The following is a 115,343-nucleotide window of genomic DNA, read 5'->3' as shown; positions in this document are numbered from 1 at the left end:
AAATCTAAAATTTTGAAGTTAGACCTAAAACTCTATCGTGGTTATGTAAATAATCAGGAGCTTGTTGTATATGGACATTTATTTAAATCCTGGGCACCAGATAAGTACAGGCTGGATAGAAAAGGAATAAAACATGCGGTGGCCATTATTCATATGTTTCGCATTAGTCCATTAAAGAATAAGGAAATTACCCTTAAGTTTAAGAATACCAGAGTTACTACCAAAACGCTGGACGATGGTTACTTTAGGTTTACTATTCCTTTTTCTGAAGAATTAAAAAGTGGCTGGCACGAATATGAGGTAAGTTGTAACATCAAGGATTTTGGGATGATAGAAAAGGGAGAGGTGTTAAAACCGCATCCTTCTAAATACGGGATAATTTCAGATATAGATGATACTTTTCTTATTTCGCATAGCAATAGTTTTTTTAAGAAGTTATATGTTATGCTTTCAAAAAACATCAATAAACGCAAGATCTTTGATGATGTTGTAGATCATTATAAAGAATTAAGCCGTGCAGGGCAGGATTCAGATAAAGCTTCAAATTCCTTCTTTTATGTTTCCAGCAGTGAGTGGAATTTATACGAATTTGTTAATGAATTTGCTAAGATGCACGAGCTGCCCAAGGCAGTAATTAAACTTAAAAAAATTAAAACGGGAATTTCAGATTTTCTCTCTACCGGTCGCGGAAGCCACGATCATAAATTTGAAAAAATTAAGGATATTATCTCTTTTTACCCAAACATTCCTTATGTGCTTTTAGGAGACGATTCACAAAAAGATGCCAACATCTACGAGCGTATTTGTAAAATTTTCCCAATGAGTGTAAAAGCGGTTTATATAAGGCAAACCGGAAGAAAAAAGAAATCGGAAATCACTAAAATTCTCAAAAATATAGAAAGCCTTGGGGTAAGTATTTGTTACTTTAAGAATAGCAATAAAGCCATAAAACATTCACGCGAAGAGGGGATAATTTGAAGTTTTTGAATCTTATATTTGTTGAAAATTAACTTTCCCGGCTATAAAAAGAAAGCCAAAACTTAAGTCGATATTTTATTTAATCTGAAATTCCATTCTTTGAACGTACAGGACTATATACAATCCAGGGCCCAATTGCCCGCCAAAAGTATTCAAAATACTATCGCCCTTTTGGAAGCCGACGCTACCATTCCGTTTATTTCCCGCTATCGAAAAGAAGCCACCGGGAATTTAGACGAAGTAGCAGTTGAAAAAATTGCGCTGTTGCTCAATTCTTTTAATGAATTGGAAAAGCGCAAAACAGCGGTGCTTAAAGCCATAAAAACCCAAAATGAGTTAACCGAAGCTTTAGCTGAAAAAATTGATAAAGCCACAACTTTAACTGAAGTTGAAGATCTTTATCTACCTTTTAAAAAGAAAAGAAAAACGAAAGCAGATGTAGCTCGTGAAGCCAGCCTGGAGCCGTTAGCCAAAATTTTAATGGCGCAAAACACTCCAAATATTGATCTATCGGTAAAACAGTTTCTTTCTGAAAAGGTAAAAACTAAAGAAGACGCCTATAGTGGCGCCGGACATATTATTGCTGAATGGATTAATGAAAATACCTATGTAAGAAATTCACTTAGAAGATTATATGCGAGAAAAGCCCAGTTAATTACAAAATGGGTAAAAACAGAAGAAGCACACCCGGAAGCCTCCAAATTCACCCAGTTTGAAAAATGGGAAGAGCCGCTTAAAAGAATTCCTTCACATAGATTTTTAGCTATTCACCGTGCAGAGAAATTGGGAATAATTAAGCTAAAAATCGAAGTCGATAAATCGGAAGCTTTAAACTTAATTGAAAAAGCAGTAATCAAAAATCCCGGTTTTTCTGGAGTGAAATATTTAAAAGACGGGATTGAAGATGCTTTTACACGATTGCTTAAAAAATCTTTCGCTACCGAATTCCTAAATGAAGCTAAAGAAAAAGCAGATGAAGATGCCATTGCCGTATTTGCTTCAAATCTTGAGCAACTCTTAATGGAAGCTCCACTGGGAAGCAAACGAATTTTAGCATTAGACCCGGGTTTTAAATCTGGTTGCAAACTAGTTTGTTTAGACGAGCAGGGAAATTTGTTGCATAATGAAGCGATATTTCCTCATCCCCCGCAAAAGAAAATAGATGCAGCTGCAGCAAAAATAAAAAGCCTGGTAAATGCTTATAAAATTGAAGCCATTGCTATAGGTAACGGCACCGCTGCCAGAGAAACCGAACAATTTATTAAAAATGTCTATTTACCCAGGGAAGTAGTGGTTTTTACGGTTAATGAAGCAGGAGCTTCGGTGTATTCTGCCTCAAAAATTGCCAGGGATGAATTTCCTAATTATGATGTTACGGTTCGTGGAGCGGTTTCTATAGGCAGAAGATTAAGTGATCCGCTGGCAGAACTGGTTAAAATAGATCCAAAATCAATAGGGGTAGGGCAGTACCAGCACGAGGTAGATCAAACCAAATTAAAAGAGAAACTTGATGTAGTAGTGATGCGTTGTGTAAATAAAATAGGCGTAAACTTAAATACTGCAAGTAAGGAACTGCTTTCCTATGTTTCTGGAATTGGCCCGGGATTGGCACAAAATATTCTGGATTACAGAAAAGAAAATAAACGTTTTACAAGCAGAAAAGAATTGCTAAAAGTGCCACGCCTGGGAGAAAAAGCCTTTGAACAATCTGCCGGATTTTTACGAATTAAAAATGCTATAAATCCTTTAGATAATTCAGCCGTGCATCCTGAAAGTTATTTTATAGTTGAAAAAATGGCAAAAAACAATACTTTAAAGCCTGAAAAATTGATAGGAAATACTGAAGTTCTTGAAAAAATAAAACCTGAAGATTATATTTCCGGTAGTCTTGGTTTACCGAGTTTAAAAGATATTTTAGGGGAATTAAAAAAGCCGGGCGCCGATCCCAGGGCAAAGAAAAAACCCTTTAGTTTCGATCCTTCAGTAAAAAGTATTGCCGATTTAAAGCCGGGTATGAAACTTCCGGGAATAGTAAATAATATAACCAATTTTGGCTGCTTTGTAGATATTGGAATCAAAGAAAGCGGACTTATCCATATTTCGAAACTTGCTAATGAATTTATTAGCGATGTAAATTCTGTGGTAAAATTAAATCAGGAATTAGAAGTTACTGTACTTTCTGTAGATGAAGAAAAAAAGCGCGTTCAACTTTCTTTGATTGATTGATAAGAAGAGGCTGCTTGAAAAGTTTTAAAATCGTCAACCTGCCCCGAAGTTTCGGGATATTTCAGGATCTAAGATTTTGATAATCAAAACCTATTAAAATTCCGAAATTCATTCGCGATAAAGTTTGAAAATCAGTCCAGCTCGATGAAGTTAGACTTTTCAAACAGCCTCGTTTATTTTTAGTATTCCTAATCTCTTTTTCTAAAATTTGCACCATCAAACTCTTCCCGGTCATAAAATTCATCATCGGTATAGCGATTTTTGTTACGATGGTCTTCTTTATAATTTTCATCGTCTACAATATTTCCTTCCCTGCGTTCAGAAATAGGTTTATCGACATACTCATCTTCTTTTCGGCGCTGGATGTGCTCATCTTCTCTTTCGGCAGCAGACGGACGATTATAAGAGCTTAAAACAGTTTCTTCATAATGTCGGTCTGGATTAGTTCCGCGCTCAATTCGTTTTGTTTCAGCAAAAGTCTGGTGGGTAATTCTGGAAGTATAGATATATTTCTCATCTTCTTCAAGCTCTACCAGGCCAATGGGAACAATTACATGATTTTGCCCATCTTTATTCACAAACTCTTTAATTTCAGGATCTGCGGGTTTTCCGTAGGGATCGTGACGGGAATCTATAATTGTTTGGTCTACTTCTACGTCTACATAAACTACACGGTCAAGATTTTTATTAATCAATAAATTATCGACTTTACCAACTACACGTTTATCGGCATCTCTTACAACCCAGCCACGAATATCGGGGTAACCGCCTGCAATTTTATAGTCTTTTAATTCACTTAAATAGTATAAATTCGTATTCTTGATATCTTTACTCATAATGCATAGTTTTTTGGTTACGAAATCAATTCTTTATTAGGAAAAGAGCTGATTTCACCTTTTTCCTTAACATTGATGCCTGAAGTATCATTCAATTCTTCAATATCATTGGTATCATCAATGTCGTCTACATCGTCATTAGTGTCATCATAAGCGAATACATAAAATAATATTCCAAGTATGATAATAGCTATTAAAAGAATCCACGGCCAAACTGGCTTTTTCTTTTCAACTTTAAGTTCTGCCATAATATTGTTTGATTGGTTATACTATTTAAAGGTAAATAATATTGTTTCCTTAATTTATTAAGATTACCCCAAACAATTGTTAATTAGATCATAAGCAAAGAAACGGTTCTTATAATTTTAGAAAAGGATTTTTAAAGAATCCTGCTGAAAAAAAATAGAATTCTGCTAAAAGAAAAAAGGGAAACTTTTTAGTTTCCCTTTTGATAATCTATTTCTTTTTTCGATAATTTTTATCATCGAATTCCTTCTTGTTATAGAAGTCTTCATCATCGGTATGGTCTCTTCTGTCGGAAGCAGCGTCTGTCTTTGCCTGGGAAGCCCCGGGCTTGGAGTCTTTACTTTTTTCGCTCGAGAAACTTGTTTTTTTAGAATTTGAAGGATTAAAATCATCCTTTATTTTACCACTTTCACTACCTTTCTTATGAGTAGTAGGCTCGTTACGAGAAACATCTGAATCTCTTGAGTTTGTTTCCCGATTACTTGTTTTAGTAGCAGTATCTTTGTCAAATTTTGCCTGCCTGCTTTCGTCTTGCTTACGACTATCTGAAGAAGTAATACCCCTGTTATAAGACGCTAAAACAACTTCTTCATATTCTCTGTCTATATTAGCACCTTTCTTCTTTCTCTTAGTTTCGGCAAACGTTCTGTGGTTCACCTTGTCTGTATAAATAAACTTGTCATCCTCATTTAATTTTACAAGACCAATAGGAATTATTAAATGTTCTTCGCCCTTTTTATTTACAAATTCGTGAACCCCTTCGCTTGCAGAAGACCGGTAGGGATCGTGATTTGCTTCAAGGATACTCTTGTCTACTTCTACATCAAGGTAAACAACGCGTTCTGTATTTTTATTTACAAGAAAGTTGTCTGCTTGGCCTATAACCCGGTTGTCTACATCTTTTACTTTCCAGCCGCGTACATCTGGATCATCACTTGCTACTTTATAGTCTGAAAGTTCATTTAAATAGAACAAATGTTTATCTCTATTTCTGTTGTTATTATCATTGTTTGACATAATCTTTTTAATTTTTTAATTAGCTCATTTTCATATTCTGTACTACATCGCCAGCTTCTTTATAAAAAGAATTAACTGCATCTTTTTGATCTAGGGTAGGAGTTGAAGGTTCAATATTTTGTAATGCTGTTCTTACCTCCTGAACATCCTGGGAAATGTCTGGAAATTTTTCTTCCTGCATTTTCTCCATAAGGTCTACTATTTTGGCACCCACATCGTTAATAGTATTTGCGTGGGTAAGTGCTTGCGGATCCTCTTTTATATCTCTTACATCATTTTTGAGTTCCTGAATTTCAACCTCAGTATCAATATTAGCTTCTTCTGATCTGTTTTCTAGAGCATTTATGAGATATACCAGGGCCTGACTACTATATTCATGGTCTATTCCCATTTTTTCCTGGTCACTAATATGGGTGAGATATTTAGAAACACTTTCTTCTCCAGAAAGGTTATCTTCTTCCCAGCTTGCGGTTTCAGTATCTTCTTCAGTCTCCATAGGTGTTGCAACCTGTTCGGTATTTTCCTCTTCATTAAAATCATCATCGTCGTCGTTATCGGCGATCACAAAATATAATATTACTGCGAGGATTATTAGGCCAAGAAGAATCCAGGGCCAAATAGGTTTTTTCTTTTCAATTTTAATTTCTGCCATAATCTTAGTTTTTGTTTGGTTAGACTACTAAAGTTAAACAATATTGTTACTAATATTATTAAGGTTTGCCCAAACTATTGTTAATTAGATCATAAGCAAAAAAAGGGCATCCCTATGGAACGCCCTTTCAAGAAATGTATTTGAAAAATAATTAAACGCTTGTAACTAAATTAGTATAGTTAAACTGTTAATAATAATCAGCTATTTTAAAAGATCTTTAAGTCGCTCCCAGGCTTTCTCATGAGCCTCTTTGTTTACTTTTTCGGCATCTGGTTGGTGGCCGCTGCGCATAAAAGCGTGACCAGCGCCTTCGTAGATTTCATATTTATAAGTCTTGCCGGCTTCTTCCATCATTTTTTCACTGGCTTCAATGGTAGAATTGACCCTGTTGTCATCACCGCCATAATAACCATAAACAGGAGCAGAAATATTGGCAATGGCTTTTACATCTTCAGGACCGGTTCCATAGAAAACGTGGGCAGAAGAGATTTCTTGATTATTGGTAACGTACCTAAAAGTTTGTGAACCGCCCCAACAAAATCCAACTACGGCAACTTCTCCCGTTGATGCTGAATCTTCTTTAATATAATTAAATGCCGCATCAAGATCGGCAGTGACTTGTTGAGGCTCTAAAGCATAAATGGCATCCCTGGCAGCATCTGGATTTTTAAAATCGGTGGTGCGGCGTTTCCCCTCTTGTGTATTCGAAATCAAATCGGGAGCGATCACCAAATAGCCGGCTTCAGCAAGTTTATCGGCAAACAATCTTGCCCAATCATTTAAACCACGGTTTTCATGTATTACAATCACAGATTTTGTAGCCTCATTTGTTTCAGGATATGCTACAAAAGCCTGAAATTCTCTGTCGTTGTGTGATAAAGTAACCCATTCGTGATGTCTTGGAGATTCAGAAAGTTCTTCGTCCTCAGTTTTTGGAGCTACTGTAGTATCGGTCTCAACTTTAGCTTCATCTTTATTTTCCTCTTTTTTATCGTTTTTATTTCCGCAGGAAAAAAGAGAAAACGTGAAGAAAAGCAATACCAGTAAGTGATGTAAATATTTCATAATTATAAAATTTTAATTGAAAATTCTTTCAATTTCCTATCTAAAAACTCCCGAAGGAAAAACCACCACACTTTCGTGTCCGTCTTTTCCTACTGCAGCAATACCAAAGAAGAAGTTATCTATAACAATTCCATCAAGGGTGAATTCATTTATGTCTCCTACAAAACGGGAATATTGCCAATGAGCTTCAGTCGTTTCTCTCCAGTAAATTTTATAGCCGGCAATATCACCTTCAACTTTATCCCATCGTAATTTTGCGGAAGGTTCTACTATTCCACCAATTTCAACGTTTTTAGGAGCCGGTGGGGCCCAGGCCAGGCTGGCCATATTTATGGCGTTCACAGCCGTAAGTTTTTCAGCATAATCGAAATTCACTCCTTCTACAACGTCGCCATATTCAATACCGTCTTCAGTCCTGATATCCTGGTGCTGACGGTTATAATTTTCGTGGGCTTCCATAATCCTAATGCCCGGGAAGCCAAGATCGTTGAAGGGGCGGTGATGGCCACCGCGACCAAATCTATCTAAACGATAAATCATCATTGGGTTCATTTCAGGCATATAAGTTTCAGTAGTTTTATGCACATAACGAGCAAGTTGACGCGAAATTCCGTCTACTTCACCACCGTAAAACCTGCGCATAGTTCTTTCCCTCTCCGATTCATTTGGAGGAACGGGTTCAGAAAATATTCTAAAAGAGCGATTATCAATTACGCCATCTACACCTTCAATATTCCCAATCATATCGTTATTTAAAACTCCAATGATCTCCCAGTCATTTTCTTTGGCGTATTCGGCAAGACCTTTCCCGCCAAACAAACCTTGTTCTTCACCTGAAAGGCCTACGTAAACCACGCTGCTTTCAAATTGATATTGGGATAATACCCTGGCTGCCTCGATGGCACCGGCCATTCCGCTGGCATTATCGTTGGCTCCGGGGGCATCGGTTTCAAAATCCATAGTATTGCTGGCGCGGGAATCTATATCGCCGCTCATAATAATATAACGGTTTGGATATTTGGTTCCCTTCTGAACTGCCACCACATTTACAACCCAGGCATCATGCGGAATGCGTTCGCCATCTTCTGTAGTGACAAAGTCTTTTTGGTAAAAAACATCAAGACAATTATCACAATTATTGGAAATATTATCGAATTCAGATTTTATCCATCTACGTGCGGCTCCTATTCCACGCGTGTCAGAAACCGTGTCGCTAAAAGTATTTCTGGTTCCAAAACCGGCAAGTTTTCTAATATCGGCTTCAATACTATCAGCTGAAACGTTTTCTATTATTTCATAAATACGCTGGTCTGTTTGCGCATTGGTTTGTTGAAAAATTAGTCCTGAAAACAGGAGTAGGGCAAGGCAGGGTATATTTCTAATCATATAATAATTTTTTATAGCTTCTAAAATACCCAAAGTTTGGGTGATAGCACAATTAAATATGGTTTTAGCAGTATTATAAAACAAAAAAATCCCGGCAAAATTTGCCGGGATTTTAAATCACATTCTAATTAACTACAATTTAGCTTGCTTTCATATTATGAATTTCAGCTTTTGCTTCGTGTGCTTTTTGATCAGCTTTCGAGTTAGAAAGGCTGGCTTTAGTTTTATTCTTCAAGGCATCAACTTTGTGGCTTAAAGAGTCAGAGAATTCGTTGAATTTTCCTTTAGTTCCTTCTATAGCTTCGTTGCTTGAATCTGAAATCGCTTTCCTTGTATCTGCACCTTTTTTAGGGGCAAATAATAATCCTAGGGCCGCTCCTGCAGCTGCTCCTGATATTAATCCTAATAACATTTTTCCTGATTTCATCGATCTAAGTTTTAAGTTTGGTTCGTAATTTTGTTTAATGTAAAATTAGATTATAATCACGCAGTTACCATATTTTTGAAGTTAAGTTATGCATAAACTTTCCTGGAAAATGTCAAGGAATTTAACACTTTAAAAACTTATGAAATTTCAGCAAATTTTTTAAGAATATCCCTAACCTTTAAAGTGTCTTCTACATAATACCGGGCGCTGGTTTTCTTCATCCCAACTTTAACCGTAAAAGAATCTTCTGGAAGTTCTTCAAACATATACTCATCTGTCCAATCGTCTCCAATTGCAAAAATGAAATCGTAATCTTTGCCAACCAGTTTTTTATTTGAGGCTTTCCCTTTATTTACCCCGCTACTCTTAATTTCCAGTACTTTATTACCTTCTAAAACACTTAGACCACGGTTAGAAATTAATTCTTTTAAAACATTAGAAAGCTCGTTGGCCCTAATTTCTCCCAGTTCAGGATCGGCTTTTCTATAATGCCAGGCAAGGGAATAATTTTTGTCTTCTATAAATGTACCCGGTGTTCTATCTACAAATGTTTCAATTACCGGTCGCACAGCACTCATCCAGTCGTTATTTACATTTTCTGAAAGTTCCCATTCGCTATTTTTTTGTCGCATCCAAACTCCATGTTCAGAAATTAGTTCTACGGGAATTTGCTGCCACCACGACCCAAGCGTGTCTTTATCCCTTCCGCTAATAAGAACTACATCGGTATTTTCAGACTGATTTAGCTTATGAACCAAATCTATTAATTCCTGGTCTGGTTTCGCTTTTTCAGGTTTATCGGTGAAATTCACGAGGGTACCGTCATAATCAAGGAATAAAATTCTGTTTTTCGCGTTTTTAAATTTCTCCAGAATTTCATCTGAAACTTTAGAGGAAATTCTTCTCGCTTTAAATGCATCCCTATCCTGACTCGTTTCATCTAAGGCTTTCATAAAATCGTTTGCCCATTTCTCTACACTATAGCGTTTTAATCGCTTTTGAAGTATTTTATTACGTTGTTTCTGTTCTTCTTCTGGCATTTCTATAGCCTGAATTAAGGCCTCTGAAATTTGCTCAAAATTATTCGGATTTATTATTAAAGCCTCATTCATTTCGTGCGCTGCACCTGCCATTTCACTTAAAATAAGCACCCCGGTTTGATTTACTCTAGTGGCTATAAATTCTTTAGCTACCAGGTTCATTCCATCTCTTATTGGCGTTAATAAAGCGATATCACAACTGGTGTAAAGGTCAATTAAGTTTTCAAAAGGCATGGAGCGGTAAAAATACCAGATAGGCGTCCAGCTTACGGTAGAGAATTTTCCGTTTATTCTTCCTACTAATTCGTCTATTTCACGTTTTAAACGCTGGTATTGCGGAACGTTAGACCTGGATGGTACAGCAAGCATGACCAGTCTAACTTTTTCAATGAATTCTGGATGTCTATCAAGAAAATATTCAAAAGCGCGAATTCGGTTGGCGATTCCTTTGGTGTAATCTAATCGATCTATACTTAATATAAGTTTAGCTTCAGGTGTTTCATTTGAGTGATGATCTAACCTTCGTTGTAATTCGGTGCGTTGTTCGGCAGTATTTTTAAAATGATTTAATGCTGCGTCTTCAAATTTGTTATAATCAATCCCCATTGGGAAAGAATCTACTTTTACAATACGCTCCGGAAGGGTGATTTCATTAAAATTCACCTGGTGGCGCAAAATACGGCTTACCGAACTTAAAAAGTGCCTTTCGTAATCGTAGGTGTGGAAACCAATTAAATCGGCACCCAGCACTCCTTTTAAAACTTCATCACGCCAGGGCAGGGTTCTAAAAACTTCATAAGAAGGAAAGGGGATATGATTAAAAAATCCAATAATTGCTTCAGGTTGCTGTTCCCTAATCATATTTGGGACTAAAAGTAATTGATAATCGTGCACCCAAATGTGGTCTCCTTCTTTATAATGCTTCAGTACTTCTTCGGCATATTTTTTATTTACACTTTTATAAATTTCCCAGTGATCTTTATCGGCTTCGGTATATTCCATAAAATAATGGAAAAGCGGCCAAATGGTACGATTACTAAACCCGTAATAAAATCCTTCAATTTCTTCTTCACTAAGATTTACAGCAACACAATCTTCCTTTCGGGCTTTTTCTTTAACATCTTCTAAAAGATTTTCAGGAATTTCCTCTTCGGTAAGTCCGCTCCAACCAATCCAAATACTATCACCATCCTTATGAAATGATTTTAAGCCGGTTGCGAGCCCGCCTACACTCGGCGTGACTTCCAGGTTGTTATCTTCGAGGTTAATTTGTAATGGTAATCGGTTGGAAATTATTATTGTCTTACTCATAATTATATGTGAATGCTGTTGTTGCGAAATTGATTTTTATTAAATTTCCGAAAATCATTTTACACGACAAGTCTTTTTAAAGAATTTTAAGAGTATATGGAGAATTTAGATTACGGAATTATAGGGAATTGCAAGAGTGCGGCACTAATATCAAAAACAGGTTCGTTAGAATGGTGTTGTTTGCCAAATTTTGCTTCGGCCGCGGTTTTTGCAAAATTACTGGACGAGAAAAAAGGTGGAAGTTTTGAAATTATCGTAGACGATTCTTATAAAATTACCCAGGAATATCTTTGGGAAACCAATATTTTAAATACCGAATTTACCGATGGAGAAAATTCTTTTCAGGTTATAGATTTTATGCCGCGTTATCCCCGTGAAGATGGTTCCTTTTACGCCCCGCCAGATATAATTAGGTTTATACGTTTAATTAGCGGAAAGCCTAAATTTAAGGTGAAATATGACCCTCGTTTAGATTTTGCCCGGGAAAAAACCTACAATGAATTTAAAGGAAATTATATTAAAAGTTTTACCAAAGAAGGTAAATACGATTCGCTTTTTCTATATTCTAGTTTTGACCTGAATGATGTTTTAGAAGAAAGGGAACTTGAATTAACCGGGAATGCCTACTTTTTACTCGGTTATCACGAAAAGCTTATCACGCAATCTTTAGATAGATCTTATTTAAAATTTCAGCGAACCAAGACTTATTGGATGAATTGGAGCGCCAAAACTACCCGTTATACGCATTACGAAAATGAAATAATGCGTAGCGCTTTGGTTTTAAAATGCCTTAGTTATAAAAAATCTGGTGCGGTTTTAGCCGCAGCCACCACTTCTTTGCCCGAAACCATTGGGGAAGAGCGAAACTGGGATTATCGTTTCTGCTGGATTCGTGATGCTTCTATGGTAATTAAAGTAATGGCAGGCCTTGGCCATATAAAATCGGCTAAAGATTTTCTTCAATTTATCATAGATATTATCCCAGATAAAGATGAGAAAATCCAGATTATGTATGGAATTAACGGGGAGAAGGAGCTTACCGAACATATTTTAGATCACTTATCGGGTTATAAAGATTCTCATCCGGTAAGGACCGGAAATGCTGCTTATATTCAGAAGCAAAATGATATCTACGGAATTTTGATGGAGGTGATCTATCAGCAATTCAATCAATTTGAAACTTCTTTAGAAAATTCAGAAGAACTCTGGACTGTAGTACGCGGAATAGTGAGTATTGTAGAAGAAAACTGGCAGAAACCCGATAAAGGAATTTGGGAATTACGTACCGAAGACCGGCATTTTGTATTCTCAAAACTCCTTTGCTGGGTGGCGATAGACAGAGCGATAAAGATTGGGGAAGTTTTAAGAATGGGAATTAACGATACGCATTGGAAGTCTTTACGTGCCGAAATTTATAATGATATTTATAATAACGGCTGGAATGAAGAAGTACAGGCATATACCCAATATTATGGGTCTAAAGATTTAGATGCTTCAACTTTATTAATGGAGCAATACGGGTTTATTGAAGCGAAAGATCCGCGTTTTGTGAGTACGGTACACGCAACCGAAAGGGAATTGTGTAAAGACGGATTAATGTATAGATATAAGAATAAAGACGATTTTGGAGAACCAACTTCTTCTTTTACTATTTGTACATTTTGGCTAATTGACAGTCTTTTTAAAGTTGGAGAAAAGAAGAAAGCAAAACAAATGTTTGATCAGTTGCTTTCTTATAGTAATCATTTAGGTTTATTTAGTGAAGATATAGATTTCGAGACCAAAAGATTGTTGGGTAATTTTCCGCAGGCTTATTCCCATTTGGCGCTAATAGAAACAGCTGCTAATTTTAGTTTGGGCACAACTTCTGAAGAGACCTGGCTTAGTGAGTTTTAGGATTCTGAACTTGTTTGTCATCTTCTTTATTAATTTGCACGCGACTTTTAGGGAGACTCTCCGGATAATTTTCTTTAAGAAAATCTATGAGTTTCTCCCTAATAAATACGCGTAAATCAAATGCGGTTGGAGAATCTTTAGCGCTTACTAAAATTCTTATTTCCATAGACCTATCAGTTGCATCGGTAACCTGTACTACTTTGGCTTGTTTATCCCAAAGCGGAGTAGTTTCAAGCAGTCTATCCAGTTCTTCTCTAATTTTATCTACAGGTACGGTATAATCTGTATAAATGAATACGGTACCTAAAAGATCGGCTGAATTTTTAGTCCAGTTTTGAAAAGGAGTTTCAATAAAATAGGTAGAGGGTACTACCAATCTTCTTTTGTCCCAAACTTTAATCACCACGTAGGTAAGTGTAATTTCTTCAATCCATCCCCATTCGCCTTCTACAATTACGGCATCCTGTAATCTTATGGGTTGCGTAAATGCAATTTGAATTCCCGCCAGTAAAGTTCCAATAGCTTTTTGGGCCGAAAAACCTATAATAATTCCCGCAATTCCTGCTGAAGTTAAAACACTTACTCCAACAGAGCGTATGCTTTCAAAACTCATTAAGGCAATTCCTATAGCCATAATTACGATAATAAAAATGATAATATTCTCAAGGATATTAAATTGTGTATAAATTTTCCTGGCCTTTAAATTATCAGAAGTATTTACATCATACCGCTTCAGCATGCGGTTTTTGAGAATTTTTAGCGTGAGAATAATTAACCAGGTAGCACTGAGTATTATTCCGAGGGTACTTATGGGTTGGAGAATGTTATAGGTGTATTCATATATAAAAATCTTGCTTAGCAGGGCGATTTTTAAGATTAAAGCAGCAAGAAAAATTAAAAGTGGAATCCAAACCCTTTGTGCAAAATTTACAGGTAGTATGTTTCGTGGATCTTTACCTATTTTCTTTAGAATATAAAACGCTATGAAGAAGCAAACAAGCAGGCTAATTGCACCAGAAAGAATATATTTAAATAGTAAAGGGTCTGAGGTCATATGTATTTATTTATCTGCTTTTTTAGGATCTTCAGTTTTAAAATGTGGTTCCTTTAATTCTACTCGTGAACGACTAAAATATATACCTTCTTCAAGTTCTTTAATATACGCCACCATTTCTTCCCTTAATTTACAATGAAGTTCCCAGGCAATAGTGGCGGTACTGGCACTGCATATTGCTCTAAGTTTGAGAGATTTTTCTGTCATTTCGGTAACCTGTAGCATTGGTGGATGTTCTTCGTCCCACTCTTCAGAGTTTTCAAGCAATTCTTTAAATTTCGTTCTTAATTTATCTACATCTACCCGGTAATCTACATAGAATTCAATTTCATTTATTGAATGCGGACTTGTAATAGAAAGATTTTCAAAAGTATCAGAAATCACTGTTTTTAAAGGAACAATTAGCCTTCTAAGGTCCCAGGTTCTCACTATCATATAGGTAAACCTAATATCTTCAACATATCCCCAACGGTCTTCTATAATAACAGTATCGCCAATTCTGGCTGGTTTGGTAAGGGCAATTTGAACTCCAGCAATAATATTCCCCAAAGTGCTTTGAGCAGCAATACCTAAAATTATAGTCGCCAATCCGGCAGAGGCCAGCATAGAAACTCCTAGTTTCTCCAAAGAACGAAATTGCGAAAGGATAATTGCTGTACCCACAATCACCACGGTAAAGGTTAAGATTCTCCTGGCTACTGATAAATAAGTGAAAAGTTGTCTTGATTCGTGGCTATTTTCTGAAGTAACATCGCCTATTTTATTTTCGGCAACATAACGCATCGCAAAATCTAAAATTCGCATAAAAAACCATGTGATCGAGGCAATGACAACGGCGAGTAGAATAGCGTAAATGGTGCTAGAAAAAGCACCGGAATAAGAAATTAGATTATTAAGAGTCACATAGAAAAACAAAACTCCGGTTGCTAAGGCCGCCGGCACGCCCAGGCGTTTAGATAAAGCAAGGATAATTGGTTTTTCAAATAATTTAGCAATTTTTCTAATTAGTAGAATAACCACTTTTCCCAGAATGTAAGAAACTATTAACAGTAATATTGTTAAAACAGGTTTCCATAGAGGAACGGTTCCAATTTTAGCCTGTGACCAGGTTGGCATATGCCTATCTAAAAATGTTGGGCCGTAAACCTGGTAGAGTTCTTCTGTATTTTCCACGGTATTGGCAGAAATTAACCAAAAAGCCCCATAATCCTGGTATTTTACTCTTTGCAGCCTAAAAATTATATCGCGGTCTTCTATGTTTGTTTCACCAAAAACAACACTTCTTCTGGGAGCTCCGGCTACTGCCTGGTTGGTGGTGGTTCTAATATCTACCTGCCCATCGGGCCTATCGGGTAAACCATCCCAATTAATTGCAACCCTTTGGTCCATCACGAAATAAAGCTTTTGAGCCATATCTATTGCTTCATCCTCGGTTATGGTTTTAGGCATTAGGTTGAGGTTTAATGCATAGGCAGCTTCTTTAAAATTTTTGTTTCTACAACTAATTACAAAATGCTCTAAGGTAGCCTGCGGAGTTTGTAAATTGAATTTATTTGGCGGAAAACCCAGAGGGTTATTTAATCTGGTTAATGAATAATAAGCTTCATTATAATCTTTTATGCTATTCGGTAAATAATTAGAAGCAATAGAATCTGCTATTTTTTCTTCAGAGGGAAGGTCACCTTCAGTGCTTGTTGAATCTTGTTGAAAAGGAAAAACCGAAATAGGGAGCAAAAATATGCTGAAACTTAAAAATAACAATCTCATTTGGTTGTTCATACCTGTTTATTGAAGTCTATTCGAAATTTATTGATTGGAATAATTTTAAAATTAAGCAATAAAAAAAGACCGTCTAAATTTGACGGTCTTTTTTAAAACAGATTTATCAGAATTTTTAGAAACAATATTTATTTTCTGAAGTAAGTTTTTCAGCAATAGTATTTCTTAATTCTACCACATTTGGCATTCTGTCGTATTTAGTGAAACGCTTAAGTCCCATTAACATCATACGTTGTTCGTCACCTTCAGCAAAAGAAGCGATTCCTTCTTTAGCTTTTTGGTTTACGATATCTACCGCGTGATAGAGATATAATTGGGCCATTGCGATTTGCTCTTTTTGAGAATCTTCACCAAATCGATTCACATTCTTTTCTGCTCTTAAAATAGCCGATTCCGCCATATAGGCTTCAATTAAAATATCGGAAGCAGCTAAAAGTAATTGCTGGTGTTCTTCCAGGTCCTGGCCAAATTTTTGAACTGCGCTACCGGCTACCATCAAGAAAACTTTTTTCAGTTTCTTGATCATATTCTTTTCTTCAGCGAATAATTCATTAAAATCTGGTTTGTCCATAGAAGGAATTCCGGTAAGTTCTTCACCAACTGCTTGAGCGGGACCAAGTAAATCTACGTGGCCTTTCATCGCCTTTTTAATTAGCATCCCAACGGCCAACATTCGGTTGATCTCATTAGTACCTTCATATATCCTGGCGATCCTGGCATCCCTCCAGGCAGATTCCATTGGAGTATCTGCCGAGAAGCCCATTCCGCCTAACACCTGGATACCCTCGTCGCTACAATTCTGAACATCTTCAGAGCAGGCAACTTTCAAAATAGAACATTCTATTGCGTATTCTTCAAAAGTCTTTAATTCGGCATCTGAATGCGATTCTCCGGCTTCCAGTCTAAGATTAATTCGGTCTTCAATATTCTTTGCGGCACGATAACTGGCAGCTTCCCCAACCCAGGCTGAAGTAGCCATTTCTGCAAGTTTTAATTTAATTGCACCAAACTTTGCAATTGGAGTTTTAAACTGAACCCTGTCATTCGCATATTTTACCGCAACATCGGTTACTCGTCGTTGTGCTTCTAAAGATGCCGCAGCCAGTTTAATTCGGCCCACGTTTAGCGCATTCATAGCGATTTTAAATCCGTTTCCTCTTTCTGAAAGCATATTTTCAGCAGAAACTACGGTATCATTGAAAAACACCTGGCGGGTAGAGGAGGCGTGGATTCCCAGTTTCTTCTCTTCTTCACCAAAAGTAATTCCATTCGGATTTTCTTTATCGTATTCCACGATGAATCCAGTGATATTTTTATCATCCTGAATTCGGGCAAAAACGATAAAAACACTTGCAAATCCCGCATTGGAAATCCACATCTTTTGTCCGTTTATTTTATAACTTTTCCCGTCTTCGGCAAGTTCAGCTTTTGTTTTACCTGAATTTGCATCACTTCCGGCTCCTGGTTCTGTTAAACAATAAGCGCCAAACCACTCTCCCGTAGCTAACTTCGGAATGTATTTTTTGCGTTGTTCTTCATTTCCGTAAAGCAGTATTGGTAAAGTTCCAATTCCTGTATGTGCGCCAAAAGCAGTAGCGATAGATCCCGTTGCTCCTGAAATATAATCGCAAACCAGCATCGTTGAAACGAAGCCCATTCCAAGACCTTCATATTCTTCCGGAACTGCAACACCAAGAAAGCCTAGTTCCCCGGCTTTTCCCATTACCTCTTCGGTAAGCGCGTAGTTTTTCTTTTCAAATTCTTCTTTTTTCGGCCAGATCTCTCTGTCTACAAATTCCTTTACCGAATCACGCATCATTTTTTGCTCCTCAGTAAAATCTTCAGGAGTAAATACATCTTCAGCTTTGGTTTCCTTTACCAGGAATTGCCCACCGCGAAGAAGTTCTTTTTTATTTTCTGTTGTTTCCATCCTATTATTTTGAATTTTGAATTATAAATTTTGAATGATCTAACTTTTTATAATTCAGTGTTATTAATGTTTTTTGAGCTGTTATGATGTTTATTATATATGTGATTTCATTTAAATGATTTGAAACTTCAATTTTTGTTATTTCTGAATCTTCTAAAAGTCGCAACCAATATTTTGTCTCTCTGGCTTCCTTGGAAGCGATTGACATTTTGCTTATAAAATCTCTCTTTGATTGTGCCGCAATTGCTTCTTCTACATTAGCGCCAATACTTGTTGCCGATTTTAATAATTGCCTGGATATTATAAACTCTCTTTCTTCTTGAAGTTTTTTGAAAAGCGAGATTATATCAAGAGAAAACTTAAAGGTTTTGTCTACTATGATATTCTCACTTTTCAATTTTATTCATTTAACATTCAACATTCAACATTCATCATTTAAAATACTTCATAGATTCCAGCTGCTCCCTGTCCGGTTCCTACACACATGGTTACCATGGCGTATTTATCTTTAAGATTGCGTTTACGCATTTCATCAAAGATTTGAACCGAAAGTTTTGCTCCTGTACAGCCCAGTGGGTGGCCCATAGAAATAGCACCTCCATTTGGATTTAAGGTTTCGGGATTTAATCCAAGTTCCCTGATTACTGCCAGAGATTGTGAAGCGAAAGCTTCGTTAAGCTCTATAAGTTCTATATCGTTTTGTTTTAATCCAGCTTGTTTTAAAGCTTTTGGAATTGCGTGAACCGGCCCAATACCCATAATTCGAGGATCTACACCTACCGGTGCATAGCTTACCATACGGGCGATTGGTTCAAGATTAAATTCTTTTACCATTTCTTCGCTCATCACCATTACAAATGCAGCACCGTCACTCATTTGAGATGAATTACCCGCAGTAACGCTTCCGCCTTCAGCAAAAACTGGTCTTAGTTTTCCTAAAACTTCTTTAGAAGTATCAGCACGCGGACCTTCATCTTTGTTTACTGTATAGGTTTTGGTTTGCTTTTTGCCGTCTTTTCCTACAAAAGTTTCTTCGATATCTATTGGAACAATCTGGTCCTGAAAACGACCTTCTTCCTGCGCTTTTAAAGCTTTTTGATGAGAATTAAAAGCAAATTCATCCTGGTCTTCACGGGAAACTTTGTATTTCTCGGCTACGGCTTCCGCAGTAAGTCCCATTCCCCAGTAATAATCTTCATTGCCTTCTTTTGCGGCATTATAATTTGGTACCGGTTTGTAACCGCCCATTGGGATATAGCTCATACTTTCTGCTCCACCGGCGATAATACAATCGGCCATTCCGCTTTGGATTTTAGCCGAAGCGATAGCGATGGTTTCGAGTCCCGAAGCGCAATAACGGTTAACCGTCATCCCGGGAACCTTATCGGTATCTAAACTCATTAGTGAGATTAGACGTCCAACGTTAAGTCCTTGTTCTGCTTCTGGCATTGCGTTTCCTACAATTACATCATCGATCCTGGTTTTATCAAAATCGGGTAATTGTTTCATCATATATTCTATGGTTTCTGCAGCCAGATCATCTGGACGCTTAAACCTGAACACACCCCGGGGAGCTTTCCCCACGGCTGTTCTGTATGCTTTTACTATGTATGCTGTCTTGTTCATTGTATATTGTATTTTGTATAATGTATATTGTTTTATTCTGTATAGTGTATTTTGTATAATGTAAATTGAACTATTTTAAATTTAATTAAGTGAACGGTATACGCTTTACACTATACATTTTACTCTTATTTATAATGTTGATTGTAATTTGATAATCATATTTTGAATATGATGAATTTCATTTTCAAGAATTTTAAAATCATCTGAATTCATAAAATTTAGATTTTTTGCAATTATCAACTGCGTTTCTAATTCGAATGCCGATCCAAGAGATATTCCCAAGAAATTAGCAAAATCTTTAGCAGTTTTTCTGCCGCAACCTTCTGCTATGTTTGAAGGAATTGAAACTGCAGATCTTCTAATCTGAGACGTCAATCCATAAACCTCTTCTTTTGGAAACTCCTTACTTTTTGAATAAGTCTCCGTAACTAAATCAATAGATTTTTGCCAAACTTTTAATTCTTTGAAGTAATTCATATCATCTTTAGATTACAGTATACAATCTACATTATACACTATACTATTTAGTTACGAAGTGGTTTCCCTTTCTTCAACATATGCTGAAGTCTTTCCAGGGTTTTGCGTTCTCCTGTTAGGGAAAGGAAAGCTTCTCTTTCTAGATCTAACAAGTATTGTTCGCTTACCATTTGTGGTTCAGATAAATCGCCTCCGGCCATTACATAAGCCAATTTATTGGCGATCTTCTTATCGTGGTCACTAATATATTTTCCGGCATTCATTTGGTCGGTTCCCACTAAGAAAGCTCCTAAAGCTTGTTTACCAAGTACTTTAATGTCTTTTCGAGCAATTGGTTTTGTGTATCCATTCTCAGCCATCAGCAAAGCGTGTTTCTTAGCGATAGTGAGTTGTCTTTCCTGATTTACTACCACGATATCTTTTCCTTTCTGAAGAAGATTTAAATCGAACGCTTCGTGTGCAGATGTAGACACTTTTGCCATTCCAATAGTTAAGAAATGTTCTCTTAGTCTATTTAATTCCACATCGTCTTTTTCATAAGTATCTGCGGCACGAACGGTCATTTCTTTAGAACCACCACCGCCGGGAATTACCCCAACGCCAAATTCAACCAGACCCATATACGTTTCAGCTGCTGCCACAACTTTATCGGCGTGAAGTGAAAGTTCACATCCACCTCCCAATGTCATAGAATGAGGTGCAGCTACCGTTGGAATAGAAGAGTAGCGCATACGCATCATCGTATCCTGGAAGTATTTAATCGCCATATTTAGCTCTTCATATTCCTGCTCTACGGCCATCATAAAGATCATCCCGATGTTTGCACCAACAGAAAAGTTCTTTCCGTTATTCGCAACTACCAATCCCTGGTAATCTTTTTCGGCCATATCTATGGCTTTATTGATTCCGTCTAGAACATCACCGCCAATGGCATTCATTTTACTTCGGAATTCTACATTCAGGATTCCGTCGCCAAGATCTTCAACCACAACACCGCTGTTGCTAAAAACTTCTTTTGATTCGCGAATGTTATCTAAAATGATAAATGCATCCTGACCAGGAATTTTCGTGTAATCTTTTTTCTGAATATTGTAATAATAGGTATTTCCTTCTTTTACGGTGTAAAAAGCATCTTTACCATTATCCAACATTTCATTAACCCAGGCCGCCGGTTCTTTGCCTTCGGCTTTCATCATTTCAACACCTTTCTTTACACCCAGGGCATCCCACATTTGAAATGGGCCGTGCTCCCAACCAAATCCGGCTTTTACACCATCATCGATTTTATAAAGTTCGTCTGAAATTTCTGGAATTCGGTTAGAAACATAAGCGAACAATGCTGCAAAGTTCTTACGGTAGAATTCCCCAGCTTTTCCTTTATCACCAACTAAAACTTCGTAGCGATCTTCCAGGTTATCAATAGTCTTGGTTTGTTCTAATACATCGAATTTCGCACTTTTTCTATCGCGAAATTCCATCTTATCTAAGTCTAAAGACTTAATTTCACTGGAGCCGTCCTCTTTTTTTACTTTTTTATAAAAACCGGTATTATTGGTTTTACTACCCAACCATTCGTTATCCATCATGGTTTGGATAAAATCGGGTAGCGCAAAAAGATCGTTCGCTTCATCATTAGGAACGCCTTTGTGAAGACCATTGGCAACGTGTACCAAAGTATCTAAACCAACCACATCTACCGTACGGAAAGTAGCCGATTTTTGGCGGCCAATAACCGGGCCGGTAAGTTTATCTACTTCCTCTATGGTCATATCCATATCTTTTACCATATGGAAAAGGCTCATAATACTGAAAATACCAATTCTATTCCCGATAAACGCCGGAGTGTCTTTCGCTAATACCGATTTCTTACCAAGGTATTTTTCGCCATATTCATTTAGAAAATCTAAAACTTCCGGTTTTGTATCTGGTCCCGGGATAATTTCAAATAATTTCAGGTAACGCGGCGGATTAAAGAAATGCGTTCCGCAGAAATGCTGCTGAAAATCTTCACTTCTTCCTTCATTCATTTGCTGAATAGGAATTCCTGAAGTATTCGATGTAATTAAGGTTCCTTTTTTACGGTGTTTTTCTAGTTTTTCAAAAACCTGTTGCTTAATATCCAGGCGTTCTACTACCACCTCGATAATCCAATCTACTTCAGAAACCTTAGAAATATCATCTTCCATATTTCCGGTTTCTATTCGATTGGCAAAATCTTTATGGTAAATAGGAGAGGGCTTAGATTTTAAAGACTCTTGCAAAGATTCATTTACCAGTCGGTCTCTTACTTGTTTGTCTTCTAAAGTGAGGCCTTTTTTCTTTTCTTTCTCGTTGAGTTCCCGCGGGACGATATCCAGCAAGAGAACTTCTACGCCAATGTTGGCGAAGTGGCAGGCAATCCCGCTTCCCATAATTCCGGAGCCGATTACCGCTACTTTATTAATTCTTCTCTTCATAATTTTTATCTGGTTTTTACTATAAGGTTTTCGGTTTCTATTGAAACTTCACAGGTTTTTAAAACCTGTGAGGTTTATTCTATTCTAATTTCTTCTTTATAAATTTTCTTTTCAGAAATAAGGCTCAAAATTGTATTTGCGACTTCTATAAAGGTTTTTAGATCTTCTTCTGAAACATTTTCTTTTACAGCTTCATCAAAGCGCAATACTACTTTTTTGGAATATTCCCGCATTTCCTGTCCAAAATCGGTTAAATAGATAAGGACGCTGCGGCCATCTTTTGGATTTTTTTTCCGAAGAATTAATCCTTTATCTTCCATCGTTTTTAAGATTCGCGATAAGCTGGTAGCTTCCATTCCCATTTTAGGGCCCAGTGAGGTAGAAGGGGTTCCATTTTCAGGATCTATGCTTAAAAGCGCAAAACCGGTAGACATTGTACTTCCGGCTTTACCGGCCTCTTCATTGTACATTTTAGAAACTGCCATCCAGGTGGCCCGTAAAACATAATCTATTGTCTTTTCCTTCATTTTTGAATGTTGATTCTCAAAGTTAAGAAAAATATATTATGCACGCATAGTAAAATCGAATAAATTATCGGGTCTTTATATTTATTACTTAAATTTATGGAAAGTCCATAAAAAAACCCTTCAAAAAGAAGGGTTTTAACTTAAGTTGTAAAAAATCTATAATTATGAAGGTCTGTATATCTTCTCATATAATTTCTTATAACGATCTTTTATATTTCTACGTTTTAGTTTCATAGTAGGAGTGAGGTGACCTTCTTCAATTCCCCAAACTTCGCCGGTAAGTTCTATTACTTTTATACGTTCCCATTTTCCGAATTTTTCGTTATAAAAATCTACTTCTTCCTGAATACGGTCTTTAACCTGGTTATTTTCTGCAATAGTTTTTTCTGAACCATCACCAATATCAATATTTTTGCGTTTGGCCCATTCCTGGATAAATTCAAAGTTTGGCTGAATAAGGGCGGCGGGCATTTTTTCGCCGTCACCAATTACCATTATTTGTTCGATAAAACGAGATTGCTTCATCGTATTTTCAATAATTTGCGGTGCAACATATTTTCCTCCCGATGTTTTAAACATTTCCTTTTTACGATCGGTAATTTTCAAGAAACCGTCTTTATCCAATTCCCCAATATCGCCAGTATGGAAAAATTTGTCACCATTTAAAACCTCTTCGGTTTTTTGCGGTTCTTTATAATAACCCAGCATTACATTTGGTCCTTTTGCCAGGATTTCCCCGTCTTCGGCAATTTTTACCGTTACATTATCTATAGGTTTTCCTACGGTTCCAATTCTAAAGCCTTTATCTCTCTGGTCGTTTACCGCAATTACCGGAGAAGTTTCAGTTAAACCGTAACCTTCCATTACCGGAATATCGGCTGCGGCAAAAACACGGGCTAGACGCGGTTGAAGCGCAGCAGATCCAGAAACGATCAATTCAATATTTCCGCCTAAACCTTCTTTCCATTTAGAGAAAATAAGTTTTCTTGCTAAAGATAGACGTTTTTCGTACCACCATCCGTTTTGGCCGTAAGGCTCATATTCCAAACCGAGTTCTACAGCCCAGAAAAATAATTTTTGCTTAATGCCTCCAACGGTAGAACCTTTTGCGATAATTTTATCGTAAACTTTTTCCAAAAGTCTCGGTACGGCAGTAATTACGTGGGGTTTTACTTCTTTAAGGTTATCGCTAATTTTATCTATAGATTCTGCAAAATGAATGGAAACCGAATAATACTGATATAAATAAAGGATCATTCTTTCAAAAACGTGGCAAACCGGTAAGAAACTAAGCGCTACATAAGTTCCCCGTTCAAAAGGTACACGCTTAGAGCTATCTAATACGTTGCTTACCAGGTTTTTATGAGAAAGCATAACTCCTTTTGGTCTACCTGTGGTTCCAGAAGTGTAGATTAAAGTTGCCAGATCGTCTGGCTTAACAGCTTTCTTTAACTGTTCAACCTCATCCTGGTTACTTTTATCATTACCTAGTTCAAGAACTTCAGTCCAGTTTTTTGAACCTTCTATTTCATCAAAAGTATAAACCTCTTTAAGCTTGGTGTCTTGTTTAATGGAATTTAGTTTTTCCAAAACTTCTGTATCTGAAACAAAACAAAATATCGCTTCACTGTGATCCAGTACATATTGATAATCATCTTCAGAAATCGTTGGATAAATAGGTACAGTTTGAGCACCGGTTTGCAAAACTCCAATATCCATGATATTCCATTCAGTTCGGTTACTGGTAGAAATTATGGCAATTTTATCGTTAGGTTTTATACCCAATCTCAATAATCCGCGGCTTATTGCATTTGCCTGATCAATATATTCCTGGGTGGAAATTGCTTTCCATTCTCCGTTATATTTAGTGACTAAAGCCTTATCTAAAGCGTGTTTTTCCAGTTGAAAATAAGGAAAGTCAAAAAGTCTTGTTGGTTTATCCATTAGGGTGTAGCATTATTATATACTTTGCAAAATAGCAAATTTGTAGCCTATTTCAAATTGAAATATTAAAATAAACATAGATATATTAATAAGAATATAAAATATTTAATAAATACAGGATTAAATTTATAGGATGATTACTTTGAAATTTCGTTTTATTAAATTGATAATCATTACATTAAAATAGAAAACGCCCGATAATAAAAATATAATCGGGCGTTCTAAATAATTTTGAAGAAAATTTATTTATTCTCTAACCATTTTCTTGCATTTACAAAAGCTTCCAACCAGGGGCTTACTTTGTCGTCTTTTCTGTCTTTTGGATAATATGCCCAGTTCCATGGGAAAGTTGAGCGTTCTAAATGCGGCATCATAACCAAATGTCTTCCGGTATCGTCGGTAAGTATTGCCGTATTGTGGTTAGAACCGTTAGGATTGGCCGGATATTTATCATAGCCATATTCTCCTACGATATTATAATGCTCTCTTTTATATGGAAAACTGAATTTTCCTTCACCGTGTGCAGCCCAAATTCCAAGTGTACTTCCAGAAAGTGTGGATAGCATTACTGAATTATTCTCTTTTATTTCTACGGAAGTAAAATTACACTCAAACTTATGCGACGCGTTATGAAGCATTTTCGGTTTCTTTTCGTGATCGGGATTTATTAATCCTAACTCCACAAAAAGCTGACAACCATTACATACTCCAAGCGATAAAGTATCTTCTTTTTTAAAGAAATTATCGAGGGCGGTTTTAGCTTTCTCGTTATATAAAAATGCGCCGGCCCAACCTTTGGCACTTCCCAAAACATCTGAGTTAGAGAATCCACCAACCGCTGCGATAAACTTAATATCTTCCAGGGTTTCCCGTCCCGAAATTAAATCGGTCATATGCACATCCTTTACGTCAAATCCGGCTAAGTGCATTGCACGAGCCATTTCACGTTCAGAATTGGAACCTTTTTCACGAATAATTGCCGCTTTAATGGGTTGGGTTGGTTTCTCCATTAAATTAGATTGAAATGGAAGCTGACCAGTAAACCCATAAGGAAATTTAAATTCCAGCGGCTGATTTTTATAGTTATTGAAGCGCTCGGTAGCTTTATCTACACCACTTTGTTTTTGATCTAAAAGGAAGGAGGTTTTATACCACACATCTCGCAATTCAGGAATATTGAAATTCAGGTTTTCTGATCCGTTTTTGATTTTTAGTTCGTTTCCTTCAGTTACTTTTCCAAGTTTAAAGAATTCAATTTTATTATCGGTAAGTACTTTTTCTGCCGTATCGTCTTTTGCCTGGAAAACAATTCCGCAGTTTTCATTAAACAGCAATTTAACGCTGTCTTTTTCATTTAAGGCTGAAAAATCTAGATCGGCGCCAAGATTATTATCGGCAAAACACATTTCAAGAAGCGTGGTAATTAATCCGCCTGAAGCCACATCGTGCCCGGCAAGAATTAGGTCCTGCTTAATTAATCCCTGGATATTATAAAAAGCATCGGTAAATTTTTTGTCATCTTTTATCGTAGGTACTTCTTTTCCAACCTTGTTCAAGGTTTGCGCAAAAGAAGATCCGCCAAGTTTAAAATTATCTTGGGATAAATTGATGTAATAAATGTCACCTCCATTTTTTTGCAAAACTGGCTCCACAATTTTCGTTATATCATCGCAATGTCCCGCTGCGGAAATAATCACCGTTCCCGGAGAAAGTACTTCCCCATCTTTATAGCGTTGCTTCATGGAAAGCGAATCTTTCCCGGTTGGCACATTAATTCCAAGCGAGATCGCAAAATCTGAAACTCCCTTTACGGCTTCATAGAGCCTTGCATCTTCGCCTTCGTTATTACAAGGCCACATCCAGTTTGCTGAAAGAGAAATAGACTTCAGACCTTTTTCTAACGGTGCCCAAACAATATTGGAAAGTGCTTCGCCAATTGAATTTTTAGAACCTGCAACTGGATCAACCAATGCCGAAACCGGAGAGTGGCCAATAGAAGTTGCCACACCTTCTTTCCCGTTGTAATCCAGCGCCATTACGCCGCAATTATTTAGCGGAAGCTGTAAGGGCCCGGCAGTTTGTTGTTTTGCTACGCGCCCGGTTACACAACGGTCTACTTTGTTGGTTAACCAATCTTTGCAGGCAACTGCTTCCAACTGAAGCACCTGCGTTAAATAATCGTTTATATTTTCTGAAGAGTAGACTAAGTCGTCATAACTTCTACTTACGGTTTTATCGGTCATTATGGTTTTTGGAGAACTTCCAAACATATCTGAAAGTGCCAGATCCATTGGTTTTTGACCAGACTTAGAACCTTCAAAAGTAAACCTATGGTCTCCGGTAACATCGCCAACCTGGTAAATAGGAGAGCGTTCGCGTTCTGAAACCCTGCGCAGGATGTCATAATTTTTACCGCCAATAACCAATCCCATACGTTCCTGAGATTCGTTCCCGATAATTTCTTTTGCTGAAAGAGTAGGATCGCCAACAGGTAATTTATCGAGGTCTATTTTTCCTCCGGTTTCTTCAACCAGTTCGCTAAGGCAGTTTAAATGTCCGCCGGCACCGTGATCGTGAATAGAAACAATTGGGTTTTCTTGACTTTCTACCATTCCGCGCACCGCGTTAGAAGCACGTTTTTGCATTTCAGGGTTAGCTCTTTGGATAGCGTTTAATTCGATTCCGCTACCTAATTCTCCCGTGTCAGCGGAAGATACCGCGGCACCGCCCATTCCAATTCGGTAATTTTCACCACCAAGAATAACAATTTTATCGCCTTTCTTAGGAATATCTTTTTGCGCCTGGCTGGCTTTTCCATAACCAATTCCGCCGGCAAGCATAATTACTTTATCGTAACCTAAACTTCTTTGGTGTTCTGAATGCTCAAAAGTTAATACAGAACCAGAAATTAAAGGTTGACCGAATTTATTTCCAAAATCGGAAGCTCCGTTAGAAGCTTTGATCAAAATATCCATTGGAGTTTGGTACAACCAGTCGCGTTCTTTCATCCCGTCTTCCCATTTTCGGTCTTTATCAAGTCGGGAATAAGATGTCATATAAACCGCGGTTCCGGCCAAAGGTAAAGAGCCTTTTCCACCGGCAAGCCTGTCTCGAATTTCGCCCCCACTTCCGGTAGCAGCACCGTTAAAAGGTTCTACCGTAGTTGGGAAATTATGGGTTTCGGCTTTTATGGAAATAACCGAATCAAAATCTTTATTTTCGTAATATTCCGGAACATCGGGAAGTTTTGGTGCAAATTGCTGCACGCGTGGCCCGTTGATAAATGCCACATTATCTTTATATGCCGAAACGATCTCGTTCGGATTTTCTTCGGAAGTTTTCCTGATTAGTTTAAAAAGCGAACTTAGTTTTTCTTCTCCATCAATCACAAAGCTGCCATTAAAGATCTTATGACGGCAATGTTCAGAATTCACCTGGGAGAATCCAAACACTTCAGAATCGGTAAGTTTTCGGCCTAATTTATCGGCTAATCCTTGCAGATAAGCAACCTCTTCTACATTAAGTGCGAGGCCTTCCTGCTGGTTATAGGCTGCAATATCTTCAATTTCAATAATTGGTTCTGGATTGATATGAATATCAAAAATATCCTGATCTAAACCTTCGTATTTTTGGGAAAGCATCGGGTCAAAATCGTGGAAGTTCTTGTCAATTCTCAAGAATTCTTCAATTCTAATTATGCCGTGGATTCCCATATTCTCGGTAATTTCTACCGCATTGGTACTCCAGGGCGTGATCATTGCGGCACGGGGACCAACAAAAAAATCTGCCAGAGCAGATTTATTAATTTGTTGTGTATTCCCAAAAAGCCAGTTTAATTTAGTGATGTCTTGCGCCGTAAGGTTGGTATGCGTTTCTACCGCAAAAACCTTAGTGGTTTGGTCTCCAAAGAAAAGGATCATTCTATGTTGTTTTGTGTTGTTCGCGAAAAGACAAATTTAGGTTTTTTAAAGGAAATATTTTAGGAAGTTAATGCAGAAAATATTAAAAGGGATTTTGCAACGAATTCACGAATCGATTTTTATTTTTAAGTATTGCTCTTTTAAAGTACTGGCATTGTGAAGGAGTCTTTTTAGGCGACTGCGGCAATCTGTACTTTTTTGAATAAGTTCCTTTTAAAATAGGCGGACTATAACCAAAGATTGCCAGGCTCGTCCCGCGCTCGCAATAACATAACTCCTTTCGTAGTTTAATAACTACCCAAATCTTCAACAGTATCCATTTCAAGGAATTCCCAATCTTCTGGATTATACTCAAGAGATGGTTCTGTGTTTGTTTTCTTTCTTCTTAAGGTTTGGTCAAATGCAAAATCTTCAGAATTGTCCAGTTCTCCAATTACATCGATTAGTTCCCCGTTTTTGAATAATCCAATAGGGTCGTTACCATTAAAATCCAGCGGTGCCCCAAATTTTAATTGATTGGATTTTGAAGTGATTTCAGAAAGGGCAGATTCATGGGCGATAACGAAAGTCGCTTCGTGCGCTAAATCACCTTCCAGAAAAACTTCACCCATCCAGTCGCCGGTGCCGTTAGATTGTTTTTTAATGGAATATGCATCAGCTTCCAGGTTGATATTTTCCCCGGTAAGATTTACAATTTCCAGCGCTTTATTATAAGAAGTACCTTCTACATATTCAGAAAAGAAGATTTCAGTAGAGAAATTATTTTCTTCCGGCCTTTCTTCAGGAATTGAGGCATCGTCTTCTGAACAGGAATAAATGAGTATGCAAAGAAATAAAAAGTAGTAATTTTTCATTGAAAATCAATTTCAGGGAAAATAAAAGGAATTCCCCTGAAATTGATTCGTTCAAAAAATTTGGGTAAAAACCCTTAAGCTTTTTTCTCTAAAAGTGCCATATAGAACCCGTCAAATCCGGTTTCTGAAGAAAGTATTTTTTGATCTCTTAACAACCTGAAGTTTTTTCCTTCCTCAGTATTCTTCAAAAAATTCTCTACTTGTTTTTCATTTTCAGAAGGCAAAACAGAGCAAGTTGCATAAACCATTTTTCCGCCTGGTTTAACAATGCGGGAATAGGTTTCGATAATTTCGGCCTGGGTTTTTATAAGATTGTCTATAAATTCAGGTTGCAATTTCCATTTAGCATCTGGATTTCTACTTAACACTCCGAGACCACTACACGGGGAATCTATAAGTACACGATCTGCAGTACCGTAGAGTTTCTTGATCACTTTTGTAGTGTCAATGGCACGCGGATCTATATTATGAGCACCGGCACGTTTGGCGCGGCGTTTAAGTTCTTTGAGCTTATTTCCGTAGATATCGGTAGCGATAATCTGACCTTTGTTTTCCATTAAAGCAGCCAGGTGAAGCGTTTTACCACCGGCACCGGCGCAAGTATCAACCACGCGCATTCCGGGTTCTACTTCCAGGAATTCAGCTACTAATTGCGAAGAGGCATCCTGTACTTCAAAAAAACCATCTTTAAAAGCCTGGGTTCTAAAAACGTTACCGCGTTCTTCCAGTTTTAGAGCGTTTTTATAACCTTTTATAGGTTCAGAAATTATTTCTTCGTTTTTAAGAACACTGCGTAAATTATCTTTGGTGGTTTTAAGTGTGTTGGCCCTAAGTATAACCGGAGCCTGCTCATTAAGCGCTGCGATCTCTTTTTCCCAAACTTTCTCACCGAGTTCTTTAGCGCCAAGCTCGTCCATCCAATCGGGAATAGATTCGCGGTATTTTCTAATTTTGCTTAAACTATCAAATTTCCCTTTAATTCTTCGGGTAGGTGTGCCGGCAAATTGAGGCCAGTCTGGGAGCGCAATTCCACGCAAGGTAGCCCAAACGGTAAATAATCTAAATAGATTTTCCCGATCAAAAGGTTCTTTTACTTCAGCAATTTCAGCATAAAGTCTTTTCCACCGAACAATATCGTAAACGGTTTCGGCAATAAAACTACGATCGCGAGAACCCCAACGTTTATCGCGTTTTAGGGTTTGCTCGATAACCTTATCGGCATATTTATTATTGTTAAAAATTTCATTTAAGGCATCTATGGTAGCAAAAACTAAATTCCTGTGTAACCGCATAACTAAATTTTGAATTTGCAAAGGTAATTTTTTTACTCGATAATTGAGGTTTAAATGCTTCGAGGCTTGGCTTGATATTAAATAATAAGTCTTTGTAGCCTTTCTAAGCTTGCGATGCCCTATTTTGCTTCGGAAAAAATTATCTTTGGCGGGATTTATAAATCGATTAATATTTAAGCTATGAACAGACTTATAGTTTTTTGCCTGCTTATAATTTTTAGTGCCTGCAAAAATGACAAAGAAGCAGAGAACGAAAAACAGGTTAAAGCTGAAATAGATTTTTCTTCAGTAGCAATAGAACCTATTCTGGAAAATGATTCTTTAAGTATTAGAGCGATAGAAATTATTGGGAACAATCTCGCCTTTGCTGCAAATAATGCTACTTTCGGGATGTATAATTTTGATAATAAAACCTGGCGAACCAATACCCAAGAGTATGATACCCTGGTTCCTGAATATAGAGCGGTAGCTTCAACAGATACAGATTTCTTTATGCTAAGTGTTGGAAGTCCTGCCTTGCTTTATAAAACAGGGGATTCTGGCGCAATGGAATTGGTCTATAAAGAAGATCACGAAAAAGCGTTTTACGATGCTATGGTTTTTTGGAATAACAAAGAAGGGATTGCGATGGGCGATCCCACCGATAATTGTATTTCTATTATTATTTCCCGTGATGGTGGAAGATCGTGGGAAAAATTAAGTTGCGATATATTGCCTGAAATTATAGAAGGAGAAGCAGCTTTTGCGGCGAGTAATTCTAATATAGCGATAGAAGGAGATAAGACCTGGATTTTAACCGGTGGAATGAAATCCCGAGTTTATTTTTCTCCAAATAAAGGTGAAACCTGGGAAGTTTATGATACTCCTTTAATAGACGGAGAAGCGACAACCGGCGGATATAGTATAGATTTTTATGATGAAAACTTCGGAATTATTATTGGTGGAGACTATACCAAACCTGAAGGAAATACAGGAAATAAAGCAATTACTAAAGATGGTGGGAAGCGCTGGGAATTGATTGCGGAAGGGCAGGAGCCGGGCTATAAAAGTAGTGTGCGATTTGTGCCAAATAGTGAAGGAAAGAAAATAATTGCAACGGGATTTAGCGGAATTTCATATTCTAAAGATTCGGGGAAAACCTGGAAAGAGCTTTCTAAGGAAGGTTTTTATACGTTACGATTTAAAAATGATTCGGTGGCCTATGCTGCTGGTAAAGGACGAATTGCACGGCTCACTTTTAAATAAAAAGAATCCCGGAAGGCCTAAACCTACCGGGATGCTAACTACTAACTAACCAAAAAACTAAATTTTAAAACTCACCAGTTGAGTTTTATTTCTTAATCGGGAATTACAAAAGTTAATTTATTCTTCTTCCTGATTTTCACGATCTTTTCTGGACCGATATTCTTTAATCAATTTTTTATGAAATTGGTCTTCCAGTTTATGAAGTTTAATAATTTCCTGTGCGGTCATTATTTCCTTTAAATCCTTGAAAAGCTCCTGTTTTAAAATATAATCCTGTTTTTCTATCGTAACATATTCATCTAACATTTTTTCGGCTTCATCTTCAGAAATACATTCCAAATTTGGAAGATCTCTATGCTCTCGTTTTCTCAATTCGTGTAATCCAGATTCATATTTATTATAAATTGGCCAGAATTTTTGGGCTTTTTGCTTGTCAAGATTTAACTCCTGGGTAAAAAAAGCGGTCTTTAGTTCTTTAATTTTCTCTCTATGAGAGCCATCTCGATTTTGTGACTGCATTTGCCACAATCCGGAAAACATTAATACTATTATAAGTAGGTTTTTCATCTTAATCTTCATCTAATATATAAAGAGGTTCTTCTAAATTTTCATCAAGATAATTCATCATTGCTTCAGAATCTACCTTATCTAAATCGGTATCGTCTACTATATAACCTCGTTGAAAAATATAATTTGAAATTTCACCGGTAGAGAGATCTATGTTATTGTCGTCTATATAGCTCTCCATCACTGAAAGTTCCAGGTTTTCCCAACTGGTTTGGGTTTCAGGGTTTATATAAAAAGTACTTGCAAAAGCGATTACAATTGCGGCGATACTTGCTGCATAAAGAAAAGCTTCTTTCGTAAATAAGGTTCGAACCCTGGGCTCAGATTTATTCGGTTTTTTAAGCAATTTATCTTCCAGAGCATCAAAATATCCCATTGGGGTAGTGAAACCGGCAGATTTCTTTTCTCCCAGGTTTTCTGAAAACTTCACAATATCCAATAATTCATCTTCTAAACCCTCAAAATAATTTGTTGGGGTTTCAAAGCCGGATTTTTGATTATATGATATTTTTTCTTTCTTCATTTGCTTATTTGACTATGAAAAGTACAAAAGGTTTAATTGGTTTTTAAGTATTCTTCAATTTTTTTAGTCGCGTGATGGTAGGAAGCCTTAAGTGCTCCTTCACTGGTTTCAAGAATTTCAGACATCTCCCGGTATTTTAAGTCTTCAAAATATTTCATATTAAAAACCTGCTGTTGTTTAGCCGGAAGACTGGCAATTGCTTTTTGCAATTTTAATTGAATTTCATCTCCTTCAAAATAAACATCGCTTTTTAAATTTGAAATGAGTTGTTGCTGTAAATCTTCTGAAGTTATGTGATTGCGTTTAGCGCGTTTATTTAAAAAGCTTATAGATTCGTTGGTAGCGATGCGATACATCCAGGAAAACAATTTACTTTCACCTTTGAAATTATCAATATTTCTAAAAATTTTGATAAAAGTATTTTGAAGCACATCATGGGCATCCTCATGGTCTTTCACCATGTTACGAATGTGCCAGTATAAACGCTCCTTATATAGAGATACCAGTTCCTTAAAAGCTTCAGAAGAAGTCTTTTTTTCCTGTAAGCGTTTAATAAGTAGATCTTCGGACGTTTTCAAAGGGATACTTGTCTTAATATTCATGTGGAATCCCGTGTAACGGAAGCCAAAGGTAGTTAAAACTTTATTCTTCTTAAAGTCAGGGTGTAAAAGAATTTAGTGCAGAATTCCTTTTGAGTCAAATCCTTGTTTAATCGACAAAATGCAAATAAATCAGATAAAAAGCACTTTTTGTTTGGTGAATTGGTTTTTCTGATTTATATTTACACCATCAGAATGATTTAATCTTTTTTGCCCCAAATGAAAACGAATTAAATCTATTATTCTTAATTGCCCCACAATGAGAATAATTTTTAAAAAAGGATGGAGTTTACTTCATCCTTTTTTTATGCCCAAAAGTGACCATGTGAAAATTATGCTAAAAGTGCTCTAAAATTGTATAATGGTAAAATAATCTGTATATTTTTGCTAAATAAAAATTTTACCTATGAAAAATTTACTTATAATTCCGATTATGTTATTATTTGCCTTTCAAGTAGAGGCACAGAACCAAACCGAACCGGTAACGGTAGGAGACGTATTAGTGATTAATCAAACTGAAAATCAGGATTTTAAATCATTAGATTTACCTAAGGCTAATTTCATTATTAAAAAAGGTGGAATTGCTAACTATAAGAGCCTGAATGGGAATAGGGTAGAAGTAACTGCAATTGAAACAAACGATGCGGGTGAAACTACTGTTAAACTGAGAAGAGAAGATGGAAGAAAATTCTTTAGAACCCATACTACGATTAGTGCTAATATAGATGAAGCTCTTGAAAACGGAGAGTTAGTTTTATAGAACAATAATTCTTAAATTGAAAAAAGCAAAGCTGTCTAAGATTTTCTTAGACAGCTTTTTTTTGTGACTTAATCAAAAGATTGCATTTCTACCAGCTTTTGATAGGTGCCTTTTTGGGCGAGTAATTCCAGGTGTTTACCCTGTTCTACAATTTCACCCCGGTGCAGTACAATTATCTTATCTGCATTCTGGATTGTGGAGAGTCTATGGGCAATAACTATAGAAGTCCTGTTTTTCATCATATTTTCCAGGGCTTTTTGCACTAGTTTTTCGCTTTCGGTGTCCAGGGCAGAGGTAGCTTCATCCAGAATCATAATTGGTGGATTTTTAAGTACCGCCCGAGCAATAGAAAGCCTTTGTTTTTGCCCACCACTTAATTTGTTGCCACTATCTCCAATATTTGTTTCTAAGCCTTTAGGCAGCTCTCTAACAAATTCCCAGGCATTAGCTACTTTTAGTGCTTCAATAATTTCTTCTTCGGAAGCATTATCCTTTCCTAACCCAATATTATTTTTAACCGTATCATTAAAAAGTATAGAATCCTGGGTGACAAGTCCCATTAAGTTTCTCAGCGATTTTTTGGTAATTCCTTTAATGTTATGCCCATCTAATTTAATATCACCTTCGTTAACATCGTAAAAACGGGTTATTAGGTTTGCGATGGTAGATTTCCCACTCCCAGATTGGCCCACAAGTGCCACCATTTTCCCTTTTTCTACCTGCATGGAAAAATTCTTGAGTACGTTTTCTTTTTCGTATCTAAAATTGATATTTTCAACTTCAATACTCTTCTCAAAACTCTCTTTTTTTATTGCATTTTTATCATCCTGGATTGTAGATTCGGTTTCCAGGATTTCCAGGATTCGCTCTGCACTGGCATTTCCTTTTTGTATGGAATAGGTAGCTTTTGAAATGGCTTTAGCAGGAGTTAATATATTATAAGTTAATACCAAAAACCCTATAAAAGTTGAGGCATCCATAGTATTATCTATCAAGACCATTCTTCCGCCAAACCAAAGAATTATTGTAATTACAACCACGCCCAAAAATTCACTCATTGGTGAAGCTAAATTCTGGCGATGTAAAAGGGTGTTTAAAATTTGGTTTAATCTGCCCGTACTATCGTAAAATTTCTTTTTAAATTTATCTTCAGCATTAAAACCTTTGATAATCTTTAGGCTGGAAAGAGACTCTTCAACAATAGTTAGAAAGTTTGCATTTTCCTGCTGTGCCTGGGTAGATTGTGATTTTAATTTTTTTCCAATTGAAGAAATTAGTAATCCTGAAAGCGGCAAAAATACCAGCACAAAAAGCGTTAGTTTAGGACTAAGCGCAATCATTGCAACCAGGGTGAAAATTAGGGTAAGTGGTTCTTTTACAAAAAGCTCCAGCATACTTAAGAATGAAGTCTGTATTTCCTGAACATCACTGGTGATCCTGGAAATAAAATCTCCTTTTCGTTTTTCAGAAAAAAAGGAAACCGGCAATTCTACAATTTTATCGTAGATGCGATTTCTAATATCCTTAAGCATCCCGTTTCTAAGGTTGGCAATAAAATATAAGGCCAGATAATTGAAAAAGTTTTTTAAAAAGAAAAGTACAATTACGGTGATACAAATGCTTACCAAAGCCGCCAGTTGGCCGTGTTCTTCTACCTGCTGATTCAAAAAGAAGTTAGAATAATCGTTAGCGTAATCTTTTAAGCCGCCAAATTCTCCATTCCAAACCGGCTTTGTGCTAATGGGATCTTCTTCCTGAAATAGCACCCTAAGCATTGGAATGAATGAAATAAACGCCAGGGTGCTAAAAAGCGCGTAGAAAATATTACTTATAATATTAAGGATTGCAAAACGTTTGTAGGGTTTTGCAAACTGAAGAATCTTCTTTAAATAGGTCATAGATTAGAGCGCTTAGCCCAGTTGTAATTCGTTTTTAATGCGCTTTATCTTTTCGGCCATTATAGCATTTTCAGCATTAAAGTTTTCAACTTTATCCAAATCTGAATTTACACTGATGTAAAACTTAATCTTTGGCTCTGTGCCACTTGGCCTGGCAGCGATTTTTGTCCCATTTTCGGTATAATAAATTAGTACGTTAGATTTTGGAATTTTAATCTCTTCTTCAATTTTATCCTGGAGGTTATTTGCTTTTGAAGTGTGATAATCTTCAATAAGCACTACTTTTTCACCATCAATTTCCTGCCACGGATTTTCCCTTAAATCAATTAGCATTTGCTTAATTTCTGCTTCCCCTTCAATACCTTTTTTTACTAACGAAATAAGTTCTTCACGGTAAAGACCGTATTGGGTATAAAGTTTTAAAAGTTGCTCGTAGAAAGAGCTTCCGTTTGCTTTCATTTGGGCAGCTATCTCGCAGGCGAGTAGGGTAGCGGTAGCCGCATCTTTATCACGCACAAAATCACCCACCATAAAACCAAAACTTTCTTCACCACCACCTACAAAATCAAGCGACGGATTATCTTTTATCAATTTAGCGATCCACTTAAATCCGGTTAAAACCTCGTGGTATTGAGCGCCAAAATCTTCGGTAATATTCTTAAGCATTGGTGTAGAAACAATGGTAGAAGCTACAAAAGAATTAGCTGATAATTTACCCTGTTTCTTATGTTGTTCAAGCAAAAACCAGGTCATAACCAACATCGTCTGGTTTCCGTTAAGTAGAATCATTTTTCCATTCAAATCACGAACAGCCACGCCAAGACGGTCGCCGTCTGGATCGGTGCCAATTACAATATCGGCATTTTTTTCTTCAGCCAGGTCCAGGGCCATTTTTAAGGCTTCCGGTTCTTCTGGATTTGGTGATTTTACCGTTGGGAAGTTTCCGTTAGGTTCTTTTTGCTCTTCAACCAGAAAAACATTTTTATAACCAGCTTTCTCCAGAATTTGCGGATTCGTCTTACAAGCCGTTCCGTGCAAAGAGGTGAAAACAATATTTAAATTATCTTTTGCCGAAGCAGAAGTATTAAAACTTCCATTTTCTACTGAAGCTTTTTGAAAAGCATCATCTACTTTTTTGTCTATACTATGAATTAATGCCGGCTGGGCTTTAAAATTAATTTCGTCATATTCCAGATTATTGATAATGTCTACAAGCTTGGTGTCCTGCGGCGGAACCAATTGGCCACCATCCTGCCAATATACTTTATAACCATTATATTCCGGCGGATTATGGCTTGCGGTCAATACGATCCCGGCGTGGCAATCAAGATATTTTAGAGCGAAAGAAAGCTCTGGGGTTGGCCTTAATTCTGAAAATAAATACACTTCAATCTCGTTAGCCGAAAATACTTCAGCCACCATTTGCGCTAATTCTTTGGAGTTATTTCTACAATCGTAAGCGATGGCAACTTTTATTTTTTCATCTTTAAACTCATCTTTCAGTAAATTTGAAAGTCCCTGGGTATTTTTTCCGAGGGTATATTTATTGATTCGGTTGGTGCCTATACCCATAATTCCGCGCATACCACCAGTTCCAAAAGCGGCATTCTTATAAAAAGATTCTTCCAGTTGAGCCGGATCGTTTTCTATAAGATGATTAATTTCTTTATGCGTATCTACATCAAATATATCGGTAAGCCAGGTTTTAGCCTTAGCCAGGATTTCTGGTTTATTTTTAGCCATAATTATAAGTTTAGAGAAACAAAAATAAGGATTAATGCCTTAATGGCATTATAAATTTGGCGTGGTTTTATTGATAAGGTAGCGTTCTTTTTCACGTTTAGAGCGTAAAATGAGCTCTCCAAGAAAACCGGCAAGAAATAATTGCGAACCTATAATCATTACCGCCAGCGCGATGTAAAACCAGGGGTTCGAAGTAACCAAAACGTTGGGAAGGCCGTGATAAAGTTTGTAAAGTTTGGAAATCCCGATCCATCCCGCAGATATAAAACCGAAAATAAACATTAGCACGCCCAAAGCACCAAAAAGGTGCATAGGCCTGCGCCCAAATTTAGAAAGAAACCAGATACTGATAAGATCCAGGAAGCCATTAATAAATCTTTCGGCACCAAATTTTGTTTTCCCGTATTTACGGGCCTGATGCTGTACTTCTTTCTCGGTAATTTTAGTGAAACCTGAATTTTTTGCTAACACCGGAATATAACGATGCATTTCGCCATAGACATCAATATTTTTTACTACTGCCTGTTTGTAAGCTTTAAGTCCGCAGTTAAAATCGTGAAGTTTTACACCAGAAGTTTTTCTCGCCGCAGCGTTAAAAATCTTTGAAGGGATATTTTTGGAAACTACAGAGTCGTAGCGTTTCTTTTTCCAGCCCGAAACCAGGTCGTAACCTTCTTCGGTAATCATTTTATAGAGTTCGGGAATTTCTTCGGGATTGTCTTGTAGATCGGCATCCATGGTAATGATCACATCGCCCTTAGCTCTAAGAAAGCCGGCGTGCAGTGCCTGGGATTTCCCGTAGTTTCTATTGAATTTGATTCCTTTAACTGCCTTGTCATTCTGAGTCAGGGCTTCAATAGTTTTCCAAGAATCATCGGTACTGCCGTCGTCAATAAAAATGATCTCGTGTGAAAAGGAATTGGATCGCATTACTTTTGCGATCCAATTATACAATTCAGTTAAAGATTGTTCTTCGTTTAAAAGAGGAATAACGACGGAAATTTGCATTCTTTATATTGCTATTGGTGTGCTGGATTTTCTCTTTTTAGAATTAAGCCTGTGATTAATGAAATAATAAAACCGAAAAACAAACTTCCCACTAAAGCCATTGTGGCAAAAAACCATGCGCTAGTGAACATTTTGGTCATTTCCAAACCTTGAGATTGTTGAGCTTCAGATAAGCCTTGTTCAGTCATTTGTAAAACAGCTTGATCATACATCATCTCTGAAAACTCAGGATATACAAAACTATAATGAATATATGAATAAATAGCTCCAATTACTCCACTTATTACTGCTACGGCTAATCCAACTTTTAGCGCTTCCTTGAGACTTAAAAAGCCGCTGTTATTTTGTTTGAATTTTTTTATCGCTAAGACAAAAACAATAATCGAAACAAGGGTATTTATTATTCCAACCGTCCAGTTATCTTGGGCAACGTTAAAAACATAAATAAGGACGAGAGCTAAAATAGAATAAATACCAAGTACTATTCCGTAAGGATAGGCAACCGATTTGACTGAAGTAGAATTTTCCATAATTTTAAGGTTGATTAGTTTACCGGTTAGTAAGCAAATATAGCAAAACGTTACATTGCATAAGAATTAAAAATAATTTTGTCTATTCCTTGTTTTTATAATTGAATTTCTTAAATTTGCACCTCGAAAATTAAAAGAAACAAAGCGATGAAGCAGGGAATCCATCCGGAAAATTATAGATTAGTAGCGTTTAAAGATATGTCTAACGAAGATGTATTCATTACTAAATCTACCGCGAACACTAAAGAAACTATTGAAGTAGAAGGTACAGAGTATCCACTTATCAAGTTGGAGATCTCAAGAACTTCTCACCCATACTACACCGGGCAAACCAAATTGGTTGATAGCGCCGGGCGTATTGACAAGTTTAAAAACAAGTACAAGAAATTCAAGAAATAAGTTTTTTGTTATATATAATTACAAAAGTCGTCTTTTTTAAGGCGACTTTTTTTGTGTGTAAATTTGAGGGTTACTTAAGAGGAAGATTAAAAAAGACTTAAATATGAAAGAAGTGAATTATTAATTGACTTCATTTTATAACTTAAAACCTGGTAAACTTGCGTCAAGTGAGTTTATTTGTATTTTTGAACCCTAAATTTGTGCGGATGAATTATATATTATTTGACGGTTCTGCCAGGAACCGCTTACTCCCATTTACCTTTACACGGCCAGTTGCCGATATTAGAGTTGGAATTCTTACAATTCGGGAAAAATGGGAATTACTTTTAAAATCTACCACTTCTACAGTTACTGAAGATTATTTAGCCGAAAAATGGCCCATGGTAGAGTTCGAAGAAAATGTAATGATAAATGCTTCTTTTCTTCCAAATCCTGAATTTTTAAATCAAATAAAAAACCTAAAACCTAACCAGGCAATTTTTCATCAGGAAGATATTGTTGCTTTCCACGCTTACGAAGATCAGGAAGTAGCTTTAGATGAATATGAGCAAATAGAATTGGCTGAAGAGGTTATTCAAATAAATAACTCCTGGGATATTTTTTCCAAAAATGGCGAAGCTATAGAAGCCGATTTTGAGATTATAACCAAAGACAGAAAATCCCAGCCCATTCACGAATCTAATTATGTAAAAAATCCCGAAAAGATTTTTCTTGAAGAGGGAGCTGAAGTCGAAAATTGTTCATTAAATGCCTCCAGCGGCTCAATATACATTGGAAAAGATGCAAAAGTTTTGGAAGGCAGCCTTATAAAAGGGGCCTTTGCGGTTTGCGAAGGTGCTTTAGTAAAGATGGGCGCTAAAATTTACGGTCCAACTACTCTAGGCCCCGGTTGCCGCGGTGGTGGCGAGATAAATAATGCGGTGCTTTTCGCTAATTCCAATAAAGGTCACGATGGCTATTTAGGAAATTCGGTTTTAGGGGAATGGTGTAATCTTGGTGCCGATACCAATAATTCTAATCTAAAGAATAATTATGCTGAAGTGCGCATCTGGGATTACGAAACTGAAGGTTTTGCTAAAACCGGATTGCAATTTTGCGGCTTGATGATGGGTGACCATAGTAAATGCGGAATAAACACCATGTTTAATACCGGGACGGTAGTTGGCGTAAGTGCAAATATTTTTGGAGCAGGATTTCCACGGAATTTTGTACCCAGCTTCAGTTGGGGTGGCAGCGCGGGAATGACGGTTTACAAAACTCAAAAAGCTTTTGAAGTTGCTGAAATTGTAATGAACCGTCGAAACATAGAATTTTCAGAAGTCGATAAAAAGATTTTAGAGCACGTTTTTGAGGAAACTAGCAAGTGGAGGAGAGGTTAGTTTGTTAAAACATTACTTTCCAAAAAATTATTAATAAAGGCTACCTGAAATATCTAATTTTCGTCAAGCTGAACTTGTTTCAGCTTCTAATATGTTGCAAATTGAAACAACTTAGATCCTGAAATAAATTCAGGATGACGAACTGAACTAAAGATATTTCAGATAGCCTTTTATTTTCTTTCATTAAAAACTTATTACTTCTGTTTTTAAGAATCCTTCCTAAAAAACGTAGCTTCATAAGTATTGCTATTCCCCACATTATCGGTTACAATTATTTTTAGCTCATTTTCGGTTTCAGTGACTACGCCATCGCTAAAATCGTGGGTTAGCGTATTATTTTTGTACTCATATTCCATCAGGATAAATTTTCCGTTTACCGTAGCCCGGTAACTTTTAATCCCTGAGAGATCATCACTAATTTTCACCTGTAAATTGTTATTGCTTGAGATCCACTGGCCATCGTTAAAATTCGTAGGCCATATTTTTGGAGGGGTAACATCTGAAGCTAGCGTGTATTCCCCAAAAGTTCTTGTACCAGTGGTGAAACGGTTTGCTTTTTTATAAGTTGAAGAATAATTAGGCCTATTTCCATAGCCTAACCTGGCGATAAAAAGTTTTTCTTTTTCTTCAGCCGAATATCCGCTTACATCAAATCCTATAGTGATATTTTTATGAAGCGGGGTGTGGTCTTGATGAACTTTCACTTTGTCTTCTCCAAATTCAATATCTAAATAGGTGTCACTATAAAGACTTCCCTTGGGGATATAAACGTCCATTCCATTAGCTTCAGCAGCGAAGGGCTGATTCGCCTGCGCGAAATAATCGGTTTTATCTTCTTTTTTAGGCGGAATATCGTTGCGTTGCATTCCCTGGATAGGAACTCTTATCACGCGCTGGTTCCCGGCAAAGTCGCTCACTTTTATTGTGTAATTGTAATTAAGGCTATCTTGAATATGAAGTTCTCCTTTGTTCACTACATCTTCATAAAGGCTTAGTGGATTTCCGTTTTCAACAAAAAGCTTTTGAATGCGTTTTCTGTTTTTACTGTAGTATTCATAATCTATAAGTTGATTTAAATGGCGGGTTTCAGCAAAAGAAAAACGCTTAAAGGGTAAGGTTAATATGCGATCACCATTTAGCTCAGCTTCAATTTGATAGACTCCGTTTCGGTTAGGTGCCCCGTCTTGCTGATCTACAGATGAAACGCCGAAGCCAATATTTCCACAAGCATCTATTTCGCTTGCAATATAGGTTCCGTCCTCGAGGGGTGTAAGGTTAATTTTTTGTCGCTCTCTTGAGTTATTTACGTGTGCCTCGGCATCTAAAGGATAAGCATATAAGCCATCTATTATTGGGGCGCGATTATCGTCAATATTTATTCCGAAGAGTTTTGGATTCATTGGTCGCTGGCTGCCATCTCTAATTTCAAAATGCAGGTGAGGGCCACCGCTGCCACCGGTATTTCCGCTAAATGCTAAAAGCTCATTTGCTTCTACCTGTAATTCTCCAGCTTCCGGAAAAAGTTCTATTTCATAAGTTTCATTAGCGTATTGTCGCTTTTTTACATAAGCTTCAATTCCAGGAGAAAATTCTTTTAAATGGGCATAAACTGTAGTGTAGCCGTTAGGGTGCTGCACATAAAGCGCTTTTCCGTAGCCATAATGCTGAATATTGATTCGGCTAACATATCCTTTTGCTGAGGCGACAACACTTAATCCCTGTCGTTGCTGGGTTTTAATATCTAACCCACTGTGAAAATGATTAGAACGCAGTTCTCCAAAAGTGCCTGAAAGAACAAGGGGAACTTCAAGTGGTTTCTGAAAATAATCTTTTGGGAGCTGCGCCTGGGCGAGGATTGCAGTGCTAGCGAATAAAAGAATAACAGCTAAAATAGATTTCATATAAATATTTTATTTGGAGTATTACCGGGCGGTAAAGTTAATTAAAGTTTAACCAAAAATTAAAGCCTTAGTGCTTAGAAACTTAGCAATAGTCCTGCCGATTTTTAAAAATAGACGAAAAAACAATTGGCATATTAGAGCGCGAATGTTAACTTTGTGGGGATAAGCATTACATTTGGCTTTTATGAGTGAATTGACAGACATCGTTGATAGCCTTGAAAATAGGATTAGTAAACTGCTTCATAAGTACGAAAATTTAAAGCAGAATCACCGTTCTTTAGAGGAAGAAATGACAACTGTTAAAGAAGAAAATCAAAGATTAGTCCAAAAACTGGAAGGTTCTAATCTGGAAGTTCAAAACCTCAAAGCCGCCAATGCAATGCTGGGCAGTACCGAATTCAAAACAGAGACCAAGCTTAAATTAAATAGCTTAATTAGGGAAATTGATCAATGTATCGTTCAATTATCTGAATAATAAATATGGCCGATAAACTAAAAATAAAACTTTCTATTGCAGATCGTGTGTATCCTTTAACTATTAATCCACAACAGGAAGAAGGTTTACGCAAGGCGGCGAAGAAAATTGAGGCTATGATCAAGCAATTTGAGCAAAGTTATGCCGTAAGGGATAAGCAAGATGTATTGGCGATGTGCGCCTTGCAGTTTGCTGCCCAAACCGAGCAGAAAGATATAGATAGATCTACCGATACGCTTAAAGCAGAAGATAAACTTAAATCGCTTAATGATTTACTGCAGAAGCACTTGGTGTCATAAACGTTCTTTAAATAAATAAAGGTTACTGCCTGTATTAGTGATATTTTGATAAACTCAACAAAGATTCTTTAAAAAGGGTGAGTCTAAGTTGTAAAAGCGCGCCGCTCCCGATTAGTCGGGATGAGCGGATTCTTGATCAGCTTGTTAGCCCTAAACTTGTTTTTAAGGAGTTTAATCCAAAAACCTATCTAATACAGGCTTTTTTTATACATAAATTTTAAATATGGAGATATTATTAAATATAGTTATAGGGGTTATTGGGGCAGCAATAGGGTTTGCCATTGCGAAGTTTTTGGAGCGAAAAAGAGCTTCACAAACCATTAAAAACGCCAAAAAAACTGCGACTAACATTCTTAAAGAAGCAAAATCTGAAGGAGAAAGTATCAAGAAAGACAAGATACTTCAGGCTAAAGAAAAATTCATCGAATTAAAATCGGAACACGAGAAGGTAATTCTTAACCGTGATAAAAAGATGAATGATGCCGAAAAACGCATTAGGGATAAAGAATCACAGGTTTCGGGAGAACTTTCTAAGAATAAAAAGCTCAATAAAGAGTATGAAGAAAAATTAGATGATTATAACCAACGTGTAGCGTATCTTGAAAAGAAACAGGAAGAAATTGATAAACTTCGCAACAGCCAGATTCAGCAATTAGAAGTGATCTCTGGCCTTTCTGCCGATGAAGCCAAGGCTCAACTTTCTGAAGCACTTAAAGACAGCGCAAGGACAGATGCTATGGCGTTAATTCAGGATACTATAGAAGAGGCTAAACTAACTGCACAGCAGGAAGCGAAGAAAATTATTATTACTACCATTCAGCGAATAGGAACTGAAGAAGCTGTAGAAAATTGCGTTTCGGTATTTAACCTGGAAAGCGACGATGTAAAAGGTAGAATTATTGGCCGTGAAGGTAGAAATATTAGAGCTTTAGAAGCCGCTACCGGTGTGGAAATCATTGTAGATGATACGCCTGAAGCTATTATTCTTTCCTGTTTCGATTCGGTTAGAAGGGAAGTAGCTCGTTTATCGCTGCATAAATTGGTTACCGATGGAAGAATTCACCCGGCCAGAATTGAAGAAGTAGTTAAGAAAACCCGTAAACAAATTGACGAGGAAATTATAGATATTGGTAAGCGTACCGTAATTGATTTAGGAATCCACGGTTTAAACCCCGAACTAATTAAATTGGTAGGCCGAATGAAATACCGTTCTTCTTACGGTCAAAACCTGTTACAACACTCCAGGGAAGTTGCTAAACTTTGTGGTGTGATGGCCTCAGAGCTTGGTATAAACCCTAAGCTGGCTAAACGTGCCGGATTACTCCATGATATTGGTAAAGTGCCGGAAACCGAGACTGAGACTCCTCACGCTATTCTTGGAATGCAATGGGCAGAGAAGCACGGGGAAAAACCAGAAGTTTGTAACGCTATTGGTGCTCACCACGACGAGATCGAGATGAATTCTTTACTATCTCCTATTGTACAGGTTTGTGATGCGATTAGTGGAGCGAGACCGGGTGCAAGAAGACAGGTACTCGATTCTTATATTCAACGTTTAAAAGATCTTGAAGAGATCGCCTTTGGATTTGGTGGAGTGAAGAAAGCTTATGCTATCCAGGCGGGACGTGAACTACGAGTTATTGTGGAAAGCGAGAAAGTAAACGATGAAAAAGCTTCAAATCTTTCGTTTGAAATTTCACAAAAGATCCAAACCGATATGACTTATCCGGGGCAGGTTAAAGTAACCGTAATTCGCGAAACAAGAGCGGTAAATATTGCTAAGTAACCTAATAAGTCAAAGAGGAAGTAATTAAATAAAAAATGCCTTAGAAATTTTCTAAGGCATTTTTTATGTATTATATAAAAAACTTGTCACTCTAAACATGTTTCAGAATCTAAGTTATTAGACCCTGAAACAAGTTCAGGGGGACGGTGCGAAAATTCTCAGCACCCTTTTTGTTCTTCACTAATTAAGCTTTATAATCGTCGTCATCATAGATGTTCTCGTAAGAGTTTCCTTTGGTAACAAAAAACTCTCCGGTGACATATCTAAAATGATCGTCTAATTCGGCGATTTTTTGAAGATCTGATTCATCTAAATTTACACCTGTACTTTGAAGGTTTTCTATAATACGTTCTTCATTTGTAGATTTAGGAATTACTGCGGTTCCTCGCATTTCGCTCCATTTTATTAAAACCTGTCCTGCACTGGCACCGTGTTTTTTCGCAATCTTTTTAATTACAGGATTTTCTAATAAAGAAGGTTCATTTTTTGCCTTCATCCCATCAGGGCGGTCGCCGCTTCCAAGTGGAGAAAATCCTGTGACATGAATGTTATGACTGCTACAAAATTCCAGTAGCTCATTTTGTTGTAAATAAGGATGTAATTCTACCTGGTTCATTTCTGGATAATCAGAAGTTTCTTCCATTAATTCTTCAAGTTTCATACTGCTAAAATTAGAAACCCCAACGTGCTTTACCAGACCTTGTTTTTTCGCTTCCAGCATCATATTCCAGGTTTCAATTATTGGCGCTTCTTCTAATGATAAATATTCGTCATCATTCTGAGGAAAATCTACCTCGGGCTTAAAAGCCACCGGCCAGTGAATTAGATACAGGTCTAGATAATCTAACTGCAGGTCTTTTAATGTCTTTTTTAATGCAGGGATTACATCTTCTTGTTTATGAGCATTGTTCCATAATTTAGAGGTTATCCAAACTTCGTCACGTTTTATTTTTCCTTCAGCAAAAACTTCAGAAAAAGCCTCACCTACGGCATCTTCATTTCCATAAGTTGCAGCGCAATCAATATGCTTGTAGCCATTATTTAAGGCGATTTTAACCGCTTTCTTTACTTCATCTTTTCCAGATTTCCAGGTACCTAATCCTATGGCCGGCATTTCATCGCCGTTCTTAAATTTTAATGTTTTCATTTGTGTATTGTTTTTAAGGAAACCAGGTTTCCGTAGCAATTTTTAAAAATATTATTCAGCTTGAAATTACTAATAAATAAGGGCTTTTAGAAGATTTTAGCAGGGTTTAACCCAAATTTAATAGCACTAACGTCGTGGGTGAAATTGCTCCATTACTTCCCGTAGATGTTTGCGGTCTACGTGCATATACACTTCGGTAGTGGTAATGCTTTCGTGACCTAACATTTGCTGAATAGCTCTTAAATCGGCCCCATTTTCTAATAAATGGGTAGCGAAAGAATGCCGAAAGGTATGCGGACTTATCTTTTTCTGAATTCCGGCTTTTTCTGCCAGGCGTTTAATAATGGTAAAAATCATTGCCCGGGTGAGCTGGTTTCCCCTTCGATTTAGAAATAAAGTATCAGAAAATTCTTTATTGATCTTTTGATGAATTCTAACTTCATCTTTATAAATATTAATAAACTTCTGTGTATAAGCTGAAACAGGTACAAAACGCTGCTTATTACCTTTTCCGGTTACTTTTATAAAGCCTTCTTTAAAGAAAAGATCAGAGATTTTTAGCTCGGTAAGTTCACTAACCCGCAAGCCGCAGCCATATAAAGTTTCCAGGATAGCCCGGTTGCGTTCGCCTTCAGCTTTGCCAAGATCCACGCTTGCAATAAGAAGATCAATTTCTTCCGTAGAAATGGTATCGGGCAATTTTCTGCCAATTTTGGGAGATTCGATAAGATCTAAAGGATTGTCTTTACGGTAATCTTCAAAAACCAGGTAATTAAAAAATCCGCGTAAACCAGAAATTATTCTCGATTGTGAACGGGCATTCACATCCCTGGCGATTTCATAAATAAATTGCTGTAAAATTTCTTCGGAAATTTGAATAGGGGACACCTCGATATTTTTAACGCTTAAGAAGTTGATAAGTTTCACAACATCCAACCTGTAATTGGTGATGGAGTTATCTGAGAGTCCACGTTCTATGCGAAGATAGTTACAATAATCCTGTAGGGCTGAGGTCCATTTCATACGTTAAAGATATAAACAATTTAGCCTAATCTTAGTAATACTTTAGGCTTGGATAACATTTTATTAAGAAGCCTGTTCCTACATTTGTTCTTGTAATACTAACAAAAATGAAAGTAATGAAAAAGTCGATTTTAATTGCAGTAATTGCCGTATTAGGTTTTACATCTGCAGCAAGCGCACAGGAATTTGTTTATTTTGGAGCCAAAGGTGGTGTGAATTTCACCAATATGTCTTCAGACGGTTTTGAGGATGAAAAAAGCAGAACAGGATTCCACTTAGGTCTACTTTCTGAAATTCCTTTAAGCGAACGTTTTTCACTTCAACCAGAGGTGCTTTATGCAACTCAGGGACTTGAAGCCGATAGAACTTTTGCCGGTCAAACAGTGAACGGGGAATATCAACTGGATTATATTCAGGTGCCGGTTTTAGCTAAAATCTATTTAATAGAAGGACTTTCTATTGAAGCAGGACCATCATTTAATTTTCTTGTAGAAGAGGAGTATGATTTTGAGAGTGATTTTGGCGATACTGAATTTGATACTGAAGCCGGAAGTACTTTTGAATTTGGTGGAGCCATTGGTGCTTCTTATAAATTCAATAATGGATTTTTTGTATCTGCCAGATATACTCAAGGATTTACCGATGTATTTGATAGCGACAACTGGGATGATGATGCCATAAAAAATAATGGAATCCAGGCAGGTATCGGACTAATGTTTTAAGCCAGCATATTAACACCTATGTATGGAAAGCGGGAACTTAAAGGTTCCCGCTTTTTTTATACTTGAAATCCTGTAATTCGTTACTATGGTTTGTACTAATTGCGGCTTACAATAACTTTACGTAAGTAACCAAAAATGTATAATTATGAAACGATTAGTACTTATTATGTGTTTTGCTTTCTTGGGAACCTATGCTATGCAGGCACAAAGTGGATTAAGAATTGTTGCAAATATTGGCTTACCCGTTGGTGATATTGAAGAAGTTAGTAATTTCCAGGCCGGTGCAGATTTAGCTTATATGGTTGGCGTTGCAGATATGCTATATGTTGGTCCTAAAATTGGATATACTCGCTTTTTCATGGACGAAGACGATATTGGAGGCTTTGAGGTAGACGACCCTGCCTTTCTACCTATTTCAGCTTCAGGTCGCGTAAGTCTGGCAAGAGGCTTTTTCTTTGGGACCGATCTTGGCTATGCCGTAGGTTTAAATGATGGCAACGATGGTGGCTTTTATTACCGCCCACAAGTAGGTTATAATTTCGGTAAAATTGGACTTGTAGGTTCTTACACCGGGATTAGTGTAGATGGTGGTAGCTTCGGCTCCATAAACCTGGGACTTGAATTCGGATTATAGTTTTAATTAACCAACCAATTACCCTTCGGAAGAATTGGAACTCGTTAAACCGATATTCCTTTTTTCTGAAGGGTTTTTTATGCTACAGCTGTAGCTAATTTTTTACCTTTACGGGTATAACAAGCTAAGCGGTAGAAAATGAAAATAATGATTATTAACGGGCCCAATCTAAACCTTCTGGGAACCCGTGAACCCGATACCTACGGAAATAAAAGTTTTGAAACCTATTTTTCTGAACTTCAGTTTAAATTTCAAAAAACCGAACTTTCTTATTATCAAAGTAATGTAGAAGGGGAACTTATTAATCAACTTCACGAAGCCGATAAGGAATTTGACGGTATTGTTTTAAACGCCGCGGCTTACACACACACCTCAATTGGATTGGCAGATGCCGTAAAAGGTATAAAAACGCCTGTAGTAGAAGTGCATATTTCAAACACACATTCGCGAGAGGAATTTAGGCATAAATCGTATATAGCACCTAATGCTAAAGGGGTAATTCTTGGTTTTGGACTTATGGGTTATGATTTGGCAATTCAAAGTTTTTTAAATGAAAAATGATGAAAAAGGCTTACATAAACTGGAGTAGTGGAAAAGACGCTGCATTGGCGCTATATAAAGTTCAGCAGGATAGCGAGTATTCGGTAGAGAAATTAGTCACAACCGTAAATACCGAATTTAACCGAATCTCCATGCACGGTGTGAGAATAGAATTGCTTCAGAAACAAGCTGAGCATTTAGATTTGCCGCTACATCAAATAAAATTACACGGGGAAATTTCGATGGAGGAGTATAATGAGGTGATGGAAATAGAAACCAAAAGCTTATTAAATCAAGGTTTTACCCATAGCATTTTTGGGGATATTTTTTTGGAAGATTTGAAAACTTATCGCGAGAATCAATTGCAGGAAGTAGGCTTAAAAGCTGTTTTTCCGCTTTGGAATCAAAATACAACAGAATTATTAGAAGAATTTATTGAAAGCGGATTTAAAGCGATTGTAGTTTGTGTAAATACCGATAAACTCGATAAATCATTCTGCGGAAGACTTATTGACCAAAGTTTTTTAAACGATCTCTCCGAAAATGTAGATCCCTGCGGAGAAAATGGAGAATTTCACACCTTCGTTTTTGACGGACCAATTTTCAAGAAACCAATTGATTTTAAAATAGGGGAGATGGTAGAGAAATCTTATAAACCTGAAGAATTAGATGATAATTGCTTTACAGATGATCAAAAATCCTGGGATACCAGTTTTGTGTACTGTGATTTATTGTGGGAGTAAAATTTTTATTCAGGGAAAAGATTACAAAGAAAATGTAGATTAGATCAATATCAAACTACTGTTTCTCGAAAGGTCTTTATAGCCGTGCCGTCATCTTGAATTTATTTCAGAGCTTGCTCCGAATTTTTTTCGGAGATCTAATATGTTGAAATTTGAACATGATGGAATCCCGTAGAAAATTCGGGATAAAGTCTGAAACATCCCGAAGCGTCGGGACAGCTTGACGAAACAATGATTTTAATGAGAGACCGTTTATAAACAAAAAATCCCCGAAGCCTTAACGCTTCGGGGATTTTGATTTTTAAATTATGTGCTTCTTAAATATGAATTACTTCATCATAAGCAGCAGCAACGGCTTCCATCACAGCCTCACTCATTGTTGGGTGAGGGTGTACTGTTTTTAGTACTTCGTGGCCTGTAGTTTCCAGTTTACGTCCAAGAACCGCTTCAGCGATCATATCGGTAACGCCGGCGCCAATCATATGGCAACCTAACCATTCGCCGTATTTTGCATCAAAGATCACTTTTACAAATCCTTCAGACTTTCCTGCAGCTTTTGCTTTCCCTGAAGCAGAGAATGGGAATTTCCCAACTTTAAGTTCATATCCTGCTTCTTTGGCTTGCTTTTCAGTCATTCCTACCGATGCAATTTCAGGAGTGGCATAAGTACAACCGGGGATGTTTCCGTAATCTAATGGTTCTACATCCATTCCTTTAATTTTTTCTACACAAAGTATTCCTTCTGCAGAAGCAACGTGTGCCAGCGCCGGACCGTGTACAACATCTCCAATGGCATAAATTCCGTCAACATTGGTTTTATAGAAATCGTCTACAACAATTTTATCTTTATCGGTCTTGATCTTTAGATCTTCAAGACCTATATTTTCAATATTGGTTTTGATACCAACGGCTGAAAGTACAATATCGGCCTCCAGAGTTTCTTCGCCTTTTTTGGTCTTCACCTTAGCTTTTACAGTTTTACCTGAAGTATCTACACTTTCTACTGAAGCATTGGTCATTACCTTAATTCCGGCTTTTTTAATGCTACGCTCAAATTGCTTGGAAATTTCTTCATCTTCCAAAGGCACAACATTCGGTAAAAATTCTACTACAGTAACATCGGTTCCCATAGCATTGTAAAAATGAGCAAACTCAACGCCAATGGCGCCAGATCCAACCACAATCATAGATTTCGGTTGTTTTTCTAAAGTCATTGCTTCTCGATAACCAATTACTTTTTTACCATCCTGTTTAAGGTTTGGCAATTCCCGAGAACGAGCGCCTGTTGCAATGATAATATTATCGGCCTGGTATTCTTTTGTTTTGTCATCCTTATCGGTAACAACAATTTTTTTACCAGACTTTAGTTTTCCGAAGCCTTCAATTACGTCAATTTTGTTCTTTTTCATTAAGAACTGAACACCTTTGCTCATTCCACCCGCTACATCGCGGCTACGTTTAATCACTTTTGAAAAATCTTTATCGGCTTTTTCCAGGCTTAATCCGTAATCTTCGGCGTGTTTCAGGTAATCAAAAACCTCTGCACTCTTTAAAAGTGCTTTGGTTGGGATACACCCCCAGTTTAAACAAACACCCCCAAGGCTTTCTTTTTCCACAATAGCGGTTTTGAATCCTAACTGTGAAGCTCTAATTGCGGTTACGTAACCTCCTGGGCCACTACCTAAAACAATGATATCGTATTTACTCATATTCGGAAATTTTTATTAGGCTTAATAAATCAAATCTCGCTTAGCGAGTGAAGTTGCGAATTTAAGGAATAATCGCTTAAACTGAAAAGTTTTCGTAAGGAGTATAACAGCTATATTAAAGGTAAAGATTTTGAAATCAATTTACATTGTGCTGTTTTTTATGAATGAAAAAAAAGACCTCACAGGTTTTAAAACCTGTGAGGTCTAATAAAAACATAATATAAATGAAGGATTATTTATTCGCTTCCACTTTTTTTACATCACTTTCTTTTAAATCAAGTGCATTCATTACAGAATGAATGCTTGAACTATCAAAATTCGCACTTTCATAAAAATTAGCAGGAATAATTGCTATTCTAAATATTTGATCTGTAGTGAAATCGTCACTTAGTCCGCCTATATCATAATTTCCATCAATAAAAATTTCAGTATCTACAAAAGTATGGTTAAAAACATATTGTATGGTTCCCTCTTCAGTGAAGAAATTCTGCGGTAACATGCTCCATTCATCTACATCGCTACCGTCATCTAATTGTCCTATAGCATCCAGGCGGTAAATTAAAACTACGTCTGTTTCAAGAACTTTAACATCAGTAAAGTCGCTAAAGGCTAAAAGATCAGTAGTCCATAAATTAGCTTCCTCGTCATAGAAAAAGTTTGAATTAATTTCAAATATCGTTGCAGATGCAGCATCCAGACCGTCTTCGCCTGGAGGACCTTGCGGACCGCGTTCGCCATCATCTGAACAGGATGTAAATAAAAAAGCGGTCATAAATAAAATTGAAAATAGTTTTTTCATAATCATAGGTGTTAGTTTGTTATTTATTAAAATTAATACTGGCCGAGTTTACGCAATAGCGTTGGCCGGTATCTGTAGGTCCATCATCAAAAACGTGGCCAAGATGGCCACCGCAGTTAGCACATAGAATTTCAGTCCTTATCATACCAAAGGTTTTATCCTGTATATATTCTACTTTTCCTTCTATGGCTTTATCAAAACTAGGCCAACCGCAGCCGCTTTCAAACTTGGCTTCGCTGTCAAAAAGTTTTTCGCCACAACCGGCGCAAAAATACTCACCATCTTCAAAATGCACATTGTATTTTCCTGTGTGTGGCGCTTCAGTTCCTTTCTCTCTCAATACCCGAAATTGTTCTTCAGAAAGCTGTTCTTTCCATTTGGTTTCAGGCTTTTCTATACTGTATTTTTTCATATTTATTCTTTTGTCATTTCCGTGTAGACGGAAATCTCTTCAACGTTCTCTTTCTGATACTGCTAAAATCTATTTTTCATCTGCTTTAAAATTCATCGCAATCCCATTAATACAATGTCTTTTGCCGGTAGTTTCTTTAGGACCGTCTTCAAAAACGTGGCCTAAATGCCCACCGCAACGGGCACAGTGTACTTCATTTCTTTGGTAGCCTATTTTAGAGTCGGTGCCATAAGCAACTCCATCTTTAATAGGGCGATCAAAACTTGGCCAACCTGTACCGCTCATAAATTTATGTTCGGTTTTATAAAGTTCATTTCCGCAGGCAGCGCAAACAAAGGTTCCAGGTTCTTTGATGTCGTTTAACGGACTCGAAAAAGAAGGTTCGGTAGCGGCTTTTCGCAAAACCCTATATTCAGCATCGGTTAATTCTGCTTTCCATTCTTTGTCGGTCTTGGAAACTTCAAATTCCTCTTGTTTTTGCTGGTCTTTTTCCTGGTCTTTTTGTGCATTGCCCTGGCAGCTCATCATAAAAACTGCGAGCAAAATTGGTATTATCTTTTTCATTGCTTTTCAAAATTTTACCGGCCTCTTTTTGCGAGAAAAATCAGCCATTTAAATACCCGGATGGGTTTTTTATTTTAAAAGTACAAAGATTATACCGCGATGAACGTTGTGATTTTGTTAATTACCTTAGAATCGCCTAATATGCGGCGGTGTCCCAATCCTTTTGTAATATAAAGTTCGCTATTTTCTAATGCTTCGTGAATATCGTAGGCTGAAGAGATTTCCACATCTACATCATTTTCATCGTGAATTACCAGGGTAGGTGTTTTTACTTCTTTAGCTGAGACCGCCCCGGAATAGCTATCCATATCAATATCAAATTTTTTATCGAAGTGGGCTTTCATCTTATCAGCTACCTTGCGGTTCATTTTAAGGTTTCGCGCAAATTCACGGGTTATATGGGTAATACTGTTGGCTGTCCCTATAATTACCAGTTTTTTGGTATTCAAACCTTCTTTTACAGCTCTTAGAGTGGTCATTCCACCAAGGGAATGACCAATAATAGCCTCAAATGGACCATATTTTTCGTCTAAAAACTGAACAGAATCTATAAAATCCAGCATCATACTTTTTTTACCGGGAGCTTTACCGTGGGCGGGAGCATCAAAACTAATGGTACTATAACCTTGAGCCTTTAAAGCTTCAGCTATTTTGGCTAATTGTGTTCCGCGACCGCTCCAGCCGTGAACCAATAAAATTTTCTTTTTGCTTTTACCAAATTCATATACCACAATCTCACGGCCTGTTTTCAGAATTTTGGCCCGATATTGTTTAGAATGTTCATCCATATTTTTTTCTCTTTCGGGCAATTTATACTTAAAGGGTGTTAAGAAAAGTTGCCCAGCAAACCTACTGGCCACAAATGGAGAAAGTTTAGAAAGTATGTTACCTGTATATCTAATATAATTTGGTACAAGTAATCTTTGTACCGGGATTTGATCTTTTTGTTGTTTATTCATCTTTAATTTTGGGTAATTAAGCCGCAATTTACATATTTCCTAAATGCCAAACCATAGAAGAAATGGCTATCTCTGGGCCAATTCTTTTTGTGGTATCATTTTTGGAATCTGTAAACTGTTAAATGATGCTTAAAGCGATAAATAAGCATTAAAGGCTTTTGTAATTTTAACAAAACTAAACCAAAACATATGAAACTTAAAAAGACAATTAGTGTGATTGCTGTTTTACTGCTCGTGGTAGCATGTAAAACCAATCCCTTTACCGGAGAAAAGAATTTAAATTTTGTCTCTAACGATCAGTTGTTTCCTGCTTCTTTTCAGCAATACGATCAATTTTTGTCTGAAAATGAAGTGGTGACGGGAACTGCAGAGGCACAAATGATTAAGCGAACAGGTAATAAAATTGAAACCGCCGCTGAAAGATATCTAAATGCCAATGGTTATCAAGGTTTTTTAGAAGATTTTAAATGGGAATATAACCTGGTAAAAGACGATGCAGTAAACGCATTTGCAATGCCCGGCGGAAAAATAGTTTTCTTTACCGGAATTTTACCGGTAGCTGAGACTGAAACCGGTGTAGCCGTAGTTATGGCCCACGAGATAGCCCACGCCCTTGCCGATCACGGTGCACAAAGAATGAGTGCCGCACAATTACAACAACTTGGTGCCGTTGCCGGTTCTGTAGCCGTAAGTGGAAGAAGCCAGGAAACTCAACAAATTTTTGCACAAGCCTATGGATTGGGAACGCAATTGGGAGTAATGTTACCTTTTAGCCGTAGCCACGAGACCGAGGCCGATAGAATTGGGTTGACCTTAATGGCGATAGCCGGTTACGATCCCTACGAAGCGGCCGATTTATGGAGAAGAATGGCTGCACAAAGTGATGGCCAGTCTCCACCGGAGTTTTTAAGTACTCACCCCGCTAACGAGACCAGGATTAATAACCTGCAAAAATGGGCGCCTGAAGCCGAAGCCGAAGCTAAGAAATACGGTGTAACAAGTTTTCAATAGTATATAACATATAATTTATATTAAAAAGCTGTCTTTTAAGGCAGCTTTTTCTATTTTAGGGCTTCTTAAAAAATAGTTGTTGTAAATGAATAAACTTCCCAGGGGGCATAAAAAATTATTACATGCCTGGGCTTTTTATGACTGGGCGAACTCGGTTTACAGTCTTGTAATTTCTTCTGCTATTTTTCCTATTTTCTATGGTGCACTTACTATTGTAAAAGATGAAGACGGTACCATCCTAAACGATACAGTAGATTTCTTCGGAATAAGTTTTAATAACGACTCTTTAATAAGTTATGTAACTGCAGCAGCATTTCTGGTAGTTTCTATTCTGAGCCCCTTTTTATCGGGAATTGCCGATTATGTAGGAAATAAGAAGAGTTTTTTAAAGTTTTTCTGCTATTTAGGTGCGCTTTCCTGTATAGGGCTTTTTTGGTTTAGTTTGGAGCACCTATGGCTTGGGCTCTTGTGTTATTTTCTGGCACTTATAGGTTTTTGGGCGAGTTTGGTTTTTTATAATTCCTATTTGCCAGATATCGCTTTTCCCAATCAGCAGGATAAAGTTAGCGCAAAAGGTTTTTCCCTGGGGTACATTGGAAGTGTGATTCTACTGGTTATTTGTCTCCTTATGATTCTTAATTATGAAACTTTTGGTTTTGAAAGTGAAGCTTTACCAACACGTTTGTCTTTTGTTTTAACCGGAGTTTGGTGGATTGGTTTTAGTCAATATACCTATATCTATTTACCAAAAGGAAATAAAAAAGCCGCTTTTACTAAAAATGTGCTGTTTAACGGCTTTAGAGAACTTCGAGGAATTTGGATCACCCTGAAACACAATATTCAATTAAAGCGATATTTAGCTGCATTTTTTGTTTATAGTATGGCGGTACAAACTATTATGCTTGTAGCAACATACTTTGGAATAGAGGAACTTGAATGGGGAGAACAGGACGCAACAACAGGATTAATTATTAGTATCTTATTAATTCAATTAGTTGCTGTAGTTGGTGCAACCTTAACTTCCAGACTGGCGCTAAAATTCGGAAATATTAAAATCCTTATTTTCATAAACTTAATTTGGATAGCCATTTGTGGGTATGCCTTTTTTATAGTGAGTCCCCAACAGTTTTATGTGGCAGCTGCTTCGGTAGGTTTGGTAATGGGCGGCATTCAGTCTCTTTCCCGATCTACTTATTCTAAAATGCTTCCTGAAAATGCTATTGATACCGCGAGTTATTTCAGTTTTTATGATGTAGCCGAAAAAATAGGAATTGTAATAGGAATGTTTCTGTATGGAATTGTGGCTCAAATTACCGGAAGCGTTAGAAATTCAATCTTATTTTTAGTGATATTTTTTATTGCCGGGGTAATCTTACTGTTGCGGGTTCCCATAAAAAGAACAGTTTGAAAAGGCTTCTCATTGTCAATTTGTCCCAAATACTAACATTTGTTTCAGATTCTAAATTATTACAATCTAGATCCTGAAATTAATTCAGGATGACGCTTTTAAGAAACTTTTCAAACCGTTTTTCAATTTTTCCTCTCCATTTTTATTATTGTGAGCTTTCTCTATTAATTGGAGGAAATTGAACCTGATCCCGAGGTTTTAAAATCCTGAGTTTCGGGGTTTCCTTTATATTTTATATCTCCTGAGCCCATTACTTTAGCCTTCAATTTTTTATTTGCTGAAATTTGAATATCTCCAGATCCCATTACGGTTGCTTCAACATTCTCTGCTCTTAGATTAAAAGCTTTAAAATCTCCCGAGCCGGTTACTTTACAATCAAAATTCCGGGCTTTTCCCGTTAACTGAATATCTCCCGAGCCAGTTACTGCACCTTCCAGATTTTCAACTTCCAGGTCTAATTTAATATCACCAGAGCCGGTAAGCTTAGTGCTGAAGTTTCTCGCATTAATGGTAGAAGAATTCCAAAGATCGCCAGAGCCGGTTACTTCAACCGCATCTAAATCTTTAAAAGGCACCGTTACTTTTATGCCTTTATTTCTGGAAGGTCTTAAATTATAACCTTTTTCTACTGAAATTTTTAAAGTACCACCGCTTACTTCAGTAGTAATATATTCCTGGAGGTTACTTTCAGCCTCTACGGTTAACTTTCCCTCGATGCCCGAAACCAGTTCCACATCCATAGAACCTACCAGGGAAATTTCGTCGTAATCGCCGGTATTCCTTTTTTCTGAAGTCATTTTGCCATTCCCTTTCACGGTTTCGTTACTGCCCCACCATTGCGCCTGAACTGGTGTTGACGCAATAAATAATACTGCTAAAATTAAGATTAGTTTTTTCATGTTTTAAGTTTAATGATTGATGATTTATTGTTTGTTAAAAGTTACGTTTCCATAACTGGTATTGATAAAAACGGTGTTCCCAGAGTTTTCTTCAAGATGATAACCTTCCAAAAGTTGGCTGGTATTCTCATCGTGGCGTTTTCTAATTTGCAGCTCATCCAGCCCTTTTGCACTTCCATAAGATGATTTTACGGTAAAATTAAACGGATGTTCAGCATCGTAACCTATTTTTATTCCGGCATAATCGGTATTTATTTCTACCTTAGAAACTCCTTTTAAGATCTTTTCAATAGTTGCAGAACCGTAATCGAGATTTAAGTCTAAGGATTCGAAAACACGACCTATTTTAGTGCTCAGGTAATCACCGTTGCCTACAATTCTTTTTGCTTTTTCAATATTAATGCTGCCATAATCACAGTTAAAATCCAGCTGGGCTACTTTTTTGATTCTGGAATCTGTGTAATCGGCACTAATATTTAATCTTTCAGCTTCCTCTATTTCGTACCCGCTGTAATCAGCATTTATCTCAGCATTTTTCACATAGCCTATGTGGCTGTTGCGGGTATAATCAAAATTAAGCAGGTTAGAATTTCCGCGTAATTCGCCAATATCAATTTTACCGTAGTCGCAACTTATTTTCGTATTTCCCAGGAGGCGGTCTATATAAATTCCACCGTAATCATTTTCTATATCTACGCTATGTTTTTCAGGTGCTTTAATGGTATAATTAATTTGCATATTTACATTGCCTGAGCTATTAAAAAGCGAACTCCACCAGGATCTGTCTTCTCTTGTGAAATGGGTTTTTGCACTCACTCCAGATGAAGATTGGTTAAATTCTATATTGATTTCATCCAGTTTCTGTTGTACTTTTTCTTCGTCGTCACCATTAGTTTTTATATTCACTTCTATCACCACCTTATTTTGATTCCAGGTTGAAATATCTACATTTCCGTAGCTGTTATCTATGGTAAGTAAATCGGTGGCACTCACATTATAAGATTTTGTGACCTTTTTCTCTTTGGTGTGCCTGCCGTTGAGGTCGCCGTGGCAGTAGCTTAAAGCCGGGGACAGCATCGTTACCATTAATATTTTAAATATAGTTTTCATCGTTTTGCTTTTTTAGGGTTTTAATGTTCTCTATTTGTTCAAGTACTTCGTTTAATAGGTCTATTCTTTGTTGAAAATTGGAGATCATCGCGTAGATAACCCGTTTGTCTTTACCGCTATTCTGCAGGTCTTTTTTCAGTTTTTCGTATTCGGTTTCCAATTTTTCTAATTGAATTAAAGCGTCTTTTACAATTGCTTCGGTTCCCGGGGTATTCTCAGTTTCAAGGGTTGCCAATTCGGTTTTTATAAGCTGGATATAGAACTGCTGGGTTTCTTTCATTTCAGGGGAAACACTTGCTAACTCTCCTGAATTTCTGCCAGAATTTTCATTTAAAAATCCGGCAAAAATCATAAAGGCTATTGCAAGTATTGCGGCCACCGAAAGCATTGGCGCCCAAAGACTTTTTTTATGGGGCCTGCCGCCAAAATTCTTGGTTTGGCTGGTCTCTTCTTCCAGTTTTTCCAGGAACCTTGCTTTATGACCTGAACCTGGTTCTTTATTATCAAAATTAAGCTCTTTAAAAAGCTCGTCTATAGTATCCTTTTTCATAATTTCAGCAATTTTTTTCTTAAACTTTCTTTAGCTCTTGAAATCATTGTACGGGAATTGGCATAACTTAAATTTAGAATCTCGCCAATCTCTTCATAATCGTAACCATCTATTAAGTGCAGGGTTAAAGCAACGCGGTAATTTTCTTTAAGTGAATTGAGCGTTTTAAGAATCTTATTTACTTTTTCATTTTTTGAATCTTCTTCCAGGATAATTCCTTCATTTTCATCTATTTCGTTTTTCAATTCATCATTATAGGTTACTTCATTTAATTTCACCTTTTTATTGAAGGCATTAATACTTAGGTTTACCACGATTCTTTTTAACCAGGCGCCAAAGGTTGAAGTACCCTGAAAGCTATCTATTTTTGCAAAAGCTTTTAAAAATGCTTCCTGCATAATGTCTTCAGCTTCAGCTGTATCGTTTACAATACGTAGGGAAGTGTTATACATCGCTTTGTAATAGCGAGCGTAGACTTCCATTTGTGCACGCTGATCGTTTTTTCGGCAACGAGCAACAAGATCATTGATATGTGTGATGGTTGGTGTCAATTAAAATTATCTTGTTTCTATACTAAAGATAGCTTTGAATTTGATTTGTTACACTTTTCAGAAAAAAAATTTGAAAAAGATGGTGGCATAGGAATTGACTACTTCTAAATGAAATTGTACAAAAAGCTGCTTAGATTACTGAGCTTAAGGCTTTATAGAAAAAGAAAAGATTAAGAACCACAAGCTGTTTGTGACAGTTTGACTTAAAATAAATTATGGCTAAAACTAAATTGACGAGTTTTGACAGTTTGTCATTGCAAGATATAGATCAGGATGCAGATTTAATTCCCTTAATGACGCCAGAGGATGAAGAAGAAATAAACAGGGAAGAATTGCCTTCAACTTTACCAATACTTCCATTAAGAAATACAGTATTGTTTCCCGGGGTGGTAATTCCCATTACTGCTGGAAGGGATACTTCTATTAAATTGATTAATGAAGCCAATAATGATTCTAAAATTATTGGGGTTGTTGCTCAAAAAGACGAAGAAGTAGAAAACCCTTCAGCAAAAGATATTTATAATACCGGCGTTGTGGCTCGTATTTTAAGGGTTTTAAAAATGCCCGATGGGAACACCACGGTAATTATTCAGGGGAAAAAGCGTTTTGAAATTGATGAAATTGTAAAAGAAGAACCTTACCTAACAGCGAAAATTAAGGAAGTTCCTGAAGCAAGACCAGAACTTGATAATAAAGAGTTTCCTGCGATTATAGATTCTATAAAGGAACTTGCACTTCAAATTATAAAGGGAAGTCCTAATATTCCAAGTGAAGCGTCTTTTGCGATTAAGAATATAGAAAGTTCTTCTTTCCTTATCAACTTTGTGTCATCTAATATGAACCTGGCGGTAGAGGATAAACAAAAATTACTGGAAACAAACGATCTTAAAGATCGCGCCCTGGCTACTTTGCGGCATATGAATATGGAGTTTCAGAAACTGGAACTTAAAAATGATATTCAGAGCAAGGTGCAAAGCGATATGAGCCAGCAGCAGCGTGAATATTTTCTTCATCAACAAATGAAAACCATCCAGGAAGAATTGGGCGGTGTTTCTCATGAAGATGAAATTGAAGAAATGAAACTGCGCGCCAAAAAGAAAAAATGGGGCGAAAAAGTGCAAAAGCATTTTGAGAAGGAGATCTCTAAAATGCAACGCATGAATCCGCAGGTTGCAGAATATTCCATTCAGCGAAACTATTTGGATCTGTTCCTGGATCTTCCGTGGAATGAATTCAGTAAAGATAAATTCGATTTAAAAAGAGCGAAGAAAATTTTGGATCGTGACCACTATGGCTTAGACGATGTAAAACGCCGAATTATAGAATATCTAGCAGTATTAAAACTGCGTAATGATATGAAGTCTCCAATACTTTGTCTTTACGGACCTCCCGGAGTTGGTAAAACTTCACTTGGTAAATCTATGGCCGAGGCATTGGGTAGAGAATACGTGAGAGTTTCTCTTGGTGGTTTGCGTGATGAAGCAGAAATACGTGGGCACAGGAAAACCTATATAGGTGCGATGCCGGGTAGAATTATCCAATCGCTTAAAAAAGCTGGAACCAGCAATCCGGTTTTTGTTTTAGACGAAATTGATAAACTAAGTATGGGCCATGCCGGCGATCCTTCTTCTGCATTATTAGAAGTGTTGGATCCTGAGCAGAATAGCGAATTCCACGATAATTTCCTGGAGATGGGCTTTGACCTTTCAAAAGTAATGTTTGTGGCTACAGCTAATACGTTGAGTACAATTCAGCCTGCCCTTAGAGATCGTATGGAGGTTATTAATGTGACTGGATATACGATAGAGGAGAAGGTAGAGATTGCGAAGCAGCATTTGCTGCCGAAGCAATTAAAAGAACACGGACTTACAAAAGAGCATATAAAAATTGCTAAACCGCAATTAGAGAAAATTGTAGAAGGTTATACCCGTGAATCGGGTGTTCGTGGACTAGAAAAGCAAATCGCAAAAATGGTTCGTCACGCCGCCAAGAATATTGCGATGGATGAGGAGTATAATGTTAAGGTGACCAACGAAGATGTTATAGAAGTTCTTGGAAGTCCGAGATTGGAGCGCGATAAATATGAAAATAATGAAGTTGCCGGTGTTGTTACAGGCCTTGCCTGGACGCAAGTTGGTGGCGATATACTATTTATTGAATCTATTCTTTCTAAAGGAAAAGGTAATCTGAATATTACAGGTAACCTTGGAAAAGTGATGAAAGAATCGGCTACCATTGCTATGGAATATATGAAGTCTAATGCCGAAGAGCTTGGTTTAGATCCTGCTATTTTTGAAAAATATAATGTACATATTCACGTGCCAGAAGGTGCTACGCCAAAAGATGGGCCGAGTGCGGGGATAACGATGCTTACTTCTTTAGTTTCCCTGTTTACGCAGAGGAAAGTGAAGAAAAGTATTGCGATGACAGGAGAAATTACCCTAAGAGGGAAAGTTCTTCCGGTAGGAGGAATCAAGGAAAAAATCCTTGCTGCCAAACGTGCCCGTATTAAAGAAATCATTCTTTGTAAGGAGAATGAACGTGATATAAAAGAAATTAAAGCAGATTATTTAAAAGGACTTACTTTTCATTATGTAAATGAAATGAGTGAAGTTATAGATCTTGCAATTACTGATGAAAATGTAAAAAACGCAAAAACGCTTTAAATTTTAAAGCTGTTTGGAACATCTAGTTTCGTCGACCTGAACTGGTTTCAGGTTCTAACATGAGATTAATTCTCATTTTCTTAGATTCTGAAATAAATTCAGAATGACGTTCTCAGGGACTTTCCAGACAGCTTTTTTAATTCTAAACTGAAAGTTTCAGGAAACTAAAGCTTTGCCTAATTTTGCATCTACACAGAAATTAAATTATGAGTAAAAAAATAACGATTGCCATAGATGGTTATTCTTCAACCGGAAAAAGTACGGTTGCCAAACAACTCGCGGCAGAACTTGGTTATGTTTATGTTGATACGGGTGCTATGTATCGCGCGGTGACCTTATACCTAATGCGCAAAATGATAGTCACCGACACCAATTTTGATAAAGAAACCATTTTAAGACAATTGCCATTTATTAATATCAGTTTTGTTTTTAATAAAGAGGTTGGTTATGGTGAAGTGCATTTAAACGGGGAAAATGTAGAAAAGGAAATCAGGTTGATGGAAGTGTCGCAGCAGGTTAGTAAAGTGGCTGCTATTTCTCAGGTAAGAGAAATGTTAGTTAAAATTCAGCAGGAAATCGGGAAAAATAAAGCGGTGGTTATGGATGGCCGTGATATTGGCACCGTGGTTTTCCCTGATGCCGATCTTAAATTATTCATGACCGCATCGACCGAAAAAAGGGCAGAGCGAAGATATAATGAGTTGAAAGATCGTGGGGACGCTGTTAAATATGAAGATGTTCTTGAAAATGTAAAGGAACGGGATTACCTGGATACTACGAGAGAAGACTCACCATTGGTAAAAGCCGAAGATGCTATAGAAATAGATAATTCTGATATGCATTTGGAAGAACAATTTGAAAAAGTATTGAAACTTGCCAAAGATAAAATTGAAGAATAAGCATACTGTTTTTAAACTATTTAGGGTTTGAGAATATAAAAATAAGTTGTATTTTTGCAGCCCTTTTTGGCGAAGAATCGGAAAATCAAAAGGGATTGAAAATCAAAACCATAACTACTTCTGTGTTTTATTTGCTTAATTTTTCCGAAGAATACAGGATACAAATTTTTTATCAGCAATGGCTGAAGACAAAAAAAACCAGGACGTTCAGGACGAAAATCTTGAAGTTCAACCGGTAGCTGGAATGGCTACTTCATCGCAACCTGCTCCTACCGAGCAGCAGGAAAACCCTGAGAAATTTCTTGAAGAATTTAACTGGCACAATTATGAAGAGGGAATTGACCCTATTGATGATAAGAAGCTGGAAGAATTTGAGAAATTAGTTGCAGAAAATTTCGTAGACACTTTAAATGACGAAGTTGTAACAGGAAAAGTAATTAATATTACAGATCGTGATGCAATTATAGACATTAACGCAAAAAGTGAAGGCGTTATCTCTCTTAACGAATTTCGTTACAATCCAGATCTTAAAGTTGGAGACGACGTTGAGGTATTGATTGATGTTCGTGAAGATTCAACAGGACAATTAATTCTTTCTCACCGTAAAGCTCGTGTAATCCAGGCTTGGGATCGTGTGAACAAAGCTCATGACGAAAGTCTTATCGTAAACGGTTTTGTGAAATGTAGAACTAAAGGTGGTATGATCGTAGATGTATTTGGAATTGAGGCATTCTTGCCAGGTTCTCAAATAGACGTGAAGCCTATCCGTGATTACGATGCTTACGTAGGAAAAACAATGGAATTCAAAGTTGTGAAAATCAACCACGAATTCAAAAACGTTGTGGTTTCTCACAAAGCGCTTATTGAAGCCGATATCGAAGAACAGAAGAAAGAAATTATCGGTCAGCTTGAAAAAGGTCAGGTACTTGAAGGTACTGTTAAAAACATCACTTCTTACGGAGTATTTGTTGACCTTGGAGGAGTTGACGGACTTGTTCACATTACCGACCTTAGCTGGTCTCGTATCAACCATCCAAATGAGATCGTTGAACTTGATCAAAAACTAAACGTGGTAATTCTTGACTTTGATGAAGCTAAAACAAGAATCCAACTTGGTCTTAAGCAATTAAGCAAACACCCATGGGAAGCTCTTGACGAAAAACTTAAGGTTGGAGACAAGGTAAAAGGTAAAGTAGTTGTAATCGCAGATTACGGTGCATTTATTGAAGTTGCCGATGGTGTTGAAGGTCTTATCCACGTTTCTGAAATGTCATGGAGCACGCACTTGCGTTCAGCCCAGGATTTCGTGAATGTTGGGGATGAGGTTGAAGCTCAAATCTTAACTTTAGATCGTGAAGACCGTAAAATGTCTCTTGGAATTAAGCAATTAACTCCAGACCCATGGACAGATATTACTACTAAATATCCTGTTGGTTCTAAACACAAAGGGATTGTACGTAACTTCACCAACTTTGGTGTATTCGTAGAATTAGAAGAAGGAATTGACGGACTTATTTATATCTCTGATCTTTCATGGACTAAGAAAATCAAGCACCCATCAGAATTTACTAATGTAGGTGATGAGCTTGAGGTTGTAGTTCTTGAATTAGATGTTGATGGTCGTAAGTTAAGCCTTGGTCACAAGCAGGTTGAAGACAACCCTTGGGATAAATACGAAACTGAGTTCGCTGTTGGTACTAAACACACCGCAGAGATTGCAGAGATCGTAGATAAAGGTGCGACTATAGACTTTAACGAAGATATCACTGCATTTGTTCCAACCAGACATCTTGAAAAAGAAGACGGTAACAAATTAACTAAAGGTGAATCTGCAGAGTTCCAGATCATTGAATTCAATAAAGAATTCAAAAGAGTGGTAGCTTCACATATGGCTATTCACAAAGAAGAAGAACAGCAAATTGTTAAGCAAGCCGCTAAAAAAGCAGCTTCGCAAAACAATGACAAAACCACTATTGGTGATGTTAATGCCGATCTTCAGGCTTTAAAAGATAAAATGGAAGGGAAGTAAATCCCAGAATTTATCATAAATAAAAACCTCCTTAGTTCGCTAAGGAGGTTTTTTTATTGAAGCTAAAAGCTTATTACACTATATGCTTCGCCAACAATTTTCTTTTCTTAGGATCTAAGGCTTTATTATTTGCAGCAATTTTTAAAAAGCGCTGGTTCTTTTCTTTAGCATAAACCAAATGGAAAAGTTCGGCTAAAGTTAAACTGCTATCAGGACGCTCTATTAATGTGAATTGATCATTATTAGCTACAAATCCTTCCTCCAGGACACTTAAATAGGTTCCAGTAAAACCCTTTTCAATAAATTGTTTCAGGACCTTTTGATCTCCAAATTTATAACCGAGTTTATAGCAAGGTTCTCTATAATCGGAAACTTGAACTACGGCATCACCTACTTTATAAACATCGCCTAAAAAAACGCTGCTTTCATCAAAGTCAGATACGGTTAGATTTTCTCCAAACATTCCCCAGTTCCAGTCCAGTTTAGGGTATAGATTTTTCCAATACGGGTACTGTTCTGAAGAGAATAAATAGCAGGCTTTGTAAAACCCTCCGTGATGTTTACGATCTGAAATTTCATCGTTAATAACATCGTTTTTGGCTAAATATATGGGTTCATCAGTAGGTTTTTTATAAATACCTGTTAATACTTCTTTTGAATTCCAAATTATTTTGGTTGGTTTTCCTAAATTGGTCGAAATTATTTTCACGTAATTAAAAGTTTATTTTTAAGGGTATTTTTGGTCAAAAGGTATTCGAAGTTTCAATTAGTGGTTTCAGTAATTAATCAACCATTCCAATTTCCAAACTCGCCATTTTGATAATCCTGAAAGGCTTGCTGGATTTCCTGCTGTGAATTCATCACAAAAGGACCCTGGGCTACAATAGGTTCATTAAAAGGGGCTGAGTGACCCAAAAGCAATATACTTTCTTCCAAAGCTTCAATTTCTATTTTATCTCCTTCATTATTAAATTCAACCAGGTTATGCATTTTGGCTTCTTCGCCGTTTACGTTTACTTTGCCTTTTACCACATAGAAGAAAACATTCTTTTCTGAAGGAATTTCTACGGAATATTTACCGCCTTCAGCAAAATGCAGCGTAGCCATCTGGATATCATTTAAAGGTTCAAAAGCGCCTTTTTCACTTTCCCAGTTTCCTGAAACTAAAGCTAATTTTACTTTTCCCTGGTCTAAACTTAACTGCGGAATATCTTCTTTTTGGAGTCCTTCATAATTGGGTTCTGTCATTTTATGTTTTGCGGGCAGGTTTACCCAAAGCTGAAGAATTTCCAATTCACCGCCTTTTTTCTTGAATTCTTCTGAAGAAACTTCAGCGTGAATTAATCCTTTTCCAGCAGTCATCCATTGTACGCCACCGGCTTTAATAACGCTTTCATATCCGCCACTGTCTTTGTGGGTTAAATCACCTTTCAAAATAAAGGTAACCGTTTCAAATCCCCGGTGGGGGTGAGGGCCAAAAGGTAGCCCGTTATTATTCTCGGGATATTCCTGGTAACCGTGATGGTTTAAAAACAAAAACGGATCAATATGGTCTACAGAGTTTGTTGGTAGGGCACGATAAGTAATGAGATCGGCAATAGGAGAACTTACCGCAGTATGTATTTTTTTGATGCTTCTCATAAAATTGATTTTAATCTTAATTAAAAATAAAATTATTAACGAGTTTTATTTCGTCTTCAGAAATTGTATGAGGCCGGTTTTTGTAAATTTTCACTTCAACATTCGCATTCATTTCTCGGAGAATTTCAGCAGAATCTTCTACACGTTTTACCGGTACGTGTGCATCTGGATCACCACTTCCAATAAAGATTGGTGTAGCGTTAAAATCACCCGAGTAATTTTCGGTATAAATCTTATCGCCAATGAGTCCACCAGTAAACGCGGCAACCCCGCCAAATCTTTGCGCGTTTCGAGTTACAAATTCCAGCGTTAGGCAGGCGCCCTGTGAAAATCCGGCAAAATAAATATTTTCAGAAGTGATGCCAGTTTCTTTAATATCTTCAAGCAATTCTTCTAAAACTTCTAAAGCCGATGAATATTCGGGCTCATTTTGAGCAATTGGCGCTAAAAATGAATTTGGATACCAGGTGAAATCTGTGGCCTGTGGTGCCAAAATCGCAAATTCTGAGGTGTTTAATTGATTGGCCAAAGCAAGAAATTCTTTAGCGCTGCCGCCACGACCGTGAATTAAAACCAATACTTTTTCGGCCTCGCGTAGCTCTTTTCCGGCGGTATATATCTCTTTTTTATGCATTGTTATAATTTTAAATTAAGATACTAAATACCAATAAAAAAGTCCCGAAAAACGGGACTTTTAAAACAATTTTTAGAATTGACTCACTAAGTGAGAATAGATAGCGCTAATCTAATTAATTATCGTCGTTATCTATCTTTACTTTTTTCTTCACTTCGCCGTCATCTTCTTTGATTTTGATCTTTTTATCGTCCGTCTTTACTTTAATCTTATCATCTTTCACTTTCACCTTTGCATCTTCTTCTTCGGCTAATTGTTCAATTTCCGATTTTTCTTCTTCTTCCCGACAGGACACAAAACTTAGGCTTAATGCGAGAATTAATAAAATTGATTTTAATGCAATTTTCATAGTAAAATGTATTTTGATTAGTAGATTAAATGTAATTAAAAATCCTAATCCTTTTTCGCGAGTACCGCTTTTTCTGAGAACTCTACTAAATCAACTTTAGGATTTCCATAAAGTTCCATTTCGCTACGGTTTTTGGCCGTAAGGGTAAGTGTTTCAAGCACTTCAAGTTCATTTTTAGATTTTCCTTCAGCTACAACTACTGCGGTTCTAGCACTTAATCTTCTACCATCAAATTTGGTAGAATGTTCAGAACGTAATTGTAAATCGTCTACTTCTCCTTCAATTCTTGCGCTGGCTTTTTCATAAATATCTACTTTGAACCTGGGTGCATTTACCAAAGCTTTAATATCGCTGGATTCGTTGAGCTGAAAATAAACATCTTCTGCAGTTAAATTTAATTCTACGTTAGCTTTTCCTTCATTAAAAAGATCGAATTTAGTGGCAGTAACAGTAAGGTACACTTCAGCATCATCTGCAGTGGTTATTTTTAATTCTTCAGAATATAAATCTTCATCGGCCTCCAATTCTGTGTTGCCTGAAACCGTAATTTTCTGAAGATTTTCAGGGTAGGTAAGGGTTATTTCCTGGGATTTGCTACGGCCTATTTTTTTTGTAGGCTTCAGGTATAAAACCTGGTCTACAATTTCACCTCTTATTATTCGGTGTAGGTTATCATCGGCTTCAACTTCCATCATCGCGGTAGATCCCTTTTTGAGAGTTACTTCAAAGTCACCCGCAATATCTACACTGTGGAAATCTGTTAAACGTGTTTTCTCGGTAGTTACATTTCTGCTTCCTTTTACTTTTTTTGCACCACAGCTAAAAGCCATAAAAATGCTTAGTAAGAGTATTATCTTTTTCATAGAAAATATGGGTTTAACACAAATATACTAAAAAAGCCTCCGCATGGGAGGCTTTTAAGACTTGCTTAGCACTCATTGAAAGCTACTGTGCAGTTTTTGGTTAAGGCTTCATGGCATTCTATATAATCTTTAACCAGGTTTTCATTTTCAACTACCGGCTCTCCCAACGGGAAGACAATAAGTAGTAATTGTAGCATAAATTGTATCATAATTCCTCATTTTCAATATTTTCCTGTTCTTTGTTAACCGGCTTTTTATCTACCGTTACCCCTCTGCTGTTAATTTGAATATTCACCTCTTCGTCCCCAGAATTTATCCTGGCATTAAAATCGCCGTCTTCATTCCATTCATCTTCGCTTTCGGTTTCCCATTCTTCAACCGGGCAATCTTCACAAATAGCAGCATCTTCTGTGATTTTTAAGATTTTTTCTTCATCGCCGTTTATCAAAATATCTCCCCAGTAGTCGGTATTTCTATGAAAAGAACTGGTGTTATCGTCTGCAAAAAGGCTGGCGCCTGTGGGCAGATACAAAGTAACTTTCACTTTTTGATCCCGATATTTATATTTTGTAGCTGAAGTAAAAAAGCTTTTCAATAACAATTCATTTCTATTAAAGCTGGTATTATATACAATATTCTGGGCACGTTCTTTAGCTTCTTTGTAATCTTTACCTTCTGCCGATTTTACTATTTCAATTTTGGCGAGCGAATCTTTGGTAGGTTTTACTATTAGGCGAACATTAGAGCTATATAATACCTTTTCATCATTATCATCATATTTAATTTTAAAATCTGTACTTCTGTAAATACTCGATGAATAATTAGGGTTCGCCTGCATGACCAGGTAAAGGGTATCGTTAGCTGATATAGGAAGCGTTTCAGTAATTACCTGCTCTCCATCAAAAGCGCGATGAGTTGCTTGTTGTATACCTATTATTGCCGCACCTATAAGTGCAAGGAGCCATAAACCTAAGAGAACGAGTTTTGCCGGAGTTCCAATAGATTTTAAACGTCCTACCAGGATTTTTAATCCTAAGATAAATAGGAAGAAAAATGGGATGCCTACAAGTAAAAAGCTAAGTAACCAGAGCAACCAAAGCGGTGCACCGCTAACGGCCATTTCTACATAACTACTCCAGGGAGCATCAATAAGTCCGAAGGTGCCAACGGTAAATAAACCGATAAAAAGACTGATTAATGCAGCACCGGCTATTAAGATTAAGAGGATTCCAATTAGTTTTACAAATACCTTTAAAATAAAACCGATAACATCACCTATAGCGGTGGCTGCAGAGGTGGCTCCGCTTTTTGCCTGGTTGCCATACTTTTGGTAATCTACGTCTTTTACCTTTCCGGTAACATTATCAAAACCCTCACGAATCTTTTTTTCAATATTGCTTATAGTCACCTCCTCGCCACGCATAGCCAGTTTATCGGCTGTGGTTTTAGCTTCGGGAACAAAGATCCAAAGCGCAATATAAATTAGGATAAAAGCACCACTTGAGAAAATGGTTAATAAGATCCAAAGTAGACGTACCCAGATAAAATCTATTCCTAAATAATGTCCCAGTCCTGAAGAAACACCACCCACATAGGAATGTTCGGTATCCCTAAACAGTTGTTTTCCCGGAGATTTAGTGGTTTTAGTATAAACTGGCTCATCTTCAAAGATCTCTTCATCTACCATATAATCTTCGGGTTGCCCCATAATGGCGATTACTTCTTCTACTTCTTTAATACTGATAACCTGGCGGTCTTCTTTTTTCTTCTCATTGAACAGTTCAGCAATACGTGCTTCAATATCAGCTATAATTTCATCTTTTCCCTGCGTATTGGTAAAAGAACGCTTTATGGCATCTAGATAGTGCTGCAGTTTGGCATATGCATCTTCGTCAATGTGAAAGAATATACCGGCAAGATTTATATTTACTGTCTTATTCATGATTCTTGTTTTTTTGATTGGTTACAACATTTACAGCGGTTTGGAGTTCATCCCAGGTGCCGGTAAGCTCCTTGAGAAAGAGTTTCCCGGTATCGGTTAGTCCGTAATACTTTCGTGGTGGTCCGCTGCTGGATTCTTCCCAGCGATAACTAAGCAATCCTGCATTTTTTAACCTGGTTAAGAGCGGATAAATAGTGCCTTCAACCACCAGTAATTTAGCGTCTTTAAGGGTGTCCAGGATTTCGGCAACATACGCATCTTCGTCTTTTAAGACTGAAAGAATACAATACTCCAATACACCTTTACGCATTTGAGCCTTGGTGTTTTCTATCTTCATAGCGTTTGGTTTTGAGGGTTGTTAAACTGTTCATTTTTTGATTGTTGATGGTTATTATGATGATTATCTGAATTTCTTCCAATAAAATTGATGCTTAGCGGAAAAGAGTAATTTTCTCCATTGCTGGCTTTAATACTTGCGCTTATTACTGCAAAGATTTCTATGAAAAACAATAGCGAAAGTAAAATCGCAAATACACTAATAGTGATTACTATTGAAATTGCCTGGCCCATCTCATCGATATAGAAATGGTCGGGGCCAATTGCAAAAGGTACTTCGGCGCCAAGGCGTATAGCCTGAAAAAGAATAATTGAAATTCCCACCGCCAATATTAAAATCGTGTAGAGAAAGAGACTAATTTGAAAATTGATTGCCTTCCTGCCGTGATCATCTATAAAGGGCTTTTCCCTTTTTGTTAACCATAATATTAGTGGAAATATAAAATTTCCAAATGGAATAATAAACTTACTAAAGACCGATAAATGCAGGATTGTGGCCAGTGTTTTTTCTTCTTTTACTATCTTTGAGTTCATAACCTATTAATTTACATTACAAATATATGGTTAAAAGAAGGTATTTTGCAAAGCATAGTACTAAAATTTAACATATATTTATGAAATTATTTCTGAAGACTTATTGATTAATTTGAATACATTTATTAAAAACAAACCATTCACAATGACATTAAATAAAAGCAAACTCAATAAATTTCTAATGCTGAAACTGCCAAGCGCCTGGCTTTGCGGGGTTAGGGTAAGTGAAATTGAAGAAAATACATGTAAGGTAGGTGTTAAGCATAAATGGATAAACCAAAACCCTTTTAATAGCATGTACTTTGCCGTGCAGGCAATGGCAGCCGAGTTAAGCACCGGGGCATTGATGATGGGAAAAATTAAACAATCTAATAGAAGAATTTCTATGCTGGTAGCGCAAAATCGTGCGACATTTACCAAAAAAGCCACCGGAAAGATCAATTTTTATTGTTACGATGGGCATTTAATAGATGAAGCCATAGAGAAAACACTTGCAACCGGAGAGGGGCAAACCTTATGGATGAAATCTACAGGCTTAAACGATACTGGGGAACAAGTTGCAGTATTTGAGTTTGAATGGACTATAAAAGCTAAATAATTATGAATGCACACGAAATAGATTACCAGATTTTTGGAGAGGAGATGCAGTATGTAGAATTGGAACTGGATCCAAGGGAAGCAGTTATTGCTGAGGCCGGCAATTTTATGATGATGGACGATGGCATTAGAATGGATACTATTTTTGGCGATGGCTCTAAAGAAAATGAAGGTTTCCTGGGTAAAGTTTTAGGTGCCGGGAAACGTTTACTCACCGGGGAAAGTTTATTTATGACGATTTTCAGCAATGAAATTCAGGGGAAGAAGCGCATTAGTTTTGCTTCACCTTATCCCGGGAAAATAATTCCTATAGATCTTACCCGATATGGAAATAAATTTATTTGCCAAAAAGATGCTTTTTTATGTGCAGCGAAAGGGGTTTCGGTAGGAATAGAATTCAGTAAAAAGCTGGGGCGCGGATTTTTTGGTGGGGAAGGTTTTATTATGCAAAAACTTGAAGGCGATGGGATGGCCTTTGTTCATGCCGGCGGTACCATGGCCAGAAAGGAATTATCTCCTGGTGAAAAATTAAAAATAGACACCGGCTGTATTATTGGTTTTACCCAGGATATAAATTATGATATTGAATTTGTAGGCGGAATTAAAAATACATTTTTTGGAGGGGAAGGACTTTTCTTCGCAACGCTTACCGGTCCGGGTACGGTTTACGTACAATCCCTACCATTTAGCCGTTTGGCTAACCGAATTTGGCAGGCTGCCCCACAGGGTGGCGGGAAAGATAAAGGAGAAGGGAGTATTCTTGGCGGAATAGGAGATGTTATTAGTGGTGATCGCCGATTTTAACAAGTGTTAAACATCCGAAAATTGAAAGATATTTATATTTTTTTTAATATATTTAGATACTTGAAAAAAATCCGTTAGCTTATTAAAAGATTTCTACTTTTTTAAACCTAACTTCTAATTTAAATCTTTCAAATTATGGCGAGAGCGATGTTTGAATACACCAAAACTGTACTGGATAAAGTCAGTTTTGATCCCATCTTGTTTTGCAGGGAAGTGAAAAAAGCACTTCAACGACTTTTACCTCATGAAATTGAGGAACTTCGTATCTGGATTATAGCATTAACGCGTAAAAATCCAGAACTTAATCAATGTCTAACCTATTTAAATACATAAAAAAAGCGGCATTTTGGCCGCTTTTTATTTATTGAACTTTCCTCAATCTATCCAAAGTAGCCTTATATATTCTACGACTTTAATAATTTCAATATAAGTTATAGTTTTTTAGTATTCTAAAGGTTTTCTTACCTTTTACTTATCGGGGTTTTCCTGGAATTTAACATTTCCTTTTAATTTTTGTATATTGCTCATTATCAAGCTTAATTTCTTTTATCGTTTGGTTTCCCTACAACTAAATTATTCAAAATTTTAAAAGCAATCTATAAACCTTGGGAACATTCCGAAAAGCCAATTCAATTTTGAAGTAGGAGCAATTAAACCAATCATTATGAGAATTATTTTAAAAACCCTTTCTGTAATAAGTTTAAGCTTATTTTTTTCAAGTTGTTCAACCGATGATGGTCCTCAAACCCTGGCAGCTACAGTACCAAGCGTTAGTTTGGAAACGACAACTTCAGATGTGGAAAAGACCTATACCACCATTGAAATCAGTGGAACAGTTGATGACGATGGCGGAGATCCGGTTACAGCGCAGGGAACCGTTTGGGGTACTAACGCTAGTCCTACGATAAATGATAATCTTACAACAGAATCTTCAGCAAGTTTTACCAGTGAAATAGAAAATTTAGAAGCAAACACAACTTATTACTTTAGAACATACGCGACCAATGCTGAAGGTACGGCGTATAGTAATGAAGAATCTTTCACAACTAATTCATTAGAAGGAACCACCTGGGATTTTCATGTAGTGTATGATCAAAATAGCTCCTGGCATGGTGACGTGGTATTTAATCCCGATGGAACAGCTATCTATGATGAACCTTCTTCTCCCGGAACTTACCTAACAAATGGAACCTGGTCTTTAAGTGGCAATGAGCTTACTTACGATTTTGATAGCTCAGACCCGGGAAATGTGATGTATTACGGAACTCTTGAAGGAGAAGCAATGGCTGGTACTTTTGATTATCCTAATCACCAGGGAACCTGGACTGCTGTTGAGTATCAGAGTTTATAGGTTTTAAAAATTAAAATGGCTGTTAGAGAGAGTGAAAAAATCTCCCGACAGCCATTTTAATTTTTCTAAATATACTATTCCTGATATTCTTTTTTCTTATTCACCGGACTTATAATTTTCACATTGTGAAAAGCAATAGCCCCTTTTACAACACCGGCAATGGTGCTTTGTATAGCTTCAATAATTTGCATTTTTAATTCGCTGCGGTTGTAGATAAGGCTCACTTCTCGTGCGGGTACCGGCTCTTTAAACATCCTCAAATTTTTCTTTTCAGAATCTTTAATATCAAGGGTATGCAAATAGGGGAGCAGCGTCATTCCTAAACCTTCGTTGGCCAATTTTATTAAAGTTTCAAAACTTCCACTTTCCAATTGAAAATGGTCATCATCATAATTTCTTGAAGATTTACACAGGTTAAGAATACCGTCTTTAAAGCAATGCCCATCTTCAAGAAGCAGCATATCATCTATATCAAGATCATTAATTTCAATCTCTTCCTTCTTATAAAGTCGGTGGGTGTTTGGGATATAGCCTACAAAAGGTTCGTAATAAAGCACATTTTCTTTAATTCCCTGCAATTCCAGGGGAGTTGCGGCAATTGCAGCATCTAAATGTCCTTCCCTTAAACGCTCAACTATAGCTTCGGTATTTAACTCTTCAATTTTGAGTTTTACTTTTGGATATTTTTTAATAAAATTATTGATGAACATGGGCAGCAAAGTAGGCATAACCGTAGGAATTACCCCTAGTTTGAAAATTCCGCCTACAAAACCTTTTTGCTGATCTACAATATCTTTTATACGGTCACTTTCATTAACAATATTCCTGGCCTGTTGCACAATTTTTTGTCCGGTTTCAGTAAGCTGAATAGGTTTCTTGGTCCTGTCAAAAATTTGCACATCCAGTTCTTCTTCCAGCTTTTGAATTTGCATACTTAATGTAGGCTGAGTTACAAAAACTTTTTGAGCAGCCTTGGTGAAATTCTTATGTTCGGCAACAGCCAACACATAATGCAGTTGTGTAATCGTCATAAATTAAAGCCTTATTGTTACTGCAAATGTATTGGTTTTTTCTATTCTAAATTAAAATAAATATGATTTTATCTATATGAAAAGTTATTTTCGTTTCTTCTTTTAGCTAAAACCGAAGGTTTATTTCCTTGCTTTCTTCATCAAAATCGAATTTTGCATCATCCCAAAGTGGAGGACCATATAAATTCATTTCATTATTTGAAACACCATAAGCTTCGGTAGGCATCCCATTGGTATCAAAGTCCATTTTTTGATTTTCGTTTTTATCGTGGTAGGCGGTTATTGCATAGGTTCCAAAGGGCACTTCGCTGAAGGTAACCTGTGCGACACCGTCTTTAATTTCACTTATTTCCCCTTGAATTGGTGCTTTTTTAAGAAAATTATCCTGCGTAAAAAGGGCAAAATGAACTTTTCCTTTTTCCGAAGAAATATTATTTACATGTACATTAATGCTTCCAGAGTCTTCTACCTGCGCGCAAGCGAGGTTGCAAAGGAATAGACTAAATAAAATGGCAATAGTTTTCATAATTAGTTAGTTTTTATTGGTTTATATCCTCAAAACTAAACTGATTAATTCTACCTATTTAATAATTATTACCGAATTGTAAATATTGAATGCTGAATTGTAGAATTCTTATAATTATTTATTGAAAAGAGCAGGTCGTCGTTGCGATGGAGCCACGATTGAAGCAATCTCTTCAAATGAGGTAACTTCCCCAATAAAAGATTACCGCGCTCCTGCGTTGTTCGTAATGATGGGACTAAAGTATACCGCGAGCCTTAATTTCCAGGTATTTATTAATAGTATTAATACTTAAATCTTCAGGTTTGGTGAGTAAAGTATTAATCCCGTGTTGTCGTAATTCGGCTGCCATTAGTTTTTTATCGTGTGCAAAATTTTCGGCGATAACCTGGTGAGCCATATCGGTGGTGTTATCGGGATTGCTGCTTATAATGTTATTCAGTTCGGTATTTTCAAAAAAGATCACCACCAAAACGTGCTTTTTATTGATTGCTTTTAAATACGGGAGTTGCCTTTTTAAAGCCGAAATATGTTCAAAATTAGTGTACAACATTAGCAAACTGCGTTGTGTAATTCTTTGTCGCAAATTGCTATAGAGCATGTTAAAATCTGAATCTGGAAACTGAGTATTAATATTATACAAACGCTCCATAATTTGCTGCAACTGGCTCAATTTGGAATTAGCCTTAAGGATATTTTCAATTTTAGCAGAAAAAGAAATCAGGCCCACTTTGTCTTTTTTCTTAAGTGCGATATTAGAAAATGCCAAACTGCTGTTAATCGCATAATCCAATAAACTCAAGCCATTAAAAGGCATTTTCATCACACGGCCGGTATCTATAATAGAATAGATAGGTTGGGCCTTTTCATCCTGAAATTGGTTAACCATAAGGTCGCCCTGCTTGGCGGTAGCTTTCCAGTTTATAGTTCGCACGTCATCTCCGGGAACATATTCCTTAATTTGCTCAAACTCCATCGTATGGCCAATTTTTCGTATTTTCTTTAAACCGGGTTGGGATAAGCGGTTATCTATGGCTAGAAAATCCAGTTTTTTCATCTGAATAAAGGAGGGATAGACTTTAAGCATTTGTTTATCACCAAAAACCGACCGCCTTTTTACCAGGCCTATTTTTGTAAAAACATATATATTTAGTTTTCCGAAATAATATTCACCACGAGCAACTGGCCTTAAGAAATAGCTGAATTTTTCAGAAGTATTTGCACCTATTTTTAATTCTTTTAAAAAATCCCGCTTTTGAAATTGCACGGGAATTTCATCTATAATGTTAGCATAAATTGAAAATGCGTAATTATTTTCCATGATAATTTCCACTTCATTTTCATCGGAATTAGAGAATTTCTGCGGAAGAATTCTTTCAGCATTTATCCGGTTATTTTTATAAAGACTTACTAAATCGGCGAGAAATAACAATAGCAGAAGGAGGCTTAAAACCCAGCAAAATCCGTATAGAAAATCAAAGAAATAAGAAAACAGGAAAAGTAATGCGATAGCAAAAATCGCATAGAAAAAACGCTGGTTTAGATATAAAGATTTAAAGAATTTGAGCACTAACGTGGAATTTCTACAGATTGCGAGATCATTTCTATCACTTCTTTGGCAGTAATCCCTTCCATTTCACGATCTGGACTAATAATAAGTCTATGGGCCAAAACAGGATTTAGAGCTTTTTTAATATCTTCAGGAATTACAAAATCTCTTCCGTTAATTGCGGCAAACGCTTTAGAAGCGTTCATTACCGCGATAGAAGCCCGGGGAGAAGCGCCCAGGTAAATGTGCGAATGATTACGCGTTTTACCTACAATACTGGCAATGTAATGCATCAGCTTTTCTTCTACGATTATTTCCTGGATCTGGTTTTTTAACTCGTTTAGGTTTTCAGGATTTAATACGGCTTCAATTTGGGAAACTGGCAAGACACCTTTTCTATTATGATGCGTTTTTAAAATATCAACTTCCTCCTCAAGTTTAGGATAATCTACCTGAATTTTAAATAAAAACCGGTCTAATTGGGCTTCAGGCAAGGCATAGGTTCCTTCCTGCTCAATAGGATTTTGTGTGGCCAAAACCATAAAAGGGGCTTCCAAATCATGTTGAACACCGTCTATGGTAATTTGGCGTTCTTCCATAACTTCAAACAATGCGGCCTGTGTTTTTGCAGGTGCACGGTTAATTTCGTCTATTAGAATAATATTAGAAAAAATAGGTCCGGGTTTAAACTCAAATTCACCTTTTTGAGCATTTAAAATTGAAGTTCCCAGTACATCGCTCGGCATCAAATCTGGTGTAAACTGAATTCTACTAAAATTAGTATCCAGGCTTTTAGCGAATAGTTTTGCGGTTAAGGTTTTGGCAACGCCGGGAACACCTTCAATTAGCACGTGACCGTTAGAAAGTAGGCCGGCAATCAATAATTCCACAAAATCGTTTTGGCCAACAATTACTTTGGCAAGCTGGTTTTTTAATCTTGAAACGGCCTCTTTAAGATCGTCTAGCGGAATGCGACTATCAAAATCTAAGGATTCTGTTTCTTTATTTTCTTGGTTTTCCATTGGAATGTGATTTAAAATTATTTATTGCCTCAGAAAGTTCGTAAAACTCACTTTTACCGGCATTTGTATTGTTTGAAAACTTCTCAATTTTCGCAAAAAGCTTCTTGCCGGAAGTAATATTATTTCCAGATTTTGATGCGAGTAAGGTATGGAATTCTTCGTCTATGGTTTTGGTTGGAATCTTATAATGAATCCTGATATATTCTAAAAATAAACTGATTTTTTTCGTGATTAATTCTCCGTATTCCTTTTCTTCTAAATAAAGATCTCCCACGGTTTTTGCATATTCGTAACTTTGGTTCTTTAAAGGATTTACTACAGGGATAGCCCTTTGTTTTCTCTTTCCTTCAAAAATAATGAACAAAACACAGCCGGCCAGCAAGAAATAGTACGCCCATTTAAGTCGGTTATTGCTGAGCAGGATATAAAGCGGTGAGGAATAAAAGGTTTTTCCAGCTTTATAATAATTATCCAAAAATACCGGTTTTTCTTTATTGACGTAAGCTAAGATATTTTCAGCATATTTATAATTTTGGCCGGTAAGTAAAAAGTAATTCCCAAAGGCCTCAGGAGTAGTATGAAGGTAAATTTGCCCTTTTCCAAAATTTGATTTTATAAAATTAGCCTGTTTGTTTTTATCGTCTTCCTGAATATTTATTTCTCCCAGGATCTCAATTTTGGCACTGTCTTTTTGATGAAAGAAAAGTGAAGAAAATTCATTTTTAAACTTAAAATAGGTTTCACTTTTTAAAACTGAATTTTTAAAATTCAACTGTGGTTTGGAGCTAAGATCGTTTTTTGGAATAAAAACCCTGGTTTCTAACTGAAGCGTATCCAACAACTCAGGACTAATGCTTCTTGCAGAAATAAAAAGTTCATTTCCTATAGAGACCCAATCAAGCAATTTGTGTAATTCGTCCTGATCAAAAAATGCAGAATTATTCAGAAAGAAATAAGTGCCATTTCCCAGGCTGTCAGAAAGTTTCTCGAACGGTGGGATGGCAATTTCCTCAAATTCCCAGTTTTTGTTATTTTTCCAGCTTTCATAAAAAACAAAACTTCCCAGTGGGATTTTATCATCACTCATATAGCTGGGTGTCCAGTTTACCGGCTCCGGTTCTGTAGCCTCGAGGTAGGTTAGGAAAATAACCAGTAGCAGAAAAAAGCCGAAAAACAGTTTTGATGTTTTACCCATTATTTTCCGGTTTTAAACTGTTTTCCATTTGGGTGAATTCCCGGTTTACTTTTTCAAAACGTTCATGCGAAAGTTCAAAATCTCCATACCAGATAAAATCGTAAAGTCGGGTGATTTTTGTGAACTGCTCTTTTATTTCGGTATTTTTTATTTCATTGATATAATCCTCATTTGTTTTTTGAAATCTATAAGAAATATGCTCTTTCTGGTCCAGTAAGCGCAGGCTTTTTAAATATAAATACCTAACCGCCAAACGGTAATTTTCCTGCTGAATGGCTTTTTGAATCAAAGACGAAATATCAGCCGATTTAACAAGTTCTTCTTCTTGCTGAAAGTTTACTTTTCCGGTAATTGGTTCGGCCATAACAGCATTCCCGGGATTTAAACGAATAAATAGCCAGGTAATTAATCCCAGGACTAAGATTAGCAAAATGTAAGGTAAAGCTGAAAGCACAGCACTCCAAAACGCGTTGGTTTGGTAATCTCCAAAAAGCCATTGTAAAAAGGCATTCCATTTAAGGTTAATCCATCGTTTTAAACGCGTCCACCAGGAATCTTCTTCAATCTTTTCTAAATAATCAAAAGCTTTATCAGCTTTATAAGCTTCAATTTTTTCAGCATCAAAATCAACTTTTTCCAGGGTTTTTTCAGAAGAATCCTGAATCATTTCCGTAGAATCAGCAATCGCTTGCTCTTGCGGAAGTAAATTTCCGAAGAAAATAAAACTGAAAAGGAGTAAGACTTTTATCATTAATCGTTTTTACCTAGATTCTCAATGCTTTCGTAGGCGCCGGTAAAATATTTTATTTCGTTAAGATTATAATACACAAAGGCAACCCCAATTGGCGTAATGGCATAAAGCAGGTATTGTATGGCAGAGGCAATAATGGTTAAGGTAAGATAAACCCAATCAAACATATCGGCTACATTCGTCGTCGAAGCCGAATTTTCTTCCATTAAAGTGAACATTTTTATAAATGTATAAATTAGCACTGGCAGTTGAAAAATAAGGCTAATAATATACACGATAAGCCAGATTAGAAAAAGACTTATAAAACTCATCCACCAATTGTCTTTTACAAGGTGAAAACCTTCAGAAATACTGCCGCCAATACTTTCGTTTTTAAAAACAAGCACCGCGGCTGCAATACTTAAAGGCACACTTAAATATATACCGGGAAGAATAAATATTATAAGTCCGGCAAAAATTAAGATCCAGGTAATTGCGCCAAGTCCAAACATTTTTCCTAAATCTTCTTTCACTCCCTTTTTTACTTCCTGGTGGCTGGCTTCTCCATTGTTACTTACATAAGACTTTATAAAATGAAATGCCGCAACATTCATTACCGAAAAGTATAAAAGCAGGCCAATCATTAATAAACCAAAACCAATGAAAAATCCCCCGTCCGGACTGAACATTAGCGAGTTTCCTACCGTGCTGTAAGAATAATAAGATACGGCAGCGATTAAAAGTAAAAATGCGGGCCACGCAATTTTGATTACGCTTGTAAAATAGGCCTTATAATTTTCACGTATAAATTTAAATGTATAGCTAATAATATCGCCCAGCTCTCGCTGCTGCTTAAAATCAATATAATCCTGCTTCATGAATTTGTTGTTTTTTATGTAGAAATATGGGATAAAAGATATAGTAAAATAAAATGAGTGCTAAAGAGCTTAAAATAATTAAAATCGCCAGCCAGTCGGGCATTTGGGTTAGTCGAGTTACAAACCCTTCCAGAAATCCCGCAATGATAAAAAACGGAATGGTACTTATCACAATTTTAAGTCCGTTTTTAACTCCATTTACGAAGGATGTTAATCGGGTGTAAGTGCCGGGAAAAAGTATACTTTTTCCAACTACAAGTCCTGCGCAGCCTGCAATAATTATCACTGAAATTTCTATAGTTCCGTGAATCCATATAGTTCTGGCAGATTCCCAGAGTAAACCCTGGTCATAAAAAAAGTACTGAAAAGATCCTAACATCACTGCGTTTTGCATTAAGATAAATACAGTGCCAATACCCGCCAGGATTCCCATACTAAAAGCCATAAGCGAAACCCGAATGTTATTAATGGTAATTCCCAGGAACATATCGGTTTCAGACATTTTTTTATAAACCGCCATAGGATCGCCTTCGGCAATATTTTGCAGCGTCATATTCACATAAGCATCGCCTAAAATGCTTCGCACAAAAGTATGATCTGATGCTGCCGAAAAAGCACCTGCTGCTGAAAAAAGTGCGAAAATTAGAAAGCTAAGCAGTAATTGTTTCTGAAATTTATAAAAGAACAACGGAAATTCCCTGGTAAAAAACGTGATAAACCGGTTTTGAGATTCCTTTTTATTCTTATAAATCTTTTGGTGCGCTGAAGCGGCTAACTGGTTTAAATAAGTGGTTGTGTTGCTTTTAGGATAAAACGTCCTGGAATAGCTTAAATGATCACTAATTTCAATATAAATATTAGAGAGCTGCTCTGGTTGCAGTATATTTTTATTTTGAAGCAGGCTTTCAAATTTAAGCCATTTATCCTTATTTTGCTTCACAAATGCAGCCTCTCGCATGGTTTTTTTATTATGACTCAAAGAAACAGATTAAATGGATAATTTTCAAATTGAAACCGCTCAAAATATAAGTATTAATCAGAATGTTGCAAGTGTGGGCGATCGCATCCTTGCTTTTATCGTAGATGCGTTTATAATTGGGTTATATATAGTGATAAGTTCGCTGGCACTTGCCGGTACAGGATTAGATGCGGCAGGGCAGTGGGTCTATTACCTGGTTATGGGTTTACCTTCTCTCTTATATTATTTATTATGGGAGAGTTTATATAACGGCCAAACCCCCGGAAAAGCCGCTTTACAGATTAGAGTGGTGAAATTAGATGGCAGCAGGCCTGCTTTTGCCGAATATCTAATAAGGTGGTTGTTACGGTTTATTGATATTTCTATGAGTAGTGGCGCTATCGCTGTTGTCACCATTTTATTAAACGGAAAAGGGCAGCGGCTGGGCGATCTTGCCGCTAAAACTACGGTGATTTCTGAAAAACCAAGAACAAATTTAAACCGAAGTTTGGCTGTAGATGTTCCTGAAGGCTACGAACCAAAATATCCACAGGTGAGTATTTTAAAAGATACCGATGTGCAGAATATTAAAAATCTTTACCAAACCGCGAGAAGAAACCATAATCACCGACTTATTTTATCGCTTTCAGAAAAACTATCAGAATTACTGGAAACTCAACCCAAAGAATCCCCAATGGAATTTATACAGCAGGTGATTACCGATTATAATTATTATACCCAACGAGCTTAATTAATCAATTATTTCAACGTCCATCTCTACGTTATCAATTGGCCATTCAGATTGCCCGGTTTCTACCAGGACAATTTTTTCAGCTACATCCATGCCTTTGGTAACTCGTCCAAAAACGGTGTGATCGTTATTTAAATGCGGAGTTCCGTTTTCCTTTATTACGATAAAAAACTCAAAAGGAGAGGAAGCTTTACTCACATTTTGCTCGCTATACTTTGCTGCAGAAAAAGCTCCATAAGTATGTTTATGCCCAGCCTCAAATTCATTGGGAATTAAGTAATCTCCAATTTGTGAACGTTTTCGGGGTGTGGCCGTATTATCTGAATTTCCGCCCTGAATTACAAATCCCGGAGCAACACGGTGAAAAAAGGTGCTGTTAAAATAATTTTCTTTTACCAGCATTATAAAATTGGCCCGGTGCAGGGGAGTATCTCTAAAAAGTTCTACTTCAATATTCCCAAAACTGGTAATGATTCTCACCCGGGTTTCAGGGTTTTCCTTGCCGTATTGAGTTAAAAAAGGGATTAGTTCTTCCTGCGCAATGGGAAACTCTTCGTTGCTTTTAATAGAATCACTTTGGTAGGAGGGTTCTTCTGTTTTACTGTATTTCGCTCTCAGTGAATCTAATTTGGAGGTTTTTTGAGTAACTTCTTCTTTATCTAAAGGCTTTTCCGAAGTATTTTTACTGGAAGATTCCTTATCTTCACAACTTGCAAAAAAAAGAATTAGAAAAAGATAAACGAAAGCAAGCGGGTTTTTCATGGATTTTCAGGATTTTAAAGATAGGATACCAAAATTAAAAAAAATTGTCCTTCCGGGAGAAAAGGCGCATCATAAATTAGTGCCAGGCAACCGCATTGAGGAGATGAGAAATCTTGATATTGACAGTCTTAAGCCTAATAAAGCAGGGGTTATGGCTGTATTTTATCCCGATAATTTTGGGAAAACCCACCTGGTTTTAATTCTAAGAAAAACTTATAAAGGCGTTCATTCTAATCAAATAGGATTTCCGGGTGGCCGCGTAGAGCCTGAAGACGAGAACCTGCAACAAACCGCTTTACGCGAAACTGAAGAGGAAGTAGGAATTCCCAGGAATAATATTGAAGTAATAAGAGCGCTTACCCGCTTGTATATCCCGCCAAGTAATTTCTGGGTGCAACCTTATTTAGGTTTGCTGGAAAAAACTCCGAATTTGGTTCCGCAGGAAAGCGAAGTAGAGCGCATTTTAGAGGTAGATTTAGATCATTTTTTAGATCATTCTAATTTTGTAAAACAGGAGTTGAGCACAAGTTACTCAAGTAATATGATTGTTCCTGCATTTAGATTAAACGAACAAATTGTTTGGGGAGCTACGGGAATGATGCTGAGTGAGATTCGGGAAATTTTTAGAAAAAGCTTTTAAAAACTAAGAATTACTATATTTGCCCGGCTTAATTTTTACTCGAGAATCGAGATTTAAATAGTGCCCGGCTTGTTTCAAAATTAAATTATATTTTTCGATTAGGTTCCGTGGGCTGGTTTCCTAATCTAATCGAACTGCAAGTATACAGGGAAGTAAGAACTGAAATTTAAACTATGGGATTATTTAAAAGAAATCCATTTGGACATTTTTTATTTCTGAAAAAGTGGCTTATCCGTATCTTCGGATTACTTAGCCACCGCCGTTATCGCGGCTATAATGAACTTAGTATTGAAGGCTCAGATATCATTAAAAACCTTCCCGATAATAATGTACTTTTTGTTTCCAATCATCAAACCTATTTTGCCGATGTTACCGCCATGTTTCACGTTTTTAACGCAAGCTTAAGCGGAAGGGTAGATTCCATTAAAAACGTAGGTTATATCTGGCAGCCAAAACTTAATATATATTATGTAGCGGCCAAAGAAACGATGAATGCCGGATTGATTTATAGAATTATGGCTTACGCGGGAGCCGTTAGCGTAGAAAGGACCTGGCGTGCAAAAGGCGAAGAAGTTGAACGAAAAGTAAATCCAGACGATACAAAGAATATTGGAATGGCCCTGGAAGACGGCTGGGTAATAACTTTCCCCCAGGGAACTACCAAACCTTTTAAACCCATTAGAAAAGGAACGGCGCATATTATAAAGCAATATAAACCTATTGTGATTCCTATTGTGATAGACGGATTTAGACGCTCTTTTGATAAAAAAGGGATTAGGATCAAGAAGCGCGGTATTTTACAAACTATGCAGGTTAAGGAACCGCTTGAAATAGATTATGAAAATGAGTCTATAGAAGATATTGTAAATAAACTCGAATATGCCATTGAGCAGCACTCTTCTTTCCTCAAGGTTATTCCTTCTGAAGCGATTAAGGAAATGGAAGAATTAAACAAGAAAAGGGAATATTAGAAGTAATTACCACAACCCTGAAAAATTAAAATTTGCAACCCAAACGCTATTTTTACCTTATTAAAATTCAGTATTTAGGTTACCGTTTACACGGCTGGCAAAAACAGCCCAATGTAAAAACGGTAGAAGAGTTAATCACAAAAACTCTGCGATATGTGATGCCTGCTGAAAAGTTTAAAATTTTAGGAACCAGTAGAACAGATGCTATGGTTTCAGCGCAGGAATCGGCGTTTGAGTTGTTTTTAGATTATAAACCGCTTTCAGATTTTGAAGAATTTTTAAAGGAATTTAATCTGAATTTACCCCAGGATATAAGAGCACTTTCTATAACTGAAGTAGATTCGAAATTTAATATCATTCAGCATCCAAAACTTAAGGAGTATGCCTATTTATTTAGTTTCGGGGACAAAAACCATCCTTTTTGCGCGCCTTTAATGGCTAATTTTCAATTTGATCTTGATATTGAATTGATGAAAAAAGGAGCAAAACTTTTTGAAGGAAAACACCAATTTAGGAATTACTGTGTGCGGGTTTCAGAAAACAGCACTTTTGAAAGGGAAATTATAAAATCGGAATTAGTAGAGAATACCGAAATAACCGCCAGTTTTTTCCCTGAAAAATCTTATATTTTTCATATTCACAGCGCCGGATTCCTAAGACACCAGGTTAGGTTAATGATGGGCGCTTTACTGCAGCTTGGCAAAGGGGAATTGAGCTTAGAAGATATTGAAAACAGCTTAAAAGTTGGTGTAGAAATGCAAATGGATTATATAGTACCGGCTTCAGGATTGCTTTTAAATAAAATTGGGCTGGAAGATTTTTAAACCTCTGCTTCTTCTTTTTCTAAAACCGCTAAAGCGAGTCTGATTGTGCCATAATCTATTGCTTCTTCAAAATGTTCGAAATATGGTTTTAGACCTTCGGGATTTTTAAGTTCAGCTTTTGCCTTTTCAATTGCTTTAAAATCAGCTTTAGAAATATATTTCATAGGATCTACTGCTTCATTTTCGGCATATAATTTTGCTAAATGCGAATAAACTGTGGTAGTCGCAAGCTCTCGTTTTTTGGCAATTTCTTCCAGGCTTAAACCTTCATTTAATAAATGCAGGGTTGCTTTGTACGTATTTGCTTTTTTACGTTTTTTAGTGCTGCGTTTTTTTTTACTAAAAGCGATGATTTCCTTTATAAAATCGTACCCGTAATCCTGCATTTTTTGTCTTCCCACGCCATTAATTTGAAGGAATTCATCATCGGTCATAGGGCGGGATTTTTCCATTTCTTTTAAAGTGGCATCGTTAAAGATGAGGTAAGCGGGAATTTCTTCTTCACGAGCAATTTTTAAACGTAACTGCCTTAGTTTTTCAAAAAGGGAATTATCTGAAGTTTTTTCTGAAACTTCTGTTTCTTCCCGGCGCTTCAGTTTTTTACGGTCTGGTACTTCAGCAAGCTGTACTTTTTCGCCTTCAAAAAGTACGTTTTTTGCCAATGCGGTGAGTTGTAAATTATTGCCCCGGTGAAAAGCTATTTCTACATACCCAAGATTGATAAGCTGAATAATATATTGCTGCCAGTGATGCCAGGAAATATCTTTTCCAATTCCAAAGGTTTTTATCTCCTGATAATTCTTACTAAAAACAGCTTCATTCTGTGAACCTCGTAAAACGTCTATTAAAACAGTGATTGGTTCGTTTTCTTTTAGCCTGAAAATACACGAGAGCGCTTTTTGAGCGATCACAGTTCCGTCAAAAAACTGTGGCGGATTCTTACAAATATCACAGTTGCCACAATCTTCCTGTTTTAATTCGCCAAAATAGCTCAGTAGAATTTTTCTACGGCAACTTAAGGCTTCAGAATATTGTTTCATCCGGTCCAGTTTTGCAAGCTGTACTTCTTCGTTTCCAGAATTGGAAGCGAATTTTTGCAACTGCACAACATCGGCATAACTATGAAAAAGCATAGTATCGGAAGGAAGACCGTCACGCCCGGCACGACCAATTTCCTGGTAATAGCCTTCCAGGTTCTTGGGCATATTATAATGAATTACCCAGCGAATGTTTGATTTATCGATACCCATCCCAAAAGCGATGGTTGCACAAATAATTTTTGAATTATCGTTGATAAAATTATCCTGAATTTCAATACGCTTTTCCGCAGGTAAACCGGCGTGATAAGCTTCAGCTTCAAAACCTTTACGTTGTAGCTTTGCAGCAATTTCCTCGGTGTTTTTTCGGCTTAGGCAATAGATAATTCCGCTTTCTTTTTTTCGGGTTTTTACAAAGTTGGTGATTTGTTCAAAACGCTTAATTCCCGGGCGAACGTCCAGGATAAGGTTCTTTCTATCAAAAGAAGCGATGTGTTTTTCGGCGTTTGGAATATTTAATTGTCGGCAAATATCTTCTCGTGTAGCTTTATCGGCTGTAGCGGTTAGCGCGATCATTGGGGTATTGGGGAAGCGGTTTTTTAAATAGCCCAATTGCGTATACGCCGGTCTAAAATCGTGCCCCCAGCTGGAGATACAATGCGCCTCATCTACGGCGATCAAACTTATTTTGCCATCGCTCATAAAACGGTCTACAAACTGTAAACTTTCTGGAGCAACGTAAAGCAGTTTTAATTCTTTGGAATCAATTTTTTTAAAGATTTCCTGTTGCTGGCTTTCAGTCTGGCTACTATTTAAAAATGCTGCAGGAACACCATTAGCGGTAAGTCCGTCTACCTGGTCTTTCATCAAGGCGATAAGCGGTGAAATCACCAGGGTAATTTCAGGAAGTAAAATAGCAGGAAGCTGGTAGCAAATAGATTTTCCGCCACCGGTGGGCATAATCACCAGGTTGTCTTTTCCTTCAAAAACCGAATCGATGATCTTTTTTTGAAGCGGTCTAAAACTATCAAATCCAAAATATTCTTTAAGTGTATGTAAAACCCGGGTATTTTCCATAGTAGCAAAGTTAGTTTAAACTAATAATTAGCAAACAAATGCTCAGAAGAAATATGGAAATCACTTACTTTTAATATCACGGTTAACCTCGATTGAAAGTCTAGTTTCGTCAAGCTGAACTTGTTTCAGCTTCTAACTTGTTTTGATTATCAACTTTTAGATCCTGAAATAAATTCAGGATGACGATTTTAAGAAATTTATATATCATCTTTTCTCGAAATCATATAAGTTTTATAGATCGTAGGCTACATAAGCCTGGTTAATAACTCTAAATGAAGAATTTTCATCACTAATATTTTCAAAAGCCTTGTAATCTATCCAGACAAAACCATTATCGCCCCAGCTTTCTCCCCAGGAGTTCACTACTTTAAATGCATTAAATTCATCATTAAAGCCAACCACAAGCATAGCGTGGCAGGTCACATCTTCATAATTGACTGCGTGTTCTCTATACGAACTTAAACCAAAACTATCGGTTTTTCCAAACTCAGGGGAAAGTACAGCGCCTATAATTATGGGTTGTTGCTGAGTGAGTAGTGTTTTCATTTCAGCAAGTATATTTTCTCCGCTTAAACTTTTAAAATCAGATATTCTTGCTTCTGCTGCAGCTTCAATAGCAACTTCCCCGGGTTGAGATTCGCATTCATTTTCGGTGTAAGGGAAAAGTTCCAGGGCCGCAACTCCCTGTTCTTCTATTAGTGCCAAAGTTTCTGGAATTGAAGTTCCACCGCACTCATCGGTGGTGAGTTGATTATAGGTGTAAGACGGACTAAAAATATTTGCTTCGGAATATGGTAATCCAGATTCAATTTTTTCCTGATAGGATTTCATATAATAACTCGTAGCCCAGGAAACACAAGATCCCAGGGCACCCTGATCGCCTACCGGGGGAAGATTTTCAGAAAGATCAAAAGCAGCAGGGAAAGTATCAGGGACAACCAGTCCTTCCAGTAGATTTTCAGTATCTATATTATATTCTCCTGTACCTGAACATTCAAGTCCGGTAGAATATATTTCACCATCTTCAGAAATAAACTGATTCTCGGTTTCTTGCGGAATTTCGGGAATGGCGGGGTTGTTACCACCAGGATTTAAATCGTCTCTGTCAGAATAACATCCGGTAAGGCTTAATAAAAGCACCAGTAAGGAAATTTGAATTTTTTTCATAGCAATTTGAGGTATTTAAATTCGACATAATTCAGAAAGAAAATTGATGTAATTATAATTTTACAGGGAATTTCTTCTGAAACCTTTCAACATATAACAGCAATAAACATACTAATAATGTCGCCATTATGGAAATAAAGATTTTTTAAGTTGAATGGCTAATGCTAAATAAAAAGAAATTAGTCGCTACAGTAGAAAATATGTACATTTGCAGCCGCAAAAAATCATTACTATGAAAGCCGGAATTGTAGGATTACCAAACGTAGGAAAATCGACTCTTTTTAATTGCCTCTCTAACGCAAAAGCCCAGAGTGCGAATTTTCCTTTTTGTACCATAGAACCTAATGTGGGAGTGGTTAATGTACCCGATCCCCGCATTCAACGATTGGAAAGTTTGGTTAAACCCGAAAAAGTACAACCGGCCACCGTAGAGATCGTAGATATTGCAGGCCTTGTAAAAGGCGCAAGTAAAGGTGAAGGCCTGGGAAACCAGTTTCTGGGAAATATTCGTGAAACCGATGCAATTCTGCACGTTTTGCGTTGTTTTGAGGACGATAATATTGTACACGTAGATGGTTCTATAGATCCTATTCGGGACAAGGAAACCATAGATATGGAACTTCAGCTTAAAGATTTGGAGACCGCTGAGAAGAAGTTGGAAAAAGTGAAGCGTGCCGCCCGTACCGGAAATAAAGAAGCGCAGAAAGAAGAAGCTGCACTTAGCAAGGTAAAACAGGGTCTTGAAGCCGGAAAATCGGTTAGGGCTATAGATTTAACCGAAGAAGAAAGAAAAGATTTTATAAAACCACTTCAATTCATTACCGATAAACCGGTAATGTATGTTTGTAATGTAGATGAAGGTGCAGCTGTAGACGGAAATGCCCACGTAGATCGCGTAAGGGAAGCGGTAAAAGAAGAAAACGCTGAAGTTTTAGTGCTTGCCGTAGGAACTGAAGCCGATATTACCGAGCTTGATGATTTTGAGGAAAGACAAATGTTTCTTCAGGATATTGGGCTGGAAGAACCTGGTTCTGCAAAATTGATTCGTGGGGCTTACGAGCTTTTAAATTTACAAACTTATTTCACCGCAGGCGTGAAAGAAGTTCGTGCCTGGACTATTCCCGTGGGTTCTACAGCGCCCCAAGCCGCAGGAGTAATCCACACCGATTTTGAAAAAGGATTTATTCGTGCCGAGGTAATTGCTTATACTGATTTTGACAGTTTTGGAAGTGAAGCCAAAGTAAAAGAAGCCGGGAAAATGCGAGTAGAAGGCAAAGAATATATAGTACAGGATGGCGATGTGATGCACTTTAGATTTAATGTGTAAATTTCTATAATTTTCAGGTAAAATTACTGCCTGTACTTATAGTTAAAGATTGTAAATTTTATAATTGCTGAAGATTTCTAAGAATTTATTTTAAGAGATTTTCACCTTTCAACCTGCAAACCCTCGAGATTTAACTAAGTCTTATAAACTCCTCTGTTTTTTTAAAATTAGTTTATCACTTGATTTTACTGAAGCTGTGAGTATTTCTCTATTTTTAATATTCAATTGAAAATGAAGAGAAATGAAGTTTAGAAAAAATCACAGAATGACATTAAATACACCTAATTTTATAAAGAAGACCGGACTGTTTGTTATGGTCTCCGGTGTTTTGTTTGCCTGTAATGATGGCAATAAAAAAGCTGAAGATGCCGAGATAGAATTCGACCAGACTATGGAGGTAGAAGATGATACTTTATCTAATTATGCATACGAAGGCAACGCGGTAGCAGATTATCTCACTTATGTAGATGGTGATGATGAATATGAGGAAATGCAGGAGGAAATTGATCCTGAAACGGCCTTGCAAAAATTCGCCGCTGCGGTTTCAGAGAGAGCCCAGAGTTTTGGGATGGAAGCCAATGAAGAACTTAAAGTTATTGGAGATACCTTAAGTAGTTCTAAAGAAAATATGAGTGCGCAGTTGCAAACCGCAATTGCTTCCTTGGAAAAGCTTCAGGAAAATTCTTACAATGAACTTTCTGAAGAAGTAGATGAATTAAAAGCCGAACTTCAGGAAATAGATATGCAAGCTGATGATGCCAAAGAAAAGCTGCGTAATTTCTTTCATAATGCGGCAGATGTAATAGAGGAAATGGATGCGCCAAATACAGAAGGGACAATGAGTACCAATCCCGGCGCAGTAGATGCTTCAGATTACAGCCAGGAACCAGATACTGTTGAAATAGACAAATAAGAAAATAAGAAATATTAAGTTTCTAAGAGTCGCCATTTTAGGCGGCTCTTTTTTTGTCTTATAATTTTCATATTTTTAGTTGAAATATGTTTTTTATGAAAGATAATTTTTCTACTCAATCTTCGTCTTATGCTAAATACAGACCGGCTTATCCGCAGGCTTTATATGAGTTTTTAAAAGGAAAAATAACAGAAAATGGAACAGCCTGGGATTGCGGAACCGGAAACGGCCAGGTAGCAGGAGAACTCGCTAAATTCTTTAAAAAAGTAGCAGCTACCGATATTAGCAATCAGCAATTAGAAAATGCTGTAAAGAGGCCTAATATTCAATATGCTGTGCAGCGGGCTGAAGAAACAAACTTTCAGGATAAATCTTTTGATCTTATTACTGTGGCGCAGGCTATTCATTGGTTTAATTTTGAAGACTTTTATAAAGAAGCAAAGCGGGTTTTAAAACCCAATGGAATTATTGCTGTAATTGGTTACTCCTTGTTTAAAAGCACTCCTGAAACCGATGCGGTTATTTTAAAATTTTACAATGATATAATAGGTTCTTATTGGGATGAAGAACGTAGGTATTTAGATGAAAAATACCAGGCTATTCCTTTTCCCTTTCAGGAAATAGAAACTCCGGAATTTAAGCAGGAATATCAATGGACGTTTGATCGCCTAATAGGGTATCTTAAAACCTGGAGCGCAGTAAAACACTATGAAAAAGAAAAAGGTGAAAATCCTGTAAATTTGATTAAAAATGAACTTAAAACCGCTTTTGGAAATCAGAATACAATCGTTTTTCCTATTCTTTTGAGACTGGGAAAATTAGAAGATTAAATTTTTGAAATGAACTGGCATAAAATATGATTAACTTCCAAACGTTATAAACTAATAATTAGCTGATTAAAATAATTGATAATGAATAAATTAGGTTTTATTTTCCTGTTTGTTGCAGGTATGTTTTTTCAGAATTCTGCGGCACAAAGCTTTGCAGAAGACCAATCGGTAACCCAGCAGGTGCTCCAGGAACTTAATAGAGAGCGCAGTTTGTTAAGTCAGAATCTCGAATTTAGAATTAAAGAAATAGATTCAAAAATTAGCAATCTTGATGAAAGTATTCAAAACACTAATTCTTCAGCAGAAAAAGTAGAGAAACTTTTGGAACGTGTTAAATTCCTCGAGGAACGCCAGGAAGAAATAGATAAAAATACCATTAGCGTTTATAAATATAATTACAGCTCTGCGGTGTTAAATTTAGCATCGATGGAGCGGGAAATTAAGCCGCTAAATCTTTTTAATGCTTCCCGTGAATTTTATGCTACGTTAGACCAGGTGAGTAACCCAATGCATTACGAAGGTTACCAGGAATGGTTTGGAGAGTTTAAAAAGTTTGTAGAAGAGGAAAAGAAAAACGACGCGAGGCTCTCGGCCTTAAGTCATATTATGAATGTAACGGGAGACCTTGCACAAGGCACACCGTTCACCGGGATGTTTGCTGGAACCGTTTTTGACGGAATTGGAAGTTTTATAAATTCCCTGGGTTGGGGCGATAAAAAACTTAAACAGCAAAGTACAGAGATGCTGAAACTTACCACAACTGTGGCGCAATTTACCCACGATAAAGACCTTATAGAAACCGAGTGGGAATCTATAAACAAAAACCTGGATGAGCTAAAGGAGCTTCAGGAAAAGGCGATGCAGGAAAATTTAGTGCAAATTCTGGAAATAGACCCAAAAGAGTTTGATCGTAATTTCACTAATGAAACAGATGCGAAAAAGCGTACTCAATATATTCTGGATATTTCTAAAATTGCTGAAAATAAAATTGCTGAAGAAAAAGCTAAAAATCCTGAAAACTGGAAACAGGATTACCACGACCAGATGATCGCGGTACAGAATTTAAAAATCCGCTTTGGCACTATTACTTTTAGAATTCTTGAAAACCTAAAAAAATATGATTCGCTTATTCAAAAATATGAGAACGATGAATATTTAAAAACCAAAATTGCAGATCTAAAAAATAAACTGGATATGGTTCGAAACAGTTTTGAATCTACTTTTAATCCGCAGGAATATATTAAAGCTTCTAATGAGATGTATGTGGTAGAGTGAACGAAAAAAAAGAGGCTGTCTGAAAAGTCTAGTTTCGTCAAGAACTTGTTTCAGCTTCTAACATGTTTTGATTATCAATATTTTAGATCCTGAAATAAATTCAGGATGACGGTTTTAAAAACTTTTCAGACAGCCTTTTTTATTTTTTTAAATTTTATTGCCTTAATTCTGGTAGAAGTTTTTCTATACGGTCCCGTGAAGATTCGTATTGATCTGGTAATTTAAGACTGTTACCAAGTTCTTCCAGGCTTTCGTCTCTCGTAAAGCCGGGATTATCGGTAGCAATTTCAAATAAAATTCCGCCAGGTTCTCTAAAGTATAAGGAGAAGAAATAATCCCGATCTATTTTTTCGGTGATTTGTAAACCTTTCTGAATAATTTTTTCCCTAAAACGCATCTGGGTTTCTTCATCTTTTACGCGAAAAGCGATGTGGTGATTAGTGCCACCGGCGTTAATACCACGTTCGGCTGTAGGATCTTCGTGAATATCTATAATCGCCGCATTTTCTACCGCATTTGTTTTGTATCTATAAAATTCACCTGCTTTTTCTTCAAGTTCATAATCAAAAATATCGGTAAGAATACTCGCCGTTGGGCCTACATTAAATAAAGTTAGGGTTACACTGTGAAAACCTTTTAAAGCCACATCGCTTTTAACTTCATCGGTTTCCCAGGCTTCACGATTATCCTTGTGCTTAGTGACAATTAATTTTAAATTAAGTCCGTCTGGATCTCGAAAAGGTAAATATTGCTCTCCAAACTGCTCCCTGATTTTCCCAAATTCCACTCCGTGGTCTTCAAAGCGTTTTTCCCAAAAACCCAGGCTACCTTCAGGAACCGAATAACCGATCTCGGTGGCCATACCCACACCATTTTTACCCTGTTTTACGCGTTGCCACGGAAAGAAAGTAAGAATGCTTCCTGGTGATCCTATTTTGTCACCAAAGTAAAAATGATAGGTTTGCGGATCATCAAAATTCACCGTTTTCTTAACCATTCGTAATCCCAGTACCTTGGTATAAAAATCGTAGTTGCGTTGAGCGTTTCCGGCAATTGCAGTGATATGGTGTAAACCAAGTATTTTATCTTCCATAGTTTTTTGTTTCAATTAAGTAAAAACCAGCCTCATCTTGGGTTAAATTAATGGTAAAACTCGTTTTTTACTCGATAATCGAGAATAAATGTTTCGAGGTTTGCTTCAAATTTAAGATATATTTTTCCGTAATGCCTCTGGTGGACTTGCCTCGAAGGTAGTTTTTTGGAATTCATAGAATTAAATAGAAGCTATAGATTTAAATTCAATAGCTATATAAAATTAAAGAATTTACTTGATAATCGAGATTTAATGCTCCGAGGTAGTTTACTGCGATTTTATAAGATTCAGAGAGAATCCTGACTGGAAAATCTAAAAATGTTTATGCAGCCGTTTTACAATATCGTAAGTATTAGAATCTGAATAAGTTCCAAAGGCATTTACCAAAACGCCTTTTACTTTATGATTGTGAGAGGAAATGGCGTAAACAATCATTTCATCGCCGGGATCTGTTATTCCTTCAAAACGGTAGATTTCATCAATTTCAAAATCTTCGGGAGATAGCTCAAGGGAGCGCTGTGGATCTATAATTTTATCCTTTTCAGGCTCTAATTTAAAGTCGGTAGTATAACCGCGCACGGCAAGCCCATTTATAGCCTGGCTAACTGTATCGTAATCGTGTCTTTGTACCAACATAACTTGTTATTTAGACTTATAAAATTACTCAATTATCAGCAGTAAAACTATTGAAAATCAGTTATTTATTTTAAATGTAATAAGTTTTAGATTTATTTTATTAATAAGGATTTTAGTTGGGAATGTATAAAGAGAATATTCAGTTTTGCCGCTTTAATAAAAAGATTTAAATCTGAAGTCTATTCAACTTCAGAAAAAAATAAAAAAGCTTACTTTTGTGATAGAACTTCTATTTTTTGCAACTAAACTATGGGCCAAAGAACATTACTGAATGCTGTTGAAATAAATATTATTCTACACCGTCTTGCCTGCCAGTTAGTTGAAAATCACACCGATTTTAAAAATACCGTAATTATAGGAATCCAGCCACGTGGTGTTTTTCTTGCTGAAAGAATTATAAAAATTCTTGAAGAAGAATACCAGATTGAAGATTTGAAATACGGCCACCTGGATATCACTTTTTATCGGGACGATTTTAGAAGAAGTGACAAACCGCTTGAAGCGAATAAAACCAAAATTGATTTTATTGTAGAAGATAAAAAAGTGGTTTTTATTGATGATGTTCTTTACACCGGCCGCAGCATTAGGGCTGCACTAACTGCCGTACAATCTTTTGGCAGACCTGCCGAAATTGAATTATTAAGTTTTATAGATAGGCGTTTTAGCCGCCATTTACCCATTCAGCCAGATTATAATGGAAGGCAGGTAGATGCGATAAATGAAGAAAAAGTAATAGTGAACTGGAAGGAAAACGATGGGGAAGACGTGGTTTATCTGGTTTCTAAATAACTAAATATATGAGCGAATTAAGTGTAAATCACTTACTGGGAATTAAATATCTAACCAAAGAAGATATTGAGCTTATTTTTAAAACCGCCAATCATTTTAAGGAAGTGATTAACCGGCCCATTAAAAAAGTCCCTTCGCTTAGAGACATTACCATTGCCAACCTATTTTTTGAAAATTCCACCAGAACCCGACTTTCGTTTGAACTTGCCGAAAAACGTTTAAGTGCCGATATTGTAAATTTTTCTGCCGCATCTTCTTCTGTAAAAAAGGGCGAAACACTTATAGACACCGTAAACAATATTCTATCTATGAAAGTAGATATGGTAGTGATGCGGCATCCCAATCCCGGGGCCGGAATTTTTCTTTCCCGCCATGTAAAAGCCAGTATAATTAATGCCGGAGACGGTGCACACGAACACCCTACCCAGGCACTTTTAGACAGCTATTCTATTAAAGAACGCCTTGGTGAGGTGAGGGGTAAAAAAGTGGTTATTGTGGGCGATATTTTACATAGTAGGGTAGCGCTTTCTAATATTTTTGCACTTAAACTTCAGGGAGCCGAGGTTAAGGTTTGCGGGCCTAAAACATTGTTGCCAAAACATATTGAATCTTTAGGTGTTGGTGTTGAAACAGATCTTAAAAAAGCCCTTGAGTGGTGTGATGTGGCAAATATGCTTAGAGTGCAGAACGAGCGTATGGATATTAGTTATTTTCCAAGTACCAGGGAATATGCACAGCAATTTCAGTTAAATAAGAAAATGCTGGAAAGTTTGAATAAAGAAATTGTTATCATGCACCCGGGACCCATTAACCGTGGAGTGGAAATTACCAGCGATGTTGCCGATGCAGAAAATGCGATTATTCTAGACCAGGTACAAAATGGGGTGGCCGTTAGAATGGCAGTAATTTATTTATTGGCTTCAAAGATAAACCACTAAAAGTCTTTAATTTCTTAACTTTAAATTTTAAAGAACCAGGCTATGAAGATTTCAGAAAAAGAAAATTATATTTTAATAGAACCTATAGAAACTCCGGTAGTAGATTTTGTTTCCTTACTTACACAAAGACACGAGGAGTTTGAAAATAACAATGTGGCGGTAAATTTATTAGCTTATCACAAGCTTCAAAAAGAAGAAGTGATGGGTTTTTTAGAAATTGCCACTATGCACCAAATAAATAATAAATCTTTTGTTTTAATAAGCAATGCAGTAACTATAGATGAACTGCCAGAAGAAATCGTGGTGGTGCCTTCTTTGCGAGAAGCTGAAGATCTTATTCAAATGGACGACATTCAACGGGATTTAGGCGTTTAATTCTTTTAACATGAAGCTTAATATTCTTGGTTGTTACGCCGCTACTCCCCGTAGTTTTACTAATCCTACTTCCCAGGTACTTGAGATGAAAAACGAATTGTTTTTGATTGATTGTGGCGAAGGAACCCAGGTGCAGCTTAGGCGCAATAAGGTTAAATTTTCCAGGATTAAACACATATTTATTTCCCACTTACACGGAGATCATTGTTACGGACTTGTTGGTCTTATTTCAACCTTTAGATTATTAAACCGGGAAACCGAATTACACGTTTACGGGCCAAAAGGAATAAAAGAAATTATAACATTACAGCTCAAACTTTCTAACTCCTGGACCAATTATCCCCTCTATTTTCATGAATTGAGCAGTAAGGAGCCTCAACATATTTTTGAAAATGAAAAGCTTAGCGTAGAAACTATACCGCTAATTCATAGAATTTATACCAATGGGTTTCTATTTAAAGAAAAACCCGGCGACCGGAAACTGCTTATCAATAAAGCGGTAGAATATAATATAGATGTGTCCTTGTATAAAAGTTTAAAGAAAGGAAAGGACGTAACTTCTGAAACCGGGGAATTAATTCCTAATCATTTAGTCACAGCCCCACCTGAAACTCCAAAAAGTTATGCTTATTGCAGCGACACCGCCTTTAACCAGAATATGATTCCGCAAATAAGTGGAGCTACTGTTTTATATCACGAATCTACCTTTCTTGAAGATAAAGCCGATCTTGCTTTCCCTACCAAACATAGTACGGCCAAAGAAGCTGCTCAAATTGCAAAAGAAGCAGGGGTTAAAAATCTAATACTTGGGCATTATTCTACTCGATATTCTAATATCAACTTGTTCAGAGAAGAAGCTGAAACTATTTTTCCCAAAGTTGAACTTGCCGACGACGGGAAGACTTTTATCTTTGAATAACACATTTCTTTACATTTTCCTACATTCTTAAGTTTCAAGATTTGTATTTATCTCATTTTTAGTAGGATAAACCCTACTATTTATGTTAAAATTCAGATAAAATCGATGAACTGCATTTTAACATATGCTTTTTGTCGATAAAAAGTATACTTTTAACTTCCCAGTCTAACTTACTGAACTATGAGAAAAAGTACACTTAGGTTTGCAATACTTGTTTTGCTCTCTATATCAACGATTTCCTGCGCAAAAGAAAGCATCGAAGAAGAAGTTAATTCCTACAATCATACTGCTAAAGAAATAGCTAATTTTGATTATTCTGAAATCGAAAGTAATATTCTTGATTTGGTGAACGAGCATCGCAAAAGCCTTGAACTTGAACCTCTTCAACCCATAACTGAAATTTCTATAGAAGCAGAATCTCATAATTATTATATGCTTGAAGTGGGAAAAGTAAGTCACGATAATTTTGGAGTACGCTACGAAAATTTAGTGGAGACCATTGGGGCAAAATCGGTAAGTGAAAATGTAGGTTTTGGATACCATACAGCAGAAGCTGTGGTAAAAGCCTGGCTAAACAGTGAAGGCCACAAAAAGAATATTGAAGGAAACCATTCTCACTTTGGAGTATCGGTGGTAGATGATGTAGAAGGCCGTAATTATTTCACCAATATATTTATAAGAAAGTAATATTTGTTTTTCATAGATTGATTAAGGAAAAAAGGTTCAGCGTTTTGCTGAACCTTTTTTAATATAATTATTCCTATACTTAATCCATCTTCACCACGCTAAACATAGAACGGCGATTAAGCTGGTGCTGCTCCCTGGTGCACCTGTCACATTCTATTGCAGGTTTACGTTCTCCAAAAGCCTTTTCTTGAATTCTATCTCCCTTTATACCTTTGGCAATTAAATAATCGCGGGTAGCTATGGCACGTCTTTCAGCTAAAGCTTCGTTATAATTGTCGCTTCCACGTTTATCGGTGTGTGAGCCAATTTCTATCACCAAATCGGGATATTCGTCTTGCATTAATTTTACAAGCTTATCCAGTTCTTTGGCAGCATCTGGCCTAATATTACTTTTATCAAAATCGAAGTAAATATTATTTATTTCGGCAAGGTATTCTACATCGGCGACAGGTTGAAGTTTGATATTATATACCATTTCTTCTGCATCGTTAAAGTTTTTGGTACTTAAAGTATCAGTGAAAATTTGATATTTAATTTGCTTTGCTTCCAACGGAATTTCAACATTTCTGTTTACTGTAGTTTGATAATTTCCCTCTTCATCAGATTCCAAAAACGCAATTTGTTCATTATTTTCATTAAAAAGTATGATTGTAGCCTGGGCGATAGGATTCCCATTTACGGCATCGGTTACTTTTCCTTTTAATATGAGCGGAAGTAACTGATTAAAACTATAAATATTATCTGATCCGTCGCGGTTAGAAGCTATAAAACCGGCATTACTATCAGTTTCTCTGAAATAACTAAAATCGTCTAAATTGCTGTTTATCGTTTCTCCCAGGTTATGAATTTCAAGGTTTTCAGCTTCTAAATTTGTTTTAAAAATATCGGCTAATCCATAACCACCGTGGCCGGCAGAAGAGAAATAAAGCACATTAGCTTCATCTATAAAAGGAAAAGTTTCATCTTCAGCAGTATTAATTTTACTTCCTAAATTTTCAGGAGGTCCAAAAGTATTATTTCCAGTTATAGAAACTCTGTAAAGATCGGTTCCGCCTTCGCCACCGGGCATATTTGAAGCGAAAAACAGTGTTTTTTCATCTTGAGAGACCACAGGATGACCTACAGAATATTCGTCACTGTTAAAAGGTAACTCCTGAATATTTATCCAGCTATCACCCGATTTTTGAGCCGAATAAACCTTTAAATGATTTGTAGCTTCTTTGTCCCTTTTTCCTTCTTTATTATTAATATAATTGTTTCGGGTAAAATACAGCATTTCACCATCGGGGCTAAAAGTTAATGGGCCGTCGTGTAATTTTGTATTAATTTCTCCGGTAATAGGGGAGACCTCTCCACTGGAATTTAACTTATAAATATCTAAAAAAGGTTCTTGGTTCCAGGAATATTCTTTTTCTGAATTCTTTATATTTCGAGCTGAAACCAGGTAGGTTTCACCATTAAATTTAACCGCACCAAAATCACTAAATTCTGAATTAAAATCACTTTTCTTAAGAGTGTAAGTAGTTTGTATTTCGGCATGATTCTTCAGGATTTTATTAATTTCAGCTGAAGCTTCTGCGTTGCTTTCCAGGTATTTTTGTAACCATTCCCGGGATTCTTCATATCTTTTGGCTCCTCGTAAAGCCTGGGCATATTCGTAATAATATTCCGCAGAAATATTTGTAGAATCCTCCAAAATATCTTCATAGTAGAAAACCGCATTTTCCGGACTTCTTAATTTCATATAAGTCTGGGCGAGTTTTAACCTGTTTTCTTTAAGATTGTATTCATTTTCTATAAGTTCTTTATAAACTTCCACTGCTTCCATATAAGCGAGATTACTATAAAGTTTATCAGCTCTTTTTTGTTTACCGTATTGTGCCTGCAGGCTTATACTAAACACTAAAAATAATAGAATTAAATAGTATTGTTTTTTCATAATCAGCAGCATTTATATTAGAAGAATCGGGGAGATTTGTACCGGGTTTTTTGAAATCTGAATTCATAAATTAACAGGATCTCGTGCGAGCCTGAGGTGTAAGGTCTTATATCTGAAATTGAATACTCGTAAGCATAACCAGCTCTAAAACCATCAAAAAGTTCTACATCTAGAAAAGCACCTAAAGCATCGTCTATACGCCAGTTAGCGCCCAGGTAGAATTTCTCATGAAAGATCATAGTTCCCGAAAAATCTACTGATAGCGGTGCACCGCTGGTCATTTTTAATAAAGATGTGGGTCTAAATTTTAGATTTTCGTTTAGATCAAAAACATAGCCCCCGGTTAAGTAATAATGAATCTGCTCCATAGCCAGGAATTCATTATACTCGTGGTTATTATTATTAATTAATTTTGGTGCTGAAGCTCCTATATACCAATTTTGAGCTGAAAGATAAAAGCCTATCCCAAAATTTGGTGTCCACTTATTGAACTGGTCTTCAAAGAAAGGATCGTTTAAAACCTGCTGATCATTAAATAATTCTTCATCTAAATTATAGTAGCTCATTCCGGCTTTTAAACCCATTGCCAGAGAAATATTATTATTAAAATCTAAGCGATAAGCAAAATCTCCATAAGCATAAGTATAATTCTCATAACCTGTTTTATCGTTAATAACCGAAAGTCCCAGACCTACCTTATCGTTGGTAAGCGGAGAATGTACTGAAAGGGTTTGTGTATTTGGAGCTCCACTTACTCCCGCCCATTGATTACGGTTTAATGCGGTTATGGAAAACCCGTCCCTGCTCCCAGCGTAAGCGGGATTTATAGATATGGTATTATACATATACTGGGTGAACTGCGGCAATTGCTGCGCTAAAGCCGAAACCGAAAACATAAGACAAAATATGAGTAGATATATATTTTTCATGTTCTTTCTTTTTTATTTTGTTCCTAAATAGATGTAACCTTGAATAGGGGCAAATCCGCTATTTCTAATTTCCAGGATATAGAAGTACGTTCCTGACGGCAATTGATTTGAACTGGTTACTGAGTTTGTAGAATAACCATCCCAGTCGTTTTGATAATTAATGGCTTCATAAATTTTATTTCCCCAACGGTTAAAGATCTTTACATCGTAAGTGAATCCGCATTCACTGGCGAAATCTATACTGAAATAATCATTATGAGTATCGCCATTTGGCGTCACCGCTTTAGAAATACTAGATTGAATATCTTCCAGGCTACAAGGCAATACAATACAATCATCATTAATAGATACTGTAACTTCTGTGGTAGAATTGCAAATACCATTATTAAGCTGATATTCAAATGTGTAAGTGTCAACTGGTAGCATAGCCGGGTCAATAATACCCTGATTCAATGCACCGGTGTCTTCGGAGTCTACCCAAACTCCTGAAGTATCGTAATCTCCTTCAAGAAGTTCAAATAAATCAAAAGTGATATCTTCAGTACATAGACTTATCGTGCTGGTTTCAATTTCGTTTGCTACAGGTTCTTCTATGGTTACCACGGTTGGTTCTGAAATTTGATCAAATGCATCCCTGGCGGTTATTGAGTAAGTTCCAGGTTCAAGCTCGGTAAATTCATCTACAGTTTCATAATTTCCTCTGTCAATACTATAGGTAAGTCCGTCTTCAGTATTAATCAGGATCACTCCAATTGGTGTAACACAATCTGGCTGAATTACTTCAACTTGTGGAGCATCTGGTGCTGCCGGAGTTTCTTCCGGCTCTTCTTCTACAATAACTGTAAAAGAACAACTCGCTGTATTTCCTGAAGCATCAGTAACTTCATAAGTCACGATGGTTTCTCCAACAGGAAATTCTTCTCCAGATGCATAACCTTCGATTAGTTCTATGCTGGTTTCTGAACAATTATCTGTAGCTGAAATAGTAGCATAATTCACCACTACGGTCTCGGTTCCAAACTCAACGTTTAATTGAATATCTTCCGGACATGCAATTACCGGAGCTTGATTATCTATAACTGTAACAATAAAGCTGGAATTAACTGAATTGCCATTCACATCAATTGCGGTATATGTTAAGATTGTTTCTCCTAGCGAAAATTCAGATCCAGGAGCCAAACCTTCTGTAAGTGTTATACTTTCTAATCCACAATCATCGGTGGCAGAAGGAATATCGTAGTCTATAATGGCACCGCATATATCTGGGTCGGTATTTACGGTGATATCATTTTTATCTTCAATAACCGGAGCTTTATCATCAACTACACTTATTTCAAAGCTGCAGCTTGCTGTATTTCCAGCTGCATCAGAAGTGGTAAAAGTTATAGTTGTAGTGCCCACTGGAAATACTTCTCCTGAAGACAGACCTGCGGATTGTTCTACAGTTACATTACCCGAATTATCGAAACCTTCTGGAGTTTCAAATTCTACAATAGCACCGCAAATTCCGCCATCAGTACTTCTTACTATGTCTGAAGGGCATTCTAAAGTTGGATCCTCAGTATCTTCAATGATGATATCAAAGCTACATTCAGTAGTATTTCCAGAATCATCGGTAGCGGTAAAAGTTATGGTGGTAGTGCCGATTGGAAACTGAGAACCCGAAGTAGATCCCCCGGTTTGTTCTACAGTTACTTCACAATTATCGGTTGCTAAAGGATTCTCAAAATTCACTGTTGCAAAATCAACACCGGTTTCAGTACTAAAAATCATATTTTCAGGACATTCAATTGAAGGCGCCTGGTTATCAGTTACCGTTACAGTTTGCATAACCGGCTCAGCTTCGTTTCCATTTGCATCGTTTACGGTCCAGGTAATAGTTGTAGTTCCTACCGGATACTCCGCATCTAAAGCTTGATTATCATCACGGGTTCCGTTTACATTTCCTACAGAGCAATTATCGGTTGCTTGAGGAGCAGTAATTTCTAAAATCGCGCCACAAGTATTAGCATCAGCACTTGTGTTGATGGATTCCACGTTTGCAATTACCGGCGCCTGGTTATCAGTTACCGTTACGGTTTGAATAACCGACTCAGCCTCATTTCCATTTTCGTCAATTACTGTCCAGGTAATGGTTGTAGTTCCAACCGGATACTCAGCATCTAAAGCCTGATTATCATCACGAGTTCCGTTTAAATTTCCTATAGAACAATTATCAGTTGCTTCCGGAGCAGTTATTTCGATCATCGCACCACAAGCATTAGCATCAGCAGTCGTATCGATAGCTTCCACGTCATTAATTACCGGTGCCTGGTTATCAGTTACCGTTACGGTTTGAATAACCGGCTCGGCTTGATTTCCATTTTCATCAGTTACGGTCCAGGTAATAGTTGTAGTTCCTACGGGATATTCAGCATCTAAGGCCTGGTTATCATCACGAGTTCCGGTTGCCATTCCTACGGAACAGTTATCGTTAGCTTGCGGAGCGATAATTTCTAACATCGCGCCACAAGTATTAGCATCAGCAGTCCTATTGATAGATTCAACTTCTGCAATTACCGGTGCCTGGTTTTCAGTTACCGTTACGGTTTGAATAACCGGCTCCGCCTGATTTCCATTTTCGTCAGTTACGGTCCAGGTAATAGTTGTAGTTCCTACCTGATACTCAGCATCTAAAGTTTGATTATCATCACGAGTTCCAATTACATTTCCAACGGAACAGTTATCGTTAGCTTGGGGAGGCGTAATTTCTATCATCGCACCACAAGCATTAGCAGTCGTATCGATAGCTTCCACATCATAAATTACGGGTACCTGGTTATCGATTACTGTTACGGTTTGTGTACAAGTGCTTTCATTACCTGCCGCATCAGTCACGGTCCAGATAACGATAGTTTCTCCCAGACTGAAAAGCTCTGGAGCATTGTTCGTAATGCTTAATTCTGAATCGCAGTTATCTTTAGCAATAAGATCACCAAACGATAATTGAGAAGCGGTACAGGTTCCTTCGTCTACAGTAACGTTTATTAAATCAGTAGGACAAGAGGTAATTTCCGGTGCCTCTTTATCCTGATCTGCTTCGACGCTTACTTCTATTTCAGTTTCGCAATTATTATTCTTAGCAACCAGGTAATAAACTCCTGAAGCTAAGTCTGTGAATGAACCGTTTTTGTGGGAATATTCATTTTGCTCACTATCCTTAAGAATAAAAGTTAAACCCTCGGTAGGCTCGAATTCAATGATTCCGTTATTTAAACTGCAAGTTGTATTAGTAATAGAGGTAGTTATTGGCGCAATTGGTGCACCTTCATTTTTTATGATCACTAATGCTTCAGAAATAGCTTCACAGTCTCCATTACTAGCCTGTACAAAATAAGTTGCTGCTGCTAAATCACTGAATTCTCCGTTTTCAATACTATTATTTAGTGGGTTTTGATTTTCATCTAAAAGGGTATAGGAAATTCCGGCTTCAGTATTTACAGAAATAGTTCCGGTAGTATCTTCACAAGTTGGTTGTTGTGACACTTCTGCCACTGGCGATCCAGGACCACCTTCATTTTTTATGATCTCTAGTTCTTCAGAAACAGCTTCACAATCCCCGTTGCTGGCTTGTACAAAATACTTTCCATCAGTTAATCCGCTGAAAGTTCCATTAGCAATAACATTATTAAGTGGATTTTGATTTTCATCTAAAAGGGTATAAGAAATTCCCTGCTCGGTAGTTACCGAAATAGTTCCAGTAGTATCTTCACAAGAAGGTTGTTGAGAAACGTTTGCTTGTGGCTGACCAGGAGTCCCCAGGTTTTTTATGATGACTAATGCTTCAGAAACAGCTTCACAATCTCCATTGGTAGCTTCTACGAAATACTTTCCGTCAGTTAGGTCACTGAATGTTCCATCGGCAATAACGTTATTAAGTGGATTTTGATTTTCATCTAAAAGGGTATAGGAAATTCCTTGCTCGGTAGTTACTGAAATAGTTCCGGTAGTGTCATCACAAGAAGGTTGTTGTGAAACGCTTACTTGTGGTTGGTTCGGAGTTCCTAAGTTTTTTGTGATTACTAATGCTTCAGAAACAGCTTCACAATCTTCGTTACTAGCTTCCACGAAATACTTTCCGTCAGTTAGCCCGCTGAAAGTTCCATTAGCAATAACATTGTTTAGTGTGTTTTGATTTTCGTCTAAAAGGGTATAAGAAATTCCTTGCTCGGTAGTTACCGAAATAGTTCCGGTGATATCTTTACAGTTTGGTTGAACTACCGTGGTGATTTCCGGAGTTCCTGGTATAGCTGGCGCAGGTAAAATCTCAAAGGTATTTGTTGTGAAAACACAATCATTTAAAGTAACCGATAGTGTATATACCCCAGGAACTATTGAAGTAGCGGCATTACTTAAGGCAATATCCCCAGCATCTGACTTCAATTCATAATCATAGTTTTCATTAAAATTGGTGATGGTCAATACTCCATTTTCATTCTTGCAGGTGGGATCTTCTTTGGTATAAAAAGGTTCCAGTTGAGTTTTAATATTTTCTAAAGTAAGCGACTGTTGAACATATATTTTTCCGCATTCATAGGTAATTCTGAATATTCGCTTATAAACTGCGGGAGATTGCTGTTGCAAAATATCTTTATAACTTATACTTTCAATATCTTCAGTGAATGAAATACTTCCACCTAAATCAGTAAATACTTGCTGGGCAATAGTTGTGAATTCATTTGATAACCCCGGAATAGCATTATCTAGAAAATCGTTATCACAAGTTTGAATTGTTTGATTTTGTGGTGCTGTAATTTCTGGCTCTCCTATTACAGAAACCTTAATGGGAGCTTTGTTAGGGCTTATACAACTTGCCGATTCTCCTTCAGCAACGTAATAGGTTATTTCTCCTGCCTGGGAGGTAGAAGGAGTAATTTGAATTTCGGGAGTTGTGTCGGCTTCGCTGGTATAGTAATATAAATTGAAATCGGGATCACTGGCTACAGCAGTTAATGAATCAGCTTCATCGTTAAGACAATAAGTGATTGATTCAGTTTCTGGTACCGAAGCTATAGTTGTAATTTCTATAGTAAAGGGTATTGCGCAATTCTGGGTTCCCGGGATTACAGCGTAATATTCAGTTGAACCAGAATTATTTGGTATTGGATTGTTAGTAGTATATTCTGTACTATTACTGGTTACCGGAGATTCGTTAAAGAATCTTGTTCCGTTAGGGAAACCTGAATTGATCTCTGAAATTTTTATTGGATCTTCACGGTTGCAATAAATAAATTTTCTTTCTTCATCTGAATTTCCGCAATTTTCTGCCCGAAAGTTGGTAGCGTCTATAGCAACCTCAAAAGGTGAAGTGATAGGTTGGCCCTGGCAGGTTCCTTCGGTTTCATAACCCTGGATAAGATCTTTGTTTTCAAATGTGGTACCGGTTATAGCGCCGCGACCGCTAATATTTCCATTAAATCTTATAAGATCGAAACCTGGGCAGACATTGGAAAGGATAGTACAATCCCTGGTTACCCCGAATTTTATAGTGAGATCGGCTAAAATATCATTGGTATTAGTTGCAAGAGGTAATTCATCAATTTCCCAAACTATTGATCCTGTTGCACCTAAAGTAGGATCAAAATATACATTGTAATTTTGAGGAGTGGGAGAAAAATAGAAATTCGTGGATAGACTATTGGTAAGATAATCGGCATTATAGGGAACTGGAATAACAACTTTTACGTCTTCCACATTTTCTGTCCCTTTATTTTTTAATTCTATCTTATAGCTTAATTCATCACCGGGCTCTGCATTGTATGGAGGATTGCCGGCTATACTGCCATTTATTGCAGTTAGAGAAGAGACTCCTTCAATTTCAGGAATGTATGCATCAACAGACATTGCGATAGAAAAAATGGAGTAGGTATCTTGAGTAGAACCATACCTGAAAGTTGTACTGGTTTGGTTATTATCTATAGCTGAATTTCCATTATTTGGAATATTAAACATGCTAATATCTATTCCCGTATTATTAGAATAATTAGGAGTTCTGGAAATTCCATCATTTTCAATAGAAGAATTAAAGAAATTATTAGTGCTGTTTTGCTCGTGAGAAAGTCCTAACCAGGTATTATCACTATTTTTCTTTATTTGAAAATAATCTCCGGAAATTCCAACATCACCCTCACCGGCCATGATACCTAACTTCATATTTACCGGACCCGATTGAGCAGTATTAAACCCTGAAACCGGAAGTTCATAATTTGCGACAACATTTCCTTCTACGTGGGCGTAACCATCAAAAATGGTAACATCCCTCCAATCCATTTGGGAATTTTCATAGATTACAATCATTCCCCATCCGCCATAATACCCTGTAACACCACCGTTACCTTCGGTTAGTTCCATATCGGCAACCCAATATTCTCCGGTTCCGTTATTTCTAACTAAATCGGTTACTTCAGCGTAAGCAGCATACATATTTGATGGTCCGGGGAAAAGAATATCATTTGGATTTGCGGTAAAAGTTTGATAGGTAGAATTATTTGGACCTTTTACTTTAATCTTTCTTTTGTTACTCGTCTTCTCAGAAGTATCGGTGCGTCCAGACCAGTACAGTCCGGCATAGATTATACTGGAACAATCAGGATTTGCTCCATTTTCGTTTGAAAATTCAAGCACAGCTGCAGAAGAGTTTTCGGTTGAAGAATCTCCATCTTCATCTACAAACTGCATATAATTGTTACTGTTGTTGGTATTATCTCCGTAAATGTAAAGGCTAAGATTGGTGTTGCCAATCATAGTAAAATCTCCCTTAATATTATAGATCTTTTTCGATGTAGAATACTGGGAAGTCCGTTGCTGAAACTCTTTATATACCTGCGCATTTGCAGCCGTAGTGAAAAATAGCACTGTAAATGCTATTAACACAAATCTTATAGAGGTAATCTGATTTCTAAAGTAATTTTTTTCCATAATCCTGAATTTATGAGTGCAATATTTTATTGCTCTTTAGTAGTCCTGTAAAGAACTTTTACGTTAGAAGTATTCTTTAACATCCCTTGAATATTTGATACACTACATTCAAAATCGCATTCTATTAAAACGTATTTTAACGAACCACTCTTAATAGAGCTTAGGTCTAAAGTAGCAGCTGAATTGGTTGTGGAATGTTTAATTAAAATTAAGTTTACGCTTTGCAATTCGGTTTTAAGAGATGATAATTTCGATAAGTAGTTTGATGGTACAATTACCAGTTTGGGCGCTCCTTCTCCCATTTTTACGTGCTCATTTTCCTGAACAACTATTAAAGGATTTAATTCGAAAACGAGATTTTTAAGATTATCTACTTCCTGGGAGTCAAAATTTTGCTGACTTCGGGTTTGAGTTGATTGTTCTCCTATTAATCCATCAAAGTCGGTAATAGTGTAAGATTGCTGTGCATTGCTGGTAAAAACATTACCCAACAATACAAGAATAAGGATATTAAAAACTGAATTTATTTTCATAATTCTATAGTTCTGTTTCCCAATTTTAATGAGAAGATTATTTTAATTTTTGGCATAAAAGGGTCACTGATCCGTAGGGGGAGGATCAAATCAGGGTAGTTTTAATAAAACATCCGTGAATGTGAGATTTACATTTTGAAAACTTTTGGGGAAAGTTTTTTATAGGAAAGTATGGGGGATGACCTATTAGTAATGTTAATCTTGGTATAAAATTACAGTGAATAATCTTTAAAGGAGCAAATTGTCTTTTTTTTTAGATTAAAGCTTATATATTTTCGGTGAACGGTAAGAATAAAGTGAAAAATACAGGAAATCAGGGGTTTAATATTTTAAAACTAAACCTTTAATCAACGGTATATATTATTGACAACTGGTGATAACCCTTAAATTTAAACACAAAAAAACCACCCAGTAAAAGGTGGTTAGATTTTAAAAAAAGTTGGGGTACTTAGTTAGTTTTGTTCGTACATTAAAATTCTATGTTCTTCTCCTTCTATTAAAGGATGTTCTTCCAGGTCAATTTCATATATAAAACCTTCTTCTATAACTGTAAAAATATCATATTCATCCTGTACCGTATAACCTAATTCCTGTCTTGCATAATCTAACCAGGTTTGGTAGGTAGGTACATCCATTTTATTTTTATTAGAAATAACAGTTAGAAAACCGTTTTCAATTTCTATAGTATAACGACCGCTTTTACCGTTTTTACTGGTATCGTAATCTACCCACTTACCTTCATCCATTTTAGAAATTTGAAGTTCGGTTAAATTATGTGGATTAAAATCTACGGCATAAACAGCATGATTTCTGGTGTAGCTATCTGGGTTTGTCATTCCACCCGTACAGCTTCCTAAACTTATAGCAAGCATAGCTATTAAAATCTTAATAATAATCTGGCTTTTAAATTGTAAAAAATTCGTAGAAAAATTCATTTATAATATAATTTAGCTTTGTTCTAAGATGAATATGTCTTATATTTGTGTAAAACTATATAGATATGATACCTTCAGATTTCAGGGATTTTTTCGTTAATAGTCCAGCGACTGTTCAACAAGAGATAGTGGCTTCGTTGCTATCATTGTCTTTGCAAGAAAGTGAAGTAAAGGACAGCAACGAGGCAAAAGCAGTTACCTGTCCTCATTGCTCAGAAAAGCGTGTTCGTGCCAATGGCAAGCTCAAAGGCGTTCAACGCTATGTTTGCAATGGCTGTAAGAAGAATTTCAGTGAGACCACAGGTAAGTTTTGGTATAATATAAAAAAGAAAGAGAAGTTAAATCGGTATTTATACTGTTTGTTGTCGGGCTACAGTATCAGGAAAAGTGCAGAAGAGACGGAGATATCAATTCAAACGTCCTTTGATTGGAGACATAAATTGCTCACGTCATTTTCCAGTGTTTCGGTAGAAGAGTTTCAGGGCATAGTCGAAAGCGATGACCTGTTCTTTGCCTACTCAGAAAAAGGAGGACGTCATTTAGGTAGAAAACCGAAAATGCGAGGAGAAAAAGCAAGCAAAGCAGGCATAAGTGATGAAAAAGTAGCTGTAGTGGCAACTTGTGATAGATCTGGAAACAAAGACTTTAAAGTGGCCACAAGAGGTCGTATCAGTAAAGAGGATCTGAATAGAATACTTAAAGGGAAACTTGATAAAGCTGACGTACTCTGCAGCGACAGCCATAGAAGTTATGGTGCTTTTGCAAAAGCCAACACAATTGCCCATAAAAAGTTCAACACCTCAAAGGGACAGCGAACCGTAGATAAGGTGTACCATGTCCAGAATGTAAACAATATGGATATGAGATTGAGAAAGTTCATGGATTCTTTCAATGGGGTAGCTACAAAATACTTACAGAATTACTTGAATTGGTTCTTGGTACTTGAAAAAATCAAGAACTCAACCAGTAAAATGGCAACAGTTACAGCCATTGCCTTTGCTTCAAATAGCGCATGGTACGAGTACAAACAACAACTATTCAATATGCTAATTAGAACTTAGCCTATAATTTTAGTTCAATTTAAAACTCTGGGTTAGGTAAATGTTTTAAACAAAATTAAATGATATGTCTCTTTTTATGTATTATTATTAATGCTTTTAGCTATACTGCATCTTAATTAGATAAAATGTAATAAATGCTCTTTCGGCGATGTATTTTGTCGAACATATTTGCGGAATATGGAGAATACGTGCAATTCATCCTTTATCTTTCTATTTTTTTAAGTGCATTTCAACTATAAAATGTAGAATCTTATCTCAAATATTTTCCGGCTTCAGCCTAAAACTTGTAAATTGCAGCAAAGCAAAACACCATGCAAAAGAGCCTTGATAATTACAGAAAGAGCTACGGAAAAAGTGAACTTTTAGAAGATCATATTCCCTCTTTTCCACTGCCACTTTTCACCGCCTGGTTTGAGGAGGCTGAAAAGCATCCTGAAATAGCTGAAGTAAACGCTATGAACCTTTCCACTTGTGGTATTGAAGGGTTTCCAAAGAACCGTATAGTGCTTTTAAAGTCGTTTGGCGAAATAGGATTTAGTTTTTACACCAATTATAATTCTGAAAAAGCCAGGGATATTGAAGAAAATCCCAGGGTTTGTTTATCCTTTTTCTGGCCAGCTTTAGAGCGGCAGGTAATTATTAAAGGTGTGGCAATGAAAACTTCAGAAGAAGAATCTGCAGCATATTTTGGATCCCGACCTCGCGGAAGTCAATTAGGCGCCTGGGCTTCAAACCAGAGCAATATTTTAAGCTCCCGGGAAGAACTGGAAGAACACTTAAATGAAATTGAAGAAAGATACCAAAATAAAGATGTAGATAAACCGCCACACTGGGGCGGTTACCTGGTAACACCCCGAAGTTTTGAATTCTGGCAGGGTAGAAATAACCGTTTACACGACAGGATAATCTATGAATTTATAGAAAAGGATACCTGGGAACGTAACCGTATGGCCCCTTAAAATTGAAATTATGAAAAGACTAATTCTTGTTAGACACGGTAAATCCTCCTGGGCAAATAATTTACCCGATGAAAAAAGACCGCTTAAAAAACGTGCTTATAATGATGCTGAGGTAGTTTTGAAAACCTTTAAGGAATTTCAAAGTGGAAATTTAACTTTATGGAGCAGTCCAGCAGTTAGGGCAAATACTACAGCAAATCTTTTTAAAGACGCATTGGAAATACCCTCTGATAGATTCACTGTAAAAAAGGAGCTTTATACCTTTGATGAAAATCAATTATTATCGGTGATTAAAACCTGTCCCGAAGATGTAGAAAAACTCATGGTATTTGGTCATAACCCGGCAATGACGGGTTTGGTTAACCGGTTGGGCGATAAATCTATAGATAATTTACCTACTACAGGACTTTGTGTAATAGATTTTGATTCAGATTCCTGGAAAGAAATTAAAACCGGTAAAACCTTGCTACAATTATTCCCAAAAAACTTACGCTAATTTATGCCGCAAAAAAAATATTTAAACAGGGAACTCAGCTGGTTACAATTTAATGCCCGGGTATTACAGGAAGCCGAAGATGAAACCGTACCACTTATAGAGCGATTACGATTTCTGGGAATTTTCTCTAATAATTTAGATGAATTTTTTAAAGTAAGGTATGCTACCGTAAAAAGAATTGACCTCGCTGGAAAGGCAGGAAAAAGTGTTCTTGGCGGGATTAAAGCAAGTAAATTACTTGAAGAAATCACCCAAATTGTAATTGAACAACAAGCAGAAAGCTTACAGGTCTTATATGATATTCAGCATCAGTTAAAAGATCATAATATTCATATTATAAATGAACAACAGGTCTCTACTTCCCAGGAAAAGTTCATTAAGAATTTTTTCCTTTCAAAAGTAAGTCCGGCATTAGTAACCATTATTCTTAACGATCTCCCAGAAATCCCAAGTTTAAAAGACAGTGCCGCATATCTAGCCGTAAAAATGGTAATGAAAGAGGAAAAACCTCAACAAGGGATTTCCAAAGTGTTAGATAAGACTGAAAAAGACCGTAAATATGTGCTTATTGAAATTCCGCGTAGCATAGAACGATTTGTAGTGCTTCCAGAAGAAAATGGAAACCAGTATATAATTTTGTTAGACGATTTAATTCGGTATAACCTTGGGACTATTTTTAACATTTTTGAATACGAAAGTATTTCGGCCCATATGATAAAAATTACCAGAGATGCCGAGCTTGACATTGATAGTGACCTTAGTAAAAGTTTTATAGAAAAGATTTCCAGCAGTGTCAAAGATCGAATAAAGGGAGAACCGGTAAGGTTTGTTTACGATATGAATATTGCCGACGATACTTTATCCTATTTAATGAATAAAATGGGCATAGAATCTACCGATAGTATTATTCCCGGTGGGCGCTATCACAATCGGCGGGATTATATGAACTTTCCAAGCCTGGGCAGCGAAGATTTACTCTATAAACCTATAGAACCTTTACCTATTCCCGGACTTATTTTGCAAACCAGTTTGTTTGGTAGTATAGCAAAAAAGGATTTTCTCTTATATGCACCTTATCAAAGCTTTGCCTATACGGTTAAATTTTTAAGGGAAGCAGCGCTAGATCCGAAGGTGAAAACAATAAAAATCACTATCTATCG

Annotated in this window: 106 protein-coding genes and 1 other RNA gene (1 of these 107 cut by a window edge); 41 read left to right on the top strand and 66 right to left on the bottom strand. The window is 36.8% G+C overall.

Features of this window, described 5'->3' with window-relative positions; all coding sequences use genetic code 11:
* The first annotated feature begins 12 nt into the window (after positions 1-12).
* Together B5488_RS05465 and B5488_RS05460 are read left to right on the top strand one after the other, a co-directional pair.
* A complete protein-coding gene (locus tag B5488_RS05465) occupies positions 13-978 on the top strand; it encodes an App1 family protein (RefSeq protein ID WP_079734338.1) in 966 nt (321 codons plus the stop codon).
* Between the two features lie 99 nt (positions 979-1,077).
* The gene (locus B5488_RS05460; RefSeq protein ID WP_079734337.1) at positions 1,078-3,204 is read left to right on the top strand and encodes a Tex family protein; all 2,127 of its coding nucleotides are present in this window, start codon (positions 1,078-1,080) and stop codon (positions 3,202-3,204) included.
* A gap of 188 nt (positions 3,205-3,392) precedes the next feature.
* On the opposite strand, the gene B5488_RS05455 is transcribed toward B5488_RS05460, so the two are convergent.
* The 8 genes from B5488_RS05455 to B5488_RS05420 all read right to left on the bottom strand — a co-directional run bounded on the left by B5488_RS05455 (position 3,393) and on the right by B5488_RS05420 (position 11,184).
* Positions 3,393-4,040: a YlmC/YmxH family sporulation protein gene (locus tag B5488_RS05455; RefSeq protein WP_197686302.1), complete on the bottom strand. Its 648-nt coding sequence runs from the start codon at positions 4,038-4,040 to the stop codon at positions 3,393-3,395.
* A gap of 17 nt (positions 4,041-4,057) precedes the next feature.
* Positions 4,058-4,288: a hypothetical protein gene (locus tag B5488_RS05450; RefSeq protein WP_079734336.1), complete on the bottom strand. Its 231-nt coding sequence runs from the start codon at positions 4,286-4,288 to the stop codon at positions 4,058-4,060.
* A 208-nt stretch (positions 4,289-4,496) separates the two neighbouring features.
* Positions 4,497-5,303, bottom strand: coding sequence for a hypothetical protein (locus B5488_RS05445; RefSeq protein ID WP_197686300.1), 807 nt, complete (start codon positions 5,301-5,303; stop codon positions 4,497-4,499).
* A 19-nt stretch (positions 5,304-5,322) separates the two neighbouring features.
* The gene (locus tag B5488_RS05440) at positions 5,323-5,955 is read right to left on the bottom strand and encodes a hypothetical protein (RefSeq protein ID WP_079734335.1); all 633 of its coding nucleotides are present in this window, start codon (positions 5,953-5,955) and stop codon (positions 5,323-5,325) included.
* 201 nt (positions 5,956-6,156) lie between these two features.
* Positions 6,157-7,020: a dienelactone hydrolase family protein gene (locus B5488_RS05435; protein WP_079734334.1), complete on the bottom strand. Its 864-nt coding sequence runs from the start codon at positions 7,018-7,020 to the stop codon at positions 6,157-6,159.
* Between the two features lie 36 nt (positions 7,021-7,056).
* Positions 7,057-8,406, bottom strand: a complete 1,350-nt coding sequence (locus B5488_RS05430) for a M28 family metallopeptidase (protein ID WP_079736535.1) — start codon at positions 8,404-8,406, stop codon at positions 7,057-7,059.
* 139 nt (positions 8,407-8,545) lie between these two features.
* Positions 8,546-8,833, bottom strand: a complete 288-nt coding sequence (locus B5488_RS05425; protein WP_079734333.1) for a YtxH domain-containing protein — start codon at positions 8,831-8,833, stop codon at positions 8,546-8,548.
* A 137-nt stretch (positions 8,834-8,970) separates the two neighbouring features.
* Positions 8,971-11,184, bottom strand: coding sequence for a bifunctional alpha,alpha-trehalose-phosphate synthase (UDP-forming)/trehalose-phosphatase (locus tag B5488_RS05420; RefSeq protein ID WP_079734332.1), 2,214 nt, complete (start codon positions 11,182-11,184; stop codon positions 8,971-8,973).
* Positions 11,185-11,280: 96 nt separating this feature from the next.
* Between B5488_RS05420 and B5488_RS05415 the strand changes: the two genes are divergently transcribed.
* Positions 11,281-13,080: a glycoside hydrolase family 15 protein gene (locus B5488_RS05415; protein WP_079734331.1), complete on the top strand. Its 1,800-nt coding sequence runs from the start codon at positions 11,281-11,283 to the stop codon at positions 13,078-13,080.
* Here B5488_RS05415 and B5488_RS05410 read toward each other — a convergent pair.
* The 12 genes from B5488_RS05410 to B5488_RS05355 all read right to left on the bottom strand — a co-directional run bounded on the left by B5488_RS05410 (position 13,067) and on the right by B5488_RS05355 (position 30,939).
* The gene (locus B5488_RS05410; protein WP_079734330.1) at positions 13,067-14,134 is read right to left on the bottom strand and encodes a mechanosensitive ion channel family protein; all 1,068 of its coding nucleotides are present in this window, start codon (positions 14,132-14,134) and stop codon (positions 13,067-13,069) included. The two genes, B5488_RS05415 and B5488_RS05410, sit on opposite strands and share 14 nt — an antisense overlap.
* 6 nt (positions 14,135-14,140) lie before the next feature.
* Entirely contained in the window at positions 14,141-15,913 is a 1,773-nt protein-coding gene (locus B5488_RS05405; protein WP_079734329.1) for a mechanosensitive ion channel family protein, read from the bottom strand.
* Between the two features lie 115 nt (positions 15,914-16,028).
* A complete protein-coding gene (locus tag B5488_RS05400) occupies positions 16,029-17,843 on the bottom strand; it encodes an acyl-CoA dehydrogenase family protein (RefSeq protein ID WP_079734328.1) in 1,815 nt (604 codons plus the stop codon).
* 4 nt (positions 17,844-17,847) lie between these two features.
* The gene (locus B5488_RS05395; RefSeq protein WP_079734327.1) at positions 17,848-18,240 is read right to left on the bottom strand and encodes a four helix bundle protein; all 393 of its coding nucleotides are present in this window, start codon (positions 18,238-18,240) and stop codon (positions 17,848-17,850) included.
* Positions 18,241-18,278: 38 nt separating this feature from the next.
* Positions 18,279-19,469 (bottom strand): acetyl-CoA C-acyltransferase, encoded by a 1,191-nt coding sequence (locus B5488_RS05390; RefSeq protein ID WP_079734326.1) that lies wholly within the window; start codon positions 19,467-19,469, stop codon positions 18,279-18,281.
* A 129-nt stretch (positions 19,470-19,598) separates the two neighbouring features.
* Positions 19,599-19,946 carry a four helix bundle protein gene (locus B5488_RS05385; protein WP_079734325.1) on the bottom strand — a complete coding sequence of 116 codons (348 nt, stop codon included), beginning with the start codon at positions 19,944-19,946 and terminating at the stop codon, positions 19,599-19,601.
* Positions 19,947-19,993: 47 nt separating this feature from the next.
* Positions 19,994-22,402 (bottom strand): 3-hydroxyacyl-CoA dehydrogenase/enoyl-CoA hydratase family protein, encoded by a 2,409-nt coding sequence (locus B5488_RS05380; protein WP_079734324.1) that lies wholly within the window; start codon positions 22,400-22,402, stop codon positions 19,994-19,996.
* Positions 22,403-22,476: 74 nt separating this feature from the next.
* The gene (locus B5488_RS05375; protein ID WP_079734323.1) at positions 22,477-22,929 is read right to left on the bottom strand and encodes a MarR family winged helix-turn-helix transcriptional regulator; all 453 of its coding nucleotides are present in this window, start codon (positions 22,927-22,929) and stop codon (positions 22,477-22,479) included.
* Between the two features lie 162 nt (positions 22,930-23,091).
* On the bottom strand, positions 23,092-24,873 hold the full coding sequence (locus tag B5488_RS05370) for an AMP-dependent synthetase/ligase (RefSeq protein WP_079734322.1): 1,782 nt from the start codon (positions 24,871-24,873) through the stop codon (positions 23,092-23,094).
* 242 nt (positions 24,874-25,115) lie between these two features.
* Positions 25,116-28,793 carry a phosphoribosylformylglycinamidine synthase gene (gene purL, locus B5488_RS05365; RefSeq protein WP_079734321.1) on the bottom strand — a complete coding sequence of 1,226 codons (3,678 nt, stop codon included), beginning with the start codon at positions 28,791-28,793 and terminating at the stop codon, positions 25,116-25,118.
* A 287-nt stretch (positions 28,794-29,080) separates the two neighbouring features.
* A complete protein-coding gene (locus tag B5488_RS05360) occupies positions 29,081-29,647 on the bottom strand; it encodes a lamin tail domain-containing protein (RefSeq protein ID WP_079734320.1) in 567 nt (188 codons plus the stop codon).
* 74 nt (positions 29,648-29,721) lie between these two features.
* Complete coding sequence (locus tag B5488_RS05355; protein WP_079734319.1) at positions 29,722-30,939, bottom strand: RsmB/NOP family class I SAM-dependent RNA methyltransferase; 1,218 nt, start codon at positions 30,937-30,939, stop codon at positions 29,722-29,724.
* 180 nt (positions 30,940-31,119) lie between these two features.
* Here B5488_RS05355 and B5488_RS05350 point away from each other — a divergent pair, with 180 nt between their 5' ends.
* Complete coding sequence (locus B5488_RS05350) at positions 31,120-32,184, top strand: WD40/YVTN/BNR-like repeat-containing protein (RefSeq protein WP_079734318.1); 1,065 nt, start codon at positions 31,120-31,122, stop codon at positions 32,182-32,184.
* Between the two features lie 117 nt (positions 32,185-32,301).
* On the opposite strand, the gene B5488_RS05345 is transcribed toward B5488_RS05350, so the two are convergent.
* The 3 genes from B5488_RS05345 to B5488_RS05335 are packed head-to-tail and all read right to left on the bottom strand — an operon-like array spanning position 32,302 to position 33,876.
* A complete protein-coding gene (locus tag B5488_RS05345) occupies positions 32,302-32,751 on the bottom strand; it encodes a hypothetical protein (RefSeq protein ID WP_079736534.1) in 450 nt (149 codons plus the stop codon).
* 1 nt (position 32,752) lies between these two features.
* The gene (locus B5488_RS05340) at positions 32,753-33,274 is read right to left on the bottom strand and encodes a hypothetical protein (RefSeq protein ID WP_079734317.1); all 522 of its coding nucleotides are present in this window, start codon (positions 33,272-33,274) and stop codon (positions 32,753-32,755) included.
* A gap of 32 nt (positions 33,275-33,306) precedes the next feature.
* Positions 33,307-33,876 (bottom strand): RNA polymerase sigma factor, encoded by a 570-nt coding sequence (locus tag B5488_RS05335; protein WP_407690212.1) that lies wholly within the window; start codon positions 33,874-33,876, stop codon positions 33,307-33,309.
* Between the two features lie 403 nt (positions 33,877-34,279).
* Here B5488_RS05335 and B5488_RS05330 point away from each other — a divergent pair, with 403 nt between their 5' ends.
* Positions 34,280-34,633, top strand: coding sequence for a hypothetical protein (locus tag B5488_RS05330; RefSeq protein WP_079734316.1), 354 nt, complete (start codon positions 34,280-34,282; stop codon positions 34,631-34,633).
* Between the two features lie 68 nt (positions 34,634-34,701).
* Here the strand turns inward: B5488_RS05330 and B5488_RS05325 are convergent, their stop codons facing one another.
* The 4 genes from B5488_RS05325 to B5488_RS05310 are packed head-to-tail and all read right to left on the bottom strand — an operon-like array spanning position 34,702 to position 39,812.
* Positions 34,702-36,531, bottom strand: coding sequence for an ABC transporter ATP-binding protein (locus B5488_RS05325; protein WP_079734315.1), 1,830 nt, complete (start codon positions 36,529-36,531; stop codon positions 34,702-34,704).
* Positions 36,532-36,543: 12 nt separating this feature from the next.
* Complete coding sequence (locus tag B5488_RS05320; RefSeq protein WP_079734314.1) at positions 36,544-38,274, bottom strand: phospho-sugar mutase; 1,731 nt, start codon at positions 38,272-38,274, stop codon at positions 36,544-36,546.
* A 48-nt stretch (positions 38,275-38,322) separates the two neighbouring features.
* On the bottom strand, positions 38,323-39,282 hold the full coding sequence (locus B5488_RS05315) for a glycosyltransferase family 2 protein (protein WP_079734313.1): 960 nt from the start codon (positions 39,280-39,282) through the stop codon (positions 38,323-38,325).
* An 11-nt stretch (positions 39,283-39,293) separates the two neighbouring features.
* Positions 39,294-39,812 carry a DUF4199 domain-containing protein gene (locus B5488_RS05310; protein WP_079734312.1) on the bottom strand — a complete coding sequence of 173 codons (519 nt, stop codon included), beginning with the start codon at positions 39,810-39,812 and terminating at the stop codon, positions 39,294-39,296.
* Positions 39,813-39,959: 147 nt separating this feature from the next.
* Between B5488_RS05310 and B5488_RS05305 the strand changes: the two genes are divergently transcribed.
* Entirely contained in the window at positions 39,960-40,211 is a 252-nt protein-coding gene (locus B5488_RS05305) for a type B 50S ribosomal protein L31 (protein WP_037314972.1), read from the top strand.
* A gap of 206 nt (positions 40,212-40,417) precedes the next feature.
* Positions 40,418-41,590, top strand: coding sequence for a GlmU family protein (locus B5488_RS05300; protein WP_079734311.1), 1,173 nt, complete (start codon positions 40,418-40,420; stop codon positions 41,588-41,590).
* A gap of 206 nt (positions 41,591-41,796) precedes the next feature.
* Here B5488_RS05300 and B5488_RS05295 read toward each other — a convergent pair whose 3' ends face one another.
* Complete coding sequence (locus B5488_RS05295) at positions 41,797-43,491, bottom strand: M23 family metallopeptidase (RefSeq protein ID WP_079734310.1); 1,695 nt, start codon at positions 43,489-43,491, stop codon at positions 41,797-41,799.
* Between the two features lie 184 nt (positions 43,492-43,675).
* On the opposite strand from B5488_RS05295, the gene B5488_RS05290 reads away from it, so the two are divergent.
* The 4 genes from B5488_RS05290 to rny all read left to right on the top strand — a co-directional run bounded on the left by B5488_RS05290 (position 43,676) and on the right by rny (position 46,051).
* Entirely contained in the window at positions 43,676-43,966 is a 291-nt protein-coding gene (locus B5488_RS05290) for a hypothetical protein (RefSeq protein ID WP_079734309.1), read from the top strand.
* A 5-nt stretch (positions 43,967-43,971) separates the two neighbouring features.
* Entirely contained in the window at positions 43,972-44,265 is a 294-nt protein-coding gene (locus tag B5488_RS05285; protein WP_037314959.1) for a cell division protein ZapA, read from the top strand.
* Between the two features lie 52 nt (positions 44,266-44,317).
* A non-coding RNA gene (ssrS, locus tag B5488_RS05280) (6S RNA) lies at positions 44,318-44,438 on the top strand.
* 50 nt (positions 44,439-44,488) lie between these two features.
* Complete coding sequence (gene rny, locus B5488_RS05275; protein ID WP_079734308.1) at positions 44,489-46,051, top strand: ribonuclease Y; 1,563 nt, start codon at positions 44,489-44,491, stop codon at positions 46,049-46,051.
* 184 nt (positions 46,052-46,235) lie between these two features.
* Here the strand turns inward: rny and B5488_RS05270 are convergent, their stop codons facing one another.
* Both B5488_RS05270 and xerD read right to left on the bottom strand, forming a co-directional pair.
* The gene (locus tag B5488_RS05270; protein ID WP_079734307.1) at positions 46,236-47,198 is read right to left on the bottom strand and encodes an aldo/keto reductase; all 963 of its coding nucleotides are present in this window, start codon (positions 47,196-47,198) and stop codon (positions 46,236-46,238) included.
* A gap of 126 nt (positions 47,199-47,324) precedes the next feature.
* A complete protein-coding gene (gene xerD, locus B5488_RS05265; protein ID WP_079734306.1) occupies positions 47,325-48,221 on the bottom strand; it encodes a site-specific tyrosine recombinase XerD in 897 nt (298 codons plus the stop codon).
* 116 nt (positions 48,222-48,337) lie between these two features.
* Here xerD and B5488_RS05260 point away from each other — a divergent pair, with 116 nt between their 5' ends.
* The 4 genes from B5488_RS05260 to B5488_RS05245 all read left to right on the top strand — a co-directional run bounded on the left by B5488_RS05260 (position 48,338) and on the right by B5488_RS05245 (position 50,860).
* Positions 48,338-48,943, top strand: coding sequence for a porin family protein (locus B5488_RS05260; RefSeq protein WP_079736532.1), 606 nt, complete (start codon positions 48,338-48,340; stop codon positions 48,941-48,943).
* Between the two features lie 145 nt (positions 48,944-49,088).
* Complete coding sequence (locus B5488_RS05255) at positions 49,089-49,577, top strand: hypothetical protein (RefSeq protein ID WP_079734305.1); 489 nt, start codon at positions 49,089-49,091, stop codon at positions 49,575-49,577.
* 138 nt (positions 49,578-49,715) lie between these two features.
* Positions 49,716-50,138, top strand: a complete 423-nt coding sequence (gene aroQ, locus B5488_RS05250) for a type II 3-dehydroquinate dehydratase (RefSeq protein ID WP_079734304.1) — start codon at positions 49,716-49,718, stop codon at positions 50,136-50,138.
* Positions 50,138-50,860 (top strand): Dph6-related ATP pyrophosphatase, encoded by a 723-nt coding sequence (locus B5488_RS05245; RefSeq protein WP_079734303.1) that lies wholly within the window; start codon positions 50,138-50,140, stop codon positions 50,858-50,860. The genes aroQ and B5488_RS05245 overlap by 1 nt, the downstream gene beginning before the upstream one ends.
* A 317-nt stretch (positions 50,861-51,177) precedes the next feature.
* Here the strand turns inward: B5488_RS05245 and lpdA are convergent, their stop codons facing one another.
* From lpdA to B5488_RS05220, 5 genes are all read right to left on the bottom strand, one after another.
* The gene (gene lpdA / locus B5488_RS05240) at positions 51,178-52,569 is read right to left on the bottom strand and encodes a dihydrolipoyl dehydrogenase (RefSeq protein ID WP_079734302.1); all 1,392 of its coding nucleotides are present in this window, start codon (positions 52,567-52,569) and stop codon (positions 51,178-51,180) included.
* A gap of 232 nt (positions 52,570-52,801) precedes the next feature.
* Entirely contained in the window at positions 52,802-53,368 is a 567-nt protein-coding gene (locus tag B5488_RS05235) for a DUF2977 domain-containing protein (protein ID WP_079736531.1), read from the bottom strand.
* A 19-nt stretch (positions 53,369-53,387) separates the two neighbouring features.
* A complete protein-coding gene (gene msrB, locus B5488_RS05230; RefSeq protein WP_079734301.1) occupies positions 53,388-53,780 on the bottom strand; it encodes a peptide-methionine (R)-S-oxide reductase MsrB in 393 nt (130 codons plus the stop codon).
* A 69-nt stretch (positions 53,781-53,849) separates the two neighbouring features.
* Entirely contained in the window at positions 53,850-54,344 is a 495-nt protein-coding gene (gene msrB, locus B5488_RS05225; RefSeq protein WP_079734300.1) for a peptide-methionine (R)-S-oxide reductase MsrB, read from the bottom strand.
* 89 nt (positions 54,345-54,433) lie between these two features.
* Positions 54,434-55,303: an alpha/beta fold hydrolase gene (locus B5488_RS05220; RefSeq protein WP_079734299.1), complete on the bottom strand. Its 870-nt coding sequence runs from the start codon at positions 55,301-55,303 to the stop codon at positions 54,434-54,436.
* A 189-nt stretch (positions 55,304-55,492) separates the two neighbouring features.
* Here B5488_RS05220 and B5488_RS05215 point away from each other — a divergent pair, with 189 nt between their 5' ends.
* Together B5488_RS05215 and B5488_RS05210 are read left to right on the top strand one after the other, a co-directional pair.
* On the top strand, positions 55,493-56,314 hold the full coding sequence (locus B5488_RS05215) for a M48 family metallopeptidase (protein ID WP_079734298.1): 822 nt from the start codon (positions 55,493-55,495) through the stop codon (positions 56,312-56,314).
* Positions 56,315-56,399: 85 nt separating this feature from the next.
* On the top strand, positions 56,400-57,722 hold the full coding sequence (locus tag B5488_RS05210; RefSeq protein WP_079734297.1) for an MFS transporter: 1,323 nt from the start codon (positions 56,400-56,402) through the stop codon (positions 57,720-57,722).
* Positions 57,723-57,886: 164 nt separating this feature from the next.
* Here B5488_RS05210 and B5488_RS05205 read toward each other — a convergent pair whose 3' ends face one another.
* From B5488_RS05205 to B5488_RS05190, 4 genes are read right to left on the bottom strand one after another with little or no spacing between them, the layout of a single operon-like run.
* Positions 57,887-58,621, bottom strand: a complete 735-nt coding sequence (locus tag B5488_RS05205; RefSeq protein WP_079734296.1) for a head GIN domain-containing protein — start codon at positions 58,619-58,621, stop codon at positions 57,887-57,889.
* A gap of 24 nt (positions 58,622-58,645) precedes the next feature.
* Complete coding sequence (locus tag B5488_RS05200; protein WP_079734295.1) at positions 58,646-59,731, bottom strand: hypothetical protein; 1,086 nt, start codon at positions 59,729-59,731, stop codon at positions 58,646-58,648.
* Complete coding sequence (locus B5488_RS05195; RefSeq protein ID WP_079734294.1) at positions 59,715-60,281, bottom strand: hypothetical protein; 567 nt, start codon at positions 60,279-60,281, stop codon at positions 59,715-59,717. Before B5488_RS05195 ends, B5488_RS05200 begins: the two co-directional genes overlap by 17 nt.
* Entirely contained in the window at positions 60,278-60,832 is a 555-nt protein-coding gene (locus B5488_RS05190; RefSeq protein WP_079734293.1) for an RNA polymerase sigma factor, read from the bottom strand. The genes B5488_RS05195 and B5488_RS05190 overlap by 4 nt, the downstream gene beginning before the upstream one ends.
* 215 nt (positions 60,833-61,047) lie before the next feature.
* On the opposite strand from B5488_RS05190, the gene lon reads away from it, so the two are divergent.
* The 3 genes from lon (at position 61,048) to rpsA (ending at position 66,426) form a co-directional block, all read left to right on the top strand.
* The gene (lon, locus tag B5488_RS05185; protein ID WP_079734292.1) at positions 61,048-63,498 is read left to right on the top strand and encodes an endopeptidase La; all 2,451 of its coding nucleotides are present in this window, start codon (positions 61,048-61,050) and stop codon (positions 63,496-63,498) included.
* Positions 63,499-63,704: 206 nt separating this feature from the next.
* Positions 63,705-64,397: a (d)CMP kinase gene (cmk, locus tag B5488_RS05180; RefSeq protein ID WP_079734291.1), complete on the top strand. Its 693-nt coding sequence runs from the start codon at positions 63,705-63,707 to the stop codon at positions 64,395-64,397.
* A 178-nt stretch (positions 64,398-64,575) separates the two neighbouring features.
* The gene (gene rpsA / locus B5488_RS05175; protein ID WP_079734290.1) at positions 64,576-66,426 is read left to right on the top strand and encodes a 30S ribosomal protein S1; all 1,851 of its coding nucleotides are present in this window, start codon (positions 64,576-64,578) and stop codon (positions 66,424-66,426) included.
* 73 nt (positions 66,427-66,499) lie between these two features.
* Here the strand turns inward: rpsA and B5488_RS05170 are convergent, their stop codons facing one another.
* The 9 genes from B5488_RS05170 to B5488_RS05135 form a co-directional block, all read right to left on the bottom strand.
* A complete protein-coding gene (locus B5488_RS05170; protein WP_079734289.1) occupies positions 66,500-67,135 on the bottom strand; it encodes an MOSC domain-containing protein in 636 nt (211 codons plus the stop codon).
* Positions 67,136-67,212: 77 nt separating this feature from the next.
* Entirely contained in the window at positions 67,213-68,067 is an 855-nt protein-coding gene (locus tag B5488_RS05165; RefSeq protein ID WP_079734288.1) for a pirin family protein, read from the bottom strand.
* 16 nt (positions 68,068-68,083) lie between these two features.
* Positions 68,084-68,701 carry an alpha/beta hydrolase gene (locus B5488_RS05160; RefSeq protein WP_079734287.1) on the bottom strand — a complete coding sequence of 206 codons (618 nt, stop codon included), beginning with the start codon at positions 68,699-68,701 and terminating at the stop codon, positions 68,084-68,086.
* 115 nt (positions 68,702-68,816) lie between these two features.
* The gene (locus B5488_RS05155; RefSeq protein ID WP_079734286.1) at positions 68,817-69,050 is read right to left on the bottom strand and encodes a hypothetical protein; all 234 of its coding nucleotides are present in this window, start codon (positions 69,048-69,050) and stop codon (positions 68,817-68,819) included.
* A gap of 44 nt (positions 69,051-69,094) precedes the next feature.
* A complete protein-coding gene (locus B5488_RS05150; RefSeq protein WP_079734285.1) occupies positions 69,095-69,913 on the bottom strand; it encodes a GIN domain-containing protein in 819 nt (272 codons plus the stop codon).
* Positions 69,914-69,978: 65 nt separating this feature from the next.
* Complete coding sequence (locus B5488_RS17835) at positions 69,979-70,122, bottom strand: hypothetical protein (RefSeq protein ID WP_154045342.1); 144 nt, start codon at positions 70,120-70,122, stop codon at positions 69,979-69,981.
* A complete protein-coding gene (locus B5488_RS05145; protein ID WP_079734284.1) occupies positions 70,119-71,855 on the bottom strand; it encodes a PspC domain-containing protein in 1,737 nt (578 codons plus the stop codon). Before B5488_RS05145 ends, B5488_RS17835 begins: the two co-directional genes overlap by 4 nt.
* Positions 71,848-72,192, bottom strand: coding sequence for a PadR family transcriptional regulator (locus B5488_RS05140; protein WP_075327210.1), 345 nt, complete (start codon positions 72,190-72,192; stop codon positions 71,848-71,850). The genes B5488_RS05145 and B5488_RS05140 overlap by 8 nt, the downstream gene beginning before the upstream one ends.
* Positions 72,189-72,725, bottom strand: a complete 537-nt coding sequence (locus B5488_RS05135; RefSeq protein ID WP_079734283.1) for a DUF4870 domain-containing protein — start codon at positions 72,723-72,725, stop codon at positions 72,189-72,191. Before B5488_RS05135 ends, B5488_RS05140 begins: the two co-directional genes overlap by 4 nt.
* A gap of 145 nt (positions 72,726-72,870) precedes the next feature.
* On the opposite strand from B5488_RS05135, the gene B5488_RS05130 reads away from it, so the two are divergent.
* The 4 genes from B5488_RS05130 to B5488_RS05115 all read left to right on the top strand — a co-directional run bounded on the left by B5488_RS05130 (position 72,871) and on the right by B5488_RS05115 (position 75,477).
* Positions 72,871-73,323 (top strand): DUF4442 domain-containing protein, encoded by a 453-nt coding sequence (locus tag B5488_RS05130; RefSeq protein WP_079734282.1) that lies wholly within the window; start codon positions 72,871-72,873, stop codon positions 73,321-73,323.
* Positions 73,324-73,325: 2 nt separating this feature from the next.
* Entirely contained in the window at positions 73,326-74,126 is an 801-nt protein-coding gene (locus tag B5488_RS05125; protein ID WP_079734281.1) for a TIGR00266 family protein, read from the top strand.
* Positions 74,127-74,261: 135 nt separating this feature from the next.
* Positions 74,262-74,459: a hypothetical protein gene (locus B5488_RS05120; protein ID WP_075327206.1), complete on the top strand. Its 198-nt coding sequence runs from the start codon at positions 74,262-74,264 to the stop codon at positions 74,457-74,459.
* A 331-nt stretch (positions 74,460-74,790) separates the two neighbouring features.
* Positions 74,791-75,477: a hypothetical protein gene (locus B5488_RS05115; RefSeq protein ID WP_079734280.1), complete on the top strand. Its 687-nt coding sequence runs from the start codon at positions 74,791-74,793 to the stop codon at positions 75,475-75,477.
* Between the two features lie 74 nt (positions 75,478-75,551).
* Here B5488_RS05115 and B5488_RS05110 read toward each other — a convergent pair whose 3' ends face one another.
* The 8 genes from B5488_RS05110 to B5488_RS05075 all read right to left on the bottom strand — a co-directional run bounded on the left by B5488_RS05110 (position 75,552) and on the right by B5488_RS05075 (position 83,363).
* Positions 75,552-76,508, bottom strand: a complete 957-nt coding sequence (locus B5488_RS05110; protein WP_079734279.1) for a LysR substrate-binding domain-containing protein — start codon at positions 76,506-76,508, stop codon at positions 75,552-75,554.
* A 106-nt stretch (positions 76,509-76,614) separates the two neighbouring features.
* On the bottom strand, positions 76,615-77,034 hold the full coding sequence (locus B5488_RS05105; protein ID WP_079734278.1) for a DUF2141 domain-containing protein: 420 nt from the start codon (positions 77,032-77,034) through the stop codon (positions 76,615-76,617).
* 235 nt (positions 77,035-77,269) lie between these two features.
* On the bottom strand, positions 77,270-78,601 hold the full coding sequence (locus B5488_RS05100; RefSeq protein ID WP_079734277.1) for a DUF58 domain-containing protein: 1,332 nt from the start codon (positions 78,599-78,601) through the stop codon (positions 77,270-77,272).
* Positions 78,601-79,602 carry an AAA family ATPase gene (locus B5488_RS05095; RefSeq protein WP_079734276.1) on the bottom strand — a complete coding sequence of 334 codons (1,002 nt, stop codon included), beginning with the start codon at positions 79,600-79,602 and terminating at the stop codon, positions 78,601-78,603. Before B5488_RS05095 ends, B5488_RS05100 begins: the two co-directional genes overlap by 1 nt.
* Complete coding sequence (locus B5488_RS05090) at positions 79,583-80,797, bottom strand: DUF4350 domain-containing protein (RefSeq protein ID WP_079734275.1); 1,215 nt, start codon at positions 80,795-80,797, stop codon at positions 79,583-79,585. The genes B5488_RS05095 and B5488_RS05090 overlap by 20 nt, the downstream gene beginning before the upstream one ends.
* Positions 80,790-81,548 (bottom strand): DUF4129 domain-containing protein, encoded by a 759-nt coding sequence (locus B5488_RS05085; protein ID WP_079734274.1) that lies wholly within the window; start codon positions 81,546-81,548, stop codon positions 80,790-80,792. The genes B5488_RS05090 and B5488_RS05085 overlap by 8 nt, the downstream gene beginning before the upstream one ends.
* Complete coding sequence (locus B5488_RS05080) at positions 81,548-82,405, bottom strand: hypothetical protein (protein WP_079734273.1); 858 nt, start codon at positions 82,403-82,405, stop codon at positions 81,548-81,550. The genes B5488_RS05085 and B5488_RS05080 overlap by 1 nt, the downstream gene beginning before the upstream one ends.
* Entirely contained in the window at positions 82,386-83,363 is a 978-nt protein-coding gene (locus tag B5488_RS05075) for a stage II sporulation protein M (RefSeq protein WP_079736530.1), read from the bottom strand. The genes B5488_RS05080 and B5488_RS05075 overlap by 20 nt, the downstream gene beginning before the upstream one ends.
* A gap of 34 nt (positions 83,364-83,397) precedes the next feature.
* Here B5488_RS05075 and B5488_RS05070 point away from each other — a divergent pair, with 34 nt between their 5' ends.
* Positions 83,398-84,114 carry an RDD family protein gene (locus B5488_RS05070; RefSeq protein WP_079734272.1) on the top strand — a complete coding sequence of 239 codons (717 nt, stop codon included), beginning with the start codon at positions 83,398-83,400 and terminating at the stop codon, positions 84,112-84,114.
* Here the strand turns inward: B5488_RS05070 and B5488_RS05065 are convergent, their stop codons facing one another.
* Complete coding sequence (locus tag B5488_RS05065; RefSeq protein WP_079734271.1) at positions 84,115-84,876, bottom strand: peptidylprolyl isomerase; 762 nt, start codon at positions 84,874-84,876, stop codon at positions 84,115-84,117.
* On the opposite strand from B5488_RS05065, the gene B5488_RS05060 reads away from it, so the two are divergent.
* From B5488_RS05060 to B5488_RS05050, 3 genes are all read left to right on the top strand, one after another.
* Positions 84,875-85,516, top strand: coding sequence for an NUDIX hydrolase (locus B5488_RS05060; RefSeq protein WP_079734270.1), 642 nt, complete (start codon positions 84,875-84,877; stop codon positions 85,514-85,516). The genes B5488_RS05065 and B5488_RS05060 overlap by 2 nt on opposite strands.
* Before the next feature lie 173 nt (positions 85,517-85,689).
* Positions 85,690-86,487, top strand: coding sequence for a lysophospholipid acyltransferase family protein (locus B5488_RS05055; protein WP_079734269.1), 798 nt, complete (start codon positions 85,690-85,692; stop codon positions 86,485-86,487).
* 32 nt (positions 86,488-86,519) lie between these two features.
* A complete protein-coding gene (locus B5488_RS05050) occupies positions 86,520-87,311 on the top strand; it encodes a tRNA pseudouridine synthase A (protein WP_079734268.1) in 792 nt (263 codons plus the stop codon).
* Here B5488_RS05050 and recQ read toward each other — a convergent pair.
* Both recQ and B5488_RS05040 read right to left on the bottom strand, forming a co-directional pair.
* Positions 87,308-89,425 carry a DNA helicase RecQ gene (gene recQ, locus B5488_RS05045; protein WP_079734267.1) on the bottom strand — a complete coding sequence of 706 codons (2,118 nt, stop codon included), beginning with the start codon at positions 89,423-89,425 and terminating at the stop codon, positions 87,308-87,310. The genes B5488_RS05050 and recQ overlap by 4 nt on opposite strands.
* A gap of 231 nt (positions 89,426-89,656) precedes the next feature.
* On the bottom strand, positions 89,657-90,592 hold the full coding sequence (locus B5488_RS05040; protein ID WP_079734266.1) for a C1 family peptidase: 936 nt from the start codon (positions 90,590-90,592) through the stop codon (positions 89,657-89,659).
* A gap of 232 nt (positions 90,593-90,824) precedes the next feature.
* Between B5488_RS05040 and ychF the strand changes: the two genes are divergently transcribed.
* The 4 genes from ychF to B5488_RS05020 all read left to right on the top strand — a co-directional run bounded on the left by ychF (position 90,825) and on the right by B5488_RS05020 (position 94,937).
* Complete coding sequence (gene ychF / locus B5488_RS05035) at positions 90,825-91,919, top strand: redox-regulated ATPase YchF (RefSeq protein ID WP_079734265.1); 1,095 nt, start codon at positions 90,825-90,827, stop codon at positions 91,917-91,919.
* A 265-nt stretch (positions 91,920-92,184) separates the two neighbouring features.
* Positions 92,185-92,832 carry a hypothetical protein gene (locus B5488_RS05030; RefSeq protein ID WP_146128734.1) on the top strand — a complete coding sequence of 216 codons (648 nt, stop codon included), beginning with the start codon at positions 92,185-92,187 and terminating at the stop codon, positions 92,830-92,832.
* Between the two features lie 95 nt (positions 92,833-92,927).
* Positions 92,928-93,662 (top strand): class I SAM-dependent methyltransferase, encoded by a 735-nt coding sequence (locus B5488_RS05025; protein ID WP_079734263.1) that lies wholly within the window; start codon positions 92,928-92,930, stop codon positions 93,660-93,662.
* Positions 93,663-93,743: 81 nt separating this feature from the next.
* On the top strand, positions 93,744-94,937 hold the full coding sequence (locus B5488_RS05020; RefSeq protein ID WP_079734262.1) for a hypothetical protein: 1,194 nt from the start codon (positions 93,744-93,746) through the stop codon (positions 94,935-94,937).
* 154 nt (positions 94,938-95,091) lie between these two features.
* Here B5488_RS05020 and B5488_RS05015 read toward each other — a convergent pair whose 3' ends face one another.
* Both B5488_RS05015 and B5488_RS05010 read right to left on the bottom strand, forming a co-directional pair.
* Positions 95,092-96,030 (bottom strand): ring-cleaving dioxygenase, encoded by a 939-nt coding sequence (locus tag B5488_RS05015; protein ID WP_079734261.1) that lies wholly within the window; start codon positions 96,028-96,030, stop codon positions 95,092-95,094.
* Between the two features lie 312 nt (positions 96,031-96,342).
* Positions 96,343-96,666, bottom strand: coding sequence for a phosphoribosylpyrophosphate synthetase (locus tag B5488_RS05010; protein WP_079734260.1), 324 nt, complete (start codon positions 96,664-96,666; stop codon positions 96,343-96,345).
* A gap of 249 nt (positions 96,667-96,915) precedes the next feature.
* Between B5488_RS05010 and pyrR the strand changes: the two genes are divergently transcribed.
* The 5 genes from pyrR (at position 96,916) to B5488_RS04985 (ending at position 100,374) form a co-directional block, all read left to right on the top strand.
* Positions 96,916-97,455 carry a bifunctional pyr operon transcriptional regulator/uracil phosphoribosyltransferase PyrR gene (pyrR, locus tag B5488_RS05005; RefSeq protein WP_079734259.1) on the top strand — a complete coding sequence of 180 codons (540 nt, stop codon included), beginning with the start codon at positions 96,916-96,918 and terminating at the stop codon, positions 97,453-97,455.
* A gap of 8 nt (positions 97,456-97,463) precedes the next feature.
* On the top strand, positions 97,464-98,393 hold the full coding sequence (locus B5488_RS05000) for an aspartate carbamoyltransferase catalytic subunit (protein ID WP_079734258.1): 930 nt from the start codon (positions 97,464-97,466) through the stop codon (positions 98,391-98,393).
* A gap of 42 nt (positions 98,394-98,435) precedes the next feature.
* Positions 98,436-98,768, top strand: coding sequence for a ribonuclease Z (locus tag B5488_RS04995; protein ID WP_079734257.1), 333 nt, complete (start codon positions 98,436-98,438; stop codon positions 98,766-98,768).
* Positions 98,769-98,778: 10 nt separating this feature from the next.
* Positions 98,779-99,687: a ribonuclease Z gene (locus tag B5488_RS04990; RefSeq protein WP_079734256.1), complete on the top strand. Its 909-nt coding sequence runs from the start codon at positions 98,779-98,781 to the stop codon at positions 99,685-99,687.
* 180 nt (positions 99,688-99,867) lie between these two features.
* Positions 99,868-100,374 (top strand): CAP domain-containing protein, encoded by a 507-nt coding sequence (locus B5488_RS04985; RefSeq protein WP_079734255.1) that lies wholly within the window; start codon positions 99,868-99,870, stop codon positions 100,372-100,374.
* A gap of 79 nt (positions 100,375-100,453) precedes the next feature.
* Here the strand turns inward: B5488_RS04985 and B5488_RS04980 are convergent, their stop codons facing one another.
* The 5 genes from B5488_RS04980 to B5488_RS04960 all read right to left on the bottom strand — a co-directional run bounded on the left by B5488_RS04980 (position 100,454) and on the right by B5488_RS04960 (position 111,667).
* Positions 100,454-102,313: an OmpA family protein gene (locus B5488_RS04980; protein ID WP_079734254.1), complete on the bottom strand. Its 1,860-nt coding sequence runs from the start codon at positions 102,311-102,313 to the stop codon at positions 100,454-100,456.
* 17 nt (positions 102,314-102,330) lie between these two features.
* Positions 102,331-103,242, bottom strand: a complete 912-nt coding sequence (locus B5488_RS04975; RefSeq protein WP_079734253.1) for a PorP/SprF family type IX secretion system membrane protein — start codon at positions 103,240-103,242, stop codon at positions 102,331-102,333.
* A 12-nt stretch (positions 103,243-103,254) separates the two neighbouring features.
* Complete coding sequence (locus B5488_RS04970; protein ID WP_079734252.1) at positions 103,255-110,199, bottom strand: HYR domain-containing protein; 6,945 nt, start codon at positions 110,197-110,199, stop codon at positions 103,255-103,257.
* A gap of 26 nt (positions 110,200-110,225) precedes the next feature.
* Entirely contained in the window at positions 110,226-110,732 is a 507-nt protein-coding gene (locus tag B5488_RS04965) for a hypothetical protein (protein ID WP_079734251.1), read from the bottom strand.
* Between the two features lie 452 nt (positions 110,733-111,184).
* Positions 111,185-111,667, bottom strand: a complete 483-nt coding sequence (locus B5488_RS04960) for a hypothetical protein (RefSeq protein ID WP_079734250.1) — start codon at positions 111,665-111,667, stop codon at positions 111,185-111,187.
* Between the two features lie 65 nt (positions 111,668-111,732).
* On the opposite strand from B5488_RS04960, the gene B5488_RS04955 reads away from it, so the two are divergent.
* From B5488_RS04955 to ppk1, 4 genes are all read left to right on the top strand, one after another.
* Positions 111,733-112,728, top strand: coding sequence for an IS1595 family transposase (locus B5488_RS04955; protein WP_079733415.1), 996 nt, complete (start codon positions 111,733-111,735; stop codon positions 112,726-112,728).
* Positions 112,729-113,039: 311 nt separating this feature from the next.
* The gene (pdxH, locus tag B5488_RS04950; RefSeq protein WP_079734249.1) at positions 113,040-113,687 is read left to right on the top strand and encodes a pyridoxamine 5'-phosphate oxidase; all 648 of its coding nucleotides are present in this window, start codon (positions 113,040-113,042) and stop codon (positions 113,685-113,687) included.
* 10 nt (positions 113,688-113,697) lie between these two features.
* Positions 113,698-114,183, top strand: a complete 486-nt coding sequence (locus tag B5488_RS04945; protein ID WP_079734248.1) for a SixA phosphatase family protein — start codon at positions 113,698-113,700, stop codon at positions 114,181-114,183.
* A 3-nt stretch (positions 114,184-114,186) separates the two neighbouring features.
* On the top strand, positions 114,187-115,343 hold the 5' portion of the coding sequence (gene ppk1, locus B5488_RS04940; RefSeq protein ID WP_079734247.1) for a polyphosphate kinase 1. It continues 976 nt past the right edge of the window; 1,157 of the gene's 2,133 nt are visible here — the first part of the coding sequence; its start codon is at positions 114,187-114,189; its stop codon lies beyond the right edge, outside the window.

This window comes from Salegentibacter salegens (assembly GCF_900142975.1).
In the GTDB taxonomy this organism is placed as follows: Bacteria; Bacteroidota; Bacteroidia; order Flavobacteriales; family Flavobacteriaceae; genus Salegentibacter; species Salegentibacter salegens.
Note: the sequence above shows the minus strand (reverse complement) of the source record. Positions and strands in the feature narration are given on the sequence as shown.

What these genes read in the sequence shown, in the direction of transcription:
- B5488_RS05290 (WP_079734309.1), top strand. Translation starts at nt 43,676, where the DNA reads ATGAGTGAATTGACAGACATCGTTGATAGCCTTGAAAATAGGATTAGT.
- B5488_RS05430 (WP_079736535.1), bottom strand. Translation starts at nt 8,406, where the DNA reads ATGATTAGAAATATACCCTGCCTTGCCCTACTCCTGTTTTCAGGACTA.
- B5488_RS05385 (WP_079734325.1), bottom strand. Translation starts at nt 19,946, where the DNA reads ATGAATTACTTCAAAGAATTAAAAGTTTGGCAAAAATCTATTGATTTA.
- B5488_RS05300 (WP_079734311.1), top strand. Translation starts at nt 40,418, where the DNA reads ATGAATTATATATTATTTGACGGTTCTGCCAGGAACCGCTTACTCCCA.
- B5488_RS05295 (WP_079734310.1), bottom strand. Translation starts at nt 43,491, where the DNA reads ATGAAATCTATTTTAGCTGTTATTCTTTTATTCGCTAGCACTGCAATC.
- B5488_RS05210 (WP_079734297.1), top strand. Translation starts at nt 56,400, where the DNA reads ATGAATAAACTTCCCAGGGGGCATAAAAAATTATTACATGCCTGGGCT.
- B5488_RS05345 (WP_079736534.1), bottom strand. Translation starts at nt 32,751, where the DNA reads ATGAAAAACCTACTTATAATAGTATTAATGTTTTCCGGATTGTGGCAA.
- ychF (WP_079734265.1), top strand. Translation starts at nt 90,825, where the DNA reads ATGAAAGCCGGAATTGTAGGATTACCAAACGTAGGAAAATCGACTCTT.
- cmk (WP_079734291.1), top strand. Translation starts at nt 63,705, where the DNA reads ATGAGTAAAAAAATAACGATTGCCATAGATGGTTATTCTTCAACCGGA.
- B5488_RS05420 (WP_079734332.1), bottom strand. Translation starts at nt 11,184, where the DNA reads ATGAGTAAGACAATAATAATTTCCAACCGATTACCATTACAAATTAAC.
- B5488_RS05095 (WP_079734276.1), bottom strand. Translation starts at nt 79,602, where the DNA reads ATGGAAAACCAAGAAAATAAAGAAACAGAATCCTTAGATTTTGATAGT.
- B5488_RS05425 (WP_079734333.1), bottom strand. Translation starts at nt 8,833, where the DNA reads ATGAAATCAGGAAAAATGTTATTAGGATTAATATCAGGAGCAGCTGCA.
- B5488_RS04985 (WP_079734255.1), top strand. Translation starts at nt 99,868, where the DNA reads ATGAGAAAAAGTACACTTAGGTTTGCAATACTTGTTTTGCTCTCTATA.
- B5488_RS05165 (WP_079734288.1), bottom strand. Translation starts at nt 68,067, where the DNA reads ATGAGAAGCATCAAAAAAATACATACTGCGGTAAGTTCTCCTATTGCC.
- B5488_RS05315 (WP_079734313.1), bottom strand. Translation starts at nt 39,282, where the DNA reads ATGCAAATTTCCGTCGTTATTCCTCTTTTAAACGAAGAACAATCTTTA.
- B5488_RS05410 (WP_079734330.1), bottom strand. Translation starts at nt 14,134, where the DNA reads ATGACCTCAGACCCTTTACTATTTAAATATATTCTTTCTGGTGCAATT.
- B5488_RS05135 (WP_079734283.1), bottom strand. Translation starts at nt 72,725, where the DNA reads ATGAACTCAAAGATAGTAAAAGAAGAAAAAACACTGGCCACAATCCTG.
- B5488_RS05435 (WP_079734334.1), bottom strand. Translation starts at nt 7,020, where the DNA reads ATGAAATATTTACATCACTTACTGGTATTGCTTTTCTTCACGTTTTCT.
- B5488_RS05070 (WP_079734272.1), top strand. Translation starts at nt 83,398, where the DNA reads ATGGATAATTTTCAAATTGAAACCGCTCAAAATATAAGTATTAATCAG.
- B5488_RS05015 (WP_079734261.1), bottom strand. Translation starts at nt 96,030, where the DNA reads ATGGAAGATAAAATACTTGGTTTACACCATATCACTGCAATTGCCGGA.
- B5488_RS04960 (WP_079734250.1), bottom strand. Translation starts at nt 111,667, where the DNA reads ATGAATTTTTCTACGAATTTTTTACAATTTAAAAGCCAGATTATTATT.
- rny (WP_079734308.1), top strand. Translation starts at nt 44,489, where the DNA reads ATGGAGATATTATTAAATATAGTTATAGGGGTTATTGGGGCAGCAATA.
- B5488_RS05355 (WP_079734319.1), bottom strand. Translation starts at nt 30,939, where the DNA reads ATGCGGTTACACAGGAATTTAGTTTTTGCTACCATAGATGCCTTAAAT.
- B5488_RS05255 (WP_079734305.1), top strand. Translation starts at nt 49,089, where the DNA reads ATGAAACGATTAGTACTTATTATGTGTTTTGCTTTCTTGGGAACCTAT.
- B5488_RS05285 (WP_037314959.1), top strand. Translation starts at nt 43,972, where the DNA reads ATGGCCGATAAACTAAAAATAAAACTTTCTATTGCAGATCGTGTGTAT.
- B5488_RS05110 (WP_079734279.1), bottom strand. Translation starts at nt 76,508, where the DNA reads ATGACGATTACACAACTGCATTATGTGTTGGCTGTTGCCGAACATAAG.
- B5488_RS05025 (WP_079734263.1), top strand. Translation starts at nt 92,928, where the DNA reads ATGAAAGATAATTTTTCTACTCAATCTTCGTCTTATGCTAAATACAGA.
- B5488_RS05390 (WP_079734326.1), bottom strand. Translation starts at nt 19,469, where the DNA reads ATGAACAAGACAGCATACATAGTAAAAGCATACAGAACAGCCGTGGGG.
- B5488_RS04965 (WP_079734251.1), bottom strand. Translation starts at nt 110,732, where the DNA reads ATGAAAATAAATTCAGTTTTTAATATCCTTATTCTTGTATTGTTGGGT.
- B5488_RS05445 (WP_197686300.1), bottom strand. Translation starts at nt 5,303, where the DNA reads ATGTCAAACAATGATAATAACAACAGAAATAGAGATAAACATTTGTTC.
- B5488_RS05215 (WP_079734298.1), top strand. Translation starts at nt 55,493, where the DNA reads ATGAAACTTAAAAAGACAATTAGTGTGATTGCTGTTTTACTGCTCGTG.
- B5488_RS04945 (WP_079734248.1), top strand. Translation starts at nt 113,698, where the DNA reads ATGAAAAGACTAATTCTTGTTAGACACGGTAAATCCTCCTGGGCAAAT.
- rpsA (WP_079734290.1), top strand. Translation starts at nt 64,576, where the DNA reads ATGGCTGAAGACAAAAAAAACCAGGACGTTCAGGACGAAAATCTTGAA.
- B5488_RS05115 (WP_079734280.1), top strand. Translation starts at nt 74,791, where the DNA reads ATGAGAATTATTTTAAAAACCCTTTCTGTAATAAGTTTAAGCTTATTT.
- B5488_RS05145 (WP_079734284.1), bottom strand. Translation starts at nt 71,855, where the DNA reads ATGAATAAGACAGTAAATATAAATCTTGCCGGTATATTCTTTCACATT.
- B5488_RS05155 (WP_079734286.1), bottom strand. Translation starts at nt 69,050, where the DNA reads ATGAAAATTGCATTAAAATCAATTTTATTAATTCTCGCATTAAGCCTA.
- B5488_RS05065 (WP_079734271.1), bottom strand. Translation starts at nt 84,876, where the DNA reads ATGAAAAACCCGCTTGCTTTCGTTTATCTTTTTCTAATTCTTTTTTTT.
- B5488_RS05060 (WP_079734270.1), top strand. Translation starts at nt 84,875, where the DNA reads ATGGATTTTCAGGATTTTAAAGATAGGATACCAAAATTAAAAAAAATT.
- B5488_RS05205 (WP_079734296.1), bottom strand. Translation starts at nt 58,621, where the DNA reads ATGAAAAAACTAATCTTAATTTTAGCAGTATTATTTATTGCGTCAACA.
- B5488_RS05105 (WP_079734278.1), bottom strand. Translation starts at nt 77,034, where the DNA reads ATGAAAACTATTGCCATTTTATTTAGTCTATTCCTTTGCAACCTCGCT.
- B5488_RS05140 (WP_075327210.1), bottom strand. Translation starts at nt 72,192, where the DNA reads ATGAAGATAGAAAACACCAAGGCTCAAATGCGTAAAGGTGTATTGGAG.
- B5488_RS05340 (WP_079734317.1), bottom strand. Translation starts at nt 33,274, where the DNA reads ATGAAGAAAGAAAAAATATCATATAATCAAAAATCCGGCTTTGAAACC.
- B5488_RS05125 (WP_079734281.1), top strand. Translation starts at nt 73,326, where the DNA reads ATGAATGCACACGAAATAGATTACCAGATTTTTGGAGAGGAGATGCAG.
- B5488_RS05320 (WP_079734314.1), bottom strand. Translation starts at nt 38,274, where the DNA reads ATGGCTAAAAATAAACCAGAAATCCTGGCTAAGGCTAAAACCTGGCTT.
- B5488_RS05305 (WP_037314972.1), top strand. Translation starts at nt 39,960, where the DNA reads ATGAAGCAGGGAATCCATCCGGAAAATTATAGATTAGTAGCGTTTAAA.
- B5488_RS05150 (WP_079734285.1), bottom strand. Translation starts at nt 69,913, where the DNA reads ATGAAAAAGATAATACTCTTACTAAGCATTTTTATGGCTTTTAGCTGT.
- B5488_RS05415 (WP_079734331.1), top strand. Translation starts at nt 11,281, where the DNA reads ATGGAGAATTTAGATTACGGAATTATAGGGAATTGCAAGAGTGCGGCA.
- B5488_RS05235 (WP_079736531.1), bottom strand. Translation starts at nt 53,368, where the DNA reads ATGAAAAAACTATTTTCAATTTTATTTATGACCGCTTTTTTATTTACA.
- B5488_RS05335 (WP_407690212.1), bottom strand. Translation starts at nt 33,876, where the DNA reads ATGAATATTAAGACAAGTATCCCTTTGAAAACGTCCGAAGATCTACTT.
- B5488_RS05000 (WP_079734258.1), top strand. Translation starts at nt 97,464, where the DNA reads ATGAGCGAATTAAGTGTAAATCACTTACTGGGAATTAAATATCTAACC.
- B5488_RS05200 (WP_079734295.1), bottom strand. Translation starts at nt 59,731, where the DNA reads ATGAAAACTATATTTAAAATATTAATGGTAACGATGCTGTCCCCGGCT.
- B5488_RS05450 (WP_079734336.1), bottom strand. Translation starts at nt 4,288, where the DNA reads ATGGCAGAACTTAAAGTTGAAAAGAAAAAGCCAGTTTGGCCGTGGATT.
- recQ (WP_079734267.1), bottom strand. Translation starts at nt 89,425, where the DNA reads ATGGAAAATACCCGGGTTTTACATACACTTAAAGAATATTTTGGATTT.
- B5488_RS05090 (WP_079734275.1), bottom strand. Translation starts at nt 80,797, where the DNA reads ATGGGTAAAACATCAAAACTGTTTTTCGGCTTTTTTCTGCTACTGGTT.
- pyrR (WP_079734259.1), top strand. Translation starts at nt 96,916, where the DNA reads ATGGGCCAAAGAACATTACTGAATGCTGTTGAAATAAATATTATTCTA.
- B5488_RS05195 (WP_079734294.1), bottom strand. Translation starts at nt 60,281, where the DNA reads ATGAAAAAGGATACTATAGACGAGCTTTTTAAAGAGCTTAATTTTGAT.
- B5488_RS04955 (WP_079733415.1), top strand. Translation starts at nt 111,733, where the DNA reads ATGATACCTTCAGATTTCAGGGATTTTTTCGTTAATAGTCCAGCGACT.
- B5488_RS05325 (WP_079734315.1), bottom strand. Translation starts at nt 36,531, where the DNA reads ATGACCTATTTAAAGAAGATTCTTCAGTTTGCAAAACCCTACAAACGT.
- B5488_RS05350 (WP_079734318.1), top strand. Translation starts at nt 31,120, where the DNA reads ATGAACAGACTTATAGTTTTTTGCCTGCTTATAATTTTTAGTGCCTGC.
- lpdA (WP_079734302.1), bottom strand. Translation starts at nt 52,569, where the DNA reads ATGAGTAAATACGATATCATTGTTTTAGGTAGTGGCCCAGGAGGTTAC.
- B5488_RS05085 (WP_079734274.1), bottom strand. Translation starts at nt 81,548, where the DNA reads ATGATAAAAGTCTTACTCCTTTTCAGTTTTATTTTCTTCGGAAATTTA.
- B5488_RS05160 (WP_079734287.1), bottom strand. Translation starts at nt 68,701, where the DNA reads ATGCATAAAAAAGAGATATATACCGCCGGAAAAGAGCTACGCGAGGCC.
- B5488_RS05455 (WP_197686302.1), bottom strand. Translation starts at nt 4,040, where the DNA reads ATGAGTAAAGATATCAAGAATACGAATTTATACTATTTAAGTGAATTA.
- B5488_RS04975 (WP_079734253.1), bottom strand. Translation starts at nt 103,242, where the DNA reads ATGAAAAATATATATCTACTCATATTTTGTCTTATGTTTTCGGTTTCG.
- B5488_RS05030 (WP_146128734.1), top strand. Translation starts at nt 92,185, where the DNA reads ATGACATTAAATACACCTAATTTTATAAAGAAGACCGGACTGTTTGTT.
- B5488_RS05075 (WP_079736530.1), bottom strand. Translation starts at nt 83,363, where the DNA reads ATGCGAGAGGCTGCATTTGTGAAGCAAAATAAGGATAAATGGCTTAAA.
- B5488_RS05330 (WP_079734316.1), top strand. Translation starts at nt 34,280, where the DNA reads ATGAAAAATTTACTTATAATTCCGATTATGTTATTATTTGCCTTTCAA.
- B5488_RS05380 (WP_079734324.1), bottom strand. Translation starts at nt 22,402, where the DNA reads ATGAAGAGAAGAATTAATAAAGTAGCGGTAATCGGCTCCGGAATTATG.
- B5488_RS05375 (WP_079734323.1), bottom strand. Translation starts at nt 22,929, where the DNA reads ATGAAGGAAAAGACAATAGATTATGTTTTACGGGCCACCTGGATGGCA.
- B5488_RS05080 (WP_079734273.1), bottom strand. Translation starts at nt 82,405, where the DNA reads ATGAAGCAGGATTATATTGATTTTAAGCAGCAGCGAGAGCTGGGCGAT.
- B5488_RS05245 (WP_079734303.1), top strand. Translation starts at nt 50,138, where the DNA reads ATGAAAAAGGCTTACATAAACTGGAGTAGTGGAAAAGACGCTGCATTG.
- pdxH (WP_079734249.1), top strand. Translation starts at nt 113,040, where the DNA reads ATGCAAAAGAGCCTTGATAATTACAGAAAGAGCTACGGAAAAAGTGAA.
- B5488_RS04980 (WP_079734254.1), bottom strand. Translation starts at nt 102,313, where the DNA reads ATGAAAAAACAATACTATTTAATTCTATTATTTTTAGTGTTTAGTATA.
- B5488_RS05020 (WP_079734262.1), top strand. Translation starts at nt 93,744, where the DNA reads ATGAATAAATTAGGTTTTATTTTCCTGTTTGTTGCAGGTATGTTTTTT.
- aroQ (WP_079734304.1), top strand. Translation starts at nt 49,716, where the DNA reads ATGAAAATAATGATTATTAACGGGCCCAATCTAAACCTTCTGGGAACC.
- B5488_RS05130 (WP_079734282.1), top strand. Translation starts at nt 72,871, where the DNA reads ATGACATTAAATAAAAGCAAACTCAATAAATTTCTAATGCTGAAACTG.
- xerD (WP_079734306.1), bottom strand. Translation starts at nt 48,221, where the DNA reads ATGAAATGGACCTCAGCCCTACAGGATTATTGTAACTATCTTCGCATA.
- B5488_RS04995 (WP_079734257.1), top strand. Translation starts at nt 98,436, where the DNA reads ATGAAGATTTCAGAAAAAGAAAATTATATTTTAATAGAACCTATAGAA.
- B5488_RS05310 (WP_079734312.1), bottom strand. Translation starts at nt 39,812, where the DNA reads ATGGAAAATTCTACTTCAGTCAAATCGGTTGCCTATCCTTACGGAATA.
- B5488_RS05055 (WP_079734269.1), top strand. Translation starts at nt 85,690, where the DNA reads ATGGGATTATTTAAAAGAAATCCATTTGGACATTTTTTATTTCTGAAA.
- B5488_RS05120 (WP_075327206.1), top strand. Translation starts at nt 74,262, where the DNA reads ATGGCGAGAGCGATGTTTGAATACACCAAAACTGTACTGGATAAAGTC.
- B5488_RS17835 (WP_154045342.1), bottom strand. Translation starts at nt 70,122, where the DNA reads ATGATACAATTTATGCTACAATTACTACTTATTGTCTTCCCGTTGGGA.
- B5488_RS05010 (WP_079734260.1), bottom strand. Translation starts at nt 96,666, where the DNA reads ATGTTGGTACAAAGACACGATTACGATACAGTTAGCCAGGCTATAAAT.
- B5488_RS05405 (WP_079734329.1), bottom strand. Translation starts at nt 15,913, where the DNA reads ATGAACAACCAAATGAGATTGTTATTTTTAAGTTTCAGCATATTTTTG.
- B5488_RS05260 (WP_079736532.1), top strand. Translation starts at nt 48,338, where the DNA reads ATGAAAAAGTCGATTTTAATTGCAGTAATTGCCGTATTAGGTTTTACA.
- B5488_RS05440 (WP_079734335.1), bottom strand. Translation starts at nt 5,955, where the DNA reads ATGGCAGAAATTAAAATTGAAAAGAAAAAACCTATTTGGCCCTGGATT.
- msrB (WP_079734300.1), bottom strand. Translation starts at nt 54,344, where the DNA reads ATGAAAAAGATAATACCAATTTTGCTCGCAGTTTTTATGATGAGCTGC.
- B5488_RS05040 (WP_079734266.1), bottom strand. Translation starts at nt 90,592, where the DNA reads ATGAAAAAAATTCAAATTTCCTTACTGGTGCTTTTATTAAGCCTTACC.
- msrB (WP_079734301.1), bottom strand. Translation starts at nt 53,780, where the DNA reads ATGAAAAAATACAGTATAGAAAAGCCTGAAACCAAATGGAAAGAACAG.
- B5488_RS05370 (WP_079734322.1), bottom strand. Translation starts at nt 24,873, where the DNA reads ATGGATAAACCAACAAGACTTTTTGACTTTCCTTATTTTCAACTGGAA.
- lon (WP_079734292.1), top strand. Translation starts at nt 61,048, where the DNA reads ATGGCTAAAACTAAATTGACGAGTTTTGACAGTTTGTCATTGCAAGAT.
- B5488_RS05400 (WP_079734328.1), bottom strand. Translation starts at nt 17,843, where the DNA reads ATGGAAACAACAGAAAATAAAAAAGAACTTCTTCGCGGTGGGCAATTC.
- B5488_RS04970 (WP_079734252.1), bottom strand. Translation starts at nt 110,199, where the DNA reads ATGGAAAAAAATTACTTTAGAAATCAGATTACCTCTATAAGATTTGTG.
- B5488_RS05360 (WP_079734320.1), bottom strand. Translation starts at nt 29,647, where the DNA reads ATGAAAAATTACTACTTTTTATTTCTTTGCATACTCATTTATTCCTGT.
- B5488_RS05220 (WP_079734299.1), bottom strand. Translation starts at nt 55,303, where the DNA reads ATGAATAAACAACAAAAAGATCAAATCCCGGTACAAAGATTACTTGTA.
- B5488_RS04990 (WP_079734256.1), top strand. Translation starts at nt 98,779, where the DNA reads ATGAAGCTTAATATTCTTGGTTGTTACGCCGCTACTCCCCGTAGTTTT.
- purL (WP_079734321.1), bottom strand. Translation starts at nt 28,793, where the DNA reads ATGATCCTTTTCTTTGGAGACCAAACCACTAAGGTTTTTGCGGTAGAA.
- B5488_RS05270 (WP_079734307.1), bottom strand. Translation starts at nt 47,198, where the DNA reads ATGAAAACATTAAAATTTAAGAACGGCGATGAAATGCCGGCCATAGGA.